115 protein-coding genes and 2 tRNA genes (1 of these 117 only partly in view) are annotated in these 110,859 nt (G+C 60.1%); 62 read left to right on the top strand and 55 right to left on the bottom strand.

The genetic code is table 11. The annotated features are described in order from the left end of the window. The 3 genes from J2X43_RS18290 to J2X43_RS18300 form a co-directional block, all read left to right on the top strand. The coding region (locus J2X43_RS18290) for a hypothetical protein (RefSeq protein WP_310296044.1) at nt 1-248 on the top strand (248 nt) is incomplete at its 5' end. Between the two features lie 163 nt (nt 249-411). Next, the gene (locus J2X43_RS18295) at nt 412-2,349 is read left to right on the top strand and encodes a M23 family metallopeptidase (RefSeq protein ID WP_310296046.1); all 1,938 of its coding nucleotides are present in this window, start codon (nt 412-414) and stop codon (nt 2,347-2,349) included. A 221-nt stretch (nt 2,350-2,570) separates the two neighbouring features. Continuing rightward, nucleotides 2,571-2,702, top strand: coding sequence for a hypothetical protein (locus J2X43_RS18300; protein ID WP_310296048.1), 132 nt, complete (start codon nt 2,571-2,573; stop codon nt 2,700-2,702). A gap of 100 nt (nt 2,703-2,802) precedes the next feature. On the opposite strand, the gene clpB is transcribed toward J2X43_RS18300, so the two are convergent. Then, nucleotides 2,803-5,403 (bottom strand): ATP-dependent chaperone ClpB, encoded by a 2,601-nt coding sequence (gene clpB / locus J2X43_RS18305; RefSeq protein ID WP_310296050.1) that lies wholly within the window; start codon nt 5,401-5,403, stop codon nt 2,803-2,805. A gap of 240 nt (nt 5,404-5,643) precedes the next feature. Next, on the bottom strand, nt 5,644-6,549 hold the full coding sequence (locus J2X43_RS18310; protein WP_112386079.1) for a S1C family serine protease: 906 nt from the start codon (nt 6,547-6,549) through the stop codon (nt 5,644-5,646). A 215-nt stretch (nt 6,550-6,764) separates the two neighbouring features. On the opposite strand from J2X43_RS18310, the gene J2X43_RS18315 reads away from it, so the two are divergent. Next, on the top strand, nt 6,765-7,643 hold the full coding sequence (locus J2X43_RS18315; RefSeq protein WP_310296054.1) for a MurR/RpiR family transcriptional regulator: 879 nt from the start codon (nt 6,765-6,767) through the stop codon (nt 7,641-7,643). 134 nt (nt 7,644-7,777) lie between these two features. On the opposite strand, the gene J2X43_RS18320 is transcribed toward J2X43_RS18315, so the two are convergent. From J2X43_RS18320 to J2X43_RS18340, 5 genes are all read right to left on the bottom strand, one after another. Then, the gene (locus J2X43_RS18320) at nt 7,778-8,527 is read right to left on the bottom strand and encodes a DUF4167 domain-containing protein (RefSeq protein WP_310296056.1); all 750 of its coding nucleotides are present in this window, start codon (nt 8,525-8,527) and stop codon (nt 7,778-7,780) included. 337 nt (nt 8,528-8,864) lie between these two features. Further along, on the bottom strand, nt 8,865-9,737 hold the full coding sequence (prmC, locus tag J2X43_RS18325) for a peptide chain release factor N(5)-glutamine methyltransferase (protein WP_310296058.1): 873 nt from the start codon (nt 9,735-9,737) through the stop codon (nt 8,865-8,867). Next, nucleotides 9,734-10,813: a peptide chain release factor 1 gene (gene prfA, locus J2X43_RS18330; protein WP_112386083.1), complete on the bottom strand. Its 1,080-nt coding sequence runs from the start codon at nt 10,811-10,813 to the stop codon at nt 9,734-9,736. The genes prmC and prfA overlap by 4 nt, the downstream gene beginning before the upstream one ends. A 28-nt stretch (nt 10,814-10,841) precedes the next feature. Beyond that, nucleotides 10,842-13,109, bottom strand: coding sequence for a phosphoenolpyruvate--protein phosphotransferase (gene ptsP / locus J2X43_RS18335; protein ID WP_310296060.1), 2,268 nt, complete (start codon nt 13,107-13,109; stop codon nt 10,842-10,844). Between the two features lie 92 nt (nt 13,110-13,201). After that, the gene (locus J2X43_RS18340; RefSeq protein ID WP_112386085.1) at nt 13,202-14,476 is read right to left on the bottom strand and encodes an aspartate kinase; all 1,275 of its coding nucleotides are present in this window, start codon (nt 14,474-14,476) and stop codon (nt 13,202-13,204) included. 479 nt (nt 14,477-14,955) lie between these two features. On the opposite strand from J2X43_RS18340, the gene J2X43_RS18345 reads away from it, so the two are divergent. After that, the gene (locus tag J2X43_RS18345) at nt 14,956-16,287 is read left to right on the top strand and encodes an APC family permease (protein ID WP_310296063.1); all 1,332 of its coding nucleotides are present in this window, start codon (nt 14,956-14,958) and stop codon (nt 16,285-16,287) included. A gap of 37 nt (nt 16,288-16,324) precedes the next feature. Here J2X43_RS18345 and J2X43_RS18350 read toward each other — a convergent pair whose 3' ends face one another. Then, nucleotides 16,325-17,107 carry a LuxR C-terminal-related transcriptional regulator gene (locus tag J2X43_RS18350; protein WP_310296065.1) on the bottom strand — a complete coding sequence of 261 codons (783 nt, stop codon included), beginning with the start codon at nt 17,105-17,107 and terminating at the stop codon, nt 16,325-16,327. Between the two features lie 94 nt (nt 17,108-17,201). On the opposite strand from J2X43_RS18350, the gene J2X43_RS18355 reads away from it, so the two are divergent. Continuing rightward, nucleotides 17,202-18,632, top strand: coding sequence for an amidase (locus J2X43_RS18355; protein ID WP_310296066.1), 1,431 nt, complete (start codon nt 17,202-17,204; stop codon nt 18,630-18,632). Between the two features lie 72 nt (nt 18,633-18,704). Next, nucleotides 18,705-19,451, top strand: a complete 747-nt coding sequence (gene ubiG, locus J2X43_RS18360) for a bifunctional 2-polyprenyl-6-hydroxyphenol methylase/3-demethylubiquinol 3-O-methyltransferase UbiG (RefSeq protein WP_310296067.1) — start codon at nt 18,705-18,707, stop codon at nt 19,449-19,451. Nucleotides 19,452-19,462: 11 nt separating this feature from the next. Here the strand turns inward: ubiG and J2X43_RS18365 are convergent, their stop codons facing one another. The 5 genes from J2X43_RS18365 to J2X43_RS18385 are packed head-to-tail and all read right to left on the bottom strand — an operon-like array spanning nt 19,463 to nt 22,402. Then, the gene (locus J2X43_RS18365) at nt 19,463-20,041 is read right to left on the bottom strand and encodes a DUF3291 domain-containing protein (protein ID WP_310296068.1); all 579 of its coding nucleotides are present in this window, start codon (nt 20,039-20,041) and stop codon (nt 19,463-19,465) included. A 1-nt stretch (nt 20,042) separates the two neighbouring features. Continuing rightward, the gene (locus tag J2X43_RS18370) at nt 20,043-20,471 is read right to left on the bottom strand and encodes a DUF1178 family protein (protein ID WP_310296069.1); all 429 of its coding nucleotides are present in this window, start codon (nt 20,469-20,471) and stop codon (nt 20,043-20,045) included. Next, nucleotides 20,468-21,325 (bottom strand): carbon-nitrogen hydrolase family protein, encoded by an 858-nt coding sequence (locus J2X43_RS18375; RefSeq protein WP_310296071.1) that lies wholly within the window; start codon nt 21,323-21,325, stop codon nt 20,468-20,470. The genes J2X43_RS18370 and J2X43_RS18375 overlap by 4 nt, the downstream gene beginning before the upstream one ends. Nucleotides 21,326-21,334: 9 nt before the next feature. Next, nucleotides 21,335-21,592: a glutaredoxin 3 gene (gene grxC / locus J2X43_RS18380; protein ID WP_112517668.1), complete on the bottom strand. Its 258-nt coding sequence runs from the start codon at nt 21,590-21,592 to the stop codon at nt 21,335-21,337. A gap of 33 nt (nt 21,593-21,625) precedes the next feature. Continuing rightward, nucleotides 21,626-22,402, bottom strand: coding sequence for a ComF family protein (locus J2X43_RS18385; RefSeq protein ID WP_310296074.1), 777 nt, complete (start codon nt 22,400-22,402; stop codon nt 21,626-21,628). A 76-nt stretch (nt 22,403-22,478) separates the two neighbouring features. On the opposite strand from J2X43_RS18385, the gene J2X43_RS18390 reads away from it, so the two are divergent. After that, nucleotides 22,479-23,360: a methyltransferase domain-containing protein gene (locus J2X43_RS18390; RefSeq protein ID WP_310296076.1), complete on the top strand. Its 882-nt coding sequence runs from the start codon at nt 22,479-22,481 to the stop codon at nt 23,358-23,360. A gap of 9 nt (nt 23,361-23,369) precedes the next feature. On the opposite strand, the gene J2X43_RS18395 is transcribed toward J2X43_RS18390, so the two are convergent. The 6 genes from J2X43_RS18395 to J2X43_RS18420 form a co-directional block, all read right to left on the bottom strand. Beyond that, nucleotides 23,370-23,543: a Flp family type IVb pilin gene (locus J2X43_RS18395; RefSeq protein WP_112517670.1), complete on the bottom strand. Its 174-nt coding sequence runs from the start codon at nt 23,541-23,543 to the stop codon at nt 23,370-23,372. A gap of 65 nt (nt 23,544-23,608) precedes the next feature. Then, on the bottom strand, nt 23,609-23,926 hold the full coding sequence (locus J2X43_RS18400) for a hypothetical protein (RefSeq protein WP_112386097.1): 318 nt from the start codon (nt 23,924-23,926) through the stop codon (nt 23,609-23,611). A 124-nt stretch (nt 23,927-24,050) separates the two neighbouring features. Continuing rightward, on the bottom strand, nt 24,051-24,464 hold the full coding sequence (gene mutT, locus J2X43_RS18405) for an 8-oxo-dGTP diphosphatase MutT (RefSeq protein ID WP_112539013.1): 414 nt from the start codon (nt 24,462-24,464) through the stop codon (nt 24,051-24,053). Further along, a complete protein-coding gene (locus tag J2X43_RS18410) occupies nt 24,461-25,282 on the bottom strand; it encodes a GNAT family N-acetyltransferase (protein ID WP_310296081.1) in 822 nt (273 codons plus the stop codon). The genes mutT and J2X43_RS18410 overlap by 4 nt, the downstream gene beginning before the upstream one ends. Further along, on the bottom strand, nt 25,251-26,492 hold the full coding sequence (gene argJ / locus J2X43_RS18415; RefSeq protein ID WP_310296083.1) for a bifunctional glutamate N-acetyltransferase/amino-acid acetyltransferase ArgJ: 1,242 nt from the start codon (nt 26,490-26,492) through the stop codon (nt 25,251-25,253). Before argJ ends, J2X43_RS18410 begins: the two co-directional genes overlap by 32 nt. Nucleotides 26,493-26,550: 58 nt before the next feature. Then, nucleotides 26,551-27,438 carry a peptidylprolyl isomerase gene (locus J2X43_RS18420; protein WP_310296085.1) on the bottom strand — a complete coding sequence of 296 codons (888 nt, stop codon included), beginning with the start codon at nt 27,436-27,438 and terminating at the stop codon, nt 26,551-26,553. Nucleotides 27,439-27,688: 250 nt separating this feature from the next. On the opposite strand from J2X43_RS18420, the gene secA reads away from it, so the two are divergent. The 3 genes from secA to J2X43_RS18435 all read left to right on the top strand — a co-directional run bounded on the left by secA (nt 27,689) and on the right by J2X43_RS18435 (nt 33,261). Then, nucleotides 27,689-30,403, top strand: coding sequence for a preprotein translocase subunit SecA (gene secA, locus J2X43_RS18425; protein ID WP_310296087.1), 2,715 nt, complete (start codon nt 27,689-27,691; stop codon nt 30,401-30,403). Nucleotides 30,404-30,568: 165 nt separating this feature from the next. Further along, nucleotides 30,569-31,984, top strand: coding sequence for a lipopolysaccharide biosynthesis protein (locus J2X43_RS18430; RefSeq protein ID WP_310296089.1), 1,416 nt, complete (start codon nt 30,569-30,571; stop codon nt 31,982-31,984). Further along, the gene (locus J2X43_RS18435) at nt 31,984-33,261 is read left to right on the top strand and encodes a GNAT family N-acetyltransferase (RefSeq protein ID WP_112386104.1); all 1,278 of its coding nucleotides are present in this window, start codon (nt 31,984-31,986) and stop codon (nt 33,259-33,261) included. Before J2X43_RS18430 ends, J2X43_RS18435 begins: the two co-directional genes overlap by 1 nt. On the opposite strand, the gene J2X43_RS18440 is transcribed toward J2X43_RS18435, so the two are convergent. Then, entirely contained in the window at nt 33,258-34,886 is a 1,629-nt protein-coding gene (locus J2X43_RS18440; RefSeq protein ID WP_310296092.1) for an AMP-binding protein, read from the bottom strand. The genes J2X43_RS18435 and J2X43_RS18440 overlap by 4 nt on opposite strands. 167 nt (nt 34,887-35,053) lie before the next feature. Here J2X43_RS18440 and J2X43_RS18445 point away from each other — a divergent pair, with 167 nt between their 5' ends. Further along, nucleotides 35,054-36,034, top strand: coding sequence for an aldo/keto reductase (locus J2X43_RS18445; RefSeq protein WP_310296094.1), 981 nt, complete (start codon nt 35,054-35,056; stop codon nt 36,032-36,034). Nucleotides 36,035-36,053: 19 nt separating this feature from the next. On the opposite strand, the gene J2X43_RS18450 is transcribed toward J2X43_RS18445, so the two are convergent. After that, nucleotides 36,054-36,641 carry a TetR/AcrR family transcriptional regulator gene (locus J2X43_RS18450; protein WP_310296096.1) on the bottom strand — a complete coding sequence of 196 codons (588 nt, stop codon included), beginning with the start codon at nt 36,639-36,641 and terminating at the stop codon, nt 36,054-36,056. A 126-nt stretch (nt 36,642-36,767) separates the two neighbouring features. Between J2X43_RS18450 and J2X43_RS18455 the strand changes: the two genes are divergently transcribed. The 3 genes from J2X43_RS18455 (at nt 36,768) to J2X43_RS18465 (ending at nt 39,901) form a co-directional block, all read left to right on the top strand. Then, nucleotides 36,768-38,063, top strand: coding sequence for an MFS transporter (locus J2X43_RS18455; protein WP_310296098.1), 1,296 nt, complete (start codon nt 36,768-36,770; stop codon nt 38,061-38,063). Nucleotides 38,064-38,183: 120 nt separating this feature from the next. Next, nucleotides 38,184-38,268: transfer RNA gene (locus tag J2X43_RS18460), tRNA-Leu, on the top strand. A gap of 85 nt (nt 38,269-38,353) precedes the next feature. Beyond that, nucleotides 38,354-39,901 carry a DUF6538 domain-containing protein gene (locus tag J2X43_RS18465; protein WP_310296100.1) on the top strand — a complete coding sequence of 516 codons (1,548 nt, stop codon included), beginning with the start codon at nt 38,354-38,356 and terminating at the stop codon, nt 39,899-39,901. 16 nt (nt 39,902-39,917) lie between these two features. Here the strand turns inward: J2X43_RS18465 and J2X43_RS18470 are convergent, their stop codons facing one another. Next, nucleotides 39,918-40,232, bottom strand: coding sequence for a Rap1a/Tai family immunity protein (locus tag J2X43_RS18470; RefSeq protein WP_310296101.1), 315 nt, complete (start codon nt 40,230-40,232; stop codon nt 39,918-39,920). 697 nt (nt 40,233-40,929) lie between these two features. Between J2X43_RS18470 and J2X43_RS18475 the strand changes: the two genes are divergently transcribed. The 5 genes from J2X43_RS18475 (at nt 40,930) to J2X43_RS18495 (ending at nt 44,009) form a co-directional block, all read left to right on the top strand. Then, on the top strand, nt 40,930-41,406 hold the full coding sequence (locus tag J2X43_RS18475) for a hypothetical protein (RefSeq protein WP_310296102.1): 477 nt from the start codon (nt 40,930-40,932) through the stop codon (nt 41,404-41,406). A gap of 631 nt (nt 41,407-42,037) precedes the next feature. Beyond that, nucleotides 42,038-42,643 (top strand): hypothetical protein, encoded by a 606-nt coding sequence (locus tag J2X43_RS18480; protein ID WP_310296104.1) that lies wholly within the window; start codon nt 42,038-42,040, stop codon nt 42,641-42,643. Between the two features lie 52 nt (nt 42,644-42,695). Further along, entirely contained in the window at nt 42,696-42,992 is a 297-nt protein-coding gene (locus J2X43_RS18485) for a hypothetical protein (RefSeq protein ID WP_310296106.1), read from the top strand. Between the two features lie 70 nt (nt 42,993-43,062). After that, nucleotides 43,063-43,479 (top strand): hypothetical protein, encoded by a 417-nt coding sequence (locus J2X43_RS18490; protein WP_310296108.1) that lies wholly within the window; start codon nt 43,063-43,065, stop codon nt 43,477-43,479. Nucleotides 43,480-43,652: 173 nt separating this feature from the next. Then, nucleotides 43,653-44,009, top strand: coding sequence for a helix-turn-helix domain-containing protein (locus J2X43_RS18495; protein WP_310296110.1), 357 nt, complete (start codon nt 43,653-43,655; stop codon nt 44,007-44,009). Between the two features lie 16 nt (nt 44,010-44,025). Here the strand turns inward: J2X43_RS18495 and J2X43_RS18500 are convergent, their stop codons facing one another. Next, entirely contained in the window at nt 44,026-44,598 is a 573-nt protein-coding gene (locus J2X43_RS18500) for a hypothetical protein (protein ID WP_310296112.1), read from the bottom strand. Nucleotides 44,599-44,787: 189 nt separating this feature from the next. On the opposite strand from J2X43_RS18500, the gene J2X43_RS18505 reads away from it, so the two are divergent. The 6 genes from J2X43_RS18505 to J2X43_RS18530 all read left to right on the top strand — a co-directional run bounded on the left by J2X43_RS18505 (nt 44,788) and on the right by J2X43_RS18530 (nt 51,548). Further along, the gene (locus J2X43_RS18505) at nt 44,788-45,435 is read left to right on the top strand and encodes a recombinase family protein (RefSeq protein WP_310296114.1); all 648 of its coding nucleotides are present in this window, start codon (nt 44,788-44,790) and stop codon (nt 45,433-45,435) included. A gap of 97 nt (nt 45,436-45,532) precedes the next feature. Continuing rightward, complete coding sequence (locus J2X43_RS18510) at nt 45,533-47,419, top strand: ATP-binding cassette domain-containing protein (protein WP_310296116.1); 1,887 nt, start codon at nt 45,533-45,535, stop codon at nt 47,417-47,419. Beyond that, nucleotides 47,358-48,710, top strand: coding sequence for an ATP-binding protein (locus J2X43_RS18515; protein ID WP_310296118.1), 1,353 nt, complete (start codon nt 47,358-47,360; stop codon nt 48,708-48,710). Before J2X43_RS18510 ends, J2X43_RS18515 begins: the two co-directional genes overlap by 62 nt. Then, a complete protein-coding gene (locus J2X43_RS18520; protein WP_310296120.1) occupies nt 48,707-49,840 on the top strand; it encodes a hypothetical protein in 1,134 nt (377 codons plus the stop codon). Before J2X43_RS18515 ends, J2X43_RS18520 begins: the two co-directional genes overlap by 4 nt. Continuing rightward, complete coding sequence (locus J2X43_RS18525) at nt 49,837-50,385, top strand: phospholipase D family protein (RefSeq protein WP_310296122.1); 549 nt, start codon at nt 49,837-49,839, stop codon at nt 50,383-50,385. Before J2X43_RS18520 ends, J2X43_RS18525 begins: the two co-directional genes overlap by 4 nt. After that, nucleotides 50,382-51,548 (top strand): hypothetical protein, encoded by a 1,167-nt coding sequence (locus J2X43_RS18530; protein ID WP_310296124.1) that lies wholly within the window; start codon nt 50,382-50,384, stop codon nt 51,546-51,548. Before J2X43_RS18525 ends, J2X43_RS18530 begins: the two co-directional genes overlap by 4 nt. Nucleotides 51,549-52,526: 978 nt before the next feature. Here J2X43_RS18530 and J2X43_RS18535 read toward each other — a convergent pair. The 3 genes from J2X43_RS18535 to J2X43_RS18545 form a co-directional block, all read right to left on the bottom strand. Further along, the gene (locus J2X43_RS18535) at nt 52,527-53,339 is read right to left on the bottom strand and encodes a hypothetical protein (RefSeq protein WP_310296126.1); all 813 of its coding nucleotides are present in this window, start codon (nt 53,337-53,339) and stop codon (nt 52,527-52,529) included. A gap of 502 nt (nt 53,340-53,841) precedes the next feature. Next, on the bottom strand, nt 53,842-54,129 hold the full coding sequence (locus J2X43_RS18540; protein ID WP_112386109.1) for a hypothetical protein: 288 nt from the start codon (nt 54,127-54,129) through the stop codon (nt 53,842-53,844). Nucleotides 54,130-54,293: 164 nt separating this feature from the next. After that, nucleotides 54,294-54,503, bottom strand: a complete 210-nt coding sequence (locus tag J2X43_RS18545) for a hypothetical protein (RefSeq protein WP_112386110.1) — start codon at nt 54,501-54,503, stop codon at nt 54,294-54,296. Nucleotides 54,504-54,742: 239 nt separating this feature from the next. Here J2X43_RS18545 and J2X43_RS18550 point away from each other — a divergent pair, with 239 nt between their 5' ends. The 3 genes from J2X43_RS18550 to J2X43_RS18560 all read left to right on the top strand — a co-directional run bounded on the left by J2X43_RS18550 (nt 54,743) and on the right by J2X43_RS18560 (nt 57,764). After that, nucleotides 54,743-56,506, top strand: a complete 1,764-nt coding sequence (locus tag J2X43_RS18550) for a cation:proton antiporter (protein ID WP_310296130.1) — start codon at nt 54,743-54,745, stop codon at nt 56,504-56,506. A gap of 126 nt (nt 56,507-56,632) precedes the next feature. After that, complete coding sequence (locus J2X43_RS18555) at nt 56,633-57,229, top strand: YqaA family protein (RefSeq protein ID WP_310296132.1); 597 nt, start codon at nt 56,633-56,635, stop codon at nt 57,227-57,229. Nucleotides 57,230-57,248: 19 nt separating this feature from the next. Further along, nucleotides 57,249-57,764 carry a disulfide bond formation protein B gene (locus J2X43_RS18560; protein WP_112386113.1) on the top strand — a complete coding sequence of 172 codons (516 nt, stop codon included), beginning with the start codon at nt 57,249-57,251 and terminating at the stop codon, nt 57,762-57,764. A gap of 15 nt (nt 57,765-57,779) precedes the next feature. On the opposite strand, the gene J2X43_RS18565 is transcribed toward J2X43_RS18560, so the two are convergent. Then, nucleotides 57,780-58,337 (bottom strand): HNH endonuclease, encoded by a 558-nt coding sequence (locus J2X43_RS18565; RefSeq protein ID WP_112386114.1) that lies wholly within the window; start codon nt 58,335-58,337, stop codon nt 57,780-57,782. A 111-nt stretch (nt 58,338-58,448) separates the two neighbouring features. Continuing rightward, on the bottom strand, nt 58,449-59,135 hold the full coding sequence (locus tag J2X43_RS18570; protein WP_310296135.1) for a DNA-3-methyladenine glycosylase: 687 nt from the start codon (nt 59,133-59,135) through the stop codon (nt 58,449-58,451). Between J2X43_RS18570 and gluQRS the strand changes: the two genes are divergently transcribed. Then, nucleotides 59,134-60,015: a tRNA glutamyl-Q(34) synthetase GluQRS gene (gene gluQRS / locus J2X43_RS18575; protein WP_310296137.1), complete on the top strand. Its 882-nt coding sequence runs from the start codon at nt 59,134-59,136 to the stop codon at nt 60,013-60,015. The genes J2X43_RS18570 and gluQRS overlap by 2 nt on opposite strands. On the opposite strand, the gene J2X43_RS18580 is transcribed toward gluQRS, so the two are convergent. After that, a complete protein-coding gene (locus tag J2X43_RS18580; RefSeq protein ID WP_310296139.1) occupies nt 59,980-60,945 on the bottom strand; it encodes a YihY/virulence factor BrkB family protein in 966 nt (321 codons plus the stop codon). The two genes, gluQRS and J2X43_RS18580, sit on opposite strands and share 36 nt — an antisense overlap. A gap of 76 nt (nt 60,946-61,021) precedes the next feature. Here J2X43_RS18580 and J2X43_RS18585 point away from each other — a divergent pair, with 76 nt between their 5' ends. The 7 genes from J2X43_RS18585 (at nt 61,022) to J2X43_RS18615 (ending at nt 66,385) form a co-directional block, all read left to right on the top strand. Further along, nucleotides 61,022-61,855 carry an SDR family oxidoreductase gene (locus J2X43_RS18585; protein ID WP_112517685.1) on the top strand — a complete coding sequence of 278 codons (834 nt, stop codon included), beginning with the start codon at nt 61,022-61,024 and terminating at the stop codon, nt 61,853-61,855. A gap of 18 nt (nt 61,856-61,873) precedes the next feature. Continuing rightward, the gene (locus J2X43_RS18590) at nt 61,874-62,077 is read left to right on the top strand and encodes a twin transmembrane helix small protein (protein ID WP_112517686.1); all 204 of its coding nucleotides are present in this window, start codon (nt 61,874-61,876) and stop codon (nt 62,075-62,077) included. 23 nt (nt 62,078-62,100) lie between these two features. Continuing rightward, nucleotides 62,101-62,679: a cob(I)yrinic acid a,c-diamide adenosyltransferase gene (locus J2X43_RS18595; RefSeq protein ID WP_310296141.1), complete on the top strand. Its 579-nt coding sequence runs from the start codon at nt 62,101-62,103 to the stop codon at nt 62,677-62,679. 37 nt (nt 62,680-62,716) lie between these two features. Beyond that, nucleotides 62,717-63,472: a rhomboid family intramembrane serine protease gene (locus J2X43_RS18600; protein WP_310296143.1), complete on the top strand. Its 756-nt coding sequence runs from the start codon at nt 62,717-62,719 to the stop codon at nt 63,470-63,472. Nucleotides 63,473-63,653: 181 nt separating this feature from the next. Beyond that, nucleotides 63,654-64,403, top strand: a complete 750-nt coding sequence (locus J2X43_RS18605; protein WP_112386122.1) for an electron transfer flavoprotein subunit beta/FixA family protein — start codon at nt 63,654-63,656, stop codon at nt 64,401-64,403. A gap of 23 nt (nt 64,404-64,426) precedes the next feature. Then, complete coding sequence (locus J2X43_RS18610; RefSeq protein WP_310296146.1) at nt 64,427-65,356, top strand: electron transfer flavoprotein subunit alpha/FixB family protein; 930 nt, start codon at nt 64,427-64,429, stop codon at nt 65,354-65,356. A gap of 150 nt (nt 65,357-65,506) precedes the next feature. After that, the gene (locus J2X43_RS18615; RefSeq protein ID WP_112386124.1) at nt 65,507-66,385 is read left to right on the top strand and encodes a 3-hydroxybutyryl-CoA dehydrogenase; all 879 of its coding nucleotides are present in this window, start codon (nt 65,507-65,509) and stop codon (nt 66,383-66,385) included. Between the two features lie 6 nt (nt 66,386-66,391). Here J2X43_RS18615 and tlpA read toward each other — a convergent pair whose 3' ends face one another. Beyond that, entirely contained in the window at nt 66,392-67,054 is a 663-nt protein-coding gene (gene tlpA, locus J2X43_RS18620; protein WP_112539033.1) for a thiol:disulfide interchange protein TlpA, read from the bottom strand. 42 nt (nt 67,055-67,096) lie between these two features. Between tlpA and argH the strand changes: the two genes are divergently transcribed. The 5 genes from argH (at nt 67,097) to J2X43_RS18645 (ending at nt 73,443) form a co-directional block, all read left to right on the top strand. Then, entirely contained in the window at nt 67,097-68,500 is a 1,404-nt protein-coding gene (gene argH, locus J2X43_RS18625; RefSeq protein WP_112539034.1) for an argininosuccinate lyase, read from the top strand. A gap of 96 nt (nt 68,501-68,596) precedes the next feature. Then, nucleotides 68,597-68,791 carry an LPS translocon maturation chaperone LptM gene (locus J2X43_RS18630; protein ID WP_112386127.1) on the top strand — a complete coding sequence of 65 codons (195 nt, stop codon included), beginning with the start codon at nt 68,597-68,599 and terminating at the stop codon, nt 68,789-68,791. Between the two features lie 12 nt (nt 68,792-68,803). Then, complete coding sequence (gene lysA / locus J2X43_RS18635) at nt 68,804-70,072, top strand: diaminopimelate decarboxylase (RefSeq protein WP_310296148.1); 1,269 nt, start codon at nt 68,804-68,806, stop codon at nt 70,070-70,072. 163 nt (nt 70,073-70,235) lie between these two features. Further along, nucleotides 70,236-72,917, top strand: a complete 2,682-nt coding sequence (locus J2X43_RS18640; protein ID WP_310296150.1) for a TIGR02302 family protein — start codon at nt 70,236-70,238, stop codon at nt 72,915-72,917. Between the two features lie 79 nt (nt 72,918-72,996). Continuing rightward, nucleotides 72,997-73,443 (top strand): hypothetical protein, encoded by a 447-nt coding sequence (locus J2X43_RS18645; RefSeq protein ID WP_112517946.1) that lies wholly within the window; start codon nt 72,997-72,999, stop codon nt 73,441-73,443. A gap of 10 nt (nt 73,444-73,453) precedes the next feature. Here the strand turns inward: J2X43_RS18645 and J2X43_RS18650 are convergent, their stop codons facing one another. From J2X43_RS18650 to J2X43_RS18660, 3 genes are all read right to left on the bottom strand, one after another. Next, nucleotides 73,454-73,813, bottom strand: a complete 360-nt coding sequence (locus J2X43_RS18650) for a response regulator (RefSeq protein WP_130284240.1) — start codon at nt 73,811-73,813, stop codon at nt 73,454-73,456. Between the two features lie 118 nt (nt 73,814-73,931). Then, nucleotides 73,932-74,474 (bottom strand): hypoxanthine phosphoribosyltransferase, encoded by a 543-nt coding sequence (gene hpt, locus J2X43_RS18655; RefSeq protein WP_112386130.1) that lies wholly within the window; start codon nt 74,472-74,474, stop codon nt 73,932-73,934. 61 nt (nt 74,475-74,535) lie between these two features. Further along, the gene (locus J2X43_RS18660; protein ID WP_310296154.1) at nt 74,536-75,198 is read right to left on the bottom strand and encodes a hypothetical protein; all 663 of its coding nucleotides are present in this window, start codon (nt 75,196-75,198) and stop codon (nt 74,536-74,538) included. Nucleotides 75,199-75,405: 207 nt separating this feature from the next. Here J2X43_RS18660 and ftsE point away from each other — a divergent pair, with 207 nt between their 5' ends. The 4 genes from ftsE (at nt 75,406) to J2X43_RS18680 (ending at nt 78,739) form a co-directional block, all read left to right on the top strand. Then, nucleotides 75,406-76,065 (top strand): cell division ATP-binding protein FtsE, encoded by a 660-nt coding sequence (ftsE, locus tag J2X43_RS18665; RefSeq protein WP_112386132.1) that lies wholly within the window; start codon nt 75,406-75,408, stop codon nt 76,063-76,065. A gap of 58 nt (nt 76,066-76,123) precedes the next feature. Beyond that, complete coding sequence (locus J2X43_RS18670) at nt 76,124-77,071, top strand: cell division protein FtsX (protein ID WP_405049624.1); 948 nt, start codon at nt 76,124-76,126, stop codon at nt 77,069-77,071. A gap of 67 nt (nt 77,072-77,138) precedes the next feature. Next, nucleotides 77,139-77,855, top strand: a complete 717-nt coding sequence (locus J2X43_RS18675; protein WP_310296157.1) for a YdcF family protein — start codon at nt 77,139-77,141, stop codon at nt 77,853-77,855. An 86-nt stretch (nt 77,856-77,941) separates the two neighbouring features. Beyond that, the gene (locus tag J2X43_RS18680) at nt 77,942-78,739 is read left to right on the top strand and encodes a 1-acyl-sn-glycerol-3-phosphate acyltransferase (protein ID WP_310296159.1); all 798 of its coding nucleotides are present in this window, start codon (nt 77,942-77,944) and stop codon (nt 78,737-78,739) included. Nucleotides 78,740-78,741: 2 nt separating this feature from the next. Here the strand turns inward: J2X43_RS18680 and J2X43_RS18685 are convergent, their stop codons facing one another. Further along, a complete protein-coding gene (locus J2X43_RS18685) occupies nt 78,742-79,272 on the bottom strand; it encodes a gamma-glutamylcyclotransferase (RefSeq protein WP_310296161.1) in 531 nt (176 codons plus the stop codon). 51 nt (nt 79,273-79,323) lie between these two features. On the opposite strand from J2X43_RS18685, the gene J2X43_RS18690 reads away from it, so the two are divergent. Beyond that, nucleotides 79,324-80,325 carry a DUF2125 domain-containing protein gene (locus tag J2X43_RS18690; RefSeq protein ID WP_310296164.1) on the top strand — a complete coding sequence of 334 codons (1,002 nt, stop codon included), beginning with the start codon at nt 79,324-79,326 and terminating at the stop codon, nt 80,323-80,325. 25 nt (nt 80,326-80,350) lie between these two features. Here J2X43_RS18690 and J2X43_RS18695 read toward each other — a convergent pair whose 3' ends face one another. From J2X43_RS18695 to J2X43_RS18705, 3 genes are all read right to left on the bottom strand, one after another. Further along, complete coding sequence (locus tag J2X43_RS18695; protein ID WP_310296165.1) at nt 80,351-81,283, bottom strand: prephenate/arogenate dehydrogenase family protein; 933 nt, start codon at nt 81,281-81,283, stop codon at nt 80,351-80,353. Beyond that, on the bottom strand, nt 81,280-82,389 hold the full coding sequence (hisC, locus tag J2X43_RS18700; RefSeq protein ID WP_310296166.1) for a histidinol-phosphate transaminase: 1,110 nt from the start codon (nt 82,387-82,389) through the stop codon (nt 81,280-81,282). The genes J2X43_RS18695 and hisC overlap by 4 nt, the downstream gene beginning before the upstream one ends. 84 nt (nt 82,390-82,473) lie before the next feature. Further along, nucleotides 82,474-83,250, bottom strand: coding sequence for a methyltransferase domain-containing protein (locus J2X43_RS18705; RefSeq protein ID WP_112386139.1), 777 nt, complete (start codon nt 83,248-83,250; stop codon nt 82,474-82,476). Nucleotides 83,251-83,303: 53 nt separating this feature from the next. Between J2X43_RS18705 and gloB the strand changes: the two genes are divergently transcribed. Together gloB and J2X43_RS18715 are read left to right on the top strand one after the other, a co-directional pair. Then, nucleotides 83,304-84,074: a hydroxyacylglutathione hydrolase gene (gene gloB / locus J2X43_RS18710; RefSeq protein ID WP_310296168.1), complete on the top strand. Its 771-nt coding sequence runs from the start codon at nt 83,304-83,306 to the stop codon at nt 84,072-84,074. Further along, nucleotides 84,074-84,496: a cupin domain-containing protein gene (locus J2X43_RS18715; RefSeq protein ID WP_310296170.1), complete on the top strand. Its 423-nt coding sequence runs from the start codon at nt 84,074-84,076 to the stop codon at nt 84,494-84,496. Before gloB ends, J2X43_RS18715 begins: the two co-directional genes overlap by 1 nt. Before the next feature lies 1 nt (nt 84,497). Here the strand turns inward: J2X43_RS18715 and J2X43_RS18720 are convergent, their stop codons facing one another. After that, entirely contained in the window at nt 84,498-85,391 is an 894-nt protein-coding gene (locus tag J2X43_RS18720) for an EamA family transporter (protein WP_310296171.1), read from the bottom strand. Between the two features lie 30 nt (nt 85,392-85,421). Next, on the bottom strand, nt 85,422-86,198 hold the full coding sequence (locus J2X43_RS18725) for a DUF3108 domain-containing protein (RefSeq protein WP_112386142.1): 777 nt from the start codon (nt 86,196-86,198) through the stop codon (nt 85,422-85,424). 238 nt (nt 86,199-86,436) lie between these two features. Between J2X43_RS18725 and rpmB the strand changes: the two genes are divergently transcribed. Both rpmB and J2X43_RS18735 read left to right on the top strand, forming a co-directional pair. Beyond that, a complete protein-coding gene (gene rpmB / locus J2X43_RS18730; protein WP_112386143.1) occupies nt 86,437-86,736 on the top strand; it encodes a 50S ribosomal protein L28 in 300 nt (99 codons plus the stop codon). Between the two features lie 133 nt (nt 86,737-86,869). Next, nucleotides 86,870-87,505 carry a VUT family protein gene (locus tag J2X43_RS18735; protein WP_310296172.1) on the top strand — a complete coding sequence of 212 codons (636 nt, stop codon included), beginning with the start codon at nt 86,870-86,872 and terminating at the stop codon, nt 87,503-87,505. Between the two features lie 22 nt (nt 87,506-87,527). On the opposite strand, the gene J2X43_RS18740 is transcribed toward J2X43_RS18735, so the two are convergent. From J2X43_RS18740 to J2X43_RS18760, 5 genes are all read right to left on the bottom strand, one after another. Next, the gene (locus tag J2X43_RS18740) at nt 87,528-88,088 is read right to left on the bottom strand and encodes an AAA family ATPase (protein WP_310296174.1); all 561 of its coding nucleotides are present in this window, start codon (nt 88,086-88,088) and stop codon (nt 87,528-87,530) included. 69 nt (nt 88,089-88,157) lie between these two features. Next, on the bottom strand, nt 88,158-89,147 hold the full coding sequence (locus J2X43_RS18745) for an esterase-like activity of phytase family protein (RefSeq protein ID WP_310296176.1): 990 nt from the start codon (nt 89,145-89,147) through the stop codon (nt 88,158-88,160). A gap of 4 nt (nt 89,148-89,151) precedes the next feature. Continuing rightward, nucleotides 89,152-91,053, bottom strand: coding sequence for a cobaltochelatase subunit CobT (gene cobT / locus J2X43_RS18750; RefSeq protein ID WP_310296178.1), 1,902 nt, complete (start codon nt 91,051-91,053; stop codon nt 89,152-89,154). 12 nt (nt 91,054-91,065) lie between these two features. Further along, nucleotides 91,066-92,058 (bottom strand): cobaltochelatase subunit CobS, encoded by a 993-nt coding sequence (cobS, locus tag J2X43_RS18755; RefSeq protein ID WP_112517950.1) that lies wholly within the window; start codon nt 92,056-92,058, stop codon nt 91,066-91,068. Between the two features lie 304 nt (nt 92,059-92,362). Continuing rightward, nucleotides 92,363-92,977, bottom strand: coding sequence for a DnaJ domain-containing protein (locus tag J2X43_RS18760; protein ID WP_112386147.1), 615 nt, complete (start codon nt 92,975-92,977; stop codon nt 92,363-92,365). A 107-nt stretch (nt 92,978-93,084) separates the two neighbouring features. Here J2X43_RS18760 and J2X43_RS18765 point away from each other — a divergent pair, with 107 nt between their 5' ends. Continuing rightward, complete coding sequence (locus J2X43_RS18765; RefSeq protein ID WP_112386148.1) at nt 93,085-93,366, top strand: BolA family transcriptional regulator; 282 nt, start codon at nt 93,085-93,087, stop codon at nt 93,364-93,366. A 55-nt stretch (nt 93,367-93,421) separates the two neighbouring features. On the opposite strand, the gene J2X43_RS18770 is transcribed toward J2X43_RS18765, so the two are convergent. The 3 genes from J2X43_RS18770 to J2X43_RS18780 are packed head-to-tail and all read right to left on the bottom strand — an operon-like array spanning nt 93,422 to nt 96,449. Further along, nucleotides 93,422-94,732 (bottom strand): HlyC/CorC family transporter, encoded by a 1,311-nt coding sequence (locus tag J2X43_RS18770; protein WP_310296183.1) that lies wholly within the window; start codon nt 94,730-94,732, stop codon nt 93,422-93,424. Next, nucleotides 94,729-95,862 (bottom strand): 3-dehydroquinate synthase, encoded by a 1,134-nt coding sequence (aroB, locus tag J2X43_RS18775; RefSeq protein ID WP_310296185.1) that lies wholly within the window; start codon nt 95,860-95,862, stop codon nt 94,729-94,731. Before aroB ends, J2X43_RS18770 begins: the two co-directional genes overlap by 4 nt. Next, nucleotides 95,859-96,449 (bottom strand): shikimate kinase, encoded by a 591-nt coding sequence (locus J2X43_RS18780; protein ID WP_310296187.1) that lies wholly within the window; start codon nt 96,447-96,449, stop codon nt 95,859-95,861. The genes aroB and J2X43_RS18780 overlap by 4 nt, the downstream gene beginning before the upstream one ends. A 148-nt stretch (nt 96,450-96,597) precedes the next feature. On the opposite strand from J2X43_RS18780, the gene J2X43_RS18785 reads away from it, so the two are divergent. From J2X43_RS18785 to J2X43_RS18805, 5 genes are all read left to right on the top strand, one after another. Then, nucleotides 96,598-96,774 (top strand): hypothetical protein, encoded by a 177-nt coding sequence (locus J2X43_RS18785; RefSeq protein WP_310296189.1) that lies wholly within the window; start codon nt 96,598-96,600, stop codon nt 96,772-96,774. A gap of 4 nt (nt 96,775-96,778) precedes the next feature. Beyond that, complete coding sequence (gene xerD, locus J2X43_RS18790) at nt 96,779-97,732, top strand: site-specific tyrosine recombinase XerD (protein ID WP_310296192.1); 954 nt, start codon at nt 96,779-96,781, stop codon at nt 97,730-97,732. Nucleotides 97,733-97,793: 61 nt separating this feature from the next. Continuing rightward, nucleotides 97,794-98,747 carry an acetyl-CoA carboxylase carboxyltransferase subunit alpha gene (locus tag J2X43_RS18795; protein ID WP_310296195.1) on the top strand — a complete coding sequence of 318 codons (954 nt, stop codon included), beginning with the start codon at nt 97,794-97,796 and terminating at the stop codon, nt 98,745-98,747. A 200-nt stretch (nt 98,748-98,947) separates the two neighbouring features. After that, nucleotides 98,948-100,204, top strand: coding sequence for a murein L,D-transpeptidase family protein (locus J2X43_RS18800; RefSeq protein ID WP_310296197.1), 1,257 nt, complete (start codon nt 98,948-98,950; stop codon nt 100,202-100,204). Further along, complete coding sequence (locus J2X43_RS18805) at nt 100,201-100,434, top strand: sulfurtransferase TusA family protein (protein ID WP_112386155.1); 234 nt, start codon at nt 100,201-100,203, stop codon at nt 100,432-100,434. The genes J2X43_RS18800 and J2X43_RS18805 overlap by 4 nt, the downstream gene beginning before the upstream one ends. 3 nt (nt 100,435-100,437) lie before the next feature. Here J2X43_RS18805 and J2X43_RS18810 read toward each other — a convergent pair whose 3' ends face one another. Both J2X43_RS18810 and J2X43_RS18815 read right to left on the bottom strand, forming a co-directional pair. Continuing rightward, the gene (locus J2X43_RS18810) at nt 100,438-101,598 is read right to left on the bottom strand and encodes a GTP-binding protein (protein ID WP_310296199.1); all 1,161 of its coding nucleotides are present in this window, start codon (nt 101,596-101,598) and stop codon (nt 100,438-100,440) included. A gap of 12 nt (nt 101,599-101,610) precedes the next feature. Next, nucleotides 101,611-102,732 (bottom strand): D-alanyl-D-alanine carboxypeptidase family protein, encoded by a 1,122-nt coding sequence (locus J2X43_RS18815; RefSeq protein WP_310296201.1) that lies wholly within the window; start codon nt 102,730-102,732, stop codon nt 101,611-101,613. Nucleotides 102,733-102,882: 150 nt separating this feature from the next. Here J2X43_RS18815 and J2X43_RS18820 point away from each other — a divergent pair, with 150 nt between their 5' ends. After that, the gene (locus J2X43_RS18820) at nt 102,883-104,046 is read left to right on the top strand and encodes a M20 aminoacylase family protein (RefSeq protein ID WP_310296202.1); all 1,164 of its coding nucleotides are present in this window, start codon (nt 102,883-102,885) and stop codon (nt 104,044-104,046) included. Between the two features lie 70 nt (nt 104,047-104,116). Beyond that, a tRNA-Arg gene (locus tag J2X43_RS18825) sits at nt 104,117-104,193 on the top strand. A 148-nt stretch (nt 104,194-104,341) separates the two neighbouring features. Here the strand turns inward: J2X43_RS18825 and J2X43_RS18830 are convergent. Continuing rightward, nucleotides 104,342-104,857 (bottom strand): DUF992 domain-containing protein, encoded by a 516-nt coding sequence (locus J2X43_RS18830; RefSeq protein WP_112386170.1) that lies wholly within the window; start codon nt 104,855-104,857, stop codon nt 104,342-104,344. Nucleotides 104,858-105,209: 352 nt separating this feature from the next. On the opposite strand from J2X43_RS18830, the gene J2X43_RS18835 reads away from it, so the two are divergent. Beyond that, the gene (locus tag J2X43_RS18835; RefSeq protein WP_112386159.1) at nt 105,210-105,431 is read left to right on the top strand and encodes a hypothetical protein; all 222 of its coding nucleotides are present in this window, start codon (nt 105,210-105,212) and stop codon (nt 105,429-105,431) included. A 117-nt stretch (nt 105,432-105,548) separates the two neighbouring features. After that, nucleotides 105,549-105,713, top strand: coding sequence for a hypothetical protein (locus tag J2X43_RS18840; protein ID WP_310296205.1), 165 nt, complete (start codon nt 105,549-105,551; stop codon nt 105,711-105,713). Here the strand turns inward: J2X43_RS18840 and J2X43_RS18845 are convergent, their stop codons facing one another. From J2X43_RS18845 to J2X43_RS18855, 3 genes are all read right to left on the bottom strand, one after another. After that, nucleotides 105,714-106,511, bottom strand: a complete 798-nt coding sequence (locus J2X43_RS18845) for a class I SAM-dependent methyltransferase (RefSeq protein ID WP_310296207.1) — start codon at nt 106,509-106,511, stop codon at nt 105,714-105,716. Between the two features lie 105 nt (nt 106,512-106,616). Further along, entirely contained in the window at nt 106,617-106,883 is a 267-nt protein-coding gene (locus tag J2X43_RS18850; RefSeq protein ID WP_310296209.1) for a BON domain-containing protein, read from the bottom strand. A 58-nt stretch (nt 106,884-106,941) separates the two neighbouring features. Continuing rightward, nucleotides 106,942-107,589 (bottom strand): hypothetical protein, encoded by a 648-nt coding sequence (locus tag J2X43_RS18855; protein WP_405049621.1) that lies wholly within the window; start codon nt 107,587-107,589, stop codon nt 106,942-106,944. Between the two features lie 315 nt (nt 107,590-107,904). Between J2X43_RS18855 and dxr the strand changes: the two genes are divergently transcribed. Continuing rightward, the gene (gene dxr, locus J2X43_RS18860) at nt 107,905-109,098 is read left to right on the top strand and encodes a 1-deoxy-D-xylulose-5-phosphate reductoisomerase (RefSeq protein WP_310296211.1); all 1,194 of its coding nucleotides are present in this window, start codon (nt 107,905-107,907) and stop codon (nt 109,096-109,098) included. Nucleotides 109,099-109,131: 33 nt separating this feature from the next. On the opposite strand, the gene hemA is transcribed toward dxr, so the two are convergent. Continuing rightward, the gene (gene hemA / locus J2X43_RS18865) at nt 109,132-110,346 is read right to left on the bottom strand and encodes a 5-aminolevulinate synthase (protein WP_310296214.1); all 1,215 of its coding nucleotides are present in this window, start codon (nt 110,344-110,346) and stop codon (nt 109,132-109,134) included. Nucleotides 110,347-110,528: 182 nt separating this feature from the next. Beyond that, a protein-coding gene (locus J2X43_RS18870; RefSeq protein WP_310296216.1) for a xanthine dehydrogenase family protein subunit M crosses the window boundary here: on the bottom strand, nt 110,529-110,859 show its final stretch. It continues 467 nt past the right edge of the window; 331 of the gene's 798 nt are visible here — the last part of the coding sequence; the start codon falls outside the window, past its right edge; the stop codon is at nt 110,529-110,531.

The following is a 110,859-nucleotide window of genomic DNA, read 5'->3' on the forward strand; positions in this document are numbered from 1 at the left end:
GCGAAAGACTTCGTCGCCTGCAGCGCCGCCGCCCTCGTTCAGTGACGCGGCTTATACGGCTAACCCCCGCAAACAGTCAACAGCACCCAACAAAGAATTCCGATGTTTCTCATAAGCAATTGGAATTGTACGGGAATTCGAAATGGATGGCGCGGAGCACGATGATGGACGTGCTGAAAGCAGGCAGAGCGCCCGGTATTTGCCCGCTTACCCCTTCAAAAATGTGGGGCGCCATCATTCTGCCGTGACAGGAGCACAATCGATACGGATAAGGACGCAGCATTCGAGCCAGTTTCAGGTCTTACAGTCATAAGGCACCTGATTTGACTCGCGTGCGCAAAATATGCACATCTTCAGGCCCAGCCAGTACGGCCCCGAAGAAGCCCATGAAAGGACGCGGACGCAGCTGCCATGATGACGGAGAAGATGATGATCCGCTCGTTGGGCAACGAGCCGCCGCTTCTCGCCGATGGCAGGCGTGCGCCCGACAAGCGCGAGGTTTCGCTCCGCTGGCTTTCCGGCACCTTCCTGACGGGCATCACCTCCAGCATCCTCATGGGCGTTGCCCTGTTCGCCGCCCTTGACGGCCGCCAGCAGCTGGCGATCCCCGCGGAAGCCTATGCCAACGTCAATGCAGACACCCATGACGATGCCGCAGTAACCCGCGGCGGACGGCTGATTGCCCCGGCAATTGCCGCCAAGCCTTCCGACAAAGCGATCATGGAAGTCTCGACAGTCGTTCACGACGGCGACAAGGAAGTGGTGCGCCGCCAGCCCTTTTCGCATGTGAAGATGCGCCTTGCCGCAAACCACGTGGCGACCGAAGATTATCCGGATTTCGACGCGCTCTCGATTTTTTCCGCCGACGAACCGCTACCGGCACCAGCACAACGCACCGGCGCCATCTACGGCTCCGATGTCGAATCCGAAGTCGCCCTTAAGTCCGTGCCCTTCCCGACCGGCAAGAGCGACCTCAAGGTTGCCGCCGGCATGTCTTTGGAAGAAGTCGAAGAAAATGTCCGTTCCAACGGCTCCGTTCTAACGGACGGCTCATCGCAGGTGGCTGCCCTCTACTACGTCGATCCGCAGCGCTTCTCCAACGAAGACAACGATGTCGATCTGACCGCCGGTCTTTCCGCCCGCGTGCTCGAGCAGAACATGACGGTCTCAGCGCCTGAAACGATCACGCCGCAAACCGAAGAATTTGCCGACGATATCATCCCGGCGCGCCAGGATGTGCCGATCGCCAAGGCGCTGATCGATGCCGGCTACCCCGAGCCGCAGGCTACGATGCTGTCGGGCTACCTCTCTCAGCCGCTCGGCAGCGAAGAGCTCTCGAAAGGCGACGTGCTGCGCATCGGCATCATCCAGAAGGGCGAACAGGCAAGGCTGATCCGCGCCAGCGTCTATCGTGGCGCAAGGCATCTGGTCACCATCGCGCTCGATGACAAGGGCCGTTTCGTCGTCGCCAGCGAACCGCCGCATCTCGACGCGGTGGCGACCGCCTTCAGCGACGATACGCTTTCCGTACCATCGGGCCAGAATCTGCCGCGCGTCTATGACGGCATCTATCGGGCCGCTTTGTCCTACGGCATGACCAAGGACATGACGGCGCTGATCATCAAGCTTCTGGCCGCCAATGTCGATTTCCAGGCACAGCTGAAATCGAGCGATTTCCTCGAAGCCTTCTTCTCGGTCGCCGACTCGACAGGCAAGGCCACGGACGATTCCGAACTGCTCTATGTCAATGCCCGCTTCGGCGACACGGCGATCCGCTTCTACCGTTTCCAGGCCGATGATGGCAGCGTCGACTACTTCGACGAGGACGGCAAGAGCATCCGCCAGTTCCTGCTGCGCAACCCGGTTCCGAACGGTATTTTCAAATCCGGCTTCGGGATGCGTCGTCACCCGATCCTCGGCTTCGCCCGCATGCATACCGGCGTCGACTGGGCGGCACCTCGCGGCACACCGATTATCGCCACCGGCAATGGCGTCGTCGAGAAGGCTGGCTGGGATTCCGGCGGTTACGGCAACCAGACGATCGTCCGTCATGCCAATGGCTATGAATCCTCCTATAACCACCAGAGCGCCATCGCCAAGGGCGTCGTTCCCGGCGCCAAGGTCCGCCAGGGTCAGGTGATCGGCTGGGTCGGCACGACAGGTGAATCGACCGGACCGCATCTTCACTACGAGATGATCGTCAACGGCACCAAGGTCGATCCACTGCGCATCCGCCTTCCCGGCGGAAAATCGCTGGACGGCGAAGCGCTGGCGAAGTTCCAGGACGAGCGCAAGCGTATCGATACGCTGCTCAACAACCAGCCGGTCGACCAGGTCGCCAGCAAGTAGCGTCAACCGTCTTCATCCAGGCCAATGCTGGCACGGGCGAGTAGAACTCATCCGTGAAAATTTCGATTCAAGTAGAATCCGTTTGAAGTAGAATATTCGAAAGTGATTCGGCATCGGTTTAGCTAAATGATTTGGCGGGCGACATGGAATCGAGCGATACATTCGAAACGTGGGCATTGTGCAAGGCGCATGAAATCCTTTCGAAAGAAGGATTTCTCCTGATGGACGCAGCACAGGCCCTGGACAAGAAACGAACCAAATCCAACGCCTTTCTGCTGCGCAATGCCATTGCCCGCTCCCTGATGGAAGCGGCAAGCCTGCGCGGCGTTCAGGCGGCTGGCGAAACGGCCTGACACGTCGGAAGACCGCAAAATGACCGATCGGCGCGCATGAAAATGCCGCCCCGGATGTCTCGCGGGACGGCACATCATCTCATCATCGAGCGCGTGCGGTTTACGCCGCTTCGCTGACGGTCTGCCGGGTCCGGAACAGCAGCCGGTCGGAGCCATTCGTCACCTTGACCGTCGAACCATCGGGCACTTCGCCCGACAGGATCTGTTCGGCCAGCGGATCCTGAACATATTTCTGGATCACGCGCTTCAGCGGACGGGCGCCGTAAACCGGATCATAGCCCTTGTTGGCCAGCCAGTTGCGGGCATCCTCGTCAAGATCGATGATGATCTTGCGCTCGGAGAGCAGAGCCACCAGCCGCTTCAGCTGAATATCGACGATTGCGCCCATTTCCTCGCGCTTCAGCCGGTGGAACAGGATGATGTCGTCGATACGGTTCAGGAATTCCGGACGGAAATGCGCCTTGACGACGTCCATCACCTGTTCGCGAACGCTTTCGCTGTCCTCACCCTCGGAAAGCTGGGTCAGATAGTCTGCACCCAGGTTCGAGGTCATGATGATCATCGTGTTGCGGAAATCGACCGTGCGGCCCTGACCATCGGTCAGGCGGCCATCATCGAGAACCTGCAGCAGGATGTTGAAGACATCCGGATGCGCCTTCTCGATCTCGTCGAACAGCACGACCTGATAGGGCCGGCGGCGGACGGCTTCCGTCAGCGCACCACCCTCATCATAGCCGACATAGCCGGGAGGGGCACCAATCAGCCGGGCCACGGAGTGCTTCTCCATGTACTCGGACATATCCATGCGCACCATCGCCGTCTCGTCGTCGAACAGGAAGCGGGCGAGCGCTTTCGTCAGCTCGGTCTTGCCGACGCCGGTCGGGCCGAGGAAGATAAACGAGCCGATCGGCCGGTTCGGATCCTGAAGACCCGCGCGGGCACGGCGCACCGCGCGCGACACGGCCTGTACCGCATCACCCTGACCGATCACCGATTTCGCCAGCTCGTCTTCCATCCTCAGCAGCTTGTCGCGTTCGCCTTCCAGCATCTTGTCGACAGGGATACCAGTCCAGCGGGAAACGATATGGGCGATATTGTCGGGAGTCACGACCTCCTGCACCATCGCGCCGCGATCGCCATCCTGCTTTTCGGCATCGGTAAGCTGCTTCTCGAGCTCCGGGATCACCCCGTAGGTCAATTCGCCGGCGCGCTGGAATTCACCCTTGCGCTGGGCGATCGCCAGCTCATTGCGGGCTTCGTCGAGCTGCTTCTTGATATCCGCGGCAAGGCCGAGCTTCTGCTTTTCCGACTGCCAGCGGGCGGTCAGGGCATCGGCTTCCTCTTCGAGATCGGTAAGCTCGGTCTCCAGCCGCTTCAGCCGGTCGGCGGAGGCGACGTCGGTTTCCTTCTTCAGCGCTTCGCGCTCGATCTTCAGCTGCATGATGCGGCGATCGAGTTCGTCGAGCTCTTCCGGCTTGGAATCGACCTGCATGCGCAGGCGGGCAGCTGCCTCGTCCATGAGGTCGATCGCCTTGTCCGGCAGGAACCGGTCGGTGATGTAGCGGTTCGACAGCGTCGCAGCCGCGACCAGGGACGAATCCGAGATACGGACCTTGTGATGCTGCTCGTATTTTTCCTTCAGGCCGCGCAGGATCGAGATCGTATCCTCGACCGTCGGCTCATCGACGACAACGGGCTGGAAGCGGCGGGCAAGGGCCGGATCCTTCTCGACATGCTTGCGGTATTCGTCGAGCGTGGTCGCACCGACGCAATGCAGCTCGCCGCGGGCAAGAGCAGGCTTCAAGAGATTGGACGCATCCATCGCGCCATCGGCCTTGCCGGCGCCGACAAGCGTGTGCATTTCGTCGATGAAGAGAATGATCTCGCCGTTCTCGGACTGAACTTCGTTCAGCACCGCCTTCAGGCGTTCCTCGAACTCGCCGCGGAACTTCGCACCGGCAATCAGCGCACCCATGTCGAGCGCCATCAGCTTCTTGTCCTTGAGGCTTTCAGGGACGTCGCCATTGACGATGCGCAACGCGAGCCCCTCGACGATGGCGGTCTTGCCGACGCCGGGTTCGCCGATCAGCACCGGGTTGTTCTTGGTGCGCCGGGAGAGAACCTGGATGGTGCGGCGGATTTCGTCGTCGCGTCCGATCACGGGGTCGAGCCTGCCTTCGCGGGCCTCGGCAGTGAGATCGCGTGCGTATTTCTTCAGGGAATCGAAGCCCTGTTCGGCATTGGCGGAGTCTGCCGTCCGGCCCTTGCGGATTTCATTGATGACCTGGTTGAGGCTCTGCGCCGAAACGCCAGCACTCTTCAGCGCCGCAGATGTCGAAGCCGAAGACTCGATCGCCAGCGCCTGCAGCAGCCGCTCGACGGTGACGAAGCTGTCGCCGGCCTTCTTCGCAGCCTCTTCGGCCGTCGAGAACACTTTCGCAAGCGGGGCCGCGAGATAGATGTTACCACTACCGCCCGACACTTTGGGAAGCTTTGCAAGAGCGGCATCATTAGCGAGACGCGCGGCCTTGGCGTCGCCGCCGGCACGCTCGATCAGCGAGGCAGCCATGCCCTGATCGTCGTCGAGCAGCACTTTCAACACGTGCTCGGGCGTAAACTGCTGGTGGCCCTGGGCCAAAGCGTAGGTCTGAGCGGACTGGACGAAGCCGCGAACGCGCTCGGAGTATTTTTCGATATTCATGCTGTACCTCCATGGATCGCCCTGCCCTGAAGAGGCACAGGCCGATGATTGAGATTGAGCTCCCTGAAAAGGCAAGCCCGGCTCCACCGTTTTGGGATTTCGGCGAAGCAATCGGAGAGGAATATGGTGGGATATCGCAGCAGTTTAAAGGGGGATTGCATTGAAAAGCGGCAGCGATTGCTGCCGCTCGCTCAGGATTTTTCAAGAGCCGCGAAACGCGTCGCGCAGAACGCCGAAGACCTATTGAAGCTGCGGCTTTTTAAGGAAGCTGTTGCGGTCGGCGGACTTGATGCGCAGCCAGGCTTCGCGCCCGTCGCGCAGCACGCGCATCGGGATTTCGGCACCGGCCGAACCGCTTTCCCAGACCTTGCGATAGAAATCCGCAAGTCCTTCCACTTCGCCGTCCCGGATTTCGGAGATGACGTCACCCCGCTTCAGCCCGGCCTTGGCTGCAGGACCATCCGGCGCCACGCTCATGACGATGACCTCGCCGTTGTTCTCCGCCGAAAAAGCGCCGAGCCAAGGCCGCGCAGGCTTGTTGATCTGGCCGCGATTGAGCAGGTCGTCGAGGATCGGGCGCAAAAGATCGATCGGCACCGTCATGTTGATATCCGCGACGTCACCATCCTTTGCCATCTGCAGCCGGAGCGAACCGATGCCGAGCAGCTTGCCCTCGGCATCGACAAGAGCAGCGCCGCCCCAGGAGGGATGGGCGGGCGCCGTGAAAATCGCCTCGTCGAGCAGATATTCCCAGTAGCCTGCGAACTCCTGTTTGGCGACGATATTGGCCCGGACGAACTGCCCAATACCATCAGCCAGCATCACGGGATCACCGACCTTGGCGTCCGATGAATTGCCGAGCGGCAGTGCAGGAAGGTCGAGCGCACCGAGCGCCTGGATCAGGCCGAAGCCGGTTTCCTGATCATAGGCAAGCGCGTGCCCGGCAACAACATGACCATCCTGGCGCGTGAGCCAAACCTCTTCGGCTTCTGTGATCAGGTAGCCGATGGTCAGCACAAGGCCGTTTTCACGAATGACGACGCCACTGCCTTCTCTGACTGTGCCGAGCGTGGCGGCGGTAAAGGCGTCCTCGGCTATGGAGGAGCGAACGGCCACAATTGACCGCAAAATCTGATCTGTATTCATCTCTTTATCCTGACCGCAGATGCGCTGGCCGAAAGCGGGGCTGTCAGGACAGCGCACTAGGATAAAGGTATGAACTGGGCGCGGCGAGCGCAAGCTTTGCAATCACAGATCCGTGCGGGGATGACATGCCGCCATGGCTAAGCCGGTGATTTTCCGTATCTATCAGCAGAAAATTCGGATATTCGCGATTCCGTGATCGCAATGAGGGGAAGCAGATGGAAACCAGCGACCGGGCCTCTGGCGTGCTCAGGCAGCATTTCGACCAACATCGAACGCAGCTGAGCCGCTCGGAGCTTGCCGTTGCCGAATATCTGGTTGCGCTGCCAATCGACGTGCTGATCTTCAAGAGCGCCGAAGAGATCGCCTCCGATGCGGGCACCAGCGACGCCACCGTCATCCGCACGGCGCGCCGCCTCGGCTTCAGTGGCCTGCCGGAGCTGAAACGCGTCTGCAGCCGCACGATGGCGAAGACCATTCCGACCAGCGACCGCCTGGAACAACGCTTTCGCGGCACCGGCAGCGAACTACCGAAAGTCGCGCAACAGATGTTCGCGACAGCCCGCGAGGTTCTCACCTCGACCGAGGAGCAGTTTGATGAGCAGATGCTGTCCGTAGCCGTTTCGCTGCTGGAGGGCGCCGATACCGTCTGGTGTCTTGGAATGGGGACCGCCGAGGTCGAGGCCCGCCATTGCGCCATGGCACTCAGCCGCGCCGGATTGAGAACAAGATGGTCCGGCGCATCGGGCTTCACGCTTGCCAACGATCTGCTCGATCTCCGTGCAAGCGATGTCGTCGTGCTTTTCAATGCGGTGCATGAAACAGCCGAATTTTCGATGGTTGCCAGCCAGATGAGCGAGATCGGCTGCAAGCTCATCCTCGTCTGCGGCGTTCAGCTGCGGGCGCTCTACAAGGACAAGGTCGATGCGCTGCTGACCTGCATCGGTTCGCCCTCCAAGCTCGCAAGCTGGACCCTCGGCGCCATCGTCACCGGCGACATGCTTGCCTACGGCGTTGCCGTCAGAAATCAGTCCCGTGCGATCGAGACGAAGCGCCGGCTTGCAGGCTTGCGGGCAAAGGCAGAGCGCAGGAACTGATGCGACAACCGCGGCAAATTCGTCGGCCACCGCGGACATTCTTCCTCAATGCCTCGATCGCTTTCCAGAACGGGACGCCTCAACGAAAAAGGCCGCCCTCAAGGCGGCCTTTCTTATTCCATTAGCAGAAATGCTTATTCCGAAGCGGCGTCAGCCAGTGCGGGAGCGTCGGCTGCGGCCTCGCCTTCACCCTCACCGCTGGCGCGGCGCGGACGACGGGGGCGGCTGCCGGTGCTGCGGCGGCGCGGCTGGCGCTCGCTCGACTGGCCGCCTTCCTCTTCCATCGAAACTTCGACAGGAATGCCCTCGATCTCAGGCTGCGGACCCGTGCCGTCGATAACCTCGGCAGCGACGACCGGAGCCGGCGCTTCGCGGCGCGGCTCACGTTCGGCGCGCGGTTCCCGGGGCTCCCGCTGCTCGCGGGGTTCACGGGGCTCGCGTTGTTCACGCTGCTGGTGCTGTTCGCGCGGCTGCTGTTGATCGCGCGGCGGCTGAACAACGACCACATCGTCGTTATCACCATCCACATCGTCGCCATTCTCGGCGCCGTCCTGGTATTCGCCACGGTCGTCGCGCTGGAAGCGCTCCTGCATTTGCGCCTGAGCACTCGCGATGATGCGGTTATAATGCTCGGCATGCTGAAGATAGTTCTCGGCCATGACGCGATCGCCGGAGCTCTGGGCATCACGGGCGAGCTGAGCATATTTTTCAGCAATGTTCTGGGCCGTGCCGCGAACCTTTACGTCCGGACCCGAGCTGTCGTAGGTCCGTGTCAGCGGATTGCCACCCTTGCGGTTGAAGTTGTTGTTATTGTTGCTTCCGCCGCCGCCATTGTTGTTGCTGCCACGCCCTCGACCGCGCTTGTTCTGCTGTCCTGGCCTCATCGATCGTTCACCTGAATTCTCTGTTTGTGTGGAGTTAAGGCACCGACCGCAATGCCGGAAACCGGTCAGAGCTTTCGTGCCGCAAGCATGATGCGCCTTCGCGCCGACCTGCCGCTTGTTCTCAAGTCATATTGACTGATTCACGCATTGGGTCGTGTTCAACCTTTGAAACTCTCGTTTAAAAGAGTGGACCCCCGAGGCTGACCAAGTACCGAACGAATCTTCGTTCCTTCTTGGGTGCCCAACGCGTGAGCGCAACCTATCTTGCTTCCCGGGGAAATCCAAGCCTTTTCTTCGCAATAGCAATATCGTCCTGTTTAATGCTGCAATTTGTCGCTCAGACATTCAGTGCGAACAAGAGCACTCGGTCATTCTGGCCGTAATCTTTGACGGACGCGAGACGCTGGAAGCCTGCAGCTTCGAAAACCGCAGTGACGTCGTCCCGCTGATCGTATCCGATCTCCAGTCCGACGATACCGTCTGGCCGCAAGAACCTCGCTGCATCCTTGGCTATCGCTCTGTAGGCGTCAAGCCCATCCGGACCGCCATCCAAAGCGGCCACAGGATCAAATTTCGTCACTTCGGGAGCGAGATCGTGAACGACCTTGGAAGCAATATAGGGCGGATTTGAGACGATCGCATGAAAGCGTCCTTCGATGTTCTCGAACCAGATGGATCGCAAAGCCTCGAAGCGTCCCTGAAGCCCGTTTCTTGCGGCGTTTGCTTTCGCTGTTGCCAGTGCATCAGAAGAGATATCGCTGCCAATTCCCTTGGCCTGCGGGAGTTCGCTCAAAAGCGCCAGGCATATTGCCCCCGTTCCCGTGCCTATATCAAGGATATGGAGATCGGCGCCCGAACTTGCAAGGCTCCTTAAATAGGGAAGCATCACGTCGACGAGGATTTCGGTGTCAGGCCGCGGCTCTAGTGTACCCGCCGACAGCAACAGCGGCAGGCCGTAAAATTCACGCTCGCCGAGAATGCGGTGGACGGGTTCGTGCTGCAGCCGCCGCTCGATGGCGGCGTCGATCACCGCGATCTTGTCACCGGCTAGAGCCTCGTTCGCCCGCGTCAGCATTTCAGTCGCCGAAAGGCCGAGCAATCCGGCCACGAGCAGACGGGCATCCGTTGCGGGATCGGCGATCCCGGCTTCCGTGAAGCGGCGGCGGGCTTCGGAAAGAACCGCCGAAACCGTTCGCCCGCTTGCCGTCATTGCTGTTCGCCGAGGCTGGCGAGCTGGCTTGCCTGATAGTCGGCCAGCAACGCATCGACGACTTCGTCGATCTCGCCGACCATCATCCGGTCGAGCTTGTAGAGCGTCAGGTTGATGCGGTGATCGGTGATGCGGCCCTGCGGGAAATTATAGGTGCGGATGCGCTCGGAGCGATCGCCCGAGCCAACCTGGCTCTTGCGGTCGGCAGAACGCTCGCTGTCGGCCCTCTGGCGCTCGGCATCATACAGACGCGACCGGAGCACCTGCATGGCTTTCGCTCTATTTTGGTGCTGCGACTTTTCGGAGCTGGTGACGACAATGCCGGTCGGCAGGTGCGTGATGCGCACCGCGGAGTCCGTCGTGTTGACGTGCTGGCCGCCAGCGCCCGACGAGCGCATCGTATCGATGCGGATGTCTTCTGCCCGGATTTCGATATCGATTTCTTCGGCTTCCGGCAAAACGGCCACCGTCGCGGCCGATGTATGGATACGCCCGCCTGCTTCCGTCTCCGGCACGCGCTGAACACGGTGTACGCCGGATTCGAATTTCAGCTTGGCGAACACGCCGCGGCCAGTGATCGTCGCAATGATTTCCTTGAAGCCGCCGGCTTCACCCTCGCTCGACGACAGGACCTCGACCTTCCAGCCATTGGCAGCCGCAAAGCGCTCGTACATGCGGAACAGATCACCGGCAAAAAGCGCGGCTTCGGAACCACCGGTTCCGGCGCGAATTTCCAGGATCGCGCTCTTCTCGTCGGCCGCATCCTTCGGCAGCAGCAGTATCTGGATTTCCTGCTCCAGCCCCTCGATCCGCTCCTTCACATCGGGATATTCAAGCTCCGCCAGCTCGCGCATATCGCGATCGACAGACTTGTCCTCCAGCAGCACTTCCAGATCGGCAAATTCATCAACGGCCTTCTGATAGGCGCGGATCTTGCCGACCACGGGCTGCAGCTCGGAATATTCGGAGGCGAGCTTCACATAGACGTCGGCCGCAGGGCCTGCGGACATGCGCGCTTCGATCTCGCCGAAGCGGCGTTCCAGCTCGCGCATCTTTTCCAGGGGAAGCTTCGCCACCCTTCACTCCAATTCTTCTTATCGTTGTCTAAAGGGGAATATTGTGGCTGCTGGCGAAACGGACAAGAATGTCGCGCACGGATTCAGTGCCATGCTTATCGTCAAGCGCCTCGTCCATCAGCTTCGAAAGCGCCGAAACGTCGAGCCCGAGCAGCATCGCCTTCACCGGTCCGATCGAGGCCGGCGACATCGAGACCGAGCGGAAGCCGATCCCCAATAGCGCCATTGCCGAGATCGGCTTGCCGGCCAGCTCACCGCACAGCGTCACGGTCGTGTTATTGCGTTCGCCGGCGCGGGTGATGTCGCGCAGGATCCGCAGGAACGGACGTCCGAGCGTATCGAAACGGTCGGAAACGCGGGCATTGCCGCGGTCGACAGCCATCGAGAACTGGAACAGGTCATTGGAGCCAACCGACACGAAATCCGCCGCTTCCATCAGTTCATCCAGCTGCCAGAGCAGCGCCGGAACCTCGAGCATCGCGCCGAACTGCAGCTTGCGCGGCAGGCCGTGGCCGAAGCGGGAGAGATGCTGCACTTCCTTCTGCAACAACTCGCGGACTGCCTTCAGCTCCGAAACCTCGGTGACCATCGGCACCATGATCTTCAGCTCGGTTCCGGCGGCAGCCTTGAGCATCGCACGAAGCTGGGTACGCAGAAGGCCAGGACGGTCGAGCGACAGGCGGATAGCCCGCCAGCCGAGTGCCGGGTTTTCTTCCTCGTGGCCACGGAAATAGGGAACGACCTTATCGCCGCCGATATCCAGCGTGCGGAACGTCACCGGACGCCCGGCCGCCTGCTTCAGGACATTGCGGTAAAAGGTTTCCTGCTCATCCGCCTTCGGCATCGTCGAGGCGATCATGAACTGCAGCTCGGTGCGGAACAGACCGATGCCCTCGGCACCGGATTCCGCCAGCTGGGGCAGATCGACGAGCAGACCGGCATTCATCTGCAGTGCAATACGCTTGCCGTCCTTGGTAACGGGTTCGACAGCTCGCAAGGCGCGGAACTGCTCCTGCTTGCGGGCGCGGAAGCGCACCTTCTCCTCATAAGAGCGCTGCAGGTCCTGCATCGGGCGCAGGTGAACATGACCTTCGTCACCATCGACGATCGCCGCATCGCCGTTTTCAGCGAGCGCAACGACGCCCGCTGCCTGGCCGATGACAGCAATGCCCATGGCGCGCGCGACGATGACCACGTGGCTCGTCACCGCGCCTTCTTCCAATACAAGACCCCGAACATTCGCCCGCGGATAGTCGAGTAGTTCGGCAGCCCCCATGGCGCGCGCAAAAATGATCGCATCGTTCGGGAAGCCGTCGGCGGTGGTCCGGCCGCTATAGCCGGTCAGCTGCCTGAGAAGACGGTTGGCCAGATCCTCAAAATCATGCATCCGTTCGCGGAGGTAGGGATCGGTCAGGCGCATCATCCGCGCCTTGGTGTCCGATTGCACCTTCTCAACGGCCGCTTCCGCCGTCAGGCCGTTGCGGATCGCTTCTTCCAGCTTGCGCACCCAGCCCTGGTCATGCGCGAACATCCGGTAGGTTTCGAGAACCTCGCGGTGCTCGCCCTCCATGGAGACATCACGGCGCGACAGCATGTCGTCGATCGACAGCCTGAGCGAGCCCATCGACTCCGCGAGGCGACGGATTTCCTTGTCCGAATCCTCGTTCAGCAGATTGGTGACGACGATCCGCGGCTCGTGCAGCACGACGTAGCCGAGGCCGATGCCTTCGTTATAGGTATCGCCGTCGATCGTCACGGCACGCGTCAGGTCGAGCTCGAGGCCAGGCTTGGTGATCTTCTTGAGTTCGCCGGTGGCGATCATCTCGGCGAGCACCATCGCCGTCGTTTCCAGCGCTTCCAGCTCTTCGTCGCGATAATTGCGGCTGGCCTTGTTCTGCACGACGAGAACGCCGAGCGAGCGCCCGGTTCTCAGGATCGGCACACCAAGGAAGGAATGATAGATCTCTTCGCCGGTTTCCGGCAGATAGCGGAAGGCCGGATGCGACTGCGCGTCGGAAAGATTGAGCGGCTGCGCGGAAGCGGCAATCGTACCGACGAGACCCTGTCCCATCTTCAATTGCGAAAGGTGAACGGCTTCCTTGTTCAGACCTTCGGTCGCATAGAGCTCGAGCACGCCGTCGGCACGCAGCACGTAGACCGAGCAGACCTCGGCAACCATGTTGCCAGCAATCTGGCGAACGATCCGGTCGAGTCGCTCCTGCGGCTCCAGCGGTTCCGCCATCAACTCGCGCAACCGCTTGAGCAGTACGCGCGGACCACCGGACAGGTCTCTCATTGCGTCTCAAGCTCCCCGAAACAAACGCCTAATGCGGCCAGCAGAACCGGCCGCATCTCTTCATCTCGAAGGGGCGGCCCGCCCGCTGGGAATCAATTCTTATCCAGACCGTAGCAGGAATGCAAAGTTCTGACAGCGAGTTCCGCATACGGACCGTCGATCAGGATAGAAATCTTGATCTCCGACGTGGTGATCGCCTTGATGTTGATACCCTTTTCCGCAAGCGCGCGGAAGGCCGTTGCGGCGACGCCAGCGTGCGAGCGCATGCCGATGCCGATGACGGATACCTTCACAAGGCCGGATTCGTGCTGGACAACGTCGTAGCCGATAGCCGGCTTGTTGTCCGACAGGACCTTGATCGCCTTGTCGACGTCACCCGACGGAACCGTAAAGGTCATGTCGGTCTTCGAGCCGTCCTCGGAAATATTCTGGACGATCATATCGACATTGATGTGGTTTTCGGCCAGCGGTCCGAAGATCGCGGCGGAAACGCCCGGCCGGTCGGCAAGACGGCGAAGCGAGATCTGAGCTTCATCCTTGGCATAGGCGATGCCGGTGACTACTTCCTGTTCCACGATTTCATCCTCGTCACAAATCAGCGTTCCGGGCGGATTCAAGAAGTCACCCATGCCCGGAGCATCGGGATCTTCGAAAGAGGAGCGTACGAAGGTACGAACCTTGTGCACCATGGCAAGCTCGACGGAGCGAACCTGCAAAACCTTGGCGCCGAGCGATGCCATTTCGAGCATTTCCTCGAAGGCGATTTTCTTCAGGCGGCGTGCCTGCGGCACGATGCGCGGATCGGTCGTGTAGACGCCATCGACGTCGGTATAAATATCGCAGCGGTCAGCCTTCAACGCCGCGGCAACGGCAACGGCAGAGGTATCAGAACCGCCGCGGCCGAGCGTTGCGATGCGATTATCGGGGCCGATACCCTGGAAGCCGGCGATGACGGCAACCTGTCCCTCGCCCATGCGCTTGACGATATCCGCACCGTCGATTTCCTGGATGCGGGCGGCGCCATGGGCATTGTCCGTGCGGATGGCGATCTGCCAGCCCTGCCAGGAGCGCGCATTGATGTCCATGGCCTGCAGCGCGATCGCCAGCAGACCGGCAGTCACCTGCTCACCCGACGCAACGACGGCATCGTATTCGCGCGCATCGTAGAATGGCGAGTTGGCGCCGACGACCTTCGGCATGTTCTGCACCCAGCCGACCAGCTCGTTGGTTTTGCCCGACATCGCCGAAACGACGACCGCGACCTCGTGGCCCGCGTCGACTTCGCGTTTCACATGGCGGGCAACGTTCTTGATGCGGTCCAGATCGGCGACGGATGTTCCGCCGAATTTCATAACGATGCGTGCCATAAGCCTCTACCACAGCCAGCGCCTGATACCGGATCGGGATTTTCCGGAAGCTCGCGCGCCATTGACAAACCACCGGGAGAGACGATCGCCAGACCCGGCATCCAAAGCCAGTCGGACCGCAGGCCGGAGCGCTCGAATTGGGAGTTCTGGAACGCTTCTGAAGCCTTGGCGCCCAAGGGCTCAAGTTGCGGCGTCTCTTAGCGGCTTTGCAGGGGGGTGGCAAGGTCGCCTTCAGGCGATTGGCGGTACGGTGGCGCAAAGTTTTCGATCGTGAGCCGGACAGGCATTTGGAAAGGCCCGGAGGCGTCTTTTACAGCCACTCTTCATAACACCTTGGGGTTATGTTCGATCCCGTTCCGCTCGTTCATCTTTTCTTCATAAATAAAAAATGCGGGCGGTGACCTGCGCGGAACAGCTATAAGAATTGCACTGCGCAGCTACCGGGAAGATCAATCAACAACTCTTCGCGGAGGCGGAACATGAACACCACAGTAAAACTCGACCGCGCATTGGGCCTCTGGTCCGTTGTGCTCTTCGGTCTGGCCTATATGACGCCGATGATCGTCTTCGGCACCTTCGGCGCACTTGCTGCCGCAAGCCAGGGCACAACAGCGATGGCCTATCTCGTTGCCGCCGCCGCCATTCTGCTGACGGCGATCAGCTACGGCGTCATGGCCCGCGTCTACCCGGTTGCCGGCTCCGCCTACACCTATGCGCGCCGCTCGATCAGCCCCAGCATCGGTTTCCTCGTCGGCTGGGCGGTTCTGCTCGATTACTTCTTCCTGCCGATGGTCATCTGGCTGATCGGCGCCGCCTATCTGACCTCGGCATTTCCGGCGATCCCGGCCTATGTCTGGATCATCGGCTTCATCGTGCTCACCACGCTGGTCAATGTCGTCGGCATCGCCTTCGCAAACCGCGTCAATTTCATCCTGATGCTGCTGCAGCTCGCCGTTCTGATCGCCTTCGTGTTCCTGGCTGCCCGTTACGTCATGGCCGCGAGCGGTCCCGCCGGTCTTGTCTCGGCAACGCCGTTCTTCAAGACTGACGTGCCCTTCTCCGCATCGATCGCCGGTGCCGCGATCGCCGCCTATTCTTTCCTCGGCTTTGACGCCGTCTCGACGCTGACCGAGGAAACCAAGGATGCCAAGCGCACCATGCCGCGCGCCATCCTCATCACCGCCCTTGCCGGTGGCCTGATCTTCGTCGTGGCTGCCTACATCACACAGCTTGCCCATCCCGGCATGGACTTCGTCTCCGTCGATGCCGCTGCCAGCGAAATCGCCAAGATGATCGGCGGCGACGTCTTCGTCACCATCTTCCTCGCAACGCTCGTCGTCGCCCAGTTCACCTCGGGTCTCGCCGCCCAGGCAAGCGTCGGCCGCCTGTTGTTTGCCATGGGCCGCGACAACGTGCTGCCCTCATCGATCTTCGGCAGCCTGCATCCGAAGTGGCACACGCCGATCATCAACCTGATCCTCGTCGGCATCGTCGGCCTGCTGGCGCTGACCATGGACGTCACCACCTCGACCTCCTTCATCAACTTCGGCGCCTTCCTGGCCTTCACCGCCGTCAACATCTCGGTTATCGCGCTCTATCTGAAGGGTGACCAGCAGGTGAAGCCACTCGGCGCACTTGTCGGCCTCGTCATCCCGGCACTGGCCGCCGTCTGCGACCTGTTCCTGCTCTGGAACCTCGACGAACATGCCAAGGTTCTCGGCCTGATCTGGCTGGTGATCGGCATCGGCTACCTCGCCTACCTGACGCGCTTCTTCCAGTCCGCGCCTCCCGAAATGGATTTTGCAGAATAACGTCCGCCAAGCGCCAGCCCGGCCGGCAACGGCCGGGCTATGCCAGAAACAGCCGGAACAGCTCGGCCTGGCTAGAAATATTGAGTTTCGAGTAGATCTGCCGGCGGTGCACCTTCACGGTATTGGGCGAAAGCTCCAGCACGGCCGCAAGCGAGAGGTTGGAATGCCCCTTGAGGATCAGCGTCACGATCTCGAGTTCACGCTTGGTCAGCAGCGGATGCTCGATCCGCGCCGCCGGAGCCGCGTTCTTGATCTCCAGCGACAGGCCGGAGACATGGAACCAATGACGGCCAGCCAGAGCGCAAACCAGTGGCGCTGCCGACCGCAAGCGCTGCAAGTCCTCTTCCGAAAACAGCGCCGCATTGCCGGTCCGCGACAGGGAAAGCACGGCGATATAGCCATTCTCCAGCGTCAGGACGAAGCCGATCTCGTCGAGGATCTCGGTGGTCGCGTAATGAATGCGGAAATACTCGGTCTGCGCAAAGTCGTCTGGCGCGATCTCGCGCATCACGATCATCCGCGCACTACTGTCGGCACGCACCGCATCGTAGAAGGGATCGAGCACGAAGGCGCCGGCCAGATATCGGTCGACGATCAGCGCCCGCTCGGCCACGATCTTCTCGTTGTAGAGATCGAAGGCGTGAGCATCGGGCGAGTAGGTGAAGCCATTCATCATCTGAAACGGCGAAAGCAGCCGGAGCGCCGCGGCAAGCGCATCCGGAAAGGACCGCGAACCGATGGCATTCGCTGCCTGAGCGAGAGCAGCATTCCAGACGTCGAAGGCCGGCATCTGGGCAGTTGGTCTCGAAACGGAATTCATGGATCGTCCTGGAAATCACAGGCCCGATAGGGCTTGAAACACAGCAAGCACTCTTTCAAAGCGAAATGCAATGACCCCGATGGAACATGCTCACATGACGACGAAACCGGCAGACGCCACTATTTCGCACCCGCTGGATCTTCCCGCGATCCAGATTGCCCGCGGTATCCGCGAAGGGCAGTTCAGTTCCGAATCCATCGTCTCGGAATCGATCCGCCGCGCCAGGCTGGTGACCGCGAGGCTGAACGCCTTCACCGTCATTCGCGAGGATCAGGCGCTGGAAGCCGCCCGCGCTGCCGACCGCGCGGTCGCGCGTGGCGAAGCCGCCGTGCCGCTTCACGGCGTACCCTTCGCGGCGAAGGACCTGACACCGACCGAGGGCGATCTGACGACGCTTGGCTCTTGGACAAGGGGTGATTGGGTTCCCGGCGAAACGGCGCTCGTCGTCCGCCGCTTGCAGGAGGCCGGCGGCATCCTGATGGGCAAGACTGCTACCCCCGAATTTGCCTATGCAAGCTTCACCCACAGCCCGCGCTGGGGCGTGACGCGCAATCCTTGGAATCCCGAGCGTACGCCCGGCGGCTCATCCGGCGGCTCGGCAGTGGCTGTCGCAACCGGCGTCGTGCCCTTCGCCGAAGGCACGGATATGGGCGGCTCGGTCAGAATTCCGGCCGCACTCAGCGGCACCGTCGGCCTGAAACCCAGCCTCGGCCGCATCCCGATGACCATTCTTCCCAGCGTCTTCGACAATATTTCGCATTTCGGCCCGCTGGCCCGCACCGTCTCCGACGCCGTCTCCTTCATGGAAGCGACCTCCGGCCCAAGCGACGAAGACATCTCCTCGCTGCCTATCGGCTTCGCTTCCGATGTGGCGAAAGCAGGCAGCCTCAAGGGCAAGCGCTTCGCACTCTCGATCGATCTTGGCTACTACCAGATCGAGCCCGAAGTCGAACACCTCGTCCGCAGCGCCGCTGACGAGCTTCGCCGTGCGGGCGCCATTGTCGATGAGGTCCCTATGCAATGGACCCGCGCCGTCAATGACGAGTGGTTCGACATCTGGTGCGTCTTCATGTCGGGTTTCTTTGGCGACACGATCGAGACTCACCGCGAAAAGATGGATCCGGCCGTCGTCTCGATGATCGAGCGCGGACTTGCGATGAATGCGACCGCCTACAAGCGCATCGAGCTGCTGCGCACCCGCATGTGGCAGGACATGGCCGCTCTCTTCCAGACCTATGATGCGCTGCTCTGCCCGACCTGCGCCGTCACCGCACCGCTCGCCACCGAATGCGACGACGATTATGTCGCGACCGGCTCGGACGGCCGTTTCATCGGTCTCGACATGACCTGTCCCTTCAACATGCTGCCGCAGCTGCCTGCCCTCTCGCTGCCTGTCGGCCTTGCGTCGAATGGCCTGCCTGTCGGCCTGCAAATTGTCGGGCGGCGCTTTGCGGATGAGAGCGTGCTTTCGATGGCGGCGGCACTCGAGGCCCGGCTCGCAGTGCCGAGACTGCCCGCCCCTTGACTTATGCTGCCGATCGTCCGACTTCACTGCTGACGAATGCAAGGAGCAGACCGATGAGCAAGGAGCAGACCGATGAGCGAAGCCGCGAAGAGCACGATCGACCAGAGCGAAGTTGACCGCTTCTCGGCGATGGCGGCGGAGTGGTGGAGCCCGACTGGCAAGTTCAAGCCGCTACACAAGTTCAATCCGGTGCGGCTGACCTATATCCGTGACAAGGCGGCGGAGAACTTCGGGCTTGGTCCGAAAAAACCGAAGCCGCTCGAAGGGCTGCGCGTTCTCGATATCGGCTGCGGCGGCGGACTGCTGTCGGAGCCCGTAGCGCGGATGGGCGCCACAGTCGTCGGCGCCGACCCCTCTGAGAAGAACATCGGTATCGCCTCCACCCATGCCAAGGCATCGGGTGTTTCGGTCGATTACCGCGCTGTCACGGCCGAGCAGCTCGCCGAGGCCGGCGAGACCTTCGATATCGTTTTGAACATGGAAGTCGTCGAGCACGTTGCGGACGTGGAGTTCTTCATGTCGACCTGCGCCAGGATGGTCCGCCCCGGCGGGATGATGTTCGTCGCCACCATCAACAGAACAATGAAGGCCGCCGCACTGGCGATCTTCGCCGCTGAAAACATCCTCCGCTGGCTACCGCGCGGCACGCATCAATATGAGAAGCTGGTGCGGCCCGAAGAGCTGGAAAAGCCGATGACGGAAAACGGCCTCGAAATCATCGACCGCACGGGCGTGTTCTTCAATCCGCTTTCCAATCAGTGGAACCTGTCGAAAGACATGGACGTCAACTACATGCTGCTGGCGAAACGCCCGCGGTGAGAGGGACGCCTTCAGATCGTCAGCTTGCTAACCCGTTCGAGCAGATCCTGCTGGCGTTCGGCGTTACGCGCTGCAAGCTCCTTGACCCGCTCCCGATCGATCGACAACTCGGCACCATCAGGCCCGAAAGGCTGCTTGAACGTGAATGCGTGCGGGCTTGGCCCGTGGTCGTCGAGATGCTCGAGCCGCTGAGCACCCTCCGCCCAATCCGGCCGATGCGTTGCGGAAACCCACCAGAGCACGAGTGGCGGCCATGACGGCTTTACGTTCCAGCTTCGGGCATTCTTGAGCGCCTCGGCATGCACGCCATTGTAGCTGAACGCCATAAGCGACTCGATATCAGCCCAGAGTGAGAGCGATGATGGCGCGGACGTGAAGCCGCTGCCTTCGATGTAACGCGGAAAGACTTGCCCACCCCAGCTTCTGGTGCCGGGCACGCCCGGATAGCCCGAGCGCCCGAGGAAACCGCTGGCACGCGTCACCGCCTCGAAGTTCAGCGGCTCGCGCAGGACAAAGCCCTGGATGGTCTCGCTTTCCGGAGGAGCGACGTGGAGGCCAAAATTGTAGAAGGCCAGGCGCTCCGTCTTCATGTCAGTTCACGTCATCTGGCAGAACCGGCAGCGCCGCTATCTCGATGCCTTCGTCGATCAACTCTTGCGCCTCATGCGCGGTCGCCTGACCGATGATACCGCGTGCATCCGCCTCGCCGTAATGGATCTTGCGCGCCTCTTCGGGAAACTTGGTGCCGACGTCTTCAGAGTTCGCCTTGACCTCGGCAACCGCCTGCTTGAGCTTCTGGAACGCTTCGCGGCGCATCGCATCCATGGCGACGGTCTTGATTTCGTCCTTCTTGCGCGCCGTCGAAACCGAAGGCGCCATCAGCACCTTCGAGATCGCTGCGGACTGACAGACCGGACAGGTCAGAAAGCCGGAGGCCAGCTGACGATCGAAATCAGCACTCTCGGAGAACCAGCCTTCAAATTCGTGCGCATTATCGCAACTGAGGGAATAGCGGATCAAGCGGCCGCGCCCCCGCTCATTGCTGCCGGTATCTTCTCGATCGAAAACTCACGGCCATTCTTCAGGTTCGGGATCTTGTCATGCGCCGCCTTGACGGCGGCAGGATCGATATCGGCAACGATGACGGCCTCACCTGTTCCGCCTGCAGAAGCCAGCACGCGACCCCAGGGATCGATGATCATCGAATGCCCGAAGGTCTCGCGTCCATCCTCGTGAACGCCGGCTTGCGCCGCCGCAATGACGAAGACGCCGTTTTCGATGGCGCGGGCGCGCAGCAGGATTTCCCAATGCGCCTCACCGGTCTGCTTGGTGAATGCGGCAGGCACCGTAATGACCTCAGCACCGGCAACGGCCTGTGCCCGGAAAAGCGCGGGGAAGCGGACGTCGTAGCAGATGGTGAAGCCCATTTCGGCAAACGGCAGCGAAACAACGCGGGCCTCGGAACCAGGCCTGTAGGCCGCGCTTTCACGCCAGCTCTCGCCATTATCGAGATCGACATCGAACATGTGGATCTTGTCGTAGCGGTTCAGCACCTTGCCATCAGGTCCAAACAGAAAGCCGCGATTGGCCATCTTGCCGTCGTCGAGCGCAATCGCTGTCGAGCCGACATGCATGTGGATGCCGAGTTCGGCAGCAAGCTCGGACGCCGTCCGCACGATGATGTCATCGGCTTCGCCACGCAACACCGCCTTGGCGGCTGCCCGGTCCCGCTGCAGCATTCCGGTCATCTCGGGTGTCTGGATATAGGTCGCGCCCTGTGCGGCGGCCTCACGAACCAGCCGCGCCATCGACATGGCGTTTCGAGCCGGATCGACACCTGAACACATTTGAACGGCAGCAGCCTTGAAGACCATGGTTTCGGCTCAGGCTGCGAGCATCGGGTCGAGCTTGCCGGCCCGATCGAGTGCGAAGAGGTCGTCGCAACCGCCGACATGTTCGCCGCCGATGAAAATCTGCGGGAATGTCGACCGGCCATTCGACTTGCCGATCATCTCCTGGCGGAGATCGGGAGAGAAGGTCGCGTCATGCTCGACATAATCGACGCCCTTCTGTTCGAGAAGGGATTTTGCGCGTGCGCAATAGCCGCAAGCCTGCCGCGTATATATCGTTACCGGTGTCATCTCTGTCTCCAGACGAGTGCCTGTTTTCACTAGTCATATAGGTTCTGAAAGGGCCCTTGCAAAGGTCAAAACACTGATGTCGGCGGCCCCCGCCTTGCGCAAGGCGCGCGTTGCCGCAGCCACTGTCGCCCCTGTCGTATAAACGTCGTCGACGAGCACGACACGTTTGCCGAAGACGTCGTTTTCGTGGCCGCGCGCCAGCGCGAAGGCTCCCCGGACATTGTCCTCGCGGGCACGGGCGCCGAGACCAACCTGCTGCTCGGTCCGTTTGACGCGCAAAAGCGTTGCCGGAAGCAGCGGCTTGCCGGATAGGCTGGCAATATGCCGCGCCAGCTCGGCTGCCTGATTGAACTTGCGCGACAACAGCCGCGAGCGATGCAAGGGCACCGGAATGATTGCGTCGCAAATCTCGACTGTGCCGTCGGCCGCTCGCAGCATCCAGCCCGCCATCATCGGTGCCAGATCGACACGGTCGCGATATTTGAGGCCATGAACGAGATCGCGGACGGCCTCGTCATGGATGGCGGCAGAGCGCAGCCGGTCGAAGGGCGGCGGGTTTGCGATCGCTTCGGCACAGAGAATTCCGGCGCCAAGATCGTGCGAGAAGGGAAGTCCGAGAACCTCGCAATAGGGCCGCTCGATGAAGCGCACGCCAGACCAGCATTTGGCACATAGCCCTCGATGCCCCGCGGTCAGCACCCCGCACGCCGAACAGGCAGGCGGGTAAACCAGATCCGCAAGTATGCGAAAGGGCTGGAGGACAAGCGTCCGTCCGGATTCTCTCAGCCTGCCGAAATCGATCGCCCCCATAGACGAAAGCTAGCTGGTTTTCCAGCAAAGGAAAATCCGTCTTGCCGCTTGAGAATGACGGGACTATTCACGTCGCATGGATATCATTTTCGACAGGGCGGCGATCGCCGCACACCGCCACCGCGCCTTGCAGGCAGGCGATCCGAAGGCAGCGTTCCTTCTCGATATCGCCGCCGAGGAGCTGGCCGAGAGACTGTCGGTGGTCGAGCGCACCTTCGAGCACGCCGTCGAACTGCACGGCGCGACGGGCGCGGCGGCGCGCGCCGCATTGGCAACAGGCAAGATCGGCGATCTCAGGCGCATCGAAGTGCAGGATGTTTCCGGCGCTCCCGGCGAACTTCAGATCGCGCCGCTGGAGGACGTTCCGCTCGAACCGCAATCCGCCAACCTCGTCATCGCGCCGCTCAGCCTGCATCTGACCAACGACACGCCCGGCGTCTTCATCCAGATCAGGCGTGCGCTGCGGCCTGACGGCCTGTTCCTGGCAGCCATTCCCGGCGCTGGAACGCTGCAGGAACTGCGCGACGTTCTCCTTGCGACCGAGGCCGAAATGACCGGCGGCGCCAGCCCCCGCGTCATTCCCTTTGCCGATGTGCGCGATGCCGGCGGATTGTTGCAGCGCGCCGGCTTCTCGCTGCCTGTCATCGATGCCGAAACCTATACGGTGCGCTACGATTCGATCTTTCCCCTGATGAAGGATCTGCGGGCGATGGGCATGACGAATCCGCTCGCCGCGCGCAGCCGCAAGCCACTGACCCGCGCCTTCTTTCTGCGCGCAGCCGAAATCTACGCCGAGCGCTACTCCGATCCGGATGGCCGGATCCGCGCGACGTTCTCGATCATCTACGTCTCGGGATGGGCTCCTCATGAGAGCCAGCAGAAGCCCCTTCAGCCGGGATCGGCGAAGGCACGCCTTGCCGATGCTCTACGCGTCGAAGAGCACAAACTGAAGCAGTGAAGCGCTGATTTACGGGTTGTGGGCGGCTATCGTGTTGCTGACATTCGTCAGTACGTTCTGGAGATTGTTGCCGAAGGTACCGACACCGGCAATGATGCCGACGGATATCAACGCCGCTAGCAAACCATACTCAACGGCGGTGGCGCCGCGGATATCCGCGATCAAAGCCTTCAGAGAACGCATTACCCCCAACCTTTCCCGCATATGGCGGTGACCTTTTCCTCTGCGCCCCGGCAGACGGTCTTCCCTCAGCAGCCGGCGCCCGAACCGTACCCCTGGACGACGCAGACGGAGCCAGGGCTTTCCTGGAGCACGCTGCGGCGGATTGTGTAGCGCTTGCCGTTCTCGGTCTTGGGGATCGAGCCCGTCGTGATGTTGTCGAATTCCGTCGGCACGCTGGCAAACACGCTGGACTTCGATTTATCGGCGAGCATCGGCGTGAGGATCAACGTCAGGGCGACCGCGGCTGTGCCGAACAGCAAGGCAAGATTAAGCGCGCCCGTCCTGCGCGAGGCATTCGAGCTCTGCTGCTTCTCTCTGACTGCTTTCCAGAAATCGTCGTCCATCCGTCAAGCCTTTACACACACACGCCAGTTGCTTGATTGAGGCCGATCTTTGGCAGAAGGTGATAAACGATCGATTAATATCCGCGGACAAAAACCATCCGTGAAAGTAAATCGTGAGAAATCTCTAAAGTAGATCCTGCAGCATCGGTATCAGCGGCTCGTCGGCCGGTGGCATCGGATAATCGCGCAATGCCATGGGCTTAACCCATTTCAGCGCCTGGCCTTCGCGGCCCTGCGGGACGCCTTCGTAGCGGCGGCACACATAAAGCGGCATCAGCAAATGAAATGTGTCATAGCTGTGGCTGGCGAAAGTCAGCGGCGCCAGACAGGCGACCTTGGTCTTGATGCCGAGCTCTTCCTCGAGCTCCCGCACCAGCGTTTCCTCCGGCGTCTCGCCGGGCTCCAGCTTGCCGCCCGGAAATTCCCAGAGCCCTGCAAGCGATTTTCCCTCCGGGCGCTGCGCCAGAAGAATGCGCCCATCGGAATCGATCAGCGCGCAGGCGACGACCAGAAGGATCTTCTTGCCGGCCTCGCTCATCCGCAGCGATCCTTGCGCCAGTAGCTGTAGCGATAGGCTTCGCGAAAGCCGATCCGCCCGTAAAGAGCGAGCGCCGGCACATTATCCGCCTTTACCTGAAGCCAGGCGGAGCGCGCAGAGCGCATCCGTGCCCAGCGCAGCGCCGATGTCAGGATTTCGAGACCCAGCCCCTCGCGGCGGCGTTCCCGCGCGACCGAAAGCGACATGATGCCCGCGAGATCGTTGTCCTGAACGCAGAGCACCGTCGCCAGCGGACCGGTCTCCGGATCCTCGATCATGAACAAGCCGGATGGCGGCTTGATCGCATTGATGATTTCGGCAAGCGCCGGCTTCAGTTTCGCCGAGACCTGATCGGTCGCCAGATTGGCATCGACGAAGCGGCCGATATCATGGGTCGGGAGATGATCGAGTGTATCCGGAAGATCTGCCTGTGTCAGATCGCAGGTCATGACGATCGTCTCGTCGAAATGCGTCCAGTTCTGCGCTGCCACCAGATCCACCAGCAAGGGCGAGCAGAGCGGCGTTTGCCGCAAAACCGCCGGGCGGCCATAGGCCTCGAACTTGCGGCTCGCCTTTTCCACGCGGATTTCGATGTCGCGATGATCGGACGGATCGAGCGGCACGATGGAATTCAGACGGTTGGACGGATGACCGGCCGTCAAACGCACCTGCCAGCTGCCGTCATATTGCACGGACGAGGCCGGCCAGGCCCGGAACCCGACGGCCTCGAGCCTGCGCACCAGCGGCAGATTTGCACTTTTTGAAGAAGTCTCAGTCAATGAACGATCAGCTCCGGTAGTCGCCGTTGATCGCCACATACTCCTTAGTGAGGTCGCAGGTCCAGACCGTTGCGTGACCATTCCCGAGGCCGATATCGACTTTGACAGGAATATCCTGCTCCTTCATCACATTCGAGGCCGCCTCTTCAGAGTAGCCGGGATCGCGCTCGCCGTTGACGGCAACGCGCACGTCACCGAACCATATGGCCAGCCTGTCGCGGTCCGCCATCTCGCCGGCCTTGCCGACCGCCATGACGATACGCCCCCAATTGGCATCCTCGCCGGCAGCCGCCGTCTTCACCAGCGGTGAATTAGCGATCGAAAGCGCGATGCGCTTTGCGGCAGCGTCGCTCTCGGCGCCGGTCACGGTGATCTCCAGCATCTTCGTCGCGCCTTCGCCATCGCGGCAGACCTGCAGGGCGAGATCCTTGAGTACTTCGTTGAGCGCGACGCGGAACGTCGCGAGGCGGGCATCGTCGGCGCGCTCGACGCGGGCCTGACCGTCAGCCGCAGCAGCACCCGTGGCAAACAGCATCAGCGTATCGGAGGTCGACGTGTCGCTATCGACGGTCATCGAGTTGAAGGTCGGGCCAACGCCGTCGGACAGCATCGCCTGCAGGGCAGCCGGGGCAATATCGGCATCGGTCACCACGAAGGACAGCATCGTCCCCATATCGGGCGCGATCATGCCGGCGCCCTTGGCGATGCCGTTGATGGTGACGGTCACGCCACCGATCTCGGCGCTGCGCGTGGCGACCTTCGGGTAGGTATCGGTCGTCATGATCGCCTTGGCAGCTTCGAACCAGAAGTCGCCACTCGCATCGCGATGCATGGCATCCAGAACACCAGCGAACTTGGTCGCGTCCAGCGGTTCGCCGATAACGCCAGTCGAGGCAAGGTAGATTTCATTCTCGCCGCAGCCGACGGCGGCGGCAGCCGACTTCGCCGTCAGCTCGGTCGCAGCGCGACCCTTGAGGCCAGTAAAGGCGTTGGCATTGCCGGAATTGACAACGACGGCGCGTGCAATGCCATGCGGCAGGTTGGCGCGGCAGAAATCGACAGGCGCCGAAGGGCATTTCGAACGCGTGAAAACGCCCGCAACCGAGGCAGGCTTGTCGAAGACCATCATCAGCACGTCGGTCCGGTTCTTGTACTTGATGCCTGCGGAAGCGGTCGCCATGCGCACACCGCGTAGCGCAGGCATGGATGCGAAGGTCTTCGGGGCGAGCGGAGAAACGGAACCGGACATTGTGATGGACCTGCCTGATAGTGAAGGGCCCGGAAGAACCGGGCCCGAATAGTGATGATTACTGCTGCGGCTGAACGACAGGCTCTTGACCCGGCGCCGGCTGCTTGTTCGCATCCTCGTAACCCTTGCGCAGGGTTTCGTCCATGATATCGACCTTGGACTTTTCCTTCGCGGAAGCGAGAAGAGCAAGATACTTGTCGCGCATGACGAGCTGACGAACCTGATCCTTGACCTGATCGAACGGCGGCGGCGGTGCGTCGCGCTTATCTTCAACCTTGATGACGTGATAGCCGAAATCGGTCTTCACAGGGGTCTTCGAGTAGGTTCCCTTGTCGAGCGCGAAGGCTGCGTCTTCGAATTCCTTGACCATGCGGCCCTTGGTGAAATAGCCGAGATCGCCCCCGTCAGCCTTGTTCGGGTCGGTGGACTTTTCCTTGGCGAGCTCTGCGAAATCCTTGCCGGCGTCGAGCTGCTTGATGACGTCCTTGGCTTCGTCTTCGGTCTTCACCAGGATGTGGCGGGCATGCACTTCTTCCTGCTTCGGAAGAGCGGCGACTTCCTTGTCGTAGCGCGCCTTCACTTCGTCATCGGTGACGGTGTCAACGACGTGCTTCTTGAAGTAGGCGTTGTGCAGTTCGCGGTCCGTCAGATACTGAAGGCGCTTCTTGAACTCGTCGGTCTGATCGAGCTTTTCCGTGGCGGCATCGCCGGCGAGCAGCTTTACGTCGATGGCGGCGGACAGCGCTGCGACCTTCTTCTGATCGTCAGGCAGCTGCGCCAGCTGCGGATCGAGATTGGCGATCGCCAGATCCAGTTCCGACTGATGAATTTCCAGAGTGCCAACCTTGGCAATGACGGCATCCGGCTTGCCTTCAGCATAGACCGGCGCATGGAACGCAACGAAGGTCGCGACCGCCATCACGGCAAGTTTGTTGTAGCTCAACATCAAATAACCTTTCAGAGTTACACCACCGGCTTCAGCATCATGTGTGAATCCAGCCTAAAACAGCGTTCAACACTGGAATGTGGCCTTTCTATATCAGCCAAATCCGTTGACATCATTCGACCCCCCTCTTATCTGTCACGCAACCTCGCGTCCAGAAAAGTTTCCTGGCGTTTCGAGACGCGTGCCTGATTTTCGGCTGGGCATTCGTATAAGAAAAGCCGGGGAAGAATATTGAGAAAGGACCAGTCATATGGTCAGCTTTGGCGGCATCGCCCGCAAGATATTTGGCTCTGCCAATGACCGCCGCGTTCGGTCTTTCCAGCCGAAAGTCGCCGCAATCAGTGCTATCGAAGAAAAGACGAGAGCCCTGAGCGACGAACAGCTCGCCGCCCAAACGGTCGAGTTCCGCAAGCAGCTGGCCGAAGGCAAGACGCTTGACGACTTGCTGATCCCGGCTTTTGCCGTGGTCCGTGAGGCCTCGCGCCGCGTCTTGGGCATGCGACCTTTTGACGTACAGCTCGTCGGCGGCATGATCCTTCACTCCGGCGATATCGCCGAGATGAAGACCGGTGAAGGTAAGACACTGGTCGCAACATTGCCGGTTTATCTGAACGCGCTTTCCGGCAAGGGCGTGCACGTCGTCACCGTCAACGACTATCTGGCGCAGCGCGACGCGGCGACCATGGGCAAGGTCTACGGCTTCCTCGGGCTGACCACGGGCGTCATCGTCCACGGCCTTTCCGACGAGGAGCGCGCCGCCGCCTATGGCTGCGACATCACTTACGCGACAAACAACGAGCTCGGCTTCGATTATCTGCGCGATAACATGAAGTACGAGAAGAACCAGATGGTTCAGCGCGGCCATAACTTCGCGATCGTCGACGAAGTGGACTCGATCCTCGTCGATGAAGCGCGCACGCCGCTGATCATCTCCGGTCCGCTGGACGACCGCTCCGATCTCTACAACACGATCGATGCCTATATCCCGCTCCTCTCGGACGGCGACTATGAGATCGATGAAAAGCAGCGTTCTGCCAACTTCTCCGAAGAAGGCACCGAAAAGCTTGAAAACCTGCTGAAACAGGCCGGCCTGCTGAAGGGCAACGCACTCTACGACATCGAAAACGTCGCGATCGTCCATCACGTCAACAACGCGCTGAAGGCGCACAAGCTGTTTCAGCGCGACAAGGACTATATCGTCCGCAACGACGAGATCGTTATCATCGACGAATTCACCGGCCGCATGATGCCGGGACGCCGCTATTCGGAAGGCCAGCACCAGGCGCTCGAAGCCAAGGAAAAGGTCAAGATCCAGCCTGAGAACCAGACGCTGGCGCAGATCACCTTCCAGAACTACTTCCGCATGTACGGCAAGCTTGCCGGCATGACCGGTACGGCGCAGACGGAAGCAGAAGAGTTCGGCAACATCTACGGCCTCGAAGTCGTCGAAGTCCCGACCAACCTGCCGATCCAGCGTATCGACGAGGACGACGAGGTCTACCGGACCTTCGAAGAGAAGTTCAAGGCGATCATCGCCGAGATCGCCGAGGCGCAGAAACGCAACCAGCCGGTTCTGGTCGGTACCACCTCGATCGAGAAGTCCGAACTGCTGGCCGACATGATGCGCAAGCAGGGCTTCAAGGACTTCCAGGTCCTCAACGCTCGCTATCATGAGCAGGAAGCCTATATCGTCGCACAGGCCGGTGTTCCCGGCGCCGTAACGATTGCCACCAACATGGCCGGCCGCGGCACCGACATTCAGCTCGGCGGCAACCTCGACATGCGTGTCGAGCGCGAGCTCGATGGCGTCGAGCCCGGTCCCGAATACGACGCGAAGGTCGAGGCGATCCGCGAAGAGATCAAGCAGCTCAAGGAAAAGGCGATTGCCGCAGGCGGTCTCTACGTCATCGCGACAGAGCGTCACGAAAGCCGCCGTATCGACAACCAGCTGCGTGGCCGTTCCGGCCGCCAGGGCGACCCTGGCCGTTCGAAGTTCTACCTGTCGCTTCAGGACGACCTGATGCGCATCTTCGGCTCCGACCGCATGGATTCGATGCTGACGAAGCTCGGCCTCAAGGAAGGCGAAGCGATCGTCCATCCCTGGATCAACAAGGCCCTCGAGCGCGCCCAGAAGAAGGTCGAAGCCCGCAACTTCGACATCCGCAAAAACCTGCTCAAGTATGACGACGTTCTGAACGATCAGCGCAAGGTCATCTTCGACCAGCGCCTGGAGCTGATGGAATCGGCCAATATCGCCGAGACCGTTTCGGACATGCGCCGCGAAGTCATCGAAGACCTCGTAGAAAAGCATATTCCGGAGCGCGCCTATGCCGAACAGTGGGATGCTGCCGGTCTGAAGGAACAGGTCGTCAGCCTGCTGAACCTCGATCTGCCCGTCGAAGACTGGGTCAAGGAAGAAGGTATCGGCGAAGACGATATCCGCGAGCGCCTGACCGAAGCCTCCAACGCTGCCTTCACGGAGAAGGCCGAACGCTTCGGTGATGACATCATGCGCTATGTCGAGCGTTCGATCGTCATGCAGACGCTCGACCATCTCTGGCGCGAACACATCGTCAATCTCGATCACCTGCGCTCGGTCATCGGCTTCCGCGGCTATGCCCAGCGCGATCCGCTGCAGGAATACAAGTCGGAAGCCTTCGAGCTCTTCCAGTCGCTGCTGAACAACCTTCGCCAGGCGGTGACGGCTCAGCTGATGCGCGTCGAACTGGTCCAGCAGGCGCCTGCCGAACCAGAACTTCCGGTCATGCACGCACAGCACCTAGACCCGGCGACCGGCGAGAACGAATTTGCGACGGCTTACCAGGCCTCGGAAGTCATCGTCGCTCCCGAGAACCGCGACCCGAACGACCCCTCCACCTGGGGCAAGGTCGGCCGCAACGAAGCCTGCCCTTGCGGCTCGGGCAAGAAGTTCAAGCACTGCCACGGCGCATTTGCCGAAGCGTAAGAGCTTGGATAGACAATGAAGATGCCGCCTCCGGGCGGCATTTTCATTTGCGGCACAGACAACCGCGATATTAAGCGCCGCGGACACGCCACAACCGTTTCTTAACCCTGATCTGGCAAGACTGACGATACGATTTGCCTGAGTTCTGGGTTGTGCGTGTTCATTATGGCAGTCATTGAGACGGCGGAAAAAATGCTGCCCGCGAGCCTGCGTCCCGCCGGCAGCCGGGTTCTGCATATGCTTGTCGCCGTGCTGACGCAGCGGGATGGCAAGGCGACCGCCCAGCGCATGGCGCTGACGGCTTTCGCAATCCGCATCCTCAGCGCCGCCCTCGCCTTCGTTTCCCAGATCGTCCTTGCGCGGCTGATGGGCGAGTGGGAATACGGCATCTACGTCTTCATCTGGGTGCTGATCGTGCTTTTTGGCGACCTCTCCTGCCTCGGTTTCCACACCGCGATCGTTCGCTTCCTGCCGCAATACAAGGCATCGGGCGCTTTCGAGGAGATCCGCGGTCTGACTGGTACCGCCCGCATCTTCGCGATCCTTTCCGGTTCGCTGCTGATGGTGTTTGGCATGGCAGGCCTGCATTTCTTTGGCGACAGGATTGCGACCTACTATCTGATCCCAGGCTTCCTGGGCCTTCTCGCTCTACCGATGATCGCTCTCGGCGACGTCCTGGAGGGTACTTCGCGCGCCAATCACTGGCCGGTCATGGCCCTGAGCCCGATCTACATCATCCGGCCGGTACTGATTATCGTCTTCATGCTCATCGCGAACGCTATGGGTGCCGATCATACCGCGGTCACGGCGATGCAGGCTGCTCTAGCTGCTACCTACGTGACAGCGCTTGGCCAATATGCCGCGACGCTGCTGCGCCTGCGCCACCACTACGACACCGGAAGCCGCAAGGTTGATTTCATCGTTTGGCTGAGCGTCGCCTTCCCAATCTTTCTGATCGAGGGTGCCAGCTTCCTGCTGACCAACTCCGATGTCGTCATCGTCGGCATCTTCCTTGAGCCGCATGATGTCGCAATATATTTCGCCGCAGCCAAGACCATGGCGCTGGTGCAGTTCATCATGTTCTCGGTGAAGGCTGCCTCTGGCCCGCGTTTCTCCAGCATCATCGCCGACGGCACGAGGGGCGAGCTCGCCTCTGCAGCCGCCGACGCTGCGCGATGGACGTTCTGGCCTGCACTTGGCGTCGGCCTCGCGGTCCTTGCCGCTGGCCACCTGCTTCTATCGCTATTCGGTGGAGCCTTCACCGCCGGCTATGTGCTGATGGCGATCCTGCTTGCCGGCATTCTTGCCAAGGCGCTGGTTGGCCCGGCCGAAATGCTGCTGATGATGGCAGGCAAGCAGAACCTCTGCGCTGCCCTTTATGCCGGCGCGCTGACGGCCAATATCACGCTGAACCTGACCCTTATCCCCCACCTCGGAACCATAGGCACCGCGATCGCCACGGCATCGGCGATGGCCGTCGAGGCAACACTTCTTCATATCGCCGTGCGGCGCACGCTTGGCATCGTACTTTTTGCATTCAGCCGCCCGGCGACTGCGCAGGCAGACAGGAAGGCCCCTTGATGGTGCGCACCCCTCCGAATACCGAGTCCACCGACGCTACCACCAACCGAATGGTTCACGAGCTCGCCTCGCTGAATTTCGAGGGACCGCAGGCCGAGGCGCGCGTCGAGATCGGCCGCCCGGGTCGCGAGCTTTGCGTCTATCCCGGCAAACTCGGCTACGAGCTGCAGGATGAACTCGACTTCCTGTCGAACCGGGCGATCGAACCGAACGTCTTCTTCACCGGCCGCTTTCTGGCGCCCGCCATGCCGCGCCTCGACGACCGGCAGGTCAGCTTCGCGCTGATGCGTGATACCGGCGGTAACCGCAGCCGTATGCGCTTCCTGATGCCGTTCTCCGTCGAGAAGCCAGGCTTTGCCGTCGGCCCGTCGATCATCCGTGCGTGGTCTAACAGCTTCGCGCCGCTTGGAACGCCGCTTGTCGATGCCGAGGATGCTGCCGAGACACTCGACAATCTCTTCGAGGGCCTGACGATCCGCGATCTCAGGCTGCCCCCCATTCTGGTCCTGCCCGATCTCAGGCTGAACGGCATTTTCGCCCGGCTCGTCAAAGCCGTCGCGCTGAGCCGCAACCTGCCGATCACCATGACCAACCCCTTCGAGCGTCCGATGCTGCAGAGCGAGGAAGACGCCGCCGTCTATCTCACAAGTTCCGTATCCTCGTCGCACATGCGCGAGATGCGCCGGCAATGGCGGCTTCTCGAGGACAAGGGCACGGTGACCTACAGCGTCGCCCGGCAACCACGCGACGTCCATATGCGCTTCGAACAGTTTCTCGCCATGGAAGCCGGCGGATGGAAGGGCAAGAAGCGCAGCGCGCTCGCCACCGACCGCTATCACACCGCCTTCGCCCGCGAAGCCGTCTCCAATCTGGCAGCCATCGACGCGGTCCGTATTCACACCATCGATTTCAACGGCAAGGCGATCGCCGCCATCGTCGTGCTGATGATGGGCGGCGAAGCCTACACCTGGAAAACCGCCTATGACGAGGAGTTTGCCCGCTATTCGCCCGGAAAGCTGCTGATGGGCGAACTGACGGAATGGCATCTCGACGACGCCAACATCATCAGGTCCGATTCCTGCGCCATTCCGGGCCACCCGATCATGAGCCGCTTCTGGAAGGAGCGCGAAGAGATGGGAACGCTGGTCATCGGCCTGTCGCAGAACGGCGACCGGGACGTGCGCCAGGCGGCAACCCAGCTGCACATGTACAGCAACACCCGCAACATGGCGAAAATGCTGCGCGCCAAGATCATGTCGCTGGCCGGACGCGGCTAGGCGGTCTCTGCGGCGGCGCGCTCCCGCAGCGTCCGCCGGATCACCTTACCAGTCGTCGTCAAAGGCAGCGCATCGACGAATTCCACTTCACGTGGATACTCATGCATCGAGAGACGCATCTTCACCCAGCCGCGGATTTCGGCGGCAAGTTCCGCGCTTGGCGCAAAGCCCTGTGACAGCACAACATAGGCCTTGACGATCTCGGTGCGGACCGGATCCGGCTTGCCGACTGCTGCAGCCAGCTGCACCGCGGGATGGCCGGACAGACAATCCTCGATCTCCGCCGGCCCGATCCGGTATCCGGATGAGGTGATGACATCGTCGTCGCGACCCTCGAAGGTGATGAAGCCTTCTTCATCCCGATGCGCCAGATCTCCCGTCAGCAGCCAGCCGTTGGCAAACTTGCGCTCCGTCGCGTCATCATCGTTCCAGTAGCCGAGAAACATCACCGGATCCGGCGCCCTGACACCGATCTGCCCGGTCTGTCCTAACGGCAGCTCGTTGCCCTTGTCATCGACGACGGCAACCAGATGCCCCGGCACCGGCCGCCCGATCGCCCCCGCCTTCGAAACGCCGGCAGCGGCACTCGAGGAGATGACGAAATTGCACTCGGTCTGACCGTAGAATTCGTTGACGGTCATTCCCAGCGCATCGCGCACCCAATTATAGGTCTCGCGGCCGAGAGACTCGCCCGCCGAACCGATCGTGCGCAGATCGAGACTGTATTTCCGGTGCAGATCGCCGCCAGCCTTCAATAGCCTGAGCGCCGTTGGCGGAATGAAGGCGTTGCGCACATGCATCTCGCCCATGATCCGGTAGGCCGTATCCGCATCGAATTTCTGGGCTGGTGATGAAACCACGGGTACGCCGAGCAGCAGGCTTGGCAGCAGCGCATTCAGCAATCCGCCCGCCCAGGCCCAGTCGGATGGCGTCCACACCTTGTCTCCCTCCTGCGGGAACCCCTCATGGGCAAACTGCATGCCCGGAATATGGCCCGCGAGCACGCGATGGCCATGCAAGGCGCCCTTCGGCGGGCCCGTCGTGCCCGAGGTGAAGATCATCAGCGCCGGATCGTCAGGCCCGGTCTCGGCAACCTCGAAGACAGGCGAATGCGCTGCGACCAGATCCGCGAAATGAAGCGCTTCTCCGCCGTCGATCGAAACCACCGTCTTCAGTTCGGGAAGCCGGTCGCGGATTTTCGCGATCCGTGTCATCCCGAAAGCATTGGTGATGACAACCGATGCACCTGCCGTCTTCAGCCGGTATTCCAGCGCCTCGACACCGAAAAGCAGCGCGAGCGGCAGCGCGATGGCGCCCATCTTGTAGATCGCGACATGCGAAATGACCGTTTCGAAGGATTGCGGCAGCAGCAATGCCACACGATCGCCCCGCCGGATACCGAGCGAAACCAAGGCGTTGGCGAGTGACGCCGACCTCTGAGAAAGCTCGCCATAGTTCATCGCTTGATGGCGGCCGTCAGGTTTGAAATGCTCGAGACAGATCCTGCCAGGCTCTCTTGCAGCCCAATCGTCGCTGACCGCCCGGCCGATATTGAAATCACCTGGAATGTCCCACGCAAATTCACGGTAGAGATCGTCGTACCGATCGAAGTCGGGCAATTTCATAGGTCAGGTCCAGTCGATGCTGCACCAGCTAACACCCTGCGGCGCCGAAGCGCAAGCGGGTGGCCAGACACTGCAAATTTCTGCCCGCAGCCTGCTGACACTTCGCCCGTATTGGCCCTAGATTACTCGGCAGGCGGCGGCGTTTATTCAATCACGGAGTCATTTCAATGGATTATGTAAAACTCGGCAAGACCGGCCTCGAAGTGTCGAAAATATGCCTGGGATGCATGACCTTCGGCGATCCCGGTCGCGGCAACCATGCCTGGACGCTCGGCGAAGAGGAAAGCCGCACCATCCTCAAGCAGGCGATCGATCTCGGCATCAACTTCCTCGACACCGCCAACACCTATTCCGACGGCTCTTCCGAAGAGATCGTCGGCCGGGCCATCAAGAGCTTTTCCAAGCGCGAAGACATCGTGCTCGCCACCAAGGTCTTCAACCGCATGCGCCCGGGCCCGAACGGCGCCGGCCTGTCGCGCAAGGCGATCTTCGATGAGATCGACAACAGCCTGCGCCGCCTCGGCACCGATTATGTCGACCTCTACCAGATCCATCGCTTCGACTATTCGACGCCGATTGAAGAGACGCTCGAGGCACTGCATGACGTCGTCAAGGCAGGCAAGGCCCGCTATATCGGCGCCTCCTCGATGCATGCGTGGCAATTTGCCAAGATGGTCTATACCTCGCGCCTCAACGGCTGGACCGAATTCGTCAGCATGCAGGATCACGTCAATCTGCTCTACCGCGAGGAAGAGCGCGAGATGCTGCCATTCTGCCAGGACCAGAAGATCGCCGTCATTCCCTGGAGCCCGCTTGCCCGCGGCCGGCTGACGCGCGACTGGGATGAAAAGACGGCCCGTACCGAAAGCGACGAATTCGGAAAGACGCTCTACCGCCAGGCCGAAGAATCCGACCGCAAGATCATCGACACCGTCGGCCGACTGGCCAAGGAACACGGCGTGCCGCGCGCGCAGATCGCAACGGCCTGGATCCTGCAGAAGAGCGCCATCACCGCTCCTATCATTGGCGCCTCGCGGCCGGGTCATTTGAGCGATGCCGTCGCCGCGTTGGCGGTCAAGCTCACGCCGGAAGAGATCGCAGCCCTCGAAGAGCCCTATATTCCCCACCGCGTCGAAGGCTTCAAATAGGCAAACGGCCGGCGCCGTCTCAAACCTTGAGCGGCGCCGATTTCGGCGCCAACCTCTCACGCATGGACGAGAGGAATTGCGCCGCCAGTTCGCGGCTCTGGACGGCCCGCGCCAGGCTGACCGCCCCCATCATCGACGACAGCGTGGTAAAGCCGTTCTTGCGCCGTTCTTCTGGCGTGTCGCCGGGGACGACTTCAGCCAGGATTGCCGCAAGCTTCTCGAAGCCATCGTTGAAAATTTCGCGGACCGCGCCAGTGCTTCGCCCGACCTCGTCCATCAGCGAGACGAAGACACAGCTGTTGCCGGGATCATCGACGGCCCGCCAGGAGACATAGTGCTCGACCAGCGCCTCCAGCGGCCGATCAGGAGACTGCGCGATCAGCTCCTTCCAGCGCACTTCAACCCGCGCGACCAGCGCCCGGCTGACCTCGATCTGCAATTCGTCCTTCGACTGAAAGTGGCCGTAGAAACCGCCATGCGTCAGCCCGCAGGCCTTCATGATGTCGGCAACACCAACGCCATCGAAGCCGTTCTCGCGAAACATCACACCCGCCGCCTGGATGATCTTCTCACGGTTTTCGGCAAATTTTTCGCGGCTGACACGCATCAAAACAATTCCTGAAATTGGTCGCTTGACAATTTATATGATGCCGATCATCAATACGCAACAAATATGATGATCATCATCTAAATCGGTGATGTATTGATCAGCTCCATAAATGGAACACGCCCCATGGTATCCACAGCGCTAGCCTCAACCCTCGCCCGGCGAAACATCCACTATGGATGGATCATCGTCGCCGCCACCTTCCTGACCATGCTGGTGACAGCAGGCGCCATGGGCGCACCCGGCGTTCTCATCAAGCCGCTGCAGGATGAGTTCGGCTGGGAGACCTCGCAGATTTCCTCTGCCCTGGCGATCCGCCTTATCCTCTTCGGGCTGATGGGTCCCTTCGCCGCTGCCTTCATGAATTATTTCGGCGTCCGCAAGGTCATCGTCTTTGCTCTTGGCCTGATCGGCGCCGGCTTCATCGGCTCGCTGTTCATGACCTCTCTCTGGCAGCTGCTGGTGCTCTGGGGCATCGTTGTCGGTTTCGGCACCGGCCTCACCGCCATGGTCCTTGCCGCAACCGTCTCGGCCCGCTGGTTTACCAAGCATCGAGGCCTCGTCGTGGGCATGCTCTCGGCCAGCTCGGCCACCGGCCAGCTCGTCTTCCTGCCACTGATGGCGGAATTGACCGAGCGCTTCGGCTGGCGCTCGACGGTCTTCTTCGTCTGCGCCATGATCATGGTCGCCGCCCTCGTCGTCCTTCTCTTCATGCGCGACCGGCCATCCGACCTGAACCTGCCTTCTGTCGGCGAGGCACACGTGACGGCGGCGCCCGCCCGCGGCACGCTGATCGACGCTCTGAAGATGCCGCTTGTCGTCCTCAGGGAGATTTCGGGAACCTCGACCTTCTGGATCCTGTTTGCCACCTTCTTCATCTGCGGCCTCAGCACCAACGGCCTGATCCAGACGCATTTCGTCACGCTCTGCGGCGATTTCGGTATCCTTCCGGTCGCAGCCGCCAGCGTTCTGGCCGTCATGGGCATCTTCGACTTCTTCGGCACGATCGGCTCCGGCTGGCTCTCGGACCGCTTCGACAATCGCTGGCTGCTGTTCTGGTACTATGGCCTGCGCGGCCTCTCGCTGCTCTTCCTGCCCTTCAGCAACTTCACCTTCTATGGCCTGTCGATCTTCGCTGTCTTCTACGGTCTCGACTGGATTGCCACCGTGCCGCCGACCGTCAAGATCGCCGCCGATCGCTTCGGCAAGGAGAAGGTCGGCCTGGTCTTCGGCTGGGTCTTCGCGGGCCATCAGCTGGGCGCAGCAACCGCCGCCTACGGCGCCGGCCTGTCGCGCACCGAGCTTCAGAGCTATCTTCCGGCCTTCTTCATCGCCGGCGCCTTCTGCCTGCTCGCCTCGATCCTGGCGATCACACTGAAGAAGTCGGGCCTTGGCAGCGCCGGGTCCGCCGTCGCCCACTAACGAAAAATGGCTTCCGGCGCATTTGCGCCGGAAGCCATATCAAATCAGCCGGATAAGCCCGCCCGCCGTCTTGCATGCGCGGGCAATCGCATGTTAGACACCCGCCCGTCGGTATCCGTTGCCCCATTGGCGGAATTGGTAGACGCGCTCGACTCAAAATCGAGTTTCGAAAGAAGTGCTGGTTCGACTCCGGCATGGGGCACCAAAAATCTCAAGGCAAGTCAAATACTTGCTTGGATTTCAAAGGCTTAAGCTTCCATCTGCTACAGCAAACTGCTACAGCGCGAGGCATGGAAGACGTGACAGCTTACCCTTGGTTGACCCTCCGAAACCGCACTTTTTATCTCCGTGCTCCCGTGCCTGCTGATTTGCAGAAGGCGCTAGGAAAGGCTGAGATTTGGAAATCTCTTCGAACTCAAGACCGGCGAACGGCGATTGACAGGCTTCGGAAGGAGAGCGGAGCGGTTGCTGATACCTTTGAGCAAGCTCGGAAGCGGCAAGCCAAGCTGCTTGAACCGCCACTTGAGGAGCTTACCGAGGCCCAGCTAAAGGCGATCCATGACGCCTACTTCGTCCACTTGCTGGAGGAGGACGAGGAGACTCGTGAGAACGGCTTTGAAGGCCGGGACTTCGATGAGGATGCGGAATGGCTTGAGGCGTTGGACGGTGAGAATCGCTATGAATTCGCCCGTGGGCTGGCTTCACCTTTCGTGGTGAGCGAGGCTGAAGAAGTACTGAGCTGGGAGAACGTCGATCTCAGGCTTGCTCCCCAGTCCCCTAGTTGGACCAAGGTGGTCAGGGAAATCTACAAGGCTCGCATCAAGGCAGACGAGGCCCGCCGCCTACGGAACTCTGGGGCAGTAGTCGAAACCCCCAAGGCTGTAGCTCCGCCCGCGCAGCCCGTGCTGCGAACCAAGCCAACGCTCGAAGACGCCAAGGACTTTTACATCATTGAGCGAGTGTCCGGCAGCGAGTTTGCTCAGAAGAAGCGCAAGACGAGACTGGCCGCAATGATGCGCCAAGTGTCAGAAGCGCTTGGCGGTGACGTTCCTGCCTTACCAGACTGGACCATTGAACACGCCTACAAGGTGCGAGACCACCTTCTCGGAAAACAGGGCATCAAGGCATCCACCGTTCGCCGGGACTTGAACGACCTCAAAGGAGTCTTTTCGCTCTTCAAGGATAAGAAACTTCGGGGCATGGACAATCCCTTCTCCGGTCTGGAGCTTCCTCGAAGCGCCGCAACTGACAAAGAGGTCCGCGACCCTCTGCCAACCGAGGTTGTAAGTGCGACCCGCTCCCTTGTTCTTCAGAAGGCTAACCCCGATTTAAAAGCCATCTGGCGACTGCTTGAAGGCACTGGTTGCAGGCTGGCCGAGATAACGGGCCTAAGACTTCAGGACATCTTGGTCGCGGGTGACACGCCGCACATCAAGATCGTGCCGCATCCAGCCAGGCAGCTCAAGAATTTGTCGTCGAGGCGAGACGTGCCCCTCGTCGGGGATGCGTTAGTAGCCGCTAAAGAAATTGTTGATACGGCAGAAGGAAGCAGCTTCGCTTTCCCCCGTTACTCCGGTCCCACCGGCCCTAACACGGCCTCTCAGTCGCTGATGAAATGGCTGCGAAAAGTTACCTCAAGTCCGCTTCACGCAGTCCACTCTCTGCGCCACAATATGGCTGATCGTTGCGATCTCGCGGGCGTCCATCCGACCGACAAAGAGGCAATCCTTGGTCACCTTAATGCGAGCGCCAGCGATAAGCACTATGGCTCAGAGACCGTGAAGAGGGTTAGACTGAAGCGGGCGATGGAGCAGGCGTTCGGACTGGTCAACTCGTAGGCGAACAGTAGCGAAATCACTGGCACATATCTTTCATAGCCTTGATAATCCCCCCAAAGGCCGGCTCAGTCAGGGCCTTCGGGTGTGTTCTGAAGTACTGGACCGAAACGTCATAGAAAGTTCCAGCGGTCATTCTTGCGTTAATTACGCAGTTTCGGACCTTCATGAAGTCCGGGTCATCATTATCGAGAACACCTGTCTGATATTCGACAACACCAAAGACGTAGCCGGTCGCGAAGCTCTTGTCTGCCTGTATCAGTTCGGCCCCTGTAAAAGCGCAAGCAGTCGCCGGAAACAGCGACGTAAGTACTAGAAGCCCCAGCCACTTCATTCGGTGCCCTCCAATTGAAGTTACAACTTATATGGCACCATTCAATTTGGCGAGCTTCCCACAGGAATCCACAGGAGGCGCTAGACCCGTCCCATTGCAGGTCCGCCCGGTCACCACTACCGTGCCCCTGCGGTTCACCCTCAGTGGGCTGTGAGGAGCCTCACCCGCCCCTTCGCTAGAGGTGAGAATGGGGGTCGCAACGATTGAGGTTGCGGCCCTTTCTTGTTTTCCCAATAAATCTTTAGTCAGTCCATCCACCGGTGGATTTCTGAAATGCCTAGTCCTCCTAGGACTTCCTCAATATTGCACTCACCGGTGGATTAAATCATTGAAAACAAACGATTTATTCCAATTGACGCCCGACCTTCGCCGGAGTCTAACAGCCTTGTCTCGAAGCAGAGACACACAACTGGGGCACAAGGGCAATGCGATATTTTAAACAGACGCGGTGGTTCGAATTTTATGTCGAAATGCAGGGGCAGCGCATCCTGTCATGCTTCTTCGACACTCGGAAGGACGGCAGCAACTTTGAGTTCTGGTGTGGGCGAGTCTATTTCACGATCGATTTTTACAGCTCCAGCAAGACCGCAGGTGCGCCTCTCGCTCCTCCCGCTGAGTGACAGCAGAAAGACCAGCCATCGCCCCGTGGAGTCATCTGCGGGGCTTTTCTCTCTTATCGCCGAGCGGGCCGATCACCATGACAGACCTATTCGAACTTCGTTTCTTCGACGGAGAGCCACACATCCTCGACATCGATCTAGCCAGAGCGCTTAACATGCGCATCCCAATCGACATTCGCACAAAGTGGATAGTGATGTTCCGGGCCAACCTTCTCAGTGTTGGCTATCTCTATCGGGACGGCAAAGCCACTTACCTTAACGAAGCGCAGGCGCGAACGATCTGCTACTTCTCATCAAGCAGGAGAGCCGCCCAAGCTGACGCTGCGGTGATCGAAACCTTTCGTCGCTTTCGGTTAGAAACCTTGCCGCAGATGGACGTTGTGGAGGTCCTAACGATGGGCATCAAGCAATTCGACCAGATTACCCGCGCCGGGGACAACCGACTTGTCATCGATGTGCTAAGATTAAAACTGCTGGCGACCTCACGGGTTCGCGAACGCAGAAGCCGCAGGCAACGCGAACGCTTCAGTCAAAAGCATCGAAGGTGGTGTTGATAACTGCAGATTACTACGCACTCAACGAGAGGCAGTTGAGTTTGCCCATTTTTGCAACCAAAGATTACCCCATCCTTATGAGAAGACAGAAATTTACTCCGGGCAATTACCCCTCACTTAAGGGAGGGGGAGAAGCGACCATGGTTGAAATCTAAATGTAAATACAACTCAGAATTACCACCCACTTATGAGAAGACCGATGAAGGAGACAACAGAATAAAGAAAAGACGAGAGGAGGATTGATGGAAAAGAGCTTCTCTCTCGGAATGATCTTTATGGAGGATGGAGGTGATAGAACCCTCAATCCACCTATACCCAACTTCAAGAATGACCTTGAGGAAACCTTAAAGAGAACGACACCAGCAACGCACAGTCCCGTCATGGACGCTCGACAAATGAGAGTGCGTTGATTGGTCTGAGACCGGTCGTTCGTTCTCGTGGGTGTGGTGACCCTCGGCCCTCTTGTCGCTTTCGTAGCTGACGAGGGGGCCGTTTCATTTCCACGCCCGCCATCATCACTACCCCCTTCAGAGACATTACAATGCACAATCAAACTTCCACGCCTCTGTGGTCGGGCAAATGCGCTCGTCCGCACGTCCGTTTCTCCCCCTTCGTATTGTGAGGGTCACTCATGTGCGTTGACCCAATCAGCCTCATTGGCTTCACGATCAGTGCCGCCTCAACGGCAGTCGGTTTCGTAGGCGAGAGCGCGGCTGCCGATGAGCAGAACCGCATGTACCAAGAGAATGCCCAGCGGGCCAACCAGAATGCCCGCGATCAGATGTTTGCCACTCAGCAGCGCATGCTGCAGGAGCAGGAGGCTGGGGCAGCCGAGAAGATCAACACCATGAAGGAAGCCAGAGCGGCCAAGGCCACGGCCACAGTCGCGGCTGGCGAGAGTGGTGTCAATGGTCTCTCGGTCGAAGCTCTCCTTCAGGAGTTCGATGGCCGCGCTGCCTCCTACAACGACCGCGTGGACCAGAACACCGACTGGACCATGAACCAGCTTAATGCCGAGATGAAGGGCATCAGGGCGAACGCTGAGGACCGCATCAACTCGGTTCAGCGTGCCTCGAAGCCTTCCTTCTGGGACGCTGGTCTCCGCATCATGGGCAGCGGGCTTGACGCCTACAACACCTCTTACGAACGGCAGCAGAAAAACCCTGACACTCGCCAACCTCCTACCGCGTTCGACAAGTGGCTAACTACGCCGATCTTCGCGAAGCGCCGCGGTTGATCGATACCCAGCTCCCTCACCACACTGCAGCACGCGCTGCCATGGAGAACCTATGACTTACCCGCTTATTCGCACCATGACCATCGACGCGCACGACCCGAACATTCCGGTAATCAGCTTTCGCTTTATCGAAATGAACGCGACTAACTACTTCCTCGCCCGTGATGTGGCAGGCTATCTCGACCAGGCTGCCGACGAAGATGGTGATTACCGCTCCGCGCTTGAAGCCGCTAGCGTGTCCTACACAGAGGCGATTGTCAGCGATCGGGAAACTGTCATTGGCCCGGTCGCCGTTGTGACCGAGGCCGCTTATCGCGAGCTGGTGGCCTTCGTAAAGGGACGACCCTGACGCTCTTGCAAACAATCGTCAATCTGAGTGGTGCCCACGCGGTACCACTCGAAGACATCAAGGTAAAAATATGGGTTGGAAATACACCACGCCGGAAGAGGCTGCGGAAGCTCGGCGCGTTTATGCGAGAGAGTACAACCGCCGTAACGGCTGTAAATATAAAGCAAAGAGCCAAGCTAGCCGAAAAGAACGCTACCATTCAGACCCTGACTACCGGGAAAGGCTCATTGCGTTGGGCTGCGCCCGCTACGCAGCGAACCCCGAGCCGACGAAAGCACGAACCCGTGCCGCCTACCCCAAGGTCAAAGCGATGATCACTGCCCGAATGAGATCTATCAAGACGATATTCGAGGCCCTGCCGGAGGAGCAACGAGAGGAGTACGCGCAGTGGCTTCTCATGGTCGCGAGTGGAGACAGCTACACCTCACAGGCAATTGGGGCGGGAAGCATCGACAGCACGTACATGGGCAACTATGCGGGCATCTGATGGTGCAAATGTTCATTACGAAATTCTCAAAGCCCACATCAGATATAGGAAAAACCCAATTCCCCCCGTGGCCCCTTTGCCCGGAGAAATCGCTCGATCCTGTCACTCCGGGCCGCTCTTGACGAGATCGTAACCCTCTGTAATCTCGAAGCATTCCTATCACGAGGACAGCAATGGACGAGAAGCAAGCAGCCCGAAACACCGACCTTAGAGCAGCACTCAAGCTGATGGAAACATTCCGCCATCTCCGCAGCGACATGCCAATGCAGACGGCATCTGCTTTCCTGCTGATAGGTCTCAACCCCGGCATTAGCCAGGGCGAGCTGTTGCGAAAGCTTGGGACCAGCCAAGCGTCGGTATCAAGGAGCGTCCTCGCACTTGGCGAAGTCGATCGGCACGGAAAGCCCGGTCTCGACCTGATCAGGCAGGTTGCTCAGGACGGTCGGCTTTCTGTGCTCTATCTTAACTTCTCAGGTGAGGCGCTGCTAATGAAGTTGCTGGGGGCGGGGAGGACCGACCCAGCTAGGTAAGCCACTCTGCCCGGGGTCACAGAAGGTCAGCCGCTTCCTCTGGCGTTCTCACGTTCATCGCAGGAAACTCTGGGTGGTCGTTTATAATCTTCAGTCGGACGTCACTGGTTACAAAGACGGCGCGTCCCGCATGGTCATGTGCCCAGAGGGCCTGTGCGTCGAGTATCATATTGCGCCATCGCAGATAGGCACCGGTGCCGTGATCCTTAGAGTCCACGCCCTTGGCCGCCGCGTAGTCGGCCCACTCAAAAGATGACGAGGGAAACAGGAGGTTAAAGATAAGACCTTCGCGGGCAGTACCTTCCGACCATCCGTAGAGTGATTTATCGAAGAAAGACATATCCGCTCGTGCGATTGAGGGCAGCAATGGAAGCGAGCCGAAGCCGAGCGAATTCTGGCGCTCTTTAAATTCGCTTATGTTTGCAAGGAAGGTGCCGCCTTTCTGGCGTTCTGAAGCGCTTGATGCAACCAGTGCAAGGTCTGCCTTCCCAGACGCCCCAGCCTCAAGGAGGGCTCGGATATGCGCCGCAGCCGGTCGATCTTCGTCGATATCGATCAAGCAATTCGTGTCGAGGGTGAATGATTTCATAGCGGAAGATTGCCATCGCTTGGAGCGGTTCGTCCATCCCCGAGATCGCTTGCTCCCCAGCCTGAGTCCGAGGTTCTATAAGGTATGCCTTTCGCGTACCAACATTGCAGTGGTTCGATAAATGGTAGTTGACAATTCAAAACGAACCACAAATAAGCGAACCACCTAAACCGAACCAGGTGGTTTTCCATGCATGTCCGTGCCTACCTCCGAGCCAGCACCAAAGATCAAGACGCCGACCGGGCCAAGGATGATTTGCATAGTTTCGCCGAAGCGCGTGGGTTGAAAATCGCGGCGAGCTACGTCGAGAACGAAAGCGGTGCGTCTCTAAAGCGCCCGGAGCTTTTCCGATTGCTTGCTGACTGCCACCCCGGCGATGTTCTCCTAGTGGAACAGGTGGACCGTCTGAGCCGCCTAAACGCCGATGATTGGGAAAAGCTCAAGGCAGAGATCGCTAGCGGTAGAGTGAAGGTCGTCGCACTCGACCTGCCGACATCATGGCTGATGGCGACTGCAAACCGAGACGATATCCACAGCCGCATGATGGACGCTATCAATGGCATGATGCTCGACATGTTGGCCGCTATCGCTCGCAAAGACTACGACGATCGAAAGCGGCGGCAGGCACAAGGCATCGTCAAGGCGAAAGCTCAGGGACGTTACAAGGGCCGTCCGGAAGATGCGAAGCGAAACGAAGGGATTTTGAAGATGCTAGCAGGTGGGATGAGCTGGAACAGCATTGTATCCACAACGGGTTGCTCGCGCTCAACTCTTTCGCGGCTTGCAAAAAAGGCTGGCCGCTCATCGATTGAACAAAACGCGTTTCCGAGGGAGTGATAATGTCTTTTCGGACACGCGTGAGTTCGGCCTGGTCAACAGTGGTCGGCTGCGCTAGTGTACTGGTCAAAGCTTGCTAATCGAACGAAAAGACAGAATGCCCAATTCTCCCGCCCATTCCCCATCCATCAGCGAGACAAAAGTACTCAGCCGCTCCATTAAATCGGGCGAAGCGCACATCCGCCTTTCAAATGGAAAACTATACGTAGCTCGCCGTTATATCCCTGCAGGTGAAGGCGACATTCTTCGTTTTGAGGGGGGCTCAGTCCGTGCGTATGTCAAGAACGACGATAGCTGGGTTGAGATTGGCAAACCTTGGGTTAAGCGAGTCTCCGCCTCGATCGGAGAGGATACGATCGAGATAACCTTCAAGGAAATTGAGACAGCGACCGAGCTACGGCTTTTTGATGCGCTTCGAAAATTTCATTACAGGGGCGGGGGCGGAGCGGGTAGGACAATCCCGTTGATAGCAACGTCTAACCGGTGGGACCTTCCCACCGTGCTAGGCTTTGTGGAGCTATCATCAAGTATGATAGCGAATTCTGCCCGAAAGCGGTTTTTCGACTTTCCCTATCAGGAGCCAAATGGTCCCCGATGGATGAGTTGGGATCGAGCGGCTACAAAGCAATTCTCAAATATAATATGCCGTATATCCCGGTTTGTTATACATCCGGAAATACGCGGGCTCGGATTTGCCAAACTATTCTCAGATGCGGCCAGAGAGTACGCAGGTTCACGCTGGTACTATGGCGGGTTCAAACCGCGATTTCTAGAAATCACGGCAGACATGCTGAGGTACTATCGATTTGTTGACGAGAGCTTCGCTTTGATGGGGCACACCGAAGGCAATGAACACCGCCTGTCAAAGGATATGAAGTACCTTGTGGGAAAGGGATTATCCGAGCAAGGTGCCAAAGCCATGCCGCAGGGCGGCGGCGGGATAATGACGCTCCAGCGGGCCTATGCATCTCAGCTTATTAAGTACATGAGTACGAACAAAAAGAACTTACCCGAAGTTATCGAGTCATTACAATATGACGCAGCAAAGCTTGATCAAGAGACTTGGGAGTCGCTTCATCGAGTAAACCGAAAGCCAAAGCCCACATATACGTCAGGCTTAACCCCCTTTTCCAAAAAGTACGTACAAAATCGGCGCAGAATTCTTGAGCCGCCGCAGCGGAAGAAAGAGGAGAAGCTCCGCCATAGGCCGCAATGGGCTATTCAAGACATCTCGATAACGGGCACCGTCAATATGGCTCAAACTTCGGAGGCAAGATCATTACAAGATGCCTTTGGATTTGTTGGCTCCACACTGGTCACGCCCATAGTGAACGGCCTTTCCTTCACGCTCACTGCAGGAGAAGTTACACTGATCTGCGGTGCAAGCGGCGCTGGAAAGACAATGCTTGTGGACTCCATTCATGCGCTTCTTGAGAACAGAGAACCTCAAGCGGTAAGAGAGAATGTACGTCAACAAGTTCGCGTCGAGGGGCACGTCCAAACAGCTGCCTCTGTCGGCGTGCTCGAAGATCTACCGGCGGAAGCAGCGCCCTTAGACCTACGAGGCAAAGCCTCCTTGGAAGATTTTCTCACCATCACTGCAAAATGCGGGCTAGCGGAACCCCAGTTGTTTGTTCGGCCCATATTAAGCCTAAGCTCTGGCCAAAGATATCGGCTGCAGGTCGCCCTCGCTTTCTTGAAGAAGCCTGAGGTCCTTATTATTGACAACTTCTGCGAGCCGCTTGATCGCTACACTGCAATTGCTGTAATTAAAGGCGTTAAAGGTCTATCTCACGAGTTGAATGTTGCAGTCGTCGCAGCGACAGCTTCTTATGAACGAGTGCTGGACTTGCTTGATCCCGATCAATCTGTCCTCCTGCGGCGGGGCGATGACCCGATCGTGGTGAACCGAGGAGAACGGATTGCGCTACACAAAGGTTTTCACACAGAGCCGATTTCAGACTCGCGCTCAAAACAATTTTAAGGTCGATAACAAAGAAAAAGGCGTGTTTCTCGGCAACAGAAGCGGAGATCAACAGCGCTCGGCTTTAGTGGGGAAGGTGCTAGAGCAGGGGAAAATCGCCAACGTACTGGATTTCAGCCTCTTCTGCGATGTCTCCTTCCCTCATGTGATCGGCATATTTGGGAGTCGAGGCAGCGGAAAAAGCTTTGATTTGGGTGTTTTGATCGAGGGAATTTTCCTGTCAGACACACTCACACCGTCATCGGTAACTGACGCTGCGATTGTCTTCGACGTTCAGGACCAGTTCTGGACACTAGGATACAGCCCCCAGTCTTCATTGGATGTTGATCAGGAACAGTTGCGAGATTTGAAGCGCTGGGGTTTGGAGCCCTGCGCAATTCCAAACGTGAGAGTGCTCGTTCCGGACGCGAGCGATACATCCGTGCCGCATGCTATTCCTTTTTCCCTTTCAGCGGACCAACTTTCAGTCAGTGACTGGTTAGCCATACTAGAGCTTGAGCGTTTTAGCGCGATGGGCCAAGCCTTGCTGGCTTTGCTCGAAGAAGGCGGCGCCCTTCCTCCGGGCCAGCTCGCGGATAGTTGTGCAGGCAGCCCCGCCATGTCCCGGTTTCAGCAAGCTACTGTTGACGGGTTGAGCTGGCGCCTGAGGGGTCTTGAGGCCAGTGGCGTCATAAAGAACACGGGACTACTGATAGACGAGCTTCTTCGCCCAGGAACACTTTCCGTGGTGCTGATGAGAAATCTCGATGACGCAGTTAGGGGGCTCATCGTGGGGGTAATTTCCCGCTTGGTCTCTGATCGAATGGGCCGCGTTCAACAGTCCCGAAAGGTGGCTATGCGCACCGGCGCGGCTGCGGAAGACACCTCCAACCTTACCGGTAGGCTATGGATGGTTTTGGATGAAGCGCATGTCCTCGTGCCCAATGACGGAGCGACGGCGGCAACCGCACCTCTGATAGACTATGTGAAGCGCGGTAGAGATGCCGGGCTTTCTTTAGTCTTCGCTACTCAACAGCCGTCTGCAGTTAACACGAAGCTCATGAGCCAAGTAGACCTGACGTTCACCCACATGCTTGGATTTGACGCCGACCTGAATGCAGCCGTTGCGCGCATGCCGACACGGAGCACCGTTGATTATGACGTTGACAATGAAAAGGCGAACTCGATCAGCGACGTCATACGCAGCCTAGGCCCTGGTGAGGCTATCATGGCTGATAGTTCCAGTGGCCGTGTTTTGGTGGCGCGTATACGCCCTCGTGTCACGGCACACGGCGGAGCTACACCAAAGTGACCTACACAGGTTCCAGAACCGATGCAGAAAGCAGCCTCGCGAGCGCTCTGTCGCGGCAGATTGGTTACACGAGTGCCGCTTACAGCCTTCCACGGATACTCTCCGTCCTCGATTTTTTTAGAGATAAGCCATCTGGTTACAAGCAAGAGGTGTTAGCATTCTTAAAGGCCCTCCAAGTCGACACTGACGGCTCGGATGGATATCTCGAAGAGGTGATAAACTTTGCGGTCGCCATGAAGCTCGTCGAAGTGGTCTCAAGTTCGCAAGCCACCCTTCAGAGACTGGCACCAACAGAGACGGGTCGTTCGGTTTCAGGCGCGCTCGCGACCGGCGATGACGGCTTTGCTCGGTACTTCATCGCAAGAACGGTTCTCATTGCGGACGCTGACTACATCTTTCCCGTCCTTAAGCACTGCGCAGCCAACCAAAATGGGGAGGACATCAAAGCTTACTTCCTCAGCTTCCAACATAATCTGCGCCTGCGGCGGAGTGAATGGCTTCGTGGCGCATTCCCGGAGCGAGTCCTTTTCACCCGAATAGCCGACATGTTAGGTTGGCTCCGTAGAGGCAAAGGCCCTCTAGCGGACTATGAAGTCGAAAAGCTTACGCTCAACACGGCGCGACATCACACCACCCCACGCCTAGGGTGGCTAATCTACCTTGGCTTAATCGACGGTGAGCGGCGGATCACTTCGTTGGGCCGAGATTTGGTCACTGCGCTCGAAACCGAACATGGGTATTTCTGGCTCGGCCCGCCGTCAGGCGTGCAAGAGGCCCTTAAAATTCCTCCCGACATATGCGTGCACGGGCCGTTCGAGGACACGTTCACACTCTCTGCATTTGAGAGTCGTTCCCCTACCGATGCTGAGGTCGCTAGGCTAATTGATCGCCTTGCGCATGTGATGTTGGAAGGCTACCCCGCAGCTAAACTTGTGCATGCACCACAAGCCTCATTAGTACTTTCGATAGAATTTATTCGTTATAGTGGCTACATAGAGCGGAAAGACTACCACTGGGAGTCTGTCCTCGATCAATTCTTCATCACGAAGAAAGCCGAGTTCGAACGTTTTTCAGCTAAGCGTGGACAAATCGGATTTTACCGGCCCAAAGGAAGCGCCGAGAAGACATGAGCGACAAAAAGAGCCGAGTTACTTTCCAAGAAGTTTACTACACGCGTGAATTCAAGAAGCGGTTCTTTTCTTCTTTAAGCGACGAAATAAAGCACGCTGTTATCTGCTCACCATATTTCGACAAACTGCCAAAACCGTTTGAAGACATCATGGGCTTTTGCTTGTTTCTTAAGAAACGCGGCGCTCAGACCATCCATGTGATTACGCGTCCTCCTGGCGATGATAAGCAAGCCATGACGGTGGAAATGGCCCATCGGCTTGCCGCCGAAGAAATCGAGATTTTCATTCGAACAACGCCATACCTCCACGCCAAGATGTATCATTTCGAATACGTCAGAGGCAACTTCCGCAGCTTCGTCGGGTCAGCGAACTTCACGATGGGTGGCTTCGAGCGGAACCATGAGCTTGTTACTGAGATCGAGGGCGTTGGAGAGACCAGCCCTTGCCACCGAGAAATTCAGCGGATGCAAGCCATCGGAGGCGCAATGCCTTTTGCTGCTTGGATCGCGAGGGGTCAGCCAGCTGGCGAAAAGGAAAGACCATGACAACACTTGAACAGTTTGAGCTTTTAAACGATCCGTTCCCGATTGTTCCGGACGGTCCCGTACATAACTGGGCGGGTCGTGAAGATCTAAAGGAAGATTTGATCGACCTAGTGAAGGGTGTCCGCGCTCGTGACATTGGCGTCACTGAATTCGTCGTGCTTTTCGGAGAACTGGGTGCTGGCAAAAGCCATGCTCTCCGCTTCCTTAAGACATTGATTGACGATGAAAGCAGCAAACAGACCGGCGAATTTAAATCACTTGCACTCTACGTCGAGCGACCTCGCGTTGCTACGAAGCTGAATTTCTTGGAACTGCATAAGTACATTGTGCGCATTCTAGGCCGAGATCGGATTAAGTTTTTCTGCGGTCAGGTCAAAGAAAAGTTCGACGCGATCCTCAATGAACTCGCGACGGAAGCGGGTTACGGGAACGTAAACAATAAGGCTTCTTTCTTCGAGTCAGCTGTCGAGAAAATCGTCCCCAATGATCGAGCGATGGTTCGCCTGCTGATGCGGGGGGCATCCGACGACGCAAAGATCTTCGAATTTCTGATCGGCAATGAGAGATGTGATGGAAACGAGTACGAAGGCAAAATTGACTCAGACTTTATGGCAGCGAAAATCCTGTCTGACTTCTTCCGCGTGTTGACATCCGAATTGAGACCGAAAGAGCGTATAGTCGAGTCGGTCTATCTGTTTATTGATGAGTGTGAAGTCCTCATAGATGCGAAGATAAGCGAGAGCGATCTGGTTTTCAGCGGCTTCAGGGAACTCATCAACGAGCTTCCTTATCGTTTTGGAATGATCCTGAGCTTCTCGGTCGCTACTGCTCTAATCGAAGCAATAATGCCTAATCACCTACTAAAACGGATGACCCGTAATTACGTAGAAGTCCCGATGCTCGAAGATGACGATGCTGTGCGCTTTTTGCGTGATCAGATTAACTTCCATCGCCCTCCAAACTCGGGCGAGGCAGGGACGTTCTATCCGTTCACTGAGGAGGCGCTTCGTTATATAGTGGCAAATACCAACCCCGTCACGCCGAGAAACCTTTTCATGGACTGCAAACGCGTATTGGAGCGTGCAATACGCCGCTACTCCCTCCAACCAGGTGACGTGATTGAGCGCGAGATGGCTGAGAAAATCCTTCAGGGAATTCGCTGACGTCCCATTCACAGACAATCGAAATTGAGGTCAGCTACGCCGAAAAGCTGACCTCTATATAGCGGTTCGAGGCGATGCCGCAGCATCGGTCAGCCTTGCTACTGTTACATTGATCTGCTACAGAACACGGGCAGATGATCTGCCTAAGTCATTGAATTTTAAGAGACTGCCGAGGGGTATCGACCCCGGCATGGGGCACCACTTTACTTTGCGGCCTTTGATTTCACTGCGGAATTCACGATATTCCCCGCACTGGGATCTAGGTGCGGGGAAAGTTCTTTCTCGATCTGTTCTGCAACCAGCTGAAATTTTTGACGCCGATCCGCGCGGTTTACGCTACAGGGAGCGGATAACTACCCAAACGGGCGGCCTTGGAGCAGCGTTCTCGCGAAGGCGCCATGTTTCGCGCCAGGAGCATCCCTGCGTAGCGCGATCAAGTATGCGGATCAAACCAACCGGTCATGCTGCGGGCATCATGCAGGCTGATACGGGCACTCTCCCGCCATTTATCAATTAGGATCTCTGCATGCTGAAAGGCTCACCAGGGCGGCGAGTACTTAGAGTCCCTTTTTGACTCTGCAAATATCGGCAATGGAAGCAAGCCGCCTAGCAGCGCCAAGAGCACCTTCTGATGGGAAGCGTGGAAGACATTGTCTTCCTACGCCAGCAAGATCAAGTCGCTCGCATATTAACCGGACAGCGTTTTCCGAGCGCCGAGCGAAACCAACGCGGATGGGCTTTCTTCTCTTTCCTCAGCGCGACAATGAGGATGTCTTCTCTCATCTCGACTTCAGCCAAAATGCGGACGGAAGCCGCATGACGAATTGTCCGGGATTCTATCGGGCCGTCCTCGCAAGAATTCCGATGGCTACGTCTCCGTGGCCGTCAGGATCAACACGAGAAACGATCTGGAATTTGCCTGTCGCCTGACATCGCCTCGAAGAGCGATATTTCCCCTCAGTTGTCGGGTGCTGGACGTTAGTCAATCAGAAACTCGGCATCGAATAGCCGGTAGTGCTTATCAAGGGAGTTAACCTTCCACTCTTCCTTTCCGAACCCCTCGATGGAAAATGCCATGGAGGTCATCACATAATGCTGCGATGAGGGAGTACGTGTCTCGACGTAAGGCGTAAAGTAATGCATCTCTCGATCATTCCCGCCAAAGAAATCCTGAGCAAAAAGAAGGTTGTTGGAGTCGAGGAAATGCTCTCTGCCGTCGATCGTCACCTTTACTGCTTGGTGACCAGTATTGATAACGGCTTCAGTATCGAAATCGAGATGATCCAAGAACGATGCGAGCATCAATGTGAAGTCGGTACAACAGCCGATGTCGCTTTTCGTCATCGCCGTGAAGGAAAGGTCTCCAATAGATGTGAAGTTGGTTTCCTGGTTGATCGAGACACAGCCGACTTTCGCATCATTAGGGGCCGGGTTGCCGAAATCATAAAAGCCAGCGACGACCAGCATAGCTCCTATCGCAAGATCTCTTCGGTCTCCATATCGGTGATAAGTGGCAGCCATTGGCTCAAGTCGAGACCACATGGCGTCCATGGAGGCCGACGACTTCTTAACGCGCCGGATTTCGCTGATCTTCTCTAGGTACGGATTGTTCTCTGGAATGATTTCTATGCGTGCCGAGTCAATCTGAGATTGAGAACGGTAACGGTATTTTTGGAGTTTTTTCACTTCGGTCTTCAACACGGAAAGCTGTTGCTTGGCAAAGATGCCCCAAGCGCCGACAGCTACGACGGCAACCAAAAGACAGCCGATAACAAAATAGCTCTTTCTCATGGGTGCGCTCGGTTACGACGGGAACCAAATGCCTAAGCTACGCTTTATAAACGCGCGTCAGCCGAATTGGTTCCAGCTGGTCCGTCGATGCTTTTTTTCTTCGGCGCGTTCGCCACTTATGGGGGAGGGTTTGGAGGCGGCTAGAGCTACGAAGGCTCTCGCAGACAAAAAGGTTCGGCGCGCCCAGTCGCTCAGCGATGAGGCTGCTATTTGCCGTGTAGTTTACTTAGCGCTTCTATATTTTCTTGGGCTGCGGCAATTCAGAAGAGCGGTCTCAGAGATTTGGACAGAAGAGTTAATTAAAATATGTGTGCTCAGAAACTGTTGGCGATTGGAAAATTCGACGCCGAATTCAAAAAGACATGCAAACCCACCTCGACTGTCTAAGTATTTTGAAAATGCCGCAATATTCTGCAACGGCATGGGGCACCACCTCCCGGAAAAGCAGCCCTCAGGGCTGCGTCCCGTAGCGTGCCTGCGAAGCCTGCCGAACCGTCTGCGTCTACTTGTTCTTCAGCAGCCACATCTTGCCGGCCATGGTGATGCCGTAGACATCCTTGGCGGCGTCGGTGTCGAGGTTGCGGCGCTCGATGAGGCCGGATCCGCTCAGTTCTTCGATCGACTTGGGCGTCACGGACTTGATCTTCTGCGGACGCTCTTTCCACCGGTCGTTCTTTGCGTAGGTCACGGTGGCGTTCTCATGAGTCCACTTGTTCGTGGCCTGGGGATGAAGGTCGCCATCCTTGGCAAGCTTCAGCGCAGAGATGAGGGCGGGGGTAAGTTCGATCATAATTGTAAAAGGCCTGTTTTAAGTTTCTGAGGGGGCCTTAGCACATATTTGGCGAACACCCTCAAAAAAGCGGCCGGATTCGTATTTTTTGCAAAATTACGCGGCAATTCGGTTACCACCGCCTCATAACAGGCCAGCGGCAAGGACCCTGCCGAATGCCGTTCCTAGTGGATCAGCTGTATCCGTATCTCTTCCTTCGCAGCGAAGGAGCGGCATTCATCGAGATCATCGCCAACGAAGATGACGTCGCCGTCGGCGTCGAAGACGCCCCAGCAGGCCTCATCCTCGAGAAAGACCTCCCTGACATAGCCGAATTCGACAGTATCATCGCAGTAGTGGCTGGCGGCCGCCGCAACAGTTCCTAATTCTCGCATGGAATTCTCCAATGAGATGGCATCGACTGTTTTAGTGCGAGCTCATATTGAGCGCCGAAACTGGCTTCAGGCTGTTGCAACCTTGAGGGAATGCTTGCGCGAGGTCTCATTCCAGATATCGCGCAGGCACATTTCCTGCCAAAATTCCTGCGCACCGCGACCATGCTGTCCAAATCAAGTGTTTAATTTTGCTTGCCCTTCGTTCAAAGTGGCGCCGCAACGAACGGCAAGGGGACGACGTGCATCAGGAAGCAGGCCTTATCGCAACAGTCGCCGTAAGCTTCGTCTTTGCGGCGGTGCTCGGCTATGTCGCAGACCGGCTGCGGCTGCCGCCGCTGGTCGGATATCTGATGGCCGGGATCCTGATGGGGCCATTCACGCCCGGCTTCGTTGCCGACACAGGACTGGCAAGCCAGCTTGCAGAAATGGGCGTCATCTTGCTGATGTTCGGCGTCGGCCTGCATTTTTCGGCGAGCGACCTTCTGGCCGTGCGCGGCGTGGCGGTTCCAGGCGCCATCATCCAGATCCTGCTTGCGACACTGCTTGGCGTGGCGCTCTGCTCCTATTGGGGTTGGAGCCTGGGAGCCGGGATCGTTTTCGGCCTCAGCCTCTCTGTCGCCAGCACCGTTGTGCTTCTGAAAGCCCTGGAAGAGCGAAATCTTATCAACACGGCCAGCGGCCGCGTCGCGATCGGCTGGCTGATCGTCGAAGATCTGGCAATGGTGCTGGCGCTCGTGCTGCTTCCGGCGCTCGCCGAGCTGCTGGGCGGTCACGCGAGCGATGCGGTCGCTCATGGCGCGGGTCTGCCCCTGCCGCTGACGATCGTATTGACGTTGGTGAAAGTCGCCGCGTTCGCCATCATGGCCGTCGTGCTCGGCCCCAAGGTCGTGCCCTGGCTTCTGACCCTCGTGGCTCGCACCGGCTCGCGCGAGCTCTTCACCCTGACGGTTCTGGCGATCGCGCTCGGCATCGCCTTCGGGTCGGCGGCGATCTTCGGCGTTTCCTTCGCGCTCGGCGCCTTCTTCGCCGGCGTCGTCATGAGCGAGTCCAACCTCAGCCATCGCGCCGCCGCAGATTCCCTGCCGCTCCAGAATGCCTTCTCGGTGCTGTTTTTCGTTTCGGTCGGGATGCTTTTTAACCCCTCGATCCTGCTGCAGGAGCCGATGGCAGTCTTCGGTGCGCTGGCGCTGATCATCATCGGCAAGGGGATCATTTCCTTCGGTATCGTCATGCTGCTGCGCTTCCCTGTCGGTATGGGGCTGACGGTGGCGGGCGGTCTGGCGCAGATCGGCGAATTCTCTTTCATTCTTGCAAGCCTCGGCGTCTCCCTCGGCCTCATGCCGAAAGAGGGACAGGATCTCATCCTCGCAGCCGCCATTCTGTCGATCACGCTCAATCCGCTGGTCTGCCTCGCAGCCGAGGTCGCGCACAAGCGCGTCCACAAGAAGTGGCCGCATCTCTACGACGGCTATGGCCGCAAGCGCCTTGATGTGCTGGGGCGCGAGCTCGAGAAGAACCGGCTGCTCGGCGAGGAGCGCGAGCGCGAGCACCAGCTGGAAATGCAGAAGCTGGTCGAGACCTTCCCGATGTTTGCGGAGGTCGACGAGCATTCGCAGGAAGAGCTGCTGCTCCTCTTCCGGCCGAAATCCGCGCTCCCCGGCGAACGCGTGGTCCGCAAGGGCGATCGCGGCGACGGCATGTATTTCATCTCCTCGGGCGCCGTCGAAGTGCGCGTCAATGGCGGGCCTGTCCGGCTCGAGCCGGGCTCGTTCTTCGGCGAGATGGCGCTGCTCTCGGGCGGGCGCCGCACGGCCGATGTCATTGCCATCGATTTCTGCCAGTTCCTCGTTCTGGAACGCCGCGATTTCAACATGTTCACGGCACGCCACCCGGCTTTGAGGGCCGCGGTCAGTGATATGGCGCGCGAACGCACGGAAATGAACGTGATGCGCGCCAAACGCGCCGCCCATCCCGAACCGCGCGAGCCTTCGGCCGAAACCTGAACACGGTCATCTGCCGCCGGATCACGAAAAATTTCACCGCCGGCGCCACTATCATTGCCACAGTGAGCATTTACAGCGCCTAACCCGCCGCCTAATGCTCTTGCACCGCAGCACGAAAGGAATGGAATGCTCCGCAGACTTTACGACTGGACCATGTCTCTCGCCGCCCGCAAGTCGGCCGAAGTCTGGCTCGCCGTTATCGCCTTCGTCGAAAGCTCTGTCTTTCTCGTTCCGGCTGATGTCCTTTATCTGCCGATGGCGCTTGCCAAGCCGGAGCGCGCCTATCGCTACGCTTTGGTGGCCACCGCCGCCTCCGTGCTCGGCGGCATCGCCGGCTGGGCGCTCGGCTATTACGCCTATGATGCGCTCGCCCGTCCTGTCCTGGAATTTTACGGCAAGCTCGAAGCCTTCGAGCAGCTCAGGGTCTATATCCATGACGAGTGGGAAATCCTGCTGCTGCTTCTGGTGACATCGGGTCTGGCGCACCTGCCGCCGATCAAGATCGTCACCATTCTCGCCGGCGTCATCCACATGAACCTCGGCTTCTTTGTCATCTCGGCGATCGTCGCCCGCGGCGCGCGCTTCTTCTTCCTCGCCTGGCTGCTACGCCGCTACGGCGAGCCGATCCGCCATTTCATCGAGAAGCGTCTCGGCCAGATCGCCGCTATCGCGGCAGTCGTGCTGATCGCCCTCGGCGTTGCCTACAAGCTCATTGCCCACTGAAACTCCGCGGAGCCCCGCCATGACTGCCATTGCCCCATCCGTCAGCCGTCCGGTCTTCATCTATTCGCTGGTCCTCGCCGTCGCCATGGCGGTCGTCGTCGGCACGGCGCTCGGCTTCCAGTATATCGGCGGCTACATCCCCTGCGCGCTCTGCCTGATGCAGCGCCAGCCCTATTATTACGCCATTCCGATCGCACTCCTTGGCGCGGTCGGTTCGCTCTTCGGCCTCCCGAACTGGATGTCGCGTGCGCTCCTCCTTGCAGCCGGTGCCCTGATGGTCGTCGGCGCCGGCATGGGCGTCTATCACTCAGGCGTCGAATGGCACTTCTGGGCCGGCCCCACGACCTGCTCGACGACGGCAGGCAGCATGACGCAGAATGCCGGCGATCTGCTGACCGAACTCAACACCATCAAGGGACCATCCTGCACCGACGCGGCTTTGCGCGTGCTCGGCCTGTCCTTTGCGGGCTGGAACGTGATTGCAAGCCTCGTGCTCGCGGCCTTCGCCTTTATCGGCGTCCGCAAGTCGGCCTGAGAAAGGCGGCTGCCGTTACGGCTGCAGTTCGGTATCCCAGTAGAGATAATCGAGCCAGCTGTCGTGCAGATAGTTGGGCGGGAAAAGGCGGCCGTTATTGTGCAGATCCTGCACGGTCGGCTGGTACGGCTTTTGGTGTGGGACCATGCCTGCCTGCTTCGGTAGCTTGCTGCCCTTCCTGAGATTGCAGGGAGAGCAGGCCGCCACGACATTCTCCCAGGTCGTCTCGCCGCCATGGGCGCGCGGGATGACATGGTCGAAGGTCAGGTCGTTGTGATCGCCGCAATACTGGCATTCGAACTTGTCCCGAAGGAACACGTTGAAGCGCGTGAATGCGGGATTGCGCGATGGCTGAACATAGGTCTTGAGGCAAACGACACTGGGTAGCCGCATCGAAAAGCTCGGCGAAGAAACCGAGTGTTCGTACTCTGCGATGATATTCACACGGTCAAGGAAGACCGCCTTGATCGCGTCCTGCCAGGACCAGAGCGACAAGGGATAATAACTCAAAGGCCTGTAGTCAGCGTTCAGAACGAGCGCCGGCAGGGCCTGGGGGGAGACTGCAATCGTCAAGGGACTCTCCTGATCGATTCGGCATCTGCATCCTTATATTAGGCCGGTTGTGACAGCCTTGTGAAGTCCAATAAATTCAGTCAATAACGGCAATTCGATGAGTGTTGCCGATCAGGCGACCGGCACCAGCCCGCGGCCGAGTTTTTGCGCATAATACGCCCAGAAAAGCCTTGCGGCCACGGATCTCCACGGTGCCCAGACTTCCGCCATTGCCGCTAGCGCCTTGGCTTGCGGCCGTTCAGCGAGACCGAATGCCGCGGCGACCGCATTCTGCAGAGCAACGTCGCCGGATGGAAAGATATCGGCATGGCCACAGCAGAACATCAGATAGACCTCTGCCGTCCACGGACCGACGCCCTTCAACGCCGTCAACACATGCCGCGCCTCGTCAGGCGGCAGCACCGAAAGCACGGTCAGATCCAGATGTCCGGCGGCAACCGCGGTCGCGATTCCTGACAGCGTAGAAGCCTTGGCGCGGGAGAGCCCGAACTCCCGCCACGCCTCCTCATGCAGCATCACGTAGCTCTCGGCCGTCAGCTCGCCATCGGCAGGCAGCATTCGCCGCCAGATCGCTTCGGCGCTCGCCCGCGAGACCATTTGCGAAACGATGATATGCGCGAGACCGGAAAAACCCGGCTCGCGCAGCCGCAAGGGCAGCGGCCCGGCATCGGCGGCGACGGCTGAAAGACGCGGATCGAGCCGCAGCAATTCAGCCAGCCCCTGCTCGACATCGCCCTCGTTTCGAATGATCTGCACGTCGCCTCGCGGTGGTTTCGAATCCATGGCAGAAGAAAGCATGACCACGACTCAGCGTCAAAAGCCCGTCTTCCGTTTTGCCCCCAGCCCCAACGGGCCGCTGCATCTTGGCCATGCGCTGTCTGCGTTGATCAATCAGGACATGGCCGGGAAAGCTGATGGCCGGTTGCTGTTGCGCATCGAAGACATCGATCTGACGCGCTGCACACCCGATTTCGAAACCGGCATCTACCACGACATGGAATGGCTGGGCATTTCATGGGAGAGGCCGACGCGCCGCCAATCGGAGCATTTCGGCGAGTATCAGGCAGCGCTCCAACAGCTGATCGGCCGCGGCCTCGTCTATCCGTCCTTCATGACCCGCGGCGAAGTGAAAACGAAGGTCGCATCCCATGAGGCAGCAGGCGTGCCATGGCCGCGCGATCCGGATGGTTCACCGCTCTATCCAGCTGAAGACCGCGAACTGAGCGAGGTGGAGCAAGCGGGAAGGCTGAGCGCAGGCCTCAAGCATGCATGGCGGCTCGACATGCGCCGCGCGCTGGAGGCCGCCGGTTCAAACCTGAGCTGGACCGACACCGGAGACGGCGAACGCGGCATCGTTGAAGCCGACCCGGCCGCCTGGGGCGATGTTATCCTCTCCCGCTCCGACGCACCATCGAGCTACCATCTTTCCGTCGTTCTCGACGACGCGCTCCAGGGCGTCACCCATGTCGTCCGCGGGCTTGATCTTTTCCATGCGACGTCGGTCCACCGGCTGCTGCAGGTTCTGCTCGACCTGCCAGAGCCCGCCTATCATCACCACCGGCTCGTGACCGATGCATCCGGACGCAAGCTCTCGAAAAGCGAGGGCGATACCGGGATTGCCGAACTACGGGCCAAGGGTCTTTCAGCCGCCGACATCCGGCAGCTTGTCGGCCTCTGAGCGCTTGTGGCCATTGCCGCTGAGAAAATTGCGCTTGAAGATCGCCCGAACCCGAAATTTCAGCAGCGCCGCGTTCAGTTCAGCGCCGATAATGAAGATCACCCCGACCATATAAAGGAAGATCAGCACCACCATCACCGAGGCGAGACCGGCATAGGTCGCGTTGTAATTGGCGAAGGTTGCCAGATAATAGGCGAAGATCAGCGCGCCCGCGAGCCAGAGAAGCAGCGTCAGCAACACGCCCGGTATGACGTCGAACACCTTGCGGCGCCCGGACGGAAGCCAGAGATGCACGACCAGCAAGCCGAGCGTCAGCATCACCAGCGTGCCGTAGATACGCCAGCTGAAGACCACCTCCAGCGTATCGACGATAACCGGTAGCCACTGGCGAACAGTTGGCGGTATCCACTCGAAAGCATCGTTGTGGAGCAGCCATTCGCGGGCGTAGTCGAGACCAACGGGAACCGCCACAAGCAGGATGCTGATGGCCGCAAAGATGATGACGGCGACGAGGACATATCCGAGACTGGCAAGGCGCGTGAAATACCACGGCCGCGTCTCCTGCACGCGATAGGCGCGGTTCAGCGAGATGCGCAGCGCCTCCACGCCATTCGAGGCGAAGTAGGCGGCAGCGAGAACCGAGATGGTGAGCAGCCCGCCGCGCGGCACAGTCAGGACCTGCACAACCTGATCGGCCAGCGGCTTGGCGATCGCTTCCGGCCAGGTATCGAAGATGATGTGGATCGCCGTCATCGAAAACTGATCGGCGCCAAGGAAATTGGCGAGTGCCGTGCCGAAGATCAGGAAAGGAAAGACGGCAAGCAGGGTGGAAAGTGCCACATGGCTCGCCATCGCGAAGCCGTCGTCCTCGATGAGATGGCAGATCGCGTCGTAGACCACCTCATAGAGCATACGCAGTATCTTCGGCATTCCATCTCCGGCGCTGGCGATTGTAACCTCGGTGCGAATATGGGAAACGAGTCCCAGTTTGTACAGGAATCAATGAATGGCAGAGCCGCGCACCATCATCGTTACCGGATGTTCGTCCGGGATCGGTGCCTATTGCGCACGTGCTCTCAAGGCTGACGGCTGGCGTGTCTTCGCCACTGTACGCAAGCAGGAAGATCTCGGATCGCTTCAGGCGGACGGCATAGAAGCCTTCCGCATGGATTATGCCCATACCGATTCCATCGCCGATTTCATGCGCGAGATCGAAGCCGTCTCCGGCGGCCGCATCGACGCCCTCTTCAACAATGGCGCTTATGGCCAGCCGGGCGCCGTCGAGGATCTGACGACGGATGTGCTGCGGGAACAGTTCGAGACCAACTTTTTCGGCTGGCATGAGCTGACGCGCCGCGTGCTGCCACTGATGCGCAAGCAAGGCAGCGGCCGCATCGTCCAGTGCTCCTCGATCCTAGGCGTCGTACCCTACCGCTACCGCGGCGCCTACACCGCATCGAAATTCGCCCTCGAAGGGCTGAGCGTCACGCTGCGCATGGAGCTGCAAGGCAGCGGCATCCATGTCAGCCTGATCGAGCCCGGCCCCATCGCCTCGCGCTTCACGGCCAATGCGCTCTCCAAGATCAACGAGCACATCGATATCCGCGGCTCCGTGCATGCGGCAGATTATCGCCGACAGCTGGCGCGGCTTGACGGCACCGGCCCGGTCAGCCGACATAAACTTCAACCGGATGCGGTCTATGCGGTTCTAAAAGACGCATTGAACTCGAAAAATCCGAAGCCACATTATCCTGTAACGGTTCCGGCAAAGCAGGGCATGATGCTGAAGAGACTGCTGCCTGCAGATCTCTTCTATCGCCTGATGCGCTGGACCGACTGACCAAGAAAGCCGAATGCCATGTCCACGGCCACTTACATTCTCGCCATCATCGTCATGGGCCTCGTCGCGCTGGTGCTGATCCGCGGCCTTTTCAACATGATGAAGGGCGGCGATTCCAACCTCTCGAACAAGCTGATGCAGATGCGCGTGCTGCTGCAGGCGATCGCCGTCATCCTGATCATGCTGACACTGTGGTTGACCGGCGGCGGCCGCCCGACCTGACGCATTGAGAACTGGGGGAACGAGTGGTCAAGCTCAACAAGATCTACACCAAGACCGGCGATGACGGCACGACCGCGCTGGTCTCCGGCCCCCGGCGGCAGAAGCACGATCTGCGTATCGAAGCCTATGGCACAATCGACGAGACGAATTCGGCGATCGGCGTCGTCAGGCTCCACACCGGCGATCACCCAGAGCTCGACCGGATGCTGATGCTCATCCAGAACGACCTCTTCGATCTCGGCGCCGATCTCGCGACCCCCGACACCGGCAAGCCGCTCAATTATGAGCCGCTTCGCATTGTCGCCGCCCAGGTAACCCGTCTGGAAGCTGATATCGACAGGCTGAACGCCGATTTAGAACCTTTGAAATCCTTCGTGCAGCCGGCCGGCTCGCCGGCTGCCGCGCATCTGCATCTGGCGCGCGCCATCTCGCGGCGCGCCGAGCGGCTGATGGTGGCGCTGTCGCGAACCGAAGGCGAGACGGTCGGCCAGGAGGCGCTGAAATACGTCAACCGCCTCTCCGATTTCCTCTTCGTTGCCGCCCGTCATGCGAATGACCAGGGCCGCGCGGATGTGCTTTGGGTTCCCGGAAAAAACAGATAGGTTCCCGGCAACGAAGATCGCCCGGGGGCAGGCTTTCATGTTCATTCCGCTGCACGACGCCAATACGCTGAAACATATCAAGGTGCAGTGGGTAACGCTGGCCCTGATCGCCGCGAATGTGGCGATCTGGCTGTTCACCGGCTTTGCCTCTCCTGATATCGCCAAGGCCGCAACCGTCGGCCTCGGATATATCCCGGCTGTCGCTTTCGATCACGCCATCCTGCCGCCTGAGCTGGAACTGATCCCCGAGCAGCTGACCTATATCAGCTATTCCTTCCTGCATGGCAGTTTCTGGCATCTGGCGGGAAACATGATCTTCCTCTGGGTCTTCGGCGACAATGTCGAAGATGCCATGGGGCATCTGCGCTTTCTCATCTTCTATCTGGCCTGCGCCGCATTCGGCGCGCTCTGCCACGGCTTGCTGGCGACTGAATCCCAGGCGCCACTGATCGGTGCGTCAGGGGCCATATCGGGCATCGTGGCGGCCTATCTCGTGCTGCATCCGCGCGTCAAAGTCTGGGTGCTGGTGTTCTTCCGAGTGCCCTTGCCGCTTCCCGCCTTCATTCCTTTGCTGCTCTGGGTCGGCCAGCAGTTCTTCATGCTGGTCATCAGTACGGATAGCGACGTCTCCTGGGGCGCGCATGTCGGCGGTATCCTCGCAGGCGCCATCCTCGTCCTGCTCCTGAAGCGCCGCGATGTGCCCCTCTTCGACCGGGAGATCGTCACGCCGCGCGCGGTGCGCAGCACGCCTGCCATCCGCCGCACCATCGCAGCCGAAGACAGTCACTCCTGACAGCGTACGCGCAATATTGACGTGAACGTAAACGTAATATATTTCCGTTCTTCAATTTGTCTGTCTGCGACTGGCGAGCGTTGTGTTTGGAGGAAAAACGCGTATCCATGTCGCCATTCGACAATCGGAGCAGCGCCGAAACGCGCATTTTCCTGGCGAAAGAGTTTGAAGGAAGGACCCCATGAAGATTCTCGTTCCTGTGAAGCGGGTGGTTGATTACAACGTGAAGATCCGCGTCAAGCCTGACGGCACGGGTGTTGAACTCGCCAACGTCAAGATGTCGATGAACCCGTTCGACGAGATCTCGGTGGAAGAGGCGCTGCGGCTGAAGGAAGCCGGCAAGGCCGAGGAAGTGGTCGTCGTGTCGATCGGTCCCGCCAAGGCCGAAGAGACGCTGCGCACCGCGCTCGCCATGGGTGCCGACCGCGCCATTCTCGTCGAGACCGACGATGCCGTCGAGCCGCTCACCGTTGCCAAGATCCTGAAGGGCGTTGCCGATGCCGAACAGCCGGGTCTCGTGATCGTCGGCAAGCAGGCGATCGATGACGATAGCAACCAGACCGGCCAGATGCTGGCAGCCCTGCTCGGCACCGCCCAGGCGACTTTCGCCTCGAAGATCGAGATCGGTGATGGCAAGGCGACCGTGACCCGCGAAGTCGACGGCGGCCTGCAGACGATCGACGTCAAGCTTCCGGCTGTTGTTACCACGGATCTCCGCCTCAACGAGCCGCGCTATGCGTCGCTGCCGAACATCATGAAGGCAAAGAAGAAGCCACTCGACAAGAAGAGCCCCGCTGATTTCGGCGTCTCCACCGAGCCGCGCCTCAAGGTGCTGAAGACCGAAGAGCCCTCCGGCCGCAAGGCTGGCGTCAAGGTCAAGTCGGTCGCCGAGCTCGTCGAGAAGCTCAAGACCGAAGCTGGCGTCCTCTAAGGTTCGAGAAAGGAATTACAATCATGGCCATTCTTCTTCTGGCTGACCACGACAACGCAACCCTATCCGACCAGACCGGCAAGGCACTGACGGCTGCTTCCAAGATTGGCGGCGACGTTCATGTGCTGGTAGCCGGCAAGGGCGCCAAGGCGGCTGCCGATGCGGCTGCCAAACTGTCAGGCGTTTCCAAGGTTCTGCTCGCCGAAAGCGACGACCTCGCCCACAATCTGGCCGAGCCACTCGCCGACCTGATCATCTCGCTCGCAGGCAGCTACGACACGATCATTGCGGCCGCGACCTCCACCGGCAAGAACGTCCTGCCGCGCGTTGCCGCTCTCCTCGACGTCGCGCAGATTTCGGAAATCATCGAAGTCGTCTCCGCCGACACCTTCAAGCGGCCGATCTATGCCGGCAACGCCATCCAGACGGTACAGTCCACGGACGCCAAGAAGGTGATTACCGTGCGTACCGCATCCTTCGCCTCGGCCGCTGACGGCGGCTCGGCGTCCGTCGAGACGGTCTCGGCAGCTTCCGGCTCCGGCCTTTCGACCTTCGTCAAGGATGCGCTGTCCTCCTCCGATCGTCCGGAACTCACCTCCGCCAAGATCATCATCTCCGGCGGCCGTGCGCTTGGCTCTGCCGAGAAGTTCCAGGAAGTCATCCTGCCGGTTGCCGACAAGCTCGGTGCTGCCGTCGGCGCCTCGCGCGCTGCCGTCGATGCCGGCTACGCTCCGAACGACTGGCAGGTCGGGCAGACGGGCAAGGTCGTCGCCCCGCAGCTCTACATCGCCTGCGGCATCTCCGGCGCCATCCAGCATCTGGCCGGCATGAAGGACTCGAAGGTGATCGTCGCCATCAACAAGGACGAGGAGGCGCCGATCTTCCAGGTCGCCGACTACGGCCTCGTCGCCGATCTCTTCGAAGCACTGCCCGAATTGCAGAAAGCTCTTTGAGCAGGCACGATGCCAGCTTTTCGCACTTGCGAATGACTGGAAAATTATCTCTTATGGGACTACTACTGCTGCCGGGCGATCATTTTGCCCGGCAATTTCATTAAAAAATACGGCTGCGCTCGCGGGGGCGACTGCCGCGGGGGTTTGGATATGAGCGCGTTGAAGACGATCGGTATTGTCGGTGCGGGCCAGATGGGTTGCGGCATCGCGCACGTTTCGGCCGCTGCAGGCTACAAGGTCCATATCTATGACCTCAGCCAGGACCGCATCGAGTCCGGCCTGGCAACCATCAACGGCAACCTGGCAAAGCAGGTGACCAACGGCAAGATGACCGAGGAAGAGCGCAAGACAGCCCTCTCGCTCATCACCGGCTCCGCCAATCTCAACGATCTCGCCCCATCCGATCTCGTCATCGAGGCAGCAACCGAAGAAGAAGCCGTCAAGCGTAAGATCTATGCCCAGGTCTGTCCGGTCCTGAAGCCGGAAGCGCTTCTTGCCACCAACACTTCGTCGCTTTCCATCACCCGCCTTGCATCGGCCACCGACCGCCCTGAACATTTCATGGGGATTCACTTCATGAACCCGGTGCCGGTGATGAAGCTCGTCGAACTGGTGCGCGGCATCGCGACCGACGAGAAGACCTTCTCGACCGCCAAGGCATTCGTAGCCTCGCTGGAAAAGACCGTCACGGTCGCCGAAGACTTCCCGGCCTTTATTGTCAATCGCATCCTGCTGCCGATGATCAACGAGGCGATCTACACGCTCTATGAAGGCGTCGGCACGGTCGATGCCATCGACACCGCCATGAAGCTCGGCGCCAACCATCCGATGGGCCCGCTGCAGCTTGCCGATTTCATCGGCCTCGACACCTGCCTGTCGATCATGCAGGTCCTGCATGACGGTCTCGCGGATTCGAAATACCGCCCCTGCCCGCTGCTAGTGAAATATGTCGAAGCAGGCTGGCTCGGTCGCAAGTCCGGCCGCGGCTTCTACGATTACCGCGGCGAAGTGCCGGTCCCGACCCGCTAAGCGGCGTCAGAGCCCCACCGCTCCCCTGATCAGCGCCTTCGCGTCCTCGCTGTCCCAGGCAGCCGGGCCGTTCATTGCCGAGACCAGGCATCCCTTGTCATCGATCAGCAGCGTAACGGGCAGGCCGAAGGCAAGGCCTTCCTTTTTCAGGCTGTTGAACACGCCGATCGTATTGTCGCGGTAGAGTTTCAGGGAATCGACGCCGGTCTCGCTGAGGAAGGCCTTCGGCTTCTCGTCATCGCCGGTATCGATGTTGACGGCGACCACCTGGAACTTGTCGCTGCCCATATCCTTCTCGAGCGCATTCAGCGCCGGCATCTCCTCGCGGCAGGGCACGCACCACGTTGCCCAAAGATTGAGAAGCACGGTCTTTCCGGCAAAATTGTCGAGCGTCACGGGCTTGTTGTCGGCATCGTTGAAGGCGACCGATGTCAGTTTGCGCGGCTCGTTGGCAGCGACCATTGCCGCAACCTGTCCCTTGGCAAGCGGCGTGATCTTCTGCGCCAGATCCTTTGCCGCGGCGCATTGGCCGGACGCCGTTTCGCCGCCGCCATTGCCAGACCCCGTCTCCTTAATGTAAACCGCTGCCGCACCGGCAATTATGCCTGCGACGGCAGCTATCGAGATCAATTTCAGGGATGGCAGCCCAAGCGGCTTTCTTGTCGTCATTTCATTCTCCAGGACATGCATCTTTCAAGGCAGGCAGCTTCGATGGCCGACGGCAACACGGACACCAAATCCTCCAACCAGATGTGGGGCGGACGCTTCGCTTCCGGCCCCGATGCGATCATGGAGGAGATAAATGCCTCGATCGGTTTCGACAAGAAGCTATTCGCGCAGGATATCCGCGGATCGATCGCCCACGCGACGATGCTTGCCCATCAGGGCATCATATCGGCCGACGATAAGGACAAGATCGTTCACGGGCTAAACACGATCCTGTCAGAAATCGAAAGTGGCAATTTCGAATTCTCGCGCCAGCTCGAAGACATTCACATGAATGTCGAAGCCCGTCTTGCAACGCTGATCGGCCCGGCCGCCGGACGCCTGCACACCGCCCGCTCGCGCAACGATCAGGTGGCGCTCGACTTCCGGCTCTGGGTGAAGGAAGAGCTGCAGAAGACCGAGGCGATGCTGACCGGCCTGATCGCAGCCTTTCTCGACCGCGCCGAAGAGCATGCCGACAGCGTTATGCCCGGCTTCACCCATTTGCAGACCGCCCAGCCCGTCACCTTCGGTCACCACTGCATGGCCTATGTCGAAATGTTCGGCCGCGACCGCTCGCGCGTGCGCCACGCTATCGAGCATCTTGACGAGAGCCCGATCGGCGCTGCGGCACTGGCAGGCACCGGCTATCCGATCGACCGCCACATGACGGCAAAGGCGCTCGGCTTCCGTGAGCCGACCCGCAATTCGATCGACACCGTCTCCGACCGCGACTTCGCCATCGAATTCCTGTCGATCGCCGCGATCGCCGGCATGCATCTGTCACGCCTTGCCGAAGAAATCGTTATCTGGTCAACGCCGCAATTCGGCTTCGTGCGCCTCTCCGACGCCTTCTCCACCGGCTCCTCGATCATGCCGCAGAAGAAGAACCCGGATGCTGCCGAGCTGGTACGCGCCAAGACCGGCCGCATCAACGGCTCGCTGGTTGCCCTGCTGACCATAATGAAGGGCCTGCCGCTCGCCTATTCCAAGGATATGCAGGAAGACAAGGAACAGGTCTTCGACGCCGCCGAAAGCCTGGAACTGGCGATCGCCGCGATGACCGGCATGGTCCGTGACATGACCATCAACACCGCGCGCATGAAGGCGGCCGCCGGTTCCGGCTACTCGACCGCGACCGATCTTGCCGACTGGCTGGTGCGCGAAGCAGGCCTTCCCTTCCGTGACGCCCATCACGTGACCGGTCGCGCCGTGGCGCTGGCGGAAAGCAAGGGCTGCGATCTCGCCGAGCTGCCGCTCGCCGATCTGCAGGCGATCAATTCTGCGATCACCGACGCAGTCTACGGCGTTTTGACGGTCGAAGCCTCGGTCGCCAGCCGCAAGAGCTTCGGCGGCACCGCCCCGTCGGAAGTGCGCAAGCAGATCGCCTACTGGCGCGGCCGCAACTGAGTTCGGACCGCCAGTAACAGCGCAACAATCAGGGTGCACAAGCTGGATAAACTTCGCTATGAAGATGTCCACCAGTGCCGCTCCAAGAGGATACCCATGCAGACCAGCTTGCCGCACCTCATCCGCCTGACGGTCGTTCTTGCCGTCGTCGGCCTTGCCGTTGCCGGATGTGGGCGCAAAGGCGATCTCGATCCGCCGAGTGCGCAGGCAACGAAGGGCGGCGATTCCTCCAAGCCGACGAAACAGCCGGGCGTTGCCGACAAGCCTTTCCTTCTCGATCCCCTGCTCTGATAGGCTGAAGCCGTGAACCACTTCGAGTATCGCGACGGCATTCTTTACGCCGAGAACGTTCCTGTTCCCGAAATTGCCAAGGCCGTTGGCACCCCCTTCTATTGCTATTCCACCGCAACGCTGGAGCGCCATTACCGCGTCTTCGCCGAAGCCTTCAGCGATGTCGACTCCATGGTCTGCTATGCCATGAAGGCGAACTCGAACCAGGCAGTCCTCAAGACCCTCGGCAAGCTCGGCGCCGGTATCGACGTCGTTTCGGAGGGCGAGCTGCGCCGCGCATTGGCCGCCGGCATCCCGGCATCCCGCATCATGTTCTCCGGCGTCGGCAAGACGCCGCATGAGATGGATTTCGCGCTCGAAGCCGGCATCTACTGCTTCAACGTCGAATCCGAGCCCGAGCTCGAAATCCTCAACAGCCGCGCCGTCAAGGCCGGCAAGAAGGCGCCCGTCTCCTTCCGCATCAACCCTGACGTCGATGCCAAGACCCACTCGAAGATCTCGACGGGCAAGAAGGAAAACAAGTTCGGCATTTCCTGGGAGCGTGCCCGCGCCGTCTATGCCCGCGCCGCAACCCTTCCCGGCATCCTCGTCACCGGCATCGATATGCATATCGGCAGCCAGATCACCGAGCTGCAGCCCTTCGACGACGCCTTCAAGCTGCTGCATGATCTGGTCACCACGCTGCGCGCCGACGGCCACGACATCCACCATGTCGATATCGGCGGCGGTCTCGGCATTCCCTACAAGGACGACAACAACCCGCCGCCACTGCCCGATGCCTATGCGGCGATCGTCAAAAACCAGCTGCGCAGCCTGAACTGCAAGATCGTCACCGAGCCCGGCCGCCTCATCGTCGGCAATGCCGGTATCCTGGTGACCGAAGTGATCTATGTGAAGGACGGCGGCGAGAAGACCTTCGTCATCGTCGATGGCGCGATGAACGATCTCATCCGCCCGACGCTCTACGAAGCCTATCACGAGATCAAACCCGTAGTGATCTCCGCCGCCAATGCTCCGCGCATCAAGGCTGATATCGTCGGCCCGGTCTGCGAGACCGGCGACTATCTGGCGCTCGACCGTGAGATCGCGATGCCGCGACCCGGCGACCTCTTCGCCGTCATGTCCGGCGGCGCCTATGGCGCCGTGCAGGCAGGCACCTACAACAGCCGCCTGCTGGTCCCGGAAGTGCTGGTCAAGGGTTCCGATTTCCACGTCATCCGGCCGCGCCGGACCTACGAGGAACTGATCGGCCTTGATTCCCTCCCGACCTGGCTAGACTGACGGACCATCACTTTTTGGCGACCGGCCGTGAAAAACCGGCATTAACCGCCGGTCGCCCTCGCCTTCGCCACAAAGAGTGTTATCCTTTCCTCATGCGAGCGAATTGCTGAGCAATCGCCGGAAGCGCCCACTGTTACTCTAACACGCCATGGCGGAGACCGGATTGAAGAAGAGCCCGAGCAGGCAGGGACATGGTGCATTTGCCATCAGGCCATCTCTTGCGAGGCTGGTTGCGGTAAAGCGTCTCTTCGCACGTGTCGTTCTTCTCTCCGAGCAAGCATTGCCACCGCTGGTGCCCGTTCTCTCGGTCATCGCGCTTTATCTTGCTACCTCCTGGTTTGGCCTCTTCCGCAGCGTTCCCGATGTCCTGCGCATCCTGCTGCTGATCGCGTTTGCGGCGGCCTTCGTTGCGTCACTCATCCCGTTCCGCCGTCTGCGCTGGCCAAGCAACGCCGAGGCCGACCGGCTTCTCGAAGAACGCAACGGCCTGCCGCATCAGCCCGTCACCGTGCAGGAAGACGAACCGGCCTTCGACACGCCCTTTGCCCGCGCGCTCTGGCGCGAACACCAGACACGCATGGCCGAGAAGATCGCCGCGCTCGACGCCGGTTATCCGCGCCCGGATATCGCCCGGCACGACCGCTTCGCCCTGCGCGCCATTCCGGCGCTGCTTGTCGTCATGGGTTTTGGCTATTCGCTGTCCACCAATGGCGGCTCGATCGCCGACGCCTTCCAGCCTCCCGTCGAGCAGGGCGAGACGAATCCCGCCGTCCGCATCGATGCCTGGGTCACGCCTCCCTCCTATACTGGCCGCGCCCCCGTCTATCTGACGGCGACAGGCACGGAACAGGCGCCGATCAACGTTCCGCAATTCTCCAGCCTGACCGTGCGCGTCAGTGGCGGCCAAGCGGACGAGAAGGTCGTCTTCAAGAAGGAGAACGGCGAGGCCAGGGAGATTGCCGCCGAAAAGCAGGCAGGTCAGCAGCCAGCAGACGCTTCCGCACCAGCTCAGCAGCCACAGCAGACGGCGGCCGGTGAAACGCCGGTGCCCACGGCACAGACGCACCTTATGAAGCTTGAGGAAAACGGTGCGCTGCAGGTCAACGGCCGCAGCTGGAGCTTCAATGTCATTCCCGACAAGGCGCCAGAGATCGCTTTCGACGGGCTGCCGAAGGCGAGCGTGAACGGCGCGCTTGAGATCAAGTTCACGGTCAAGGACGATTACGGTGTCCAGGAAGCGCATGCGGAAATTCTACCCGTCGAGTCCGACCCGTCTGCCAAGCCGCTCTACCCGCTTCCGGATTTCCGCCTCGATATCCCGCGCCGCAATGCCCGCGATGCCAAGGGCGTCAGCAGCAAGAACCTGACCGAGCATCCGCTGGCCGGCAAGCGCGTCCGCGTGACGCTGGTTGCCAAGGACGCCGCAGGCCAGATCGGCCGCAGCCCGCCGCATGAAATGATACTGCCCGCGCGGCCGTTCAACGAACCGCTCGCCGCAGCCGTTGCCGAGGAACGTCAGGTCTTTGCACTCGACACCCGCAAGATGCCCGAGGCGATCGCGCTCAACGAAGCGCTGACGATCCGCCCGGAAGAGACGATCCCGAAACTCACCAATTACCTGCTGATCGAATCGGCGCTCGCCCGCATGAAGCTCGCCAGGACAGACGAGCAGCTGAAGGATACCGCCGATTATCTCTGGGACATCGCGCTTGGCATCGAGGATGGCGACCTGTCGCAGGCCGAGCGCAATCTGCGTAACGCCCAGCAGAACCTTGCCGACGCGCTGCAGCGCAATGCGCCGGACGCTGAAGTCAAGAAGCTGATGGACGAGCTTCGCAAGGCGATGAACGAATACATGAAGGAGCTCGCCCAGCGCATGCAGAATGCGCCGATGCAGCCCAACCAGAATGCCCAGATGCTGCGGCAGCAGGATCTGGAACGCATGATGGACCAGATCGAAAACCTTGCCCGCTCCGGCAACCGCGATGCCGCACAGCAGATGCTGTCGGAACTGCAGCGGATGATGAACAACCTGCAGGCGGGACGTCCGCAGCAGGGCCAGCAGCAGCAGGGCGACAACAGCCAGATGCGCCAGCAGATGGACAAGCTCGGCCAGATCCTGCGCGACCAGCAGAAGCTGATGGAACAGACCTTCAAGCTCGATCAGCAGCTTCGTGACCGCATGCAGCGCGGCGACCCCGACATGGGCATGAACGATCCGCTGCTTGACAACATGATGCCCGGCCAGGATGGCGAACAGCAGGATCAGGGCCAGCAGCAGCAACAGCAGGGTCAGAACGGCCAGCAGGGCGACCAGCAGTCGGACCAGATGACCGAACAGCAGCTCCGCGACGCCCTGAAGAAACTGCGTGAACAGCAGGACGCTCTCGGCAAGCAGCTCGGCGAACTGCAGAAGGGTCTGGGCGACATGGGAATGAAGCCCGGCCCGGGCTTCGGCCAGGCCCAGCGCGAGATGGAAGGCGCCGGACGCGAACTCGGCCAGGGCCGTGGCGATACCGCAGTCCAGGGCCAGGGCCGAGCGTTGGAAGCGCTGCGCCAGGGAGCCCGCGACATGATGAACCAGATGATGCAGGCGCAACAGGGCCAGCAGGGTCAGCAAGGCCCGAACGGCCAGGTCGGCCAGGGCAATCAGAACGGCCGCGACCCGCTTGGCCGCCCGCGGCGCGCCGATGGGCCTGACTTTGGTGATACCGTGAAGGTGCCCGACGAAATCGACGTCCAGCGCGCCCGCGAGATTCTCGATGCCATCCGGGAGAAGCTCGGCAACAACCCGCCGCAAGAGATGGAGCGGCGCTATCTGGAGCGTCTGCTGGATATTCAGTGATCGGGCGGCCGAGGGGCTCGCGTTTTTCGATCAGCTTCGTAATGTCCAATCTTGACGGTTGACGAACGACAGCGATTCGATGGCAATTCTCTTCAAGACTGCAATCAGCGAAAACTCGGCATTCGAGATGATCGAAAAGGCGCTTTCGGGCGCCTACCAGTATGACGGCTATCTCAATGTCGTCAGCGATGCCGGAGAAACGGCATTGTCCTGGGGACCGGCCATGCATGCCGAGGAGTTCAAGGCCGAGGTCAGCGAGATCCTGAGAAAGACTTGGGACGCCGCCCGCTTCTGGATCATCTACGAGCGCCGCGACGATCGCCGGGATCCCGAAGCAACGGAAATCCGCAACGCCGCCTTCCGCATCACCCGCGGCTACAGCGGCGTCGTAGTCATCACGCTAAGCCTGCTCGGCAAGCGTGACAGCGACAACGATATCGAACTGGTATTCGTCTGCTTCGAGCAGGATTTCCACAGGCGGAATTTCCGGGTGCGCTACGAAGGCAAGTTCGTCCCGGATGAATGAGGCTGCCTGATCAGGCAGCCAGTGCGCGGGCGACCGCCTTGCGGATATCGGGAAGCGCAAACGGCTTTGAGACCACATCGACGATCTTTTCAGCCAGATCGTCAGCGCGTTCGCGCTGTTCGGCATAGCCGGTCATCAGCAGGATTTTCAGTGCCGGAAAGGCCGACTTTGCCTGATGCGCCAGCTCGATGCCGTCCATGACGGGCATGCGGATATCCGACAGCAGCAGGTCGTAGACGCCGTCCTTCAGCTTCTCCAGTCCCTCGGCACCATCAGCCGCTTCTTCGGTCTCATGACCGTCGAGCCGCAGTGCTCGGGCTACGAAAGAACGGAGGGAGTCTTCGTCTTCCGTGATCAGAATTTTTGCCATCGATGCATCGCTCCGTCTTCATGCCCCAAGACGGAAATCGCATGCCGTTCCTTTGCGATCGGTAAACGGCGGCGGGCGATGGACGGGATGGTTAACAACCCGTCTGTACCGGAGGCGCTCAGGCGTCGCCGGTGACGACGCCGACGAAGGGAAGTTCGCGGAAAGCGTAGGCGACATCCATGCCGTAGCCGACGACGAAATAGTCGGGGCATTCGAAGCCGACATAATCAGCCTCCAGCTTTTCCTTGCGCTTGACACTCTTGTCGAGCAGCACCGCGATCGTCACATTGCGGGCGCCGCGTTCGAAGAGCAGCTCCTTGGCAAACAGCAGCGTGCGGCCGGATTCCAAAATGTCGTCGATCAGCAGGACATCGCGGTCCTTCACGTCGCTATCGATATCCTTGACGATACGAACGCCCTGCGAAACCGTGCCGGTGCCGTAGCTCGACAGCGTGATGAACTCGACTTCAGGCGCCAGGCCGTTGTTGTGCAGGGCGCGGATCAGGTCGGCCGCGAAAATGAACGACCCCTTCAAGACAGCGATCACCAGAAGGTCCTTGGTCGGACCTTCGGCAATCTGCTTTGCCATTGCATCGTTGCGCTCGGCAATCTGCTCGGCAGTGAAAAGGGGATCGATATTTTTTCCGCGCACGACAGGCATACGGCTTGCTCCGTGAAAATGAAGGGTAAGCCGTTAGCACATTAGACGCGGAGAAACACCCTTACGGCATGAATGACAGCCGGACTTCCGGCATTTTTCCACCAGAGTGCTGGACACGCGCCGAAAATCCGCGGCTCTCGCCGCCATAGATGACGTCGACGGGCGGGTTGATGACGATGCTTGCCATCAACCGGCCGTCGCTCACCAGATCGGCGCGAATGGGCCGAACCGTCTGCGTGGTGCCGCTCTCGTTTTCGAGAATGCCGTTGACCATCAGGATGCGCATGCCGTTGGCGTCGCGCGGCGTCAGCGTCACGTGGGTGAAATGCAGGGGTGATCCGGCAACGGACTGATCATCGGCCTGAAGGCTGGAGAAGCCGCCGGACAAGCCGAAGACCAGAAGAAAAAGCAGAAGGACGAGCGCCGCGAAACTCTTGAACGAAGCCTGCTGCAGATGTTCTTCCAGGGCGCGCAAGGCAGAAGCCGCGGCCGTTGTCGCTTTCGGTGTCTCCACCTTCGGTACTGCTGCGGCCCGCTTGCGATAATCGTTGAAACTTTTTGCACTGAAGCCCGGCGATGGGCTTCGCCCGCTGATGACGACGAACTCGGCATCGGAAACGTCGGCCGGGCGCGTTCCGGCCCGCGGCTGGCGTGCCGCCTTGTCTGGCGGCAGGAAATCATAGGCGTGCCCCGGCGCGCGGCGGCTGAACGAAGATGCTTCCATGATGACGGCCTTTCAGCTCTTCACATGGTTTCGGTGCACGGACGATACCGGGCATTGAAACGAATCCAGCTCAGTCGTAAATTTTAATGGTTAATGCTTCGCTAAATCCGGTGCCGAGAGGGCATCTTTCCGCCGAAATTTACCGGTTGTTAATCCACTTGGTTAACAAGTCGATGGTGAGAAACCTCGAACAATCTGAGTTGCCCGTTGATCCACTTCGAGAATGTCGGTTTGCGCTATGGCATGGGGCCGGAGATCCTCCGGGACCTGACCTTTGACATTCCGAAAAAGTCCTTCCAGTTTCTGACGGGTCCCTCCGGCGCCGGCAAGACCACGCTGCTGCGCCTGCTCTTCATGTCGCTGCAGCCGACCCGCGGTCTGATCCGCATGTTCGGCCGCGATATCTCCGATATTCCGCGCCCGGAACTGCCGCTGCTGCGCCGCCGCGTCGGCATCGTCTTCCAGGACTTTCGCCTTCTCGACCACCTGACGACCTACGAGAACGTCGCGCTGCCGCTGCGTGTGCGCGGCAAGGACGAAAGCACCTACAAGACCGACGTCCTGGAACTGCTGAAATGGGTCGGGCTTGGCGAGCGCATCAACGTGCTGCCGCCAGTGCTCTCGGGCGGTGAGAAGCAGCGTGCCGCGATCGCCCGCGCCCTCATCGACCGCCCGGAAGTCCTGCTCGCCGACGAACCGACCGGCAATGTCGATCCGCCGATGGCGCGCCGCCTTCTCAATCTCTTCCTCGAGCTTAATCGGCTCGGCACCGCCGTGGTCATCGCCACCCACGATCTGGCCCTGATGGACCAGGTCGAGGCGCGGCGGATGATTCTGTCCGAGGGGCATCTCGACGTCTATGACTGAGCGATCCCCCAGCAAGAAGGTAGCGGAAGCGGCCACCCAGCAGCAGCGGCGCCCTGAAATGCGCGTTCGCCCGACAGCGCCGATCCTGCCACCCTCCAACATCCAGGGCAACGCGCTGATGGTGGTGATCGCCATCATGGCCTTCCTTGCCTGTCTGACACTCGGCGGCGTCAGCATGGTGCGCTCGACCGCCGCCAGCTGGGAAAGCCAGATTTCCCGCGAAATCACCATTCAGATCAAGCCGGACGACGGCCTCGACATGGAAAAGGCGCTGAACCAGGCGCGCGATATCGCCATGACCTTCGTCGGCACCAAGAGCGGCCAGATCGTCGATGAAGCCGCAACGGCGCGCCTGCTTGAGCCTTGGCTCGGCAGTGGCCTCGATCTCAAGGAACTCCCGGTTCCCCGGCTCGTTATCGTTACGATCGACGAAAACAATCCGCCGGATTTCGAGGCAATGCGCTCGCTGCTCAAGGACAGTATCCCGCAGGCGACGCTGGACGACCACAGAACGTGGGTCGACCGGCTGGTCTCGATGGCGCATACGACAGTGATGATCGGCACGGGTATTCTGCTGCTGGTCTTCACCGCTATGGTGCTCACCGTCGTCTTCGCGACACGCGGCGCTCTGTCGGGCAACCGCCATATCGTCGAGGTGCTCCATTTCGTCGGCGCCGAAAGCTCCTTCGTCGCAACCGAATTCCAGAAACACTTCCTGAAAATCAGCCTCAAGGGCTCGGCGATCGGCAGCGGTCTGGCAGCGCTGTTTTTTGCCGCCGCCGGCTTCCTGCAGAGCCGCACGATCGCCACGCCGCAGACTGATCAGGCAACCGCGCTTTTCGGGACCTTTTCGGTCGGCGTACTCGGCTATTTCGGCATCTTCGCCACGATGATCATCATCGCCCTGCTGACGACGCTGACGGCGCGCGTCACGGTCGTCCGCACGATATACGAGATCGATACACTTCGCTCCGATCCGACACGAACAGACGGGATAGCGAGCTGATGATAGCTATCACACATAGCACCGCCTTTGCCCGTTCGCTGCCGCAATCCCGATATATGCACGACTCATGACCATGGGCTACACGAGACGCAATCCGATTCGCCCCGACCCGGCGCTGGCTAGCTACCGGGTCGAGACGCCGCGTCGCGGGCCTCTGCGCCGCCTGCTGCGCTGGTGCGGCTTTGCCGTCGTTCTGGCAATGGCGCTGGTTTTCGGCGGCTTCCTGCGCTTTGCCGATTCCGTCACCACAATGAGGCCGCCGGCCGAACCGAAGGCCGACGCGATCGTCGTGCTGACAGGCGGCTACCAGCGCATCGACCAGGCGGTCGAACTCCTGCAGAAGGGCGCCGGCAAGCGGCTGCTGATTTCAGGCGTCCACCCCTCGACCACACCGGCGCAGATCCGCAAGACCACGACAGGCTCGGCCGATCTCTTCGATTGCTGCGTCGATATCGGCTATGACGCGATCGACACGATCGGCAATGCCGAGGAAGCATCGAACTGGATCCATGCCAAGGGCTACCGAAGCGTGCTCGTCGTCACCAACAACTATCACATGCCCCGCAGTCTCGCCGAACTTGCCTATGTCGATGACGACACCCAGTTCATCCCCTATCCGGTCGTGAATTCCGACCTGAAGACGCGCGCCTGGTTCATGGATCCGAATGCGCTGCGTGTCATGCTCGCCGAATATGGCAAGGTGCTGTTTGCCGGTGCGCGCAACATCACCGGCTTCGGCCGTCACCCCGGCCTGCGTTCGGCCGCCGCTGACGGCAAGGACTGAAGCGAAGCGTCTTTTTCTGGCGGTGATAATCGTGTAGGCAGGTCGCAACCGCCCTGCTCGCGGATATAGGCTTTTCGGGAAACCTTATGCTCGCCCTGCGTTCCGTTCTCTTCAACACGATCTTCTACGCCAACCTCATCCTGCGGATGATCGTGCTTTCGCCCTATTATTTCGTCGTGCCCCGGCTGACCGCCTATCGCATTCCGAAGAACTGGGCGCTCTCGAACCATTGGCTGATGGAGAAGATCGTCGGCACGACCTTCGAGATCGAGGGCATGGAGAACCTGCCCGATGGCGGCTACATCCTGGCGCCGAAGCATCAGTCCTTCTGGGATACCTACGCGCTGCTGCCCTGGCTGAAGGACCCGGTCTATATCCTCAAGCGCGAGCTGATGTGGATCCCGCTGTTCGGCTGGTACGCTAAGAAGCAGCGGATGATCCCGGTCGATCGCGGCGCCCGCGGCAAGGTGATGGTCGAGGTGCTGAAGCGCACCAAGGAAGAGCTGTCGACCGGCCGCCAGCTAATCATCTACCCTGAGGGCACCCGCCGCCCACCAGGCGCCGAGCCGGTGTATAAATACGGCATTGCCCGCATGTACCGGGATCTCAACATCCCCGTCGTGCCGATCGCCATGCATCCCGGCCTGTTCTGGCCGCGCCGCAGCACCATGCGCTATCCCGGCCATTTCAAAGTCCGCATCCTCGCTCCGATTATGCCGGGCATGGATCCGGATGCCTTTTTCGAGCATCTGGTCGAGGTTACGGAGCGAGCCAGCGACGAACTGCTTCTCGACACCGTCGCCCGCAATCCGCATCTCCCGCTGCCGCAGACGGCCATTGACCGGCTTGCCGTTCTGAACCAGCCGAAGACCGCGTCGGCCTGAGTTCAGGCGGCACGCAGCCGCTCGACTTCGCCTACCACCTGCTCCAGCCAGTGATCGCGGATTCCCATCTGCTTCAGATGGGACAGTGTGTTGAAGACATAAGCGTCGTTCGGACCCGATTGCCCCTCGGCCTCATTGACGACGCGCGCAGCCTCGCCGGTATCCAGAGCGCCCGCATATTGAACGTGGCTGCGGTCCACGACATAAGCGACCGCCTTCACCGTGCGGCCATCGACCAGCAGCAGCGAGACGCGCTTTTCCAGATAGACATTGGTCACCAGTTCGCGAGCCCGCAGATAGTCGATGACCTCGTCCCAATTTTCCGGCGCGACGGAGAAAGCCATGCCGCGGCATGAGCCACCGCGATCGAGACCGAGTACGAGACCGGGATTTTCCTGCGTTCCGCGATGAACCCAGGAGCGGACGCAGAGCGAGCGCCGATAGCCATAAATCAGAGCCTGCGACCGTTCAGCAAACTCGAAGCCCGGGTTCCACATGAGGGATCCGTAGCCAAACACCCAAAATTCGTCCATATCGCAAGCCAGACCGAGATTCCTATTCGCGATTCACCATTGGAGAACATCATGGCAGCGTCAAGCCAATCCGGCAGCAGCAGAAAATTCTGGTGGCTCGGCTTGGGCATCGTACTGGTGGTCGCAATCTATACCGGCGGCTGGTTCTACGCCGCTTCACAGCTCAAGGACACGGTGCTGAAGGTTATCGCACCGCATAACACTGCCGGTGTTAGCGGCGAATGCGCCGATATCGATTTCCGCGGCTATCCCTTCCGCATCGGCCTGTTCTGCTCGAAGGTCGATGTCGACGACAACAAGAACGGCGTGTCGGCGAGCTTCGGCCAGCTGCGCTCCGCCGCACAGGTCTATGCGCCTGGCCATATCGTCTGGGAACTGGATTCGCCTGCCGAAATCCGCACCGCAAACGGCCTGACCCTCTCGGCCCAATGGGCAAACCTGCAGTCCAGCCTGATCACCAAGTTCAAGGGAATCGACCGGACATCGACCGTCATCGAAGGGCTGAAGGCAACCGCGGTTTCTTCCTATAGCGGTCAGACGATCGACGTCGATGCCGCCCGTACCGAAATCCATCTCCGCCAGAACGAAGGCGATCTTGATGGCGCGATCTCGCTGCAAGATGCCAGCACCGTCATAAAGGATTGGCCGCAGGTCTTCCCGAAATTCTCGGCGAGCGCCGACGTGACGCTGGTTGGCAAGGCAGGAATGATCGATGGCAGCGACAAGCAGGGGCTCTACGGCGCCAGCGGCGAGCTGCGCAAGGTCGTGGCCGATATCGGCGACGGCAAGGTAATGACGCTGACGGGCCCCTTCTCCTTCGATGAGCAGGGCTTTCTTTCGGGCAAGTTCAAGCTGGAGATCGAGCAGCTCGGCCCGTGGCGGGACAGCATCAAGCAGACTTTCCCGCAGATCGCCAAGACGGTCGATACCGCCGCCAAGCTTCTAAAAGCACTGGCAGCCGGCAGCGATCGCGTGTCGGTGGATCTGGTGGTCAATCGCGGCGAGGCAACCGTCAGCGGCTTCATCCCGCTCGGCTCCATCCCGCCTATCTAAAGCGTTTTCTAAGAAACGCTGGAGATCAGCTCTTCTTCGGTTCTTGGCCGTGATGGCGGCCGAAGTCCGGCGCGTCAACGTCCTGACCGGCCTGAATGATCGAGCGGCGGATGGCGCGGGTGCGGGTGAAGAGCTCGAAAAGCTTATCGCCCTCGCCCCAGCGGATCGCGCGCTGCAGATAGGCGAGATCTTCCGAGAAGCGCGACAGCATCTCGAGGATGGCATCCTTGTTGTGCAGGCAGACGTCGCGCCACATGGTCGGGTCGGATGCCGCAAGACGGGTAAAGTCGCGGAAACCCGAAGCCGAATACTTGATGACCTCGGATTCCGTCACCGCCTCCAGATCGTCGGCAGTGCCGACGATATTGTAGGCGATGATGTGGGGCAGATGCGAAACAATGGCCAGCACCTTGTCGTGGTGCTGCGGATCCATCTCGTCGACCCGAGCGCCGAGCGCCTCCCAAAAATGGCGAAGCTTGGCAAGCGCTGCCGGATCGGTGCCGGCCACTGGCGTGAAAATGCACCAGCGCTGTTCGAACAGTCCGGCGAAACCAGCATCCGGTCCGGACTTCTCGGTACCTGCCAGCGGATGGCCCGGAATGAAGTGAACGCCTTCGGGAATATGCGGCTGCATCTGCGCAATAACAGAGGCCTTGGTCGAGCCCACGTCGGTGACAATCGCGCCCGGCATCAGCGTTGCGGCGATTTCCTTGGCGACACTTCCAGACGCACCGACCGGCACCGAGACGATGACGAGATCCGCACCCTTGACGGCTTCAGCCGCAGACTGGAGATAACGGTCACCGAGACCGAGTTCTTCCGCCCGCTTCAGCGTGTCGGCGCTGCGGGTCGAGATCACCACCTCCTTGGCGATCCCCAGCCGCTTGACGTCGTGAGCGATCGACGAGCCGATGAGGCCGATACCGATAAGCGCGATGCGGTCGAACTGGATGGTCATGCCTTGCGTCCCATAAACTCGCCGAGCGACTCGATAACACCGCGGTTCGCCTCTTCCGGGCCAACGCTCATGCGCAGCGAGTTAGGGAAGCCATAGCCCTTGACCGCACGCAGGACGTAGCCGCGGCTGGTCAGGAACTCGTCGGCATCGGCAGCGCGCTTGCCATCGGCATCGGGGAAATGGATGAGAATGAAATTGGTGACCGACGGCGTCACCGTCAGGCCAATTGTCTCAAGGGCACCCTTGAGCTTCTCGATCCACATCAGATTGAAGGCAACAGCCTCCTGCACATGTGCCTGATCGCGAACAGCAGCAGCGCCTGCGGAAATTGCCGGCGCATTCATGTTGAATGGACCACGGACGCGATTGAGGGCGTCGATGATCTCGGCCGGCGCATACATCCAGCCAACGCGGAGCGCGGCCAGGCCATAGACCTTGGAGAAGGTGCGGGTCATGACAACATTGGCGTTGGACGAAACGATCTCGATACCGGATTCATAGTCGTTGCGGCGAACATACTCGGCATAGGCGGCATCAAGCACCAGCACCGCATCCTTCGGCAACCCGGCCTGAAGACGGCGGATTTCGCTGACCGGCACATAGGTGCCTGTCGGGTTGCCCGGATTGGCGATGAACACCATCTTCGTCTTCGGCGTCACGGCTGCGAGAATCGCATCGACATCGACCGCGTGATCCTTCTCCTTGACGGTGACGGGCGTGGCACCCGCGCCCATGATCTGGATCTTGTAGACCAGGAAGCCATGTTCGGTGATGATCGCCTCGTCGCCGGCGCCGAGATAGACGTGGCAGAGCAGGCCGAGCAGCTCGTCCGAGCCGTTGCCGCACATAATGTTAGCCGGATTCAGACCATGAACAGCAGCGATCGCCTCGCGCAGTTCATGTGCCTGGCCGTCAGGATAGCGCTCCAGATTACCGGCGGCGTTCTTGAAGGCTTCGACCGCCTTCGGGCTGGCGCCGAGCGGCGTCTCATTGGAGGAGAGCTTGTAGACGCGGGCAACGCCCGGCGCATGTTCCTTGCCCGGCACATAGGCTGCGATATCAAGAATACCGGGACGTGGAACGGGCTTGCTCTTCTCAACGCTCATGGGATCAACCTTGGAAAAATGCCGGGAATTCCGGCTTAAATTGCCCTTTGGCAATAAAACGGAAAGCGGCTTTTGTCGAGTGACTTAGCGGTTGCGCGTGGTCGGAACGCCATGCGGCGCAAGAACCGGCACGAAGACGCGGCGCGAGGCGCGTGCCGCTACCGGCAGACCCTGATAGAGACGCTTCTGCGCCTCGACGATGATGACACCGGAGAAGGCCGGCCACAGTGTCCGTCCGATGCGCTCGAAACCACGCCGCAAGCTGAGAACGGTGCGCAGCTTGGACGGCGGGAAGAACAGCGCCTCGGCGGACGCGCCCGGCGTAAAATTGGTTTCCCGCAGCAGATGTGTCAGCTGACCACGCGAATAGGGCCGGCCGGAGCCGAAGGGTGTGTGCTCCATCCGCGCCCAGACGCCACGCCGGTTCGGCACGACGATCACCAGACGTCCGCCCGGCGCCAGCACCCGCCAGAGCTCCTTCAGCGTTTCGCGCGGGCTTTCGGCAAATTCCAGCGAATGCACCATAAGGACGCGGTCAACGGATGAATCCGGCAGCGGCAATTCCTCGTCGAAGATCAGCGCCGTCGAGGACAGCGAGCCCATCGGCCAGTTCACTGCACCCTGCCCTGCCGGCATGAAGGCGAAGGTGCGCTCGGTATCAGCGCCGAAACGATCGAGAAACGGCACGGCATAGCCGAGGCCGACCAATCGCTCCTGCGGCAGCCGCACCCAGAGCGACGACAGCGCCATGGCGATCGACTGCTCGGCCAGGCGGCCAAGCTCGGAATGATAAAACTGGCGTAGATCGACAATATCCGCGTGCATTGCGGTAAATGTTATCAGTGGGCGGTTGGACTTCAAGGCCGGAGCCTCTACATTCCGGGCATGTCCGTAGGAAAGAGGCCGTTCAGACTATGAAACCTTTGGAATTAGAAGTTTTTCTCTGCCGCTCCGATAATTTTGGCGTTCTCGTACATGATCCGGAAACCGGCCTGACGGCAACGATCGACGCGCCGGATGCGGCTGCGGTCGAAGCGGCAGCCAAGCGCCGCGGCTGGACGATTTCCCACATCTTCACCACCCATCACCATACTGACCATGTCGAGGGCAATCTGGCGCTGAAGGAGCAGTTTGGCTGCGAGATCATCGGCCCGGTGAACGAGGCTGTCGCCATCCCGGGCCTGGACAAGACGATGGCCGATGGCGACAGCTTCACCTTCGGCGACCACACGGTCAACGTGATCGAGACCCCCGGCCACACAGCCGGTCACATCTGCTATCACTTCGTCGACGACAAGCTGCTTTTCGCCGCCGATACGCTGTTTGCACTCGGCTGCGGCCGCCTTTTCGAACGCCCCGCCGCCGACATGTGGCATTCGCTGCAGAAGCTCGCTGTCCTGCCGGATGAGACCGCCATCTATTTCGGCCACGAATATACCCTGTCCAACGCCCGCTTCGCCGTCACCATCGATCCCACAAATGAGCGGCTGAAGGCTCGCGCTGCCGAAATCGAGACGTTGCGCGCCGAGGGACGTTTCACGATCCCGACGACGCTGGCGCTTGAGAAGGAAACAAATCCCTTCCTGCGCGCCGCCGATCCGGCGATCCGCCGCAATCTGCTGATGGAAACGAAGACGAACGAAGAGGTCTTTGCGGAAATCCGCAAGCGCAAGGACAATTTCTGATGTCGCCCGATGAGATCATCGAGGCGCTTTCGATGCAGCCGCATCCGGAAGGCGGCTTCTACGTCCAGACCTTCCGCGACACCAATGGCGGCGAGCGCGGCCATTCGACGGCAATCTACTACCTGCTGAAATCAGGGCAGCGGTCGCATTGGCATCGCGTCCACGACGCCGCCGAGATCTGGCACTATTACGCCGGAGCACCGCTGGCCCTGCATCGCTCGGAAGATGGCAGCAGCAGCGAAACGTTGAAGCTCGGCATCGATCTGGCAGGTGGCGAGCGCCAGCAGGCGATCATTCCCGCCAACTGGTGGCAATCGGCCGAAACGCTCGGCGATTTCACCCTTGTCGGCTGCACCGTCTCACCCGGCTTCGAATTCTCGAAATTCGAGATGGCACCGCCGGCCTGGGCACCGGCCGGCTGACCTACTCGGCCGCAGCAGTCTGTTTCGGCGCCGTCTTGCGCCGGAACATTTCCTGCGCCGCCAGAATGGCACCACCGGTGACCAGCAGGCAGGCAAGAGCAATCCGCCAGCTCGGCTCGGCAAAGCCGAACAATGTCAGGATCAGCGTCGAGAGCAGCGGAGCGGCATAGCTTGCAGCGCCGAGGATCTGGATATCGCCATTCTTGACGCCGTGATCCCAGGCATAGAAGGCGGCCCCCACCGGAAAGAGCCCGAGCCCGGCAACCGCCAGCCATTCGAATGCCGTTTCCGGCCAGACGGTGGTTTCCAATCCGAGATGGCAGACAAGCGACAGAATGGAGGTCGCGATGCAGAAGCCGGTCACCACATCGGTCGACACCGCATCGAAACGCCGCGTCAGCAGCGAATAGCAGGACCAGGTGAAGGCGCAGAGAAGCGCCGCGCCATAGCCGATGGCATAGGCGCCATCGAAATTGATGCCGTTGCGTCCGACGATCAGAAACGTGCCGCAGAGACCGGCAAGGGCACCGGCAATATGATACCAGCGAAGCTTCTCGCCCGGCAGCAGCGCCGAGCCGACGACGATCAGCAGCGGCCACAGATAGGCGATCAGCCCCGCCTCCACCGCCGGAGCGTTCCGGAGCGCCGTGAAATAGAGAAAATGATAGCCGAACAGACCGGCGATGCCGACGATCCAGACCTTCGCCGGCTGCTTCAAGAGCGCCAGCCGCGACGGGTTGAGAACGAGGACGGCGATGCCGGGGATACTGCCGATGGCAAAGCAGATCGCCGACAGCTGGAACGGCGGCATCTTGCCGGATGCAGCCGTGAACAGCGCGAGAAACGACCACATCAGAATGGCCGTGAACCCGATCAAAGTTGCCCGAAGCTTCATCATGTCTCCCGATTGCGGAGACAGGCTCCGTCAGCTGGCGCTGTATTTCACCGCCTTGATCGTCACCGTTCCGTATTGCGTCGGAATGCTGACGTAGACTGGAGCATATACATTTGCCGCATCCGCCTTGGCAAACCAGATTTCCATCCGGCCGCTCTTGCTGAGATAATCGATATCCTTGCGGCCCTTCTTATAGCCCGATCGCGGCACGAAGCGCACGCTGCAGACGGTCGCCTTGCCGGTGAACCCATCCGTCGCAAAATCTTCGGAGCCCTTCGGCGATAGCACCAGATCCATGCGCATCTCGCCGTCATAGATCGGCAGCTTCTGCGAGCAGAGCTTCACGTCAGCAGGAAAGATCAGGCCGGAAATCGGATCGAGAACCGATCGCATGTCGCCCGGCGATACATTGATCCAGTTGCTCGGCGGCTTGCGCTCCGGCTTCACCGTCGTCGAGACGATATTACCGTTGCTGTAGCGAACCTCGTAGGTCCGCGCCCGCTTGCCGCTCTTGTAATAGAGCGAATAGCGCTGCGCCTGCAGCCGATCATCGCGAATGACGCCGTCGACGCTGGTCTTAGCCGAAATCGTCGTCACCAAGTCGGCGAGACCGGCCGAACTGATGTCGCCGGATACTGTGTAGCTCTTGTCATCCTCGATCTGCGTGACGAAGGCCGCCCGCGCGATCGGCAGGACACCGAGGGCGACGCGATATTCCGTGCGGTGGCGGATCTCCTCCGCGCCGGCCGGAATCGCCATCGATGCCACGATTGCAGGGATCAAAATCCGTCTGCCCAGAAGAGCCATGAAGCGAGCCTTGTTTGACGGGCGAACGCCGCCCTGTTACGCGGTCTATACTCTGGCCGCTTGTCGAAGCAAACACGAGCTTTTTGACAGAATTGCGGGAAAGGCCAAGGTTTGGCTTGACGCGGCGAGCCGCTCTGACTATAGAACCGCAACTTTCCAATCATAGCCTTGGATTGCAAGCCCGGTTTTGCCGGTGCGTCGTAATTCGGCGGCTGAGAAAAACAAGAATAGGTGTCAAATGTCTCGCGTGTGCGAATTGACCGGCAAGGCCGTCCTCGTTGGCAACAATGTCAGCCATGCCAACAACAAGACCAAGCGCCGGTTCCTGCCGAACCTGTGCCAGGTTACCCTGATCTCCGACGCTCTCGGCCAGCGTTACCGCCTGCGCGTTTCGGCTCACGCCCTGCGCTCGGTCGAACATCGCGGTGGTCTCGACGCGTTCCTGATCAAGGCAAGCGAAAACGAACTGTCGATGCGCGCTCGTCTGCTGCGCCGCCAGATCGTCAAGAAGACTGCAGAAGCTGCTGCTGCCGCCTAAGCATCGGCGCGCTTTCTTCTCGAAAGTTTCAAAAGGCTTGCACGGTTGAAACCGGACAAGCCTTTTGCTTTGCCGGTATAGTACCGGCCAAAATTTGTTCACTCCAACTGGTGGCATCACCCAGGATAAAAAAATGCTGAAGACACGCTATCTGCTTATCTATGTGGCCCTGATGACGCTCGTCGTCGTCGCCTCAAACTTCCTCGTTCAGTTTCCGCTGAACGCCATGGTCGCCGGCATCAACCTTGCCGACATCCTGACCTGGGGCGCCTTCACCTATCCGATCGCCTTCCTGATCACCGATCTGACGAACCGCCAGTTCGGTCCGCAGACCGCCCGCAAAGTCGTCTTTGCAGGCTTCGTCGTCGGCGTCGGCCTTTCCTTCTACACGGCCGTTCCGCGCATCGCGATCGCCTCGGGTTCGGCCTATCTTGCCGGACAGCTGCTCGACATCGCCGTCTTCAACCGCCTTCGCCGTCAGGCCTGGTGGCGCGCGCCGCTGGTCGGCTCGTTGATCGGCTCGGCGCTGGATACGATCATCTTCTTCTCCTTCGCTTTTGCAGCCTTCTTCGTCTTCTTCGGCGCGAACGAACCCTTCGCGCTGGAATCGGCACCGATCCTCGGCATTCTCTCGATGGAAGCTCCGCGCTGGATCTCCTGGGCGCTCGGCGACTTCACCGTGAAGATGCTGGTTGGCCTCGTCATGCTGCTGCCCTACGGCGCTCTGATGAACACCCTGCGCCCGATGCAGGCAACAGCCGCTCGCTGAAAACAAATGAGGCCGTTGGCGCCTATGCCAGCGGCCCTTTCGTTTTGACCGCAGGATGGCGCAATACTTCCGCGACGAGGCTATCGACCGGCTCTGAGGAATCGAGCCTGAGCAAAGGCGTTGCCCTGCCCTTCAGCCATTCCTCGTGCGAAGCGGCGCTTCGCCGTTCCGGCCCTGCCGTATCGTAGCTTTCTGCCCATTCCAGGAATTGCTGGCTCTTCTCTGCCATGTCGCCACCAGACTTGATCCGGTCGCCATAGCGGGTCTCCTCTCGCTCCCGGATGCGTGCCATGCGCAATACGGGGTCGATCCTGAGGAAGACGATGAGATCGTAGAGCGGCTCGAACTCGGCCGCCCATTTCAGCGCTGAGCCAGAAAGCACCCAGCCGTCGGCGGCCTGGATCGCTTGGCGGAGCATCGCCACGCGCGCCTCGACCGGCCGCTGTGTCGTGAATGGCGGATCGGTCGGCATCCAGAAGAAATGATCGGTATCGAGGTGCCGGAGCCCAAGCTTCCCGGCGAGCGCCTGACCGAGCGTAGTGGTACCGGAGCCTGACGCTCCCATGACATGAATATTCAGCATGGCTCTCTCGATTTGGGTGAAGGGAGAGAGCAGATAGCGGAGAGTTGTGACAGTTGTTCGGCGGCGCGCTCACTCGGCGAGCCGGAACTCCAGCATCACGTTCCGCTGCAGGATCGAATGGTTATCATCGGAAACGAGGATGATATGGGTCGAGCCATCCTCAGCCTGGAAGGCATCGAGCCCTTCCATATTGTCGATCTGATAGCCGAAATCGGCGGTCATCAGCACCGTGCCGGTTGCGACAGCGCCAGGCTGGATTTCGGCGGCAGCGATCCGGCGGATGCGCATGCCGATACCATCTGCCATGTTGAAGCGCCGCTCCAGAAGCAGCAGATCGCCATCGGGCAGAAACGCCCCGTCGGTCGGATCAAAATCGCCGGAGCGGCTGACAGCAAACCGGCCCTTCAGTGGCCCTTCGAGGATCGCCGCATAGACGTTTCCATCATCATCGAGGCTCTCTTCCGCAACAATGACCGCCGCGCCCTTCAGGGCGCTGTCTGCGGGTGCAATCGCCACCGTCTCAAGGCTGCGGTTGCCGCGCAGTTCATCGCGCGGGATCAGGATGGGCAGCGTGCCCAAGGCGGGTGAATTCGCAAAACCCTGACGGGGATAGATATCGACGCGATGATTGCCCTCGAATGAAACGAGTGCCCTGTCCTTGTCGAGCGCCAGCCCTTCGGCATCCATGCGGCCTTTGCCTTCAAAGCTGCGGCCGGTCGCGTCCTTCATGGGAGTGATATCGACATCGGCAAGGCCGGAAAGACGGCCCTGCGCATCGCGCACCAGCGTGCCGGTCAGCCAATGGCCGGTATCGAGCACCCCCGCCACATGCTTGCGATCCGGATCGACCTTGATCGATGACCACGAGCCGAAAATCCGGTTGGTCGAAACCATCTCCAGGCCGCCGATGAATTCCAGCGGGCCGAACCTGGTTTCGTCAGAACCGATCTTGAAGGTGGTGATGACGCGGCTCTCGATCGGGGCACTCTCGGCAATCACCGCAGATGGCAGTCCCGCAAGGCAGACAGCAAGCATGGCCACGCGGGAAAAAGCGATCATATGGTCAGCTGGCGCGGCGCGCGTGGCCGCCACGCGGCTGTGCGGCCTGATCCTCGAACAAAGAGGCCAGCTGTTCGGTCATCGCGCCTGCAAGCTCGTCGGCATCGACGATGGTGACGGCGCGGCGATAGTAGCGCGTGACGTCGTGACCGATACCGATGGCGAGCAGCTCGACCGGCGAACGCGTCTCGATCTGCTCGATGACGGCGCGCAGGTGGCGCTCCAGATAATTGCCCGGATTGACCGATAGCGTCGAATCATCGACCGGCGCGCCATCGGAGATCATCATCAGGATCTTGCGCTGCTCACGCCGCGCGATCAGGCGGTTATGCGCCCACATCAGCGCTTCGCCGTCGATATTTTCCTTGAGCAGCCCCTCGCGCATCATCAGCCCGAGATTGCTGCGGGCGCGGCGCCACGGAGCGTCGGCGGACTTGTAGATAATATGGCGCAGATCGTTGAGGCGGCCCGGCGTCTGCGGCTTGCCACCGGCCAGCCAGCTCTCGCGCGCCTGCCCGCCCTTCCAGGCCTTGGTGGTGAAACCGAGGATCTCGACCTTGACGCCGCAACGCTCCAGCGTGCGCGCCAGAATATCGGCGCAGGTGGCAGCAACGGTGATCGGACGTCCGCGCATCGAGCCGGAATTGTCGATCAGCAGTGTCACCACGGTGTCGCGGAACTGCGTGTCGCGCTCCATCTTGAAGGACAGCGCCTGCATCGGATCGATGATCATGCGCGTCAGGCGCGCCGGATCGAGATAGCCCTCTTCCAGGTCGAAATCCCAGGACCGGTTCTGCTGCGCCATCAGGCGGCGCTGCAGACGGTTCGCCAGACGGCCGACGGCACCCTGCAGATGCGCCAGCTGCTTGTCGAGAAACGCGCGCAGGCGCTCGAGCTCCGTGGCGTCACAGAGTTCCTCGGCAGTGATGATCTCGTCGAATTCCTCGGTAAAGACCCGGTAATCGACCTTCTCGTTGAAATCGGCGAAAGGCGTATTCGGACGGCGGGTCTCGCCCGGCGTCTCGGAATCGTCCTCGCCTTCTTCCATCATGTCGTCGTCGGAGATTTCGGCGCCTTCGGTCTCGCCGTCCTCCATCTGCTCGTCGGCGACTTCGCTGTCTTCGACCGGTGCAGCATCCGAACCGGCGTCTTCGTCGACCTCGTCCTGATCCTGCTCGTCGCCGCTCGGCTGGTCGTCCTGATCCGAGTCCTCGTCGGTCTCCGGCTCGCTGTCGTCGTCGCCATATTCCTCTGCCATTTCCATGGCCGACAGCATGTTGCGGATGACCTTGGAAAAGGCTTGCTGGTCATTGATGACGTTGGACAGATTATCGAGCTCGGCGCCGGCCTTGTCCTCGATGAAAGGACGCCAGAGGTCGAGCACCTTGCCTGCCGAGGCCGGCGGCTTCTGACCGGTGAGCTTCTCGCGCACCATCATCGCCACGGCTTCACCGATCGGCGCGTCTTCCTGACGCTCGATTCCGTTGAAATTCGCCTTGGCATATTTCTCGTCGGTCATGGAGCGCAGGTTCGCAGCCATGCCTTCCATCCGCAGCGCACCGATCGATTCGACACGTGCCTGTTCAACCGCATCAAACACCGCGCGGGCGTCAGAACCCTGCGGCGCCATCGTCGTGTGGACCTTCTCGTCGTGGCAGGCAAGCCGCAGCGCCATGGAATCGCCGAGACCGCGCGTCACCGCCAGCTCATGCGCCGTCGGCCGCTTGGAAAGCTCGGGCAGCCGGATACGCTCTGCCGTCATTCCCGGACGTTCGTTGGCGAAGGTCACTTCGACCTCGTCGTTACCGGCGATTGCGCGGACGCAGCCGGTTATCGCGCGCCGCAACGGCTCGATATCGACGGGGCCGTTGGGCTTGGCTTTCGAATTGTCACCACGAGATGCCATGATCGACCGGCCTTAGGCCTCCAGAACGATGTTGGCGGCGCTTTCCTTCAGCTCCACGCCAAAGGCACGCTGGTAATGTTCGGCAACCAGCGCACGTTCAAGCTCGTCGCACTTGTTGAGGAAGGTGACGCGGAAGGCGAAGGCGAGATCACCGAAGATCTCGGCATTTTCGGCCCAGGTGATGACCGTACGCGGGCTCATGACGGTCGACAGGTCGCCGTTCATGAAGGATGCGCGCGTCAGATCGGCAACGCGGACCATCTTCGAAACGGTGTCGCGGCCGTCCTTGTCCTTGCCGAAGCTCTTCACCTTGGCGGCGATGATGTTCACTTCATGCTCATGCGGCAGATAGTTCAGCGTCGTGACGATCGACCAACGGTCCATCTGCGCCTGGTTGATCTGCTGCGTGCCGTGATAGAGGCCGGTCGTATCGCCGAGACCAACCGTGTTGGCGGTCGCAAACAGGCGGAAAGCCGGGTGCGGACGGATGACGCGGCTTTGATCGAGCAGCGTCAGGCGGCCGGCTGATTCCAGCACGCGCTGGATGACGAACATCACGTCCGGGCGGCCCGCATCATATTCGTCGAAGACGAGCGCGACGTTGTGCTGGTAGGCCCAGGGAAGGATGCCGTCCTTGAATTCGGTGACCTGCAGCCCATCCTTGACGACGATCGCGTCCTTGCCGATCAGGTCGATACGGCTGACATGGCTGTCGAGGTTGATACGCACGCACGGCCAGTTGAGTCGCGCGGCGACCTGCTCGATATGCGAGGACTTGCCGGTACCGTGGTAGCCGGAGATCATGACGCGGCGGTTATGCGCAAAGCCTGCAAGAATGGCGAGCGTCGTCTCGCGGTCGAAAAGATAGTCTGGATCGAGATCCGGAACATAGGCGTCGCCCTTGCTGTAGGCGGGAACGCGAATATCGGAATCGATGCCGAAAACGTCTCTGACCGAAACGGTCGTGTCCGGCAGAGCGGGAATATCTAACTCAATCTTGCTCATCACGTCTCCAAGGCGGGCATAGCGCCCGGCCATATCTCTCAGGCCATTTCGCAACCGCGACGCCGCAGTTTTCTACCACGCCGTCCAGGGTGAGAACGTCGGCGATGCTTCTCCGGGACTGAAATGAAACCTCGGCGGGATGATGACCCCGAGCATTCTAGAACAAAGTCCCGGACAAGAAACGCCGCGTCCGGAAGGAAGGCAAAGGCGCCAGAAGCAAAACGCAATAATGCATGCCGCGATTGCCTGCGGCCCTAGCCGATTTGGACCATACCCGATTGAAGACGGAGAGCAAGGACGGGAATTAACAAAAACCGTTCTGCTTCAACAATTGATAGGCCTGGATCACGGCACGGAACCGCTCCTCGGATCCGCGGTCGCCGCCATTGGCGTCGGGGTGGTGCTTCTTCACCAGTTCCTTGTAGCGCGTCTTGATCTCCGCCGACGTCGCATCGGCGGCAAGGCCCATCGTATCAAACGCCTTGGCTTCCAGGCTTTTCAGCTTGCGCTGTTCCGGAAAGCGCGGGCCGCTGCCCTTGCTGCCACTGACGAAGCCGAACGGATCGCGCACCCGGTTATAGGAGCCCGAGCGGACGTCCGATTGCAGCGGGCTGTTCTTGGCGGCCTTGTTGACGCCGACCGTCCAGGTGGGGCGATGACCGGTGATCGCTTCCTTCTGGTAACGGGCGATCTCGCCATCAGACAGGCCGGAGAAGTAGTTATAGCCCTTGTTGTATTCCTTGACGTGCTCGAAGCAGAACAGGAAGAACTGCCCCTCGGCATTGCGTCCGACGGGAGCGCGATGCGCACCTTTCTTGTCGCAGCCGTCCCACTGACAGGTCGGGGGAGCCTGTTCGGGTTCCTGCTCGCGTTTGCGGCGGGTGCGGATGCGATCGAAATATTTGGAATCAAGTCTCATGACGGCGCTAATTATGAAGCTGCCGCGGCGCGACAACAAGAATTGACAAATGGGAATGTTGCTGGCTTGGTGGGAACCCCTTTTTTCACCAGCAACTGGACGAAAACGTGACCCTTCAGGCCCGCATAGAAGAAAAACTGACCGAGGCTTTCGTGCCCGAACGTTTGAGTGTCATCAACGAAAGCCACCTCCACGCCGGGCACCAGCCTGACATAACAGGGACAGGCGAAACGCATATGCGCGTTCGCATCGTCTCTGAAAAATTTTCAGGAATGACGAGGCTCGCCCGCCACCGGGCCATTACCGAACTCTTGAAACCGGAGCTCGATGCCGGGCTTCATGCCCTCGCCGTCGAACCCTCGGCACCAGGAGAAGCGACCCGCTGGTAGTGGATACCGGCCTCATATAAGTCTTTGCGGCGCGCGATCCAACAGCAAAAGCCGGTTAGACCGCCTTGGGCGCGTCTTCCTCGGCGGGGCGAATGCGCAGCTTGGTGATGCGGTTCTTCTCGCGCTTCATCACAATGAAGCGCTTGCCGTAGAAGGTGAAGGCCTGCCGCTCTTCCGGGATTGTCATCGACTCGTGAATGACGAGGCCGGCAATCGTCGTCGCCTCCTCGTCGGGAAGCTGCCAGTCGAGCGCCCGGTTCAGGTCACGGATCGGAACGCCGCCATCGACGACAACGGAACCGTCGGCCTCCTGACGGACACCCTGCATCTCGATGTCGTGCTCGTCGGAAATATCGCCGACGATCTCTTCCAGAATATCCTCGAGGGTGACGATGCCCTGCACCTCGCCATATTCATCGACGACGACGGCGAAATGTTGCTTGCGGCGCAGGAAGGCGTTCAGCTGATCTTCGAGATTGGTGCTGTCAGGCACGAACCAAGGCTTCTGCGCGATCCTGACGACATCGAGATTCTCAGGCTCGACATTCGGCTCGGCCAGCGCCCGCAGCAGGTCCTTTGCATGCACAACGCCGATGATGTTGTCGGTCGTGCCGCGCCACAGCGGCATGCGCGTATAGGGACTTTCAAGGATGGTGCGGACTATCGCTTCCGGCGCGTCGTCGGCATTGATGGCCCGCATCGCCATGCGATGCACCATGATGTCAGACAATTCGAGCTGGCTGAGATCGAGAACGCCGCCGAGACGGTCGCGATCTGCCTTGACGACCGAGCCTTCCCGGTGAAGCAGATCGACCGCACCGCGCAGCTCTTCATGCGCCGTCAGCATCGATGTTTCGCGCGACAGCGTTATGCCGAAGACACCGAGGATCTTGCGCACGATCGCATTGATGAAGGACGATATCGGCCCGACGATGGCGACGAAAAGCTTGACGGCAAAGGCAACCGTCAGGGCGAAACGGTCAGGCGTCGAGATCGCCCAGCTCTTCGGCAGAACTTCCGCAAAGATGACGAGGATGACGGTCATCGCCAGCGTTGCGAGCGCCACACCGGAATTACCGAACAATCCGAGAAACAGGCTGGTCGCCAGCGCCGACGACAGGATGTTGGCGAGATTGTTGCCGATCAGCAGAGCACCGATCAGCCGGTCGCGCCGCTCGATCAGCTCCCGCACCACGCCGGCGCGCTCGTCGCCATTGGCCTCGAGCGTATGGATGCGGCTGCGCGAGACGGCGGTCAGCGCCGTTTCCGATCCGGAGAAGAAAGCGGACATGAGAACGAGGGCCACGATGGAGACAATTTCTGGCCAGTACACGGAAAGAAATGCCAGCGTGCCTTCGATGCTCATTGCGGGTGCTTTTCCTTGAGGAAGCTCAATACTTCGGATTGCGGCACGTCATCGGCGATGAAGGATTGCCCGATCCCGCGCGTCAGGATGAAGGTGAACTGGCCGTTCTTGACCTTCTTGTCCTGCGCCATCGCTTCCATCAGCCTTTCGGCCGGCGGCAGCTCGCCCGGGATATCCGACATGCGCGTCGGCAGGCCAACCGCCTTCAGATGCGTCTCGACGCGTTTGGCGTCATCGGGGCTCGCAAGGTTCATGCGCGCCGAAAACTCATGCGCCAGCACCATACCGATCGAAACGCCTTCGCCGTGTACCAGGCGGGCACTGTCATAGGCCGTGGCCGCTTCCAGCGCGTGACCGAAGGTGTGGCCGAGGTTGAGCAGGGCGCGCGGGCCATTTTCCCGCTCGTCGGCCACCACCACATCGGATTTCGCCTGGCAACTGGTGGCGATCGCCTGGATGCGGGCATCACCGCCGGCAAACACCGCCTGCCAGTTCGTCTCCAGCCACGCAAAGAAATCAGGCTTGTCGATCAGGCCATACTTGGCGACCTCGGCATAGCCGGCCCGGAATTCGCGCTCCGTCAGCGTGTTCAGCACATCGGTATCCGCAAGCACCAAATCCGGCTGATGGAAGACGCCGATAAGGTTCTTGCCATGGCGGCTGTTGATGCCGGTCTTGCCGCCGACGGATGAATCGACCTGCGACAGCAGAGAGGTCGGCACCTGCACGAAGCGCACGCCGCGGCGCACGATACCGGCAGCAAAACCTGCGAGGTCACCGATCACACCGCCGCCGAGCGCGACGACATAATCATTCCGCTCGACACGCGCTTCTAGCACCTTGTCGCAGACCGTCATCAGATGTTCGAAGCTCTTGGTCTTCTCGCCGGCCGGCAACACCAGCGTGGAGCATGCAATGCCGGATGCTTCCAGGCTCGCGACCAGCGCATCGAGATAGATGGGCGCCACATTCGCGTCGGTGACAATAGCCGCCTTGCGGCCCTTGAGGCGGGCGGTGATTTCAGCACCGGCGCGCGCAATCAGCCCCGGCCCGATCAGAATATCGTAGGCGCGGTCGCCAAGCGGCACATGCACCTTCTTTTCGGCGGCAACGGAAGCGATCGCATTCATGGCACTGCACTTTCAGTTTGGTGTTCGACCACGGCCTTCAGCACTTCGTCGGCCATCAATTCCTTGCGCACATCGCGCGACAAAACGGTGACGTCGGCCTGCGCATAGATCGGGTATCGCGCGTTCATCAGGTTTTCGAGTGTCTGCATCGGGTTTTCGGTCTTCAGAAGCGGCCGGGTATCGCGCTTGTTGACGCGTTCCCAGAGCACATCCAGATCGGCCTTAAGCCACAGCGACAGGCCGCCCTTCTTGATATGCTTGCGGGTGCGGTCGTTGATGAAGGCACCGCCGCCGGTCGAAACCACGCGAGGCCCGTTCTTCAAAAGCCGCTTCATCACCCGCGTTTCCAGCGCCCTGAATTCTTCTTCGCCATAGGATGCGAAGAGTTCGGTGATGGTCATGCGCGAAACGCGCTCGATCTCAACGTCGCTATCGATGAACGGAATTCCAAGCTGCTGGGCAACAAGCCGCCCGACGGAGGATTTTCCTGCACCCATAAGGCCGACGAGGATAAGATTGCGGGACCCGAGCGCGGCGCGAGCTCTGTCTTTCAGACTGTCTGCAACTGTCAGAACTGGGTCACTCATCGGTCCATTCACACTTTGTTTGCAAACGGTATCGACAAATGAAGGTGTAGCGTCAAGTCGCGGGCAAGGGAAACATGTTCCAAATGCGGCTTCTTGCACGCAATCGCGCTTCTCCCTAAAAAGAGGCCAAGCTCATGGAGTTCAAGAAATGCCGACCCTCTTCCGTTTCCTCGCTGTCTTGGCGGTTATCGCCGGGGCGATCTACGGAGGCATGGTGGCCCTGGTGACCTTCGTCGAGCCGCAACCGCGCGACGTGACGATCCGCATTCCGTCGGAGCGCATCAATCCGCCGGCAACCGGCACCATCGCCCCGGCGAAGAAGTAGGCCGATGCGGGATCTCGGCCGCGTTCACGTGGAATCCTTTCTGGAGATGATGAGCGCCGAACGCGGCGCAGCCGAGAACACGCTGCAATCCTACGAGCGCGATCTCGACGATCTCCACTCCTTTCTGAACGGACGCAGCGTCCGTCTGACGGAAGCGGCCTCCGCCGACCTGACCGCCTATCTCTCGTCGCTTGCGGGCCAGGGCTTCAAGCCCTCGTCGCAGGCCCGAAGACTGGCCTCGATGCGGCAATTCTACAAGTTTCTCTATGCCGAAGGTCTCCGAACGGACGACCCGACGGGTGTGCTCGACTCCCCGAAGAAGGGCCGGCCGCTGCCGAAAACCATGGGCGTCGAAGACGTGACCCGGCTGTTGACGCAGGCCGAGCACGAGGCCGGCGATCCTGTCGCCGGGCAACTGAACCGCCGTCGCATGCTGGCGCTTCTCGAATTGTTGTATGCCACCGGCATGCGCGTCAGCGAGCTTGTATCGCTGCCGGCCCGGGTCCTGGATCAGGAGGGACGCTTCCTGATTATCCGCGGCAAGGGAAACAAGGAACGTCTCGTCCCGCTTTCGCAATCGGCGATCGCGGCACTGAAGGCTTACGGCAGCGCGATGGCTGTGGAAAACGCCAGCGCCAAGGAGCCCACCGAGAGCCCCTGGCTATTCCCGGCAGCGTCGAAAGAGGGCCATCTGCCACGGCAGGTCTTCGCCCGCGACCTGAAGAACCTTGCGATCCGCGCCGGGCTGACCCCATCTATGATTTCGCCGCATGTCATGCGCCACGCCTTCGCCAGCCACCTGCTGGCCAACGGCGCGGACCTGCGTGTTGTCCAGGAACTTCTCGGACATTCGGACATTTCGACGACGCAGATCTACACCCACGTCCTGGAAGAACGCCTGCAACAACTGGTGCAAACGCATCACCCTCTTGCAAAACAGGCGAAAAAGCACGAATAGGACCGGCGACAAGGGGCAACGCCAGCAATTGCCCCGGGCACAAGGAACGGAAACGCACCTCATGCACAATTATCTCGACTTCGAAAAGCCGATCTCCGACCTCGAAGCTAAGATCATCGAACTGAAGAAGCTCGCGTCCGAGGACGAGAGCATCGACACGTCGGATGAAGTCGGCAGGCTCGAAGTTCGCGTTCGCGAAGCGATGGTCGATATCTATTCCAAGCTCAATGCCTGGCAGAAGACGCAGGTCGCGCGCCATCCGCAGCGTCCGCATTTCGTCGATTACGCCAAGGTCTTGTTCCAGGAATTCACGCCGCTCGCCGGCGACCGCAAGTTTTCCGAGGATGCCGCCATCCAGGCGGGCCTCGCCCGCTTCCGCGGCCAGCCCGTCGCCGTCATCGGCCAGGAAAAGGGCAACGACACCAAGAGCCGCCTGAAGCACAATTTCGGCAGCGCCCGTCCTGAAGGTTACCGCAAGGCGATCCGTGTGCTTGAAATGGCCGACCGTTTCGGCCTGCCCGTGATCACGCTGGTCGATACGGCAGGTGCCTATCCGGGCGTCGGCGCCGAAGAGCGCGGCCAGGCGGAAGCCATCGCCCGCTCGACGGAAATGTGCCTTGGCGTCAAGGTTCCGATCGTTTCCGTCGTTATCGGCGAAGGCGGTTCGGGCGGCGCGATCGCCATTGCCACCGGCAACAAGGTCTTCATGCTCGAGCATTCGATCTACAGCGTGATCTCGCCGGAAGGTGCGGCCTCGATCCTCTGGCGCGATTCCACCCGCGCCAAGGAAGCGGCGACCAACATGAAGATCACCGCCGAAGACCTGAAGTCGCTTGGCATCATCGACGGCATCATCCCGGAACCGCTGGGCGGCGCCCATCGCGATCCGGACCATGTCATTGCCGCCGCAGGCGACGTGATTGCCAATTCGCTTGCCGAGCTTTCGCCGCGTTCCGGCGAGCAGCTGCGCCACGACCGCCGTCAGAAATTCCTGTCGATGGGCCGTAACCTCTAAGGCAGCCACAGAAAAATTGGCCCGATTAGGGCCAAATCTTGGCCACAATAATGTTATCTACCAGTTTTCGCGCTTGCGGGGGCGCCGCGGGCCGGTCATATCCTCGTAAGGATTTGTAAAGTATAAGCCGCCTATGATTCTCGGTATTGCCCGGATTCTACGGTGTGGAGCGGGCTGAATCTGGTAGTTGGGCTAACTGAATGCGCATTCGTCATTTCGCCTACGTTTCCTTGATGGCACTCGCCTTGGCGGGCTGCAACGACACGCTGGAATCGGCAAGCAAGATCGACCTCTCCACCGTCAAGAACAAGGTGGAGCAGCCTCTGCCTCCGCGCATTCTGGCGCAGATGAGCGCCAAGAGCATGGATCGCAATTCGCCGATCCTGATCCGCATATTCAAGGAAGAAGGCGCGCTCGAGATCTGGAAGGCGAAGACCGACAACCGCTTCGACAAGATCGCCGACTACAAGATCTGCGCTTGGTCCGGCCGTCTCGGCCCGAAGGTGAAGACCGGCGACCGGCAGGCTCCGGAGGGGTTCTACAACCTGACCCGTGCCAATCTGAACCCGAATTCGAAATATTATCTCGCCATCAACACCGGCTTCCCGAACAAGTATGACGCCGTCAATGGCCGCAGCGGTTCGGACTTGATGATCCATGGCGCCTGCTCGTCCTCGGGCTGCTACTCGATGACCGACGAACAGGTTCTTGAGATCTACGCCTTCGCACGCGACGCCTTCAAGGGCGGCCAGACCTCGGTTCAGCTGCAGGCCTTCCCGTTCCGCATGAGCGCGGAAAACATGTACAAGCACCGGCTCGACCCGAGCTACGACTTCTGGAAGATGCTGAAGGTCGGCTACGACAATTTCGAAGTCACCAAGCGCCCGCCAGAGGTGAATGTCTGCGAGAAGAAATACGTCTTCAACCAGCAGACGGCTGACGGCGGCGGCTTCAATCCGGCAGGCAAGTGCCCGGCCATGTCGACGCCCCCGGCGCTCGCATCGGCTCTGGCGTCCTACGACAAGACCTATGCCATGGATTATGCCAAGGCCGAGAAGAAGTTCGACGGCCTCGCCTGGTATGACCCGACCGAAGCCGAACGCAAGGCTGTCGTCGCCAAGACCCGCAAGGGCCGCGATCTCGCTTACGCGCCGACCGGAACCTCGCTGGAAGCCGGCCGCATGGTCAAGGTTGCCGAGCTTGAAGGCATGATGTCGAAGCCGGCAGTGCCTGCCACGGTTCCGGCAACTGCGATTGCAGCGGCAACGCCAGCGCCTGCTGCAGCAGCACCGGCCGCCGCGGCACCCGCTCAGCCGGCCGCCACGGCTGTTGCCGAGGCTTCGCCTGCAAACGTTCCGGTTCCGCAGCAGAACCCGCTAGCCTTCGCGCCCGAGCCGCCGCAGGAAACCGCCGACGCTTCCAAGAAGCCGTTCTGGAAATTCTGGTCCAAGAATTGAGCGGTTCCGACGCCGTCGCCTATGACCTTCGCGGTCTGAAGTGTCCCCTGCCCGTGCTGAAAACGCGCCGCAAGATGTCCTCCATGGCCAGCGGCGCGCTCATCCGGGTCGAAACGACGGACCCGCTGGCCGGCATCGATATCCCGCATTTCTGCAATGAAGACGGCCATGAGCTGCTGGAAACGGTGAAGACCGAGAGCGGCCACCGCTTCCTGATCCGCCGGAAATAGGTCTCAGATCTTCATTCCGGGAATGGCAAGCGGGTTGGATTCCAGCGCCGCACGATCCGGCGTGTCGATGCGCGGCTTGCCGAGGAAGGCATCGAACAGCGTCTTGACGAAGTCCTCGGGCAGATCCTTGGTGATCAGCACCATGCGCGTGCGCCGGTCGTTGGCATCGGGCCAGGCAGGCAGGCGCACCGGCGGATGGAAGATGTTCTGCACGCCATGCAGCACCAGCGGCTTGTCCGGCCGATCCGAAACCGCAACGATCGCCTTCATCCTGAGCAGCTTCTCGCCATGCGCCGAGCGCAGGAGATCGATAAACATTTCGAGCGCCATCGGATCGATTGGCTTGTCTTCGATGATCGAGAAAGACCGGATCGAGGCATCGTGACGGTTCACATCATGCGGATCCTGGCCATCGTGGTGATGGTCATGATGGTGGTGGTGGCCGTGACCATGATGGTGATGATGATCGTGGTGATGGTGATCATGCGCGTTTTCATCGCGCAGCCACCGGCCGACATCGGCAATCTTCGTCTCCGGATCGTAGAGGCCATTGACGAGCACGCCGGCGGTGCCGGTCTCTTCGTCATCGGCATCCATCAGAGCCGCCCTCGGATTAAGATCGCGCAGCCGCGCTTCAAGCGCGCCAAGACGTTCACCATCGGCCATTGGCCGCTTCGAGACGATCAGTCGGTCGGCAACAGCCACCTGCTTGCGGGCTTCCTCGTGAATGTCGAGCGTCTGCAATCCGTTGACGGCATCGACGACGGTCACGATGCCATCGAGCTGAAAATTCGTGGTAATGACTGGGTTGCCCATGATCGCCTGCATGACCGGCGCCGGGTCGGCGAGCCCTGTCGTCTCGATGACGATGCGCTCCACCGACTTTACCTTGCCGGTCTGGATCGCATCCATCAGATTGGCGAGCGTATCGACCAGCTCGCCGCGCACCGTGCAGCACAGGCAGCCGTCCGAAAGCTCGATGATCGCATCGCCGGAACTCTCGACAAGCAGATGGTCGATGCCGACATCGCCGAATTCATTGATGATGACGGCCGCATCCTTCATCGCCGGATCCTTGAGGATCCGGTTCAGAAGCGTCGATTTTCCCGCGCCGAGAAAACCGGTCAGGATGGTGACCGGGATCCGGTCTGCATGCAGGCTCATGGGATATTGCCTTTAGAACGACGTCGGACGCGGTAGCGGCACCGGGATATTGGCGGCATCGCCCATCGCGTCTGTTTTGGCACCCTTGTCAGGCTGGGTATCCTGACCGGGGATGAGGCCGGCGAAGACGAAATTCGGCTCGTGGTCCATCTCGTGAATGTAAGGCGACTGCACCTTCATCCGGCCGACCTCGTCGCGCGTTTCGCTACGCACCTTGGCGCCCTTGGCGCTGCAGATTTCGGCGCTGATATCGCTGACCGCATCCTGCCCCGGCCCGTAGGGCTTCAGCGAGGCAAGCGTTGCACTTGATCCGGCGGGCGTCGCAAAGCCCTTCTCCAGCAGGTTGGCCGTCGCATCAGCGCGCGCGGCAAGGCTGTCCGTACCGAGCACGACCGAAACCACGGTGCGTCCGTTGCGGGTGGCAGAGCCGATCTGGTTGAAACCCGAAGCGCAGATGAACCCGGTCTTCATACCATCCGCACCGGCAAAACGGCCGATCAGCAGATTGATGCTCGGCGTATTGGTCTTGCCGTTGGTAAAGCCTTCAAGCGCGAAATAGCCCGAATATTGCGGAAAATCGCGGCGCAGCGCGACGGTCAGAACCGCGAGATCGCGCGCCGTCGTGTACTGGCCCTTGCCCGGAAGTCCGTTCGGATTGACGAAATGCGAATCCGTCATGCCGAGCTTCAGGGCTTCCGCATTCATGCGCAGCACGAAGGCATCCTGCGTTCCCGCCACCGCTTCCGCGACCGCGACGGCGATATCATTCGCAGACTTGACCATCAGGATCTTCAGCGCGCTGTCGAGCGTCAGCTTCTGGCCTGGCTTGTAATACATCTTGGCGGCAGGCTGCGCTGCGGCCTGCTTGCTCATCACGATCGGCGTATCGAGGCTGATCTGGCCGGAGCGGATGGCATCGAAGGTTGTATAGACGGTCATTAGCTTGGTCAGCGAGGCCGGATACCATTTGCGGAAGGCCTCTTCGTGCTCGAGGACGCGGCCGCTCTGAACATCGACGAGAATATGCGGATTGGCTTGCGCCAGCGGAACCGAAGAAAGCAGTGCGGCAGTGGCACTGACGGCGAAAGAGACCGGCCGCAGGGCGGCAAACAAACGATTCTGGCGCGTCGACACGTCTAGTCCTTAAGATGTCCGGAAAATCTCGAAACCTTCACTATTTAACGTATATGGCCATGACATGGCAAAGGCCATTGAATAAGTTCTTTTCGCGGCAGCCGCTATCTCTGCCGCGGAATAGCCCGTTACCGGTACAGGAATTTGAGCATGCCGATTTTGAACAGAGCCGCTGAATTGCAGGACGAAGTGACCGAATGGCGCCGTCACATCCACGCCCGTCCGGAGCTTCTTTTCGCGGTGGAGAACACGGCAGCCTTTGTCGCCGAAAAGCTGAAGGAGTTCGGCGTCGACGAAATCGTCACCGGCATCGGCCGCACCGGCGTCGTCGGCCTGATCAAGGGAAATGGCGGAGGCAGCCGCACCATCGGCCTGCGCGCCGACATGGACGCCCTGCCGCTGACCGAAATTTCAGGCAAACCCTGGGCCTCGACCACGCCGGGCAAGATGCACGCCTGCGGTCATGACGGCCACACGGCCATGCTGCTCGGCGCCGCCAAATATCTGGCCGAGACGCGCAATTTCAATGGCAACGTCGCCGTCATCTTCCAGCCCGCCGAAGAGGGCGGCGGCGGCGGCAACCTGATGGTCAAGGACGGCATGATGGAGCGGTTCTCCATCGAGGAAGTCTATGGCATGCACAATCTGCCGGGCTTGCCCGTCGGCCAGTTCGCCATCCGCAAGGGCCCGATCATGGCGGCGACCGACGAGTTCACCGTCACCATCAAGGGCCGCGGCGGCCACGCGGCCCAGCCGAACCGCACGATCGACCCGATCGCCATCGGCGCCCAGATCGTCGCCAATCTGCAGATGATCGCCGCGCGCACCGTCGATCCGCTGCGCTCGGTCGTCGTGTCCGTCACCAAGTTCAACGCCGGCTTCGCCCATAACGTCATCCCCAACGACGCCCAGATCGCCGGCACGATCCGCACGCTCGACCCTGAAGTGCGCGACATCGCCGAAAGCCGCTTCAAGCAGGTCATCAACGGCCTTACCGCGGCGCACGGCGCCGAAGCCGACATCGCCTTCCATCGCAACTATCCAGTGACCGTCAACCACGCGGCCGAGACCGGCCACGCTATCGCGACGGCGACCGATATTGCCGGTGCGGCCAACGTCAACCCGGAAATCGACCCGATGATGGGAGGCGAGGATTTCTCCTACATGCTGAACGCCCGCCCGGGCGCCTTCATCTTCATCGGCAACGGCGACACCGCAGGCCTCCACAACCCGGCCTACGATTTCAATGATGAGGTCATCACCCACGGCATTTCCTACTGGGTGCGCCTCGCCGAACAGCGCCTCGACGCCTGATCTATACTGAAAACCGGACTGAAAAAGGCTTGGCTTCGCGCCAAGCCTTTTGTATGCATGAGCCCCAAGTGGTTCCGTAGCTCAGCAGGATAGAGCATCAGATTCCTAATCTGAGGGTCACGCGTTCGAATCGCGTCGGAATCACCATTCGCTTCAAAATCATAGCTGATCCGGCGGCGCGGAACGTTCCAGCGGCGTTCCTGCTTGCGCGTCCACTACTAAGGGACCGGTTGTTCGAAACGTAAGTTGAGCACACCCCTCCCGCTTGCGCGGAAGGGGCGCGAATTGCCTGTGATCAACCCGGGGTCAGCGTCATCGACGCGCTACCCGCCGCAACGTTCAGGCCAAGCTGGCCGGTTACGCTGAGCGCCTGCAGGTGGATCGATCCCGACGTGCCGCCAATTAGCACATTGGCGCCGACGCCGGCACCGACGGTCGCTTCGGCAGATGCGCCGACATAGAGGCCGCCGAGCGAGCCGCGGTGATAGCCGGCGGTCGGGGCGAAGACGGCCCAGACGAGGCGGCTGCGGGTGGTGAAGCCGAGGTCGATGCCGAGCTTGCGGATATCGCCGGTATAGTGATCGGTCACTTCATTGCCGATCGTCGAGCTGAATACGCAATCGGCTTCCTTCGCGGAGCCGAGAACATAGCCGAGGCCGCCGCCGATATCGCAGGTCAGCATGCCGATCTTGACGCCGCCGCGCGTATCCGGTTCCTCGTAGGTCCGGACCATATCGGCAGCGCTCGCCGCCGTGACGCAAGCCTGCGTAAGCGAAGCTGCTGCAATTACCATCGCAATGGTCTTTTTCATCATGGTCTCCTTCTCAAATGGCACCGGCAGCTTCTGATCGAAACCGCACCGGCAAGCAAACCCAGCCACAAATAACGTATGGGATCGCAGAACGATCCAAGCGGCCTTCATTGTTTCCATGCGCAATGAAGAACGTTCTTAACGTTCTGATCGCAAAGGGGACAATTCGAAGGCAGGACCGTTGCTTATTGGCCGCACTCGATGCCGGAATTGCTTTTCGCATACCCCACGCAGAAATTGAGTAAGGCCGGACAATAGCCGCTCCAGGGCGAAAAACCTAAATATTTCGTAAGGTTGGAACCAGGCGTGCGATTGGCGAGTTGATCGTCCGGTTAATCGAAAGGCCAAAACCATGAAATCTCTTATTCTTGCATCCATGCTTGCAGCAGCCGCCATTGTTTCGACCACTGCGCCGTCACAGGCAGCAAACGTAACCGTAACCACCACAGAGCGCGCGCCGGCACACCGCTGGCACAAGCCGATGCACCACGTGGCGACGCATTGCTACGTGAAGACGGCCCGCTTCCACGAACACGGCCACTGGGTCGTCAAGAAGACCCGCGTCTGCCGCTAAGACTTATTTCTCAAGATTGGAGAACCGGCCGTCAGAGGCCGGTTTTTCTTTGCGCTTTGCCGGGCTGGAACTTTGCCGCTGGGGCGGCGTTAAGCTGGCAGAACAGGAGTTCCCGTCATGCGTCAAAAACTCACGCTACTTGCGATCGGCTATATCGCCATCAGTGCCGTCATCGTTGCCTTGGCATACCAGCCGCACGGCACCACGACCACCCAGAAGACCGACCGCCTGGCCGGAGCGACCAGCAGTTCGCATTTCTTGGCGGAGCGCTTCGCCGGCTGATCAGCTGAGCGCCGGCTTGTAGGCAACGACGTGGAAATATTCCTCGTCCGGCAACGTCTCGCCGCGCAATAACTGCCCATCGACTGAAAACAGCATCGGATCGCTGTCAAAGCCGCTCTCGCCGAGTTGCGACCGAAGCTGCTCCGGCGTCGTTGCATAGACCATGATACCGAAATCGTGGGCGCGGTGCAGCAGAATAGCATGTTCGCCATCGCGCTGTTCCAGCGGCGCAAACCGACGCTCGCGCACCAGCCCGACGGCATGCTTCACAAGGCGAAAGCCGAGCTTCAGCGGATCGTTCGACCAGACGATCGACGAGCGCGCCCGCTTTTCCCCGAACCCATGCCAATTGCGGTTGAAGGTCGAGAACACGAAGGTGCCGCCAGCCTTCAGCACCCGGGAGACTTCGCCAAGAATTGCCTTGCGGCCATCCGCATCCACGGAATCGATGCCGTTATAGCTGAAGACCACGATGTCGAAGCTGCTCTTCGCAAAGTGTGAGAGATCGCGGGCGTCCATGTTCTCCAGCTGGGCTGAAGGGTAGTTGCGCTGCGCTAGCGCCACCATCTCGGGCGTATAGTCGATACCGACATAATCAGCGGCCACCGGCTGAAACAATCCAGTGGTGCGGCCGCCGCCTATACCGATGTCGAGGATGCGCGCGCCCGCGCCGCGATTGCGGGCGATCTCGAAAACCACACGTTCACCCTCATTGATGAAGCCAGTGCTTGACCGGTATTCACGCCGGGAGAGCGGGTTGCTCCATGTTCTGCGGTTGATCTCTTCCATGCGATGCATAGGCACCTCCGGTAAAACCAGGAAATTTGGCTTTAACCTATGCCGCTGCCCGTGGAGCGTCCAATTACAGAACGTTAATCTTTTGTTAATGGTTAACGCAGGGCGTCAACCGAGCAGGATCTGGTTGCGGACACCGTGGACACCTTTGACCGAGCTGACCACCGCAGTCGCCCGCTCGATCTCTTCGATTGTGCCGACAGTGCCCGTCAGCACGATCTCTTCATTCTCCGCCGTTACCTGAACATCGGACGCATCGATGCTCCCGGCCACGGCCAGCGCCTCTGCTGCCGCAATCTCCAGCGTCGCGTGATTGACAAACTCGGCTTCGATCTCCGGCTGTTTGCCGTGAAAAGTGGCTTCCTTGAAAACCATGACTCTTCCTCCTTTTGTAATGGCAGAGAAACGCCGGAGGCAGCGGTTGGTTCAGATCCTACCAGGTGACCCGGTAGTTGATATTCACATTTGCCGAGCGGCTTGAGGACAGTGGATCGTTGACGGCAGCGTTCAGATTGAGATTCGGCAGGATATTCTGGCTGACGCCGACGGAGCTGGAAAAATCCTGACCGAGGCCGGTAACGCTGCCATTGGCGGTCAGCGCTGTTCCCGTCCAGGGATAAATCAGCTTCATCGCCTGGCTGGCGGTGACCGAAGTCTGGCGCGCGGCCACCGGATCGAAGCCGATATTGACGAAGCGGCTGGTCTGGAGATCAAGCGAGTCGGAGAGAATGAAGCTTTTCGAGCGGCTGAGCATCAGCGCGCCGCTGCCGCGCAGCGTATCGACGCGAACACCGGCAGATTGCTGCGCCGGTCCGGCCGGCGTCGCCCTCACCTTGCTGATCTTGCCCCAGAGCGTGGCCTGCCCCGATCCCTTGAGGATCGCATCGCCATCGGTTGCCGATAACCCGAAATCGGCACCGGCGCTGGTTTCCCACTCGAACGGCAGACGAAACCCCATCGTTGCCTTGTAGGCCTGATCGGACACCTGCACCGGGTTCCAGATTAACAGATTGTCGGCCCGCGCCGGCAGCGTTTGGACAAGCCAGGCGGCGCATAGAATTGTCAGTTTCAGCATCGTCATCAAAGTCGGCCTTTTCGAGCGCCGAGACGCAGGAACCATGCGGATGCATCGCGAAACGCGTCCGTTCATTCCTCCCAATTTTTGAAGTGGCAGGGCACCGCGGTGCCATTTGCCGGATGCGCCCAAGCGCTGGAATGCGGCTCTGGCCGTTCAGGCCGCCGCATCCGTTATCCTCCACGGATGTTACAAGAGTCACATCCCAACGCCGCTCTGTAAACCCCGTTGCGAGAGAAAACTGCTGCGTTGCACACTTGCCGCACCACCCAAAGCCCTGTAGAGCCGAAGGCAAATGACGGCTCTGGATAAGACACGCGCATGAAGACCGGCCTCACCGCGCCGCGGCGCCTCAGCATCTTTGGTTCGACAGGCTCGATCGGCGTCAACACGCTCGACGTGGTCAAGCAGCTTGGCGGCCGCGATGCTTTCGAGGTGGTCGCAATCACCGGCAATGCCAATGTAGCGCTGCTCGCCGAGCAGGCGATTGCCTGCGGCGCCGAACTCGCCGTCACTGCCGACGAAACAAGCTACGGCGCCCTCAAGGACGCGCTTGCAGGCAGTGGTATCGAGGTCGCTGCAGGCCGCGATGCGCTGATCGAAGCGGGCACGCGCAATGCCGGCCTGGTGATGGCGGCAATCGTCGGCACTGCGGGATTGGCGCCGACGCTGGAGGCCGCCAAGCGCGGCGCCGACATCGCCCTTGCCAACAAGGAATGCCTGGTCTCAGCAGGCCAGCTTTTCGTCAAGGCAGTTTCCGAAGGCGGCGGACGGCTGATCCCCGTCGATAGCGAACACAGCGCCATCTTCCAGTCGCTGGAAGATGACCAGCATCATGCCGTCGAGCGCGTCGTTCTGACCGCTTCGGGCGGTCCGTTCCGCACCTGGACGCGCGAGCAGATGGCAGGCGTCACCGCCGATATCGCCCGCGCCCATCCGAATTGGTCGATGGGCCTGAAAATCTCGATCGGCAGCGCTTCGATGTTCAACAAGGCGCTGGAGATGATTGAGGCAAAGCACCTCTTCAACGTTCGTCCAGATCAGGTTGAGGTCATCGTCCATCCGCAGTCGGTCATCCATTCGATGGTCGGCTATGTCGATGGATCGGTGCTGGCGCAGCTCGGCTGCCCGGATATGCGCACCGCGATCGGCTATGCGCTGACCTATCCGAACCGCTCGAAGCTCGATGTCGAGCGGCTGGACTTTGCCAAGCTGGCACGACTGGATTTCGAGGCACCGGATGAAGTGCGCTTCCCGGCACTGCGGCTGGCCCGCACAGCGCTGGAACGCGGCGGCCTGCAGGGCGCCGTCATGAATGCTGCGGAAGAGATCGCCTTCCACGCCTTCTGCGATGGCCGGATTGGCTTCCTTGAGATGGCCGATATTGCCGAGCGCGTGATGGATATGATGACCGGCCACGAGGCCGCCACGACGATGGAAGACGTCTTCGCAGCTGATGACGAGGCAAGACGGCGCGCCGGCGAAATCATTGTTCAAAAGGAAATGGCCGCTTAAGCGGCCATTTTTATTACGTTATTTCTGTTTTGCTTAGGCGACGTGCCTTGCAAGCGCACAGCGCGACCAGAGCGAATGCAGCGCGCCGACCAGATGCTCGATATCGGCATCGGAATGCTGCGGCGTCGGCGTGATGCGCAGGCGCTCGGTCTTCTTCGGCACCGTCGGATAATTGATCGGCTGAACATAGACGCCGAAATTGTCGAGCAGCAGATCCGAGATCCATTTGCACTTCGCGGCATCCCCGACCATCACCGGCACGATATGGCTCGGGTTCGGCATATGCGGAATGCCCTGTTGGTCGAGCAGCTGGCGCAGCTTGCGCACCCGGTCCTGATGGCGGGCACGCTCGAAGGGGCTGGCCTTCAGATGCTGGATCGAAGCGACCGCACCGGCGGCGAGCGCCGGCGGTAGCGAGGTCGTGAAGATGAAGCCCGAGGCGAATGAGCGGATGAAATCGCAAAGAGCCGTCGAGGCCGCAATATAGCCGCCCATGACGCCGAAGGCCTTGGCAAGCGTACCCTCGATCACCGTGATCCGGTCCATCAGGCCTTCGCGCTCGGCAATGCCGCCGCCGCGCGGACCGTACATGCCGACGGCATGGACTTCGTCGAGATAGGTCATTGCGCCGTACTTGTCGGCGAGGTCGCAGATTTCCTTGATCGGCGCGATATCGCCATCCATCGAATAGACGCTCTCGAAAGCGATCAGCTTCGGCGCCTTGGGATCGGCGGCCGCCAGCTTGGCTTCGAGGTCATGGATGTCGTTGTGCTTCCAGATCACCTTCTCGCACTTGGCATAGCGAATGCCTTCGATCATCGAGGCGTGATTCAGCGCATCGGAGAAAATGATCATGCCGGGGATCTTGCCGCCGAGCGTGCCAAGGGCCGCCCAGTTCGAGACATAGCCCGACGTAAAGGTCAGCGCAGCTTCCTTGCCATGCAGATCGGCAAGTTCGTGCTCGAGCAGAACGTGGTGGTGGTTGGTGCCAGAGATATTCCGGGTGCCTCCCGCACCCGCGCCACAGTGGTCGATGGCGGCTTTCATCGCCTCGATCACCTTGGGGTTCTGGCCCATGCCGAGATAGTCGTTGGAGCACCAGACAGTTACGTCTTTCGGGCCGTCGGCCGTGTGGCGCGTCGCACGCGGAAACTGTCCGCTGTGGCGCTCAAGGTCGGCAAAAACGCGATAGCGGCCTTCAGAATGAAGACCATCAAGCTCGCTTTTGAAAAACGCTTCGAAATCCATGCATATGCTCCAGTATCACGCGACCGTTTTGCTAAGCACACCGCCGCGCGTCAACCCATGGCGCCTCCTTTACCATCAACTGCGGCAAAAGGCGCATATTTTTGAATCATTCCAGACGAAAAAGCTTCAACCCAGCCGATAAAGCGGCTGGGTTGACATATCCGGAATGTCGCTCGTTGCGACTAACCTACAGCAGCAACGGCTCGCTTCGTCATGACTTTTATCAAATTGGCGCGATATTCGGCGCTGGCATGAAGATCGGACAGCAGGCCGTTGGCATCGACCTGAACGCCCATCGCGGCATCGGGCAACCAGTTGGCGCTGAGAGCCGCTTCCAGGCCGCCATGCCGGAACGCACCGTTGCTGCCCGCCCCGGCGATTCCGACCCTGACAGTGCCGCCTGACTTGGTCACCAGCACGCTGGTGATCGCATAACGCGAGGCCGGATTGCGGAACTTGGCATAGCCGGCCTTCTCCGGCGCATCGAAGCTGACGCCGGTGACGATCTCGCCG

The sequence above is a fragment of the Rhizobium sp. BE258 genome (genome assembly GCF_031457345.1).
Taxonomy (GTDB): Bacteria; Pseudomonadota; Alphaproteobacteria; order Rhizobiales; family Rhizobiaceae; genus Rhizobium.

What these genes read in the sequence shown, in the direction of transcription:
- J2X43_RS18295 (WP_310296046.1), top strand. Translation starts at nt 412, where the DNA reads ATGATGACGGAGAAGATGATGATCCGCTCGTTGGGCAACGAGCCGCCG.
- J2X43_RS18300 (WP_310296048.1), top strand. Translation starts at nt 2,571, where the DNA reads ATGGACGCAGCACAGGCCCTGGACAAGAAACGAACCAAATCCAACGCC.
- clpB (WP_310296050.1), bottom strand. Translation starts at nt 5,403, where the DNA reads ATGAATATCGAAAAATACTCCGAGCGCGTTCGCGGCTTCGTCCAGTCC.
- J2X43_RS18310 (WP_112386079.1), bottom strand. Translation starts at nt 6,549, where the DNA reads ATGAATACAGATCAGATTTTGCGGTCAATTGTGGCCGTTCGCTCCTCC.
- J2X43_RS18315 (WP_310296054.1), top strand. Translation starts at nt 6,765, where the DNA reads ATGGAAACCAGCGACCGGGCCTCTGGCGTGCTCAGGCAGCATTTCGAC.
- J2X43_RS18320 (WP_310296056.1), bottom strand. Translation starts at nt 8,527, where the DNA reads ATGAGGCCAGGACAGCAGAACAAGCGCGGTCGAGGGCGTGGCAGCAAC.
- prmC (WP_310296058.1), bottom strand. Translation starts at nt 9,737, where the DNA reads ATGACGGCAAGCGGGCGAACGGTTTCGGCGGTTCTTTCCGAAGCCCGC.
- ptsP (WP_310296060.1), bottom strand. Translation starts at nt 13,109, where the DNA reads ATGAGAGACCTGTCCGGTGGTCCGCGCGTACTGCTCAAGCGGTTGCGC.
- J2X43_RS18340 (WP_112386085.1), bottom strand. Translation starts at nt 14,476, where the DNA reads ATGGCACGCATCGTTATGAAATTCGGCGGAACATCCGTCGCCGATCTG.
- J2X43_RS18345 (WP_310296063.1), top strand. Translation starts at nt 14,956, where the DNA reads ATGAACACCACAGTAAAACTCGACCGCGCATTGGGCCTCTGGTCCGTT.
- J2X43_RS18350 (WP_310296065.1), bottom strand. Translation starts at nt 17,107, where the DNA reads ATGAATTCCGTTTCGAGACCAACTGCCCAGATGCCGGCCTTCGACGTC.
- J2X43_RS18355 (WP_310296066.1), top strand. Translation starts at nt 17,202, where the DNA reads ATGACGACGAAACCGGCAGACGCCACTATTTCGCACCCGCTGGATCTT.
- ubiG (WP_310296067.1), top strand. Translation starts at nt 18,705, where the DNA reads ATGAGCGAAGCCGCGAAGAGCACGATCGACCAGAGCGAAGTTGACCGC.
- J2X43_RS18365 (WP_310296068.1), bottom strand. Translation starts at nt 20,041, where the DNA reads ATGAAGACGGAGCGCCTGGCCTTCTACAATTTTGGCCTCCACGTCGCT.
- J2X43_RS18375 (WP_310296071.1), bottom strand. Translation starts at nt 21,325, where the DNA reads ATGGTCTTCAAGGCTGCTGCCGTTCAAATGTGTTCAGGTGTCGATCCG.
- grxC (WP_112517668.1), bottom strand. Translation starts at nt 21,592, where the DNA reads ATGACACCGGTAACGATATATACGCGGCAGGCTTGCGGCTATTGCGCA.
- J2X43_RS18385 (WP_310296074.1), bottom strand. Translation starts at nt 22,402, where the DNA reads ATGGGGGCGATCGATTTCGGCAGGCTGAGAGAATCCGGACGGACGCTT.
- J2X43_RS18390 (WP_310296076.1), top strand. Translation starts at nt 22,479, where the DNA reads ATGGATATCATTTTCGACAGGGCGGCGATCGCCGCACACCGCCACCGC.
- J2X43_RS18395 (WP_112517670.1), bottom strand. Translation starts at nt 23,543, where the DNA reads ATGCGTTCTCTGAAGGCTTTGATCGCGGATATCCGCGGCGCCACCGCC.
- J2X43_RS18400 (WP_112386097.1), bottom strand. Translation starts at nt 23,926, where the DNA reads ATGGACGACGATTTCTGGAAAGCAGTCAGAGAGAAGCAGCAGAGCTCG.
- mutT (WP_112539013.1), bottom strand. Translation starts at nt 24,464, where the DNA reads ATGAGCGAGGCCGGCAAGAAGATCCTTCTGGTCGTCGCCTGCGCGCTG.
- J2X43_RS18410 (WP_310296081.1), bottom strand. Translation starts at nt 25,282, where the DNA reads ATGTGGCGATCAACGGCGACTACCGGAGCTGATCGTTCATTGACTGAG.
- argJ (WP_310296083.1), bottom strand. Translation starts at nt 26,492, where the DNA reads ATGTCCGGTTCCGTTTCTCCGCTCGCCCCGAAGACCTTCGCATCCATG.
- J2X43_RS18420 (WP_310296085.1), bottom strand. Translation starts at nt 27,438, where the DNA reads ATGTTGAGCTACAACAAACTTGCCGTGATGGCGGTCGCGACCTTCGTT.
- secA (WP_310296087.1), top strand. Translation starts at nt 27,689, where the DNA reads ATGGTCAGCTTTGGCGGCATCGCCCGCAAGATATTTGGCTCTGCCAAT.
- J2X43_RS18430 (WP_310296089.1), top strand. Translation starts at nt 30,569, where the DNA reads ATGGCAGTCATTGAGACGGCGGAAAAAATGCTGCCCGCGAGCCTGCGT.
- J2X43_RS18435 (WP_112386104.1), top strand. Translation starts at nt 31,984, where the DNA reads ATGGTGCGCACCCCTCCGAATACCGAGTCCACCGACGCTACCACCAAC.
- J2X43_RS18440 (WP_310296092.1), bottom strand. Translation starts at nt 34,886, where the DNA reads ATGAAATTGCCCGACTTCGATCGGTACGACGATCTCTACCGTGAATTT.
- J2X43_RS18445 (WP_310296094.1), top strand. Translation starts at nt 35,054, where the DNA reads ATGGATTATGTAAAACTCGGCAAGACCGGCCTCGAAGTGTCGAAAATA.
- J2X43_RS18450 (WP_310296096.1), bottom strand. Translation starts at nt 36,641, where the DNA reads ATGCGTGTCAGCCGCGAAAAATTTGCCGAAAACCGTGAGAAGATCATC.
- J2X43_RS18455 (WP_310296098.1), top strand. Translation starts at nt 36,768, where the DNA reads ATGGTATCCACAGCGCTAGCCTCAACCCTCGCCCGGCGAAACATCCAC.
- J2X43_RS18465 (WP_310296100.1), top strand. Translation starts at nt 38,354, where the DNA reads ATGGAAGACGTGACAGCTTACCCTTGGTTGACCCTCCGAAACCGCACT.
- J2X43_RS18470 (WP_310296101.1), bottom strand. Translation starts at nt 40,232, where the DNA reads ATGAAGTGGCTGGGGCTTCTAGTACTTACGTCGCTGTTTCCGGCGACT.
- J2X43_RS18475 (WP_310296102.1), top strand. Translation starts at nt 40,930, where the DNA reads ATGACAGACCTATTCGAACTTCGTTTCTTCGACGGAGAGCCACACATC.
- J2X43_RS18480 (WP_310296104.1), top strand. Translation starts at nt 42,038, where the DNA reads ATGTGCGTTGACCCAATCAGCCTCATTGGCTTCACGATCAGTGCCGCC.
- J2X43_RS18485 (WP_310296106.1), top strand. Translation starts at nt 42,696, where the DNA reads ATGACTTACCCGCTTATTCGCACCATGACCATCGACGCGCACGACCCG.
- J2X43_RS18490 (WP_310296108.1), top strand. Translation starts at nt 43,063, where the DNA reads ATGGGTTGGAAATACACCACGCCGGAAGAGGCTGCGGAAGCTCGGCGC.
- J2X43_RS18495 (WP_310296110.1), top strand. Translation starts at nt 43,653, where the DNA reads ATGGACGAGAAGCAAGCAGCCCGAAACACCGACCTTAGAGCAGCACTC.
- J2X43_RS18500 (WP_310296112.1), bottom strand. Translation starts at nt 44,598, where the DNA reads ATGAAATCATTCACCCTCGACACGAATTGCTTGATCGATATCGACGAA.
- J2X43_RS18505 (WP_310296114.1), top strand. Translation starts at nt 44,788, where the DNA reads ATGCATGTCCGTGCCTACCTCCGAGCCAGCACCAAAGATCAAGACGCC.
- J2X43_RS18510 (WP_310296116.1), top strand. Translation starts at nt 45,533, where the DNA reads ATGCCCAATTCTCCCGCCCATTCCCCATCCATCAGCGAGACAAAAGTA.
- J2X43_RS18525 (WP_310296122.1), top strand. Translation starts at nt 49,837, where the DNA reads ATGAGCGACAAAAAGAGCCGAGTTACTTTCCAAGAAGTTTACTACACG.
- J2X43_RS18530 (WP_310296124.1), top strand. Translation starts at nt 50,382, where the DNA reads ATGACAACACTTGAACAGTTTGAGCTTTTAAACGATCCGTTCCCGATT.
- J2X43_RS18535 (WP_310296126.1), bottom strand. Translation starts at nt 53,339, where the DNA reads ATGAGAAAGAGCTATTTTGTTATCGGCTGTCTTTTGGTTGCCGTCGTA.
- J2X43_RS18540 (WP_112386109.1), bottom strand. Translation starts at nt 54,129, where the DNA reads ATGATCGAACTTACCCCCGCCCTCATCTCTGCGCTGAAGCTTGCCAAG.
- J2X43_RS18545 (WP_112386110.1), bottom strand. Translation starts at nt 54,503, where the DNA reads ATGCGAGAATTAGGAACTGTTGCGGCGGCCGCCAGCCACTACTGCGAT.
- J2X43_RS18555 (WP_310296132.1), top strand. Translation starts at nt 56,633, where the DNA reads ATGCTCCGCAGACTTTACGACTGGACCATGTCTCTCGCCGCCCGCAAG.
- J2X43_RS18560 (WP_112386113.1), top strand. Translation starts at nt 57,249, where the DNA reads ATGACTGCCATTGCCCCATCCGTCAGCCGTCCGGTCTTCATCTATTCG.
- gluQRS (WP_310296137.1), top strand. Translation starts at nt 59,134, where the DNA reads ATGACCACGACTCAGCGTCAAAAGCCCGTCTTCCGTTTTGCCCCCAGC.
- J2X43_RS18570 (WP_310296135.1), bottom strand. Translation starts at nt 59,135, where the DNA reads ATGCTTTCTTCTGCCATGGATTCGAAACCACCGCGAGGCGACGTGCAG.
- J2X43_RS18580 (WP_310296139.1), bottom strand. Translation starts at nt 60,945, where the DNA reads ATGCCGAAGATACTGCGTATGCTCTATGAGGTGGTCTACGACGCGATC.
- J2X43_RS18585 (WP_112517685.1), top strand. Translation starts at nt 61,022, where the DNA reads ATGGCAGAGCCGCGCACCATCATCGTTACCGGATGTTCGTCCGGGATC.
- J2X43_RS18590 (WP_112517686.1), top strand. Translation starts at nt 61,874, where the DNA reads ATGTCCACGGCCACTTACATTCTCGCCATCATCGTCATGGGCCTCGTC.
- J2X43_RS18600 (WP_310296143.1), top strand. Translation starts at nt 62,717, where the DNA reads ATGTTCATTCCGCTGCACGACGCCAATACGCTGAAACATATCAAGGTG.
- J2X43_RS18605 (WP_112386122.1), top strand. Translation starts at nt 63,654, where the DNA reads ATGAAGATTCTCGTTCCTGTGAAGCGGGTGGTTGATTACAACGTGAAG.
- J2X43_RS18610 (WP_310296146.1), top strand. Translation starts at nt 64,427, where the DNA reads ATGGCCATTCTTCTTCTGGCTGACCACGACAACGCAACCCTATCCGAC.
- J2X43_RS18615 (WP_112386124.1), top strand. Translation starts at nt 65,507, where the DNA reads ATGAGCGCGTTGAAGACGATCGGTATTGTCGGTGCGGGCCAGATGGGT.
- tlpA (WP_112539033.1), bottom strand. Translation starts at nt 67,054, where the DNA reads ATGACGACAAGAAAGCCGCTTGGGCTGCCATCCCTGAAATTGATCTCG.
- argH (WP_112539034.1), top strand. Translation starts at nt 67,097, where the DNA reads ATGGCCGACGGCAACACGGACACCAAATCCTCCAACCAGATGTGGGGC.
- J2X43_RS18630 (WP_112386127.1), top strand. Translation starts at nt 68,597, where the DNA reads ATGCAGACCAGCTTGCCGCACCTCATCCGCCTGACGGTCGTTCTTGCC.
- J2X43_RS18645 (WP_112517946.1), top strand. Translation starts at nt 72,997, where the DNA reads ATGGCAATTCTCTTCAAGACTGCAATCAGCGAAAACTCGGCATTCGAG.
- J2X43_RS18650 (WP_130284240.1), bottom strand. Translation starts at nt 73,813, where the DNA reads ATGGCAAAAATTCTGATCACGGAAGACGAAGACTCCCTCCGTTCTTTC.
- hpt (WP_112386130.1), bottom strand. Translation starts at nt 74,474, where the DNA reads ATGCCTGTCGTGCGCGGAAAAAATATCGATCCCCTTTTCACTGCCGAG.
- J2X43_RS18660 (WP_310296154.1), bottom strand. Translation starts at nt 75,198, where the DNA reads ATGGAAGCATCTTCGTTCAGCCGCCGCGCGCCGGGGCACGCCTATGAT.
- J2X43_RS18670 (WP_405049624.1), top strand. Translation starts at nt 76,124, where the DNA reads ATGCGCGTTCGCCCGACAGCGCCGATCCTGCCACCCTCCAACATCCAG.
- J2X43_RS18675 (WP_310296157.1), top strand. Translation starts at nt 77,139, where the DNA reads ATGACCATGGGCTACACGAGACGCAATCCGATTCGCCCCGACCCGGCG.
- J2X43_RS18680 (WP_310296159.1), top strand. Translation starts at nt 77,942, where the DNA reads ATGCTCGCCCTGCGTTCCGTTCTCTTCAACACGATCTTCTACGCCAAC.
- J2X43_RS18685 (WP_310296161.1), bottom strand. Translation starts at nt 79,272, where the DNA reads ATGGACGAATTTTGGGTGTTTGGCTACGGATCCCTCATGTGGAACCCG.
- J2X43_RS18690 (WP_310296164.1), top strand. Translation starts at nt 79,324, where the DNA reads ATGGCAGCGTCAAGCCAATCCGGCAGCAGCAGAAAATTCTGGTGGCTC.
- J2X43_RS18695 (WP_310296165.1), bottom strand. Translation starts at nt 81,283, where the DNA reads ATGACCATCCAGTTCGACCGCATCGCGCTTATCGGTATCGGCCTCATC.
- hisC (WP_310296166.1), bottom strand. Translation starts at nt 82,389, where the DNA reads ATGAGCGTTGAGAAGAGCAAGCCCGTTCCACGTCCCGGTATTCTTGAT.
- gloB (WP_310296168.1), top strand. Translation starts at nt 83,304, where the DNA reads ATGAAACCTTTGGAATTAGAAGTTTTTCTCTGCCGCTCCGATAATTTT.
- J2X43_RS18715 (WP_310296170.1), top strand. Translation starts at nt 84,074, where the DNA reads ATGTCGCCCGATGAGATCATCGAGGCGCTTTCGATGCAGCCGCATCCG.
- J2X43_RS18720 (WP_310296171.1), bottom strand. Translation starts at nt 85,391, where the DNA reads ATGAAGCTTCGGGCAACTTTGATCGGGTTCACGGCCATTCTGATGTGG.
- J2X43_RS18725 (WP_112386142.1), bottom strand. Translation starts at nt 86,198, where the DNA reads ATGGCTCTTCTGGGCAGACGGATTTTGATCCCTGCAATCGTGGCATCG.
- rpmB (WP_112386143.1), top strand. Translation starts at nt 86,437, where the DNA reads ATGTCTCGCGTGTGCGAATTGACCGGCAAGGCCGTCCTCGTTGGCAAC.
- J2X43_RS18735 (WP_310296172.1), top strand. Translation starts at nt 86,870, where the DNA reads ATGCTGAAGACACGCTATCTGCTTATCTATGTGGCCCTGATGACGCTC.
- J2X43_RS18740 (WP_310296174.1), bottom strand. Translation starts at nt 88,088, where the DNA reads ATGCTGAATATTCATGTCATGGGAGCGTCAGGCTCCGGTACCACTACG.
- J2X43_RS18745 (WP_310296176.1), bottom strand. Translation starts at nt 89,147, where the DNA reads ATGATCGCTTTTTCCCGCGTGGCCATGCTTGCTGTCTGCCTTGCGGGA.
- cobT (WP_310296178.1), bottom strand. Translation starts at nt 91,053, where the DNA reads ATGGCATCTCGTGGTGACAATTCGAAAGCCAAGCCCAACGGCCCCGTC.
- cobS (WP_112517950.1), bottom strand. Translation starts at nt 92,058, where the DNA reads ATGAGCAAGATTGAGTTAGATATTCCCGCTCTGCCGGACACGACCGTT.
- J2X43_RS18760 (WP_112386147.1), bottom strand. Translation starts at nt 92,977, where the DNA reads ATGAGACTTGATTCCAAATATTTCGATCGCATCCGCACCCGCCGCAAA.
- J2X43_RS18770 (WP_310296183.1), bottom strand. Translation starts at nt 94,732, where the DNA reads ATGAGCATCGAAGGCACGCTGGCATTTCTTTCCGTGTACTGGCCAGAA.
- aroB (WP_310296185.1), bottom strand. Translation starts at nt 95,862, where the DNA reads ATGAATGCGATCGCTTCCGTTGCCGCCGAAAAGAAGGTGCATGTGCCG.
- J2X43_RS18780 (WP_310296187.1), bottom strand. Translation starts at nt 96,449, where the DNA reads ATGAGTGACCCAGTTCTGACAGTTGCAGACAGTCTGAAAGACAGAGCT.
- J2X43_RS18785 (WP_310296189.1), top strand. Translation starts at nt 96,598, where the DNA reads ATGCCGACCCTCTTCCGTTTCCTCGCTGTCTTGGCGGTTATCGCCGGG.
- xerD (WP_310296192.1), top strand. Translation starts at nt 96,779, where the DNA reads ATGCGGGATCTCGGCCGCGTTCACGTGGAATCCTTTCTGGAGATGATG.
- J2X43_RS18795 (WP_310296195.1), top strand. Translation starts at nt 97,794, where the DNA reads ATGCACAATTATCTCGACTTCGAAAAGCCGATCTCCGACCTCGAAGCT.
- J2X43_RS18800 (WP_310296197.1), top strand. Translation starts at nt 98,948, where the DNA reads ATGCGCATTCGTCATTTCGCCTACGTTTCCTTGATGGCACTCGCCTTG.
- J2X43_RS18810 (WP_310296199.1), bottom strand. Translation starts at nt 101,598, where the DNA reads ATGAGCCTGCATGCAGACCGGATCCCGGTCACCATCCTGACCGGTTTT.
- J2X43_RS18820 (WP_310296202.1), top strand. Translation starts at nt 102,883, where the DNA reads ATGCCGATTTTGAACAGAGCCGCTGAATTGCAGGACGAAGTGACCGAA.
- J2X43_RS18830 (WP_112386170.1), bottom strand. Translation starts at nt 104,857, where the DNA reads ATGAAAAAGACCATTGCGATGGTAATTGCAGCAGCTTCGCTTACGCAG.
- J2X43_RS18835 (WP_112386159.1), top strand. Translation starts at nt 105,210, where the DNA reads ATGAAATCTCTTATTCTTGCATCCATGCTTGCAGCAGCCGCCATTGTT.
- J2X43_RS18840 (WP_310296205.1), top strand. Translation starts at nt 105,549, where the DNA reads ATGCGTCAAAAACTCACGCTACTTGCGATCGGCTATATCGCCATCAGT.
- J2X43_RS18845 (WP_310296207.1), bottom strand. Translation starts at nt 106,511, where the DNA reads ATGCATCGCATGGAAGAGATCAACCGCAGAACATGGAGCAACCCGCTC.
- J2X43_RS18850 (WP_310296209.1), bottom strand. Translation starts at nt 106,883, where the DNA reads ATGGTTTTCAAGGAAGCCACTTTTCACGGCAAACAGCCGGAGATCGAA.
- J2X43_RS18855 (WP_405049621.1), bottom strand. Translation starts at nt 107,589, where the DNA reads ATGACGATGCTGAAACTGACAATTCTATGCGCCGCCTGGCTTGTCCAA.
- dxr (WP_310296211.1), top strand. Translation starts at nt 107,905, where the DNA reads ATGAAGACCGGCCTCACCGCGCCGCGGCGCCTCAGCATCTTTGGTTCG.
- hemA (WP_310296214.1), bottom strand. Translation starts at nt 110,346, where the DNA reads ATGGATTTCGAAGCGTTTTTCAAAAGCGAGCTTGATGGTCTTCATTCT.